77 protein-coding genes and 10 pseudogenes are annotated in these 102,031 nt (G+C 57.9%); 47 read left to right on the top strand and 40 right to left on the bottom strand.

Annotation, left to right across the window (positions count from 1 at the left end):
- From MEB48_RS22100 to MEB48_RS22075, 6 genes are all read left to right on the top strand, one after another.
- A partial coding sequence (locus tag MEB48_RS22100) for a gp53-like domain-containing protein (RefSeq protein ID WP_237886016.1) occupies window positions 1-199 on the top strand: 199 nt, incomplete at its 5' end.
- Between the two features lie 2 nt (window positions 200-201).
- Complete coding sequence (locus tag MEB48_RS22095; protein WP_237886015.1) at window positions 202-405, top strand: hypothetical protein; 204 nt, start codon at window positions 202-204, stop codon at window positions 403-405.
- 60 nt (window positions 406-465) lie between these two features.
- Window positions 466-2,010: a sialate O-acetylesterase gene (locus tag MEB48_RS22090; protein WP_237886014.1), complete on the top strand. Its 1,545-nt coding sequence runs from the start codon at window positions 466-468 to the stop codon at window positions 2,008-2,010.
- 1 nt (window position 2,011) lies between these two features.
- The gene (locus MEB48_RS22085) at window positions 2,012-2,668 is read left to right on the top strand and encodes a hypothetical protein (RefSeq protein ID WP_237886013.1); all 657 of its coding nucleotides are present in this window, start codon (window positions 2,012-2,014) and stop codon (window positions 2,666-2,668) included.
- Window positions 2,669-2,729: 61 nt separating this feature from the next.
- Window positions 2,730-3,155, top strand: coding sequence for a cell wall hydrolase (locus MEB48_RS22080; RefSeq protein WP_237886012.1), 426 nt, complete (start codon window positions 2,730-2,732; stop codon window positions 3,153-3,155).
- An 86-nt stretch (window positions 3,156-3,241) separates the two neighbouring features.
- Window positions 3,242-3,436 (top strand): DUF7940 domain-containing protein, encoded by a 195-nt coding sequence (locus tag MEB48_RS22075; protein WP_237886011.1) that lies wholly within the window; start codon window positions 3,242-3,244, stop codon window positions 3,434-3,436.
- Window positions 3,437-3,734: 298 nt separating this feature from the next.
- Here the strand turns inward: MEB48_RS22075 and MEB48_RS22070 are convergent, their stop codons facing one another.
- Window positions 3,735-5,669, bottom strand: coding sequence for a tetratricopeptide repeat protein (locus MEB48_RS22070; protein ID WP_237886010.1), 1,935 nt, complete (start codon window positions 5,667-5,669; stop codon window positions 3,735-3,737).
- A 137-nt stretch (window positions 5,670-5,806) separates the two neighbouring features.
- Window positions 5,807-6,835, bottom strand: coding sequence for a DUF2806 domain-containing protein (locus tag MEB48_RS22065; protein WP_237886009.1), 1,029 nt, complete (start codon window positions 6,833-6,835; stop codon window positions 5,807-5,809).
- Window positions 6,836-6,985: 150 nt separating this feature from the next.
- Here MEB48_RS22065 and MEB48_RS22060 point away from each other — a divergent pair.
- Window positions 6,986-7,174, top strand: a pseudogene (locus tag MEB48_RS22060) (lysis protein); the annotation flags it as partial.
- 15 nt (window positions 7,175-7,189) lie between these two features.
- Here MEB48_RS22060 and MEB48_RS22055 read toward each other — a convergent pair.
- The 3 genes and pseudogenes from MEB48_RS22055 to MEB48_RS22045 all read right to left on the bottom strand — a co-directional run.
- The gene (locus MEB48_RS22055) at window positions 7,190-7,882 is read right to left on the bottom strand and encodes a DUF4145 domain-containing protein (protein ID WP_237886008.1); all 693 of its coding nucleotides are present in this window, start codon (window positions 7,880-7,882) and stop codon (window positions 7,190-7,192) included.
- A gap of 113 nt (window positions 7,883-7,995) precedes the next feature.
- Complete coding sequence (locus MEB48_RS22050) at window positions 7,996-8,223, bottom strand: hypothetical protein (protein ID WP_237886007.1); 228 nt, start codon at window positions 8,221-8,223, stop codon at window positions 7,996-7,998.
- Between the two features lie 434 nt (window positions 8,224-8,657).
- Window positions 8,658-8,894, bottom strand: a pseudogene (locus MEB48_RS22045) (hypothetical protein); the annotation flags it as partial.
- A 422-nt stretch (window positions 8,895-9,316) separates the two neighbouring features.
- On the opposite strand from MEB48_RS22045, the gene MEB48_RS22040 reads away from it, so the two are divergent.
- Window positions 9,317-9,610 carry an excalibur calcium-binding domain-containing protein gene (locus tag MEB48_RS22040; RefSeq protein WP_237886019.1) on the top strand — a complete coding sequence of 98 codons (294 nt, stop codon included), beginning with the start codon at window positions 9,317-9,319 and terminating at the stop codon, window positions 9,608-9,610.
- Between the two features lie 348 nt (window positions 9,611-9,958).
- Here MEB48_RS22040 and MEB48_RS22035 read toward each other — a convergent pair whose 3' ends face one another.
- Entirely contained in the window at window positions 9,959-10,162 is a 204-nt protein-coding gene (locus MEB48_RS22035; protein ID WP_237886006.1) for a hypothetical protein, read from the bottom strand.
- Window positions 10,163-10,515: 353 nt separating this feature from the next.
- On the opposite strand from MEB48_RS22035, the gene lpxO reads away from it, so the two are divergent.
- Window positions 10,516-11,415, top strand: a complete 900-nt coding sequence (gene lpxO, locus MEB48_RS22030; RefSeq protein ID WP_237886005.1) for a lipid A hydroxylase LpxO — start codon at window positions 10,516-10,518, stop codon at window positions 11,413-11,415.
- A 146-nt stretch (window positions 11,416-11,561) separates the two neighbouring features.
- Here lpxO and ku read toward each other — a convergent pair whose 3' ends face one another.
- Window positions 11,562-12,422 carry a non-homologous end joining protein Ku gene (gene ku / locus MEB48_RS22025; protein ID WP_237886004.1) on the bottom strand — a complete coding sequence of 287 codons (861 nt, stop codon included), beginning with the start codon at window positions 12,420-12,422 and terminating at the stop codon, window positions 11,562-11,564.
- Window positions 12,423-12,626: 204 nt separating this feature from the next.
- Between ku and MEB48_RS22020 the strand changes: the two genes are divergently transcribed.
- Together MEB48_RS22020 and MEB48_RS22015 are read left to right on the top strand one after the other, a co-directional pair.
- Window positions 12,627-12,986, top strand: a complete 360-nt coding sequence (locus tag MEB48_RS22020) for a hypothetical protein (RefSeq protein WP_237886003.1) — start codon at window positions 12,627-12,629, stop codon at window positions 12,984-12,986.
- A gap of 51 nt (window positions 12,987-13,037) precedes the next feature.
- Complete coding sequence (locus MEB48_RS22015) at window positions 13,038-14,189, top strand: PQQ-dependent sugar dehydrogenase (RefSeq protein ID WP_237886002.1); 1,152 nt, start codon at window positions 13,038-13,040, stop codon at window positions 14,187-14,189.
- Between the two features lie 146 nt (window positions 14,190-14,335).
- Here MEB48_RS22015 and MEB48_RS22010 read toward each other — a convergent pair whose 3' ends face one another.
- The gene (locus MEB48_RS22010; RefSeq protein ID WP_237886001.1) at window positions 14,336-14,671 is read right to left on the bottom strand and encodes a DUF2834 domain-containing protein; all 336 of its coding nucleotides are present in this window, start codon (window positions 14,669-14,671) and stop codon (window positions 14,336-14,338) included.
- 247 nt (window positions 14,672-14,918) lie between these two features.
- Between MEB48_RS22010 and ilvA the strand changes: the two genes are divergently transcribed.
- Complete coding sequence (gene ilvA, locus MEB48_RS22005) at window positions 14,919-15,932, top strand: threonine ammonia-lyase, biosynthetic (protein ID WP_237886000.1); 1,014 nt, start codon at window positions 14,919-14,921, stop codon at window positions 15,930-15,932.
- A gap of 12 nt (window positions 15,933-15,944) precedes the next feature.
- Here ilvA and eco read toward each other — a convergent pair whose 3' ends face one another.
- On the bottom strand, window positions 15,945-16,427 hold the full coding sequence (gene eco, locus MEB48_RS22000) for a serine protease inhibitor ecotin (protein WP_237885999.1): 483 nt from the start codon (window positions 16,425-16,427) through the stop codon (window positions 15,945-15,947).
- A 391-nt stretch (window positions 16,428-16,818) separates the two neighbouring features.
- Between eco and MEB48_RS21995 the strand changes: the two genes are divergently transcribed.
- Window positions 16,819-17,088 (top strand): DUF1652 domain-containing protein, encoded by a 270-nt coding sequence (locus tag MEB48_RS21995; protein ID WP_237885998.1) that lies wholly within the window; start codon window positions 16,819-16,821, stop codon window positions 17,086-17,088.
- Here MEB48_RS21995 and MEB48_RS21990 read toward each other — a convergent pair.
- From MEB48_RS21990 to MEB48_RS21950, 9 genes and pseudogenes are all read right to left on the bottom strand, one after another.
- Window positions 17,085-17,483 carry a hypothetical protein gene (locus MEB48_RS21990; protein WP_237885997.1) on the bottom strand — a complete coding sequence of 133 codons (399 nt, stop codon included), beginning with the start codon at window positions 17,481-17,483 and terminating at the stop codon, window positions 17,085-17,087. The two genes, MEB48_RS21995 and MEB48_RS21990, sit on opposite strands and share 4 nt — an antisense overlap.
- 90 nt (window positions 17,484-17,573) lie before the next feature.
- A complete protein-coding gene (locus MEB48_RS21985; RefSeq protein WP_237885996.1) occupies window positions 17,574-17,843 on the bottom strand; it encodes a DUF2790 domain-containing protein in 270 nt (89 codons plus the stop codon).
- A gap of 392 nt (window positions 17,844-18,235) precedes the next feature.
- Window positions 18,236-18,743: pseudogene (locus tag MEB48_RS21980) on the bottom strand (PfkB family carbohydrate kinase).
- A gap of 14 nt (window positions 18,744-18,757) precedes the next feature.
- Window positions 18,758-20,254: a xylulokinase gene (xylB, locus tag MEB48_RS21975; protein WP_237885995.1), complete on the bottom strand. Its 1,497-nt coding sequence runs from the start codon at window positions 20,252-20,254 to the stop codon at window positions 18,758-18,760.
- A gap of 126 nt (window positions 20,255-20,380) precedes the next feature.
- A pseudogene (locus MEB48_RS21970) lies at window positions 20,381-21,458 on the bottom strand (mannitol dehydrogenase family protein); the annotation flags it as partial.
- A gap of 297 nt (window positions 21,459-21,755) precedes the next feature.
- Window positions 21,756-22,660, bottom strand: a pseudogene (locus MEB48_RS21965) (AraC family transcriptional regulator).
- A gap of 84 nt (window positions 22,661-22,744) precedes the next feature.
- Window positions 22,745-23,617: a phospholipase gene (locus MEB48_RS21960; RefSeq protein WP_237885994.1), complete on the bottom strand. Its 873-nt coding sequence runs from the start codon at window positions 23,615-23,617 to the stop codon at window positions 22,745-22,747.
- Window positions 23,618-23,806: 189 nt separating this feature from the next.
- On the bottom strand, window positions 23,807-25,105 hold the full coding sequence (locus MEB48_RS21955; RefSeq protein WP_237885993.1) for a glycosyltransferase: 1,299 nt from the start codon (window positions 25,103-25,105) through the stop codon (window positions 23,807-23,809).
- Between the two features lie 56 nt (window positions 25,106-25,161).
- Window positions 25,162-25,524, bottom strand: coding sequence for a response regulator (locus MEB48_RS21950; RefSeq protein WP_237885992.1), 363 nt, complete (start codon window positions 25,522-25,524; stop codon window positions 25,162-25,164).
- 292 nt (window positions 25,525-25,816) lie between these two features.
- Here MEB48_RS21950 and MEB48_RS21945 point away from each other — a divergent pair.
- Both MEB48_RS21945 and MEB48_RS21940 read left to right on the top strand, forming a co-directional pair.
- A pseudogene (locus tag MEB48_RS21945) lies at window positions 25,817-26,131 on the top strand (sensor histidine kinase); the annotation flags it as partial.
- 44 nt (window positions 26,132-26,175) lie between these two features.
- Complete coding sequence (locus tag MEB48_RS21940; RefSeq protein ID WP_007905602.1) at window positions 26,176-26,553, top strand: response regulator; 378 nt, start codon at window positions 26,176-26,178, stop codon at window positions 26,551-26,553.
- Between the two features lie 31 nt (window positions 26,554-26,584).
- Here MEB48_RS21940 and MEB48_RS21935 read toward each other — a convergent pair whose 3' ends face one another.
- Window positions 26,585-27,640, bottom strand: a complete 1,056-nt coding sequence (locus MEB48_RS21935; RefSeq protein WP_237885991.1) for a tetratricopeptide repeat protein — start codon at window positions 27,638-27,640, stop codon at window positions 26,585-26,587.
- A 195-nt stretch (window positions 27,641-27,835) separates the two neighbouring features.
- On the opposite strand from MEB48_RS21935, the gene MEB48_RS21930 reads away from it, so the two are divergent.
- Window positions 27,836-32,128: a hypothetical protein gene (locus MEB48_RS21930; RefSeq protein WP_237885990.1), complete on the top strand. Its 4,293-nt coding sequence runs from the start codon at window positions 27,836-27,838 to the stop codon at window positions 32,126-32,128.
- A 91-nt stretch (window positions 32,129-32,219) separates the two neighbouring features.
- A pseudogene (locus tag MEB48_RS21925) lies at window positions 32,220-32,466 on the top strand (HlyD family efflux transporter periplasmic adaptor subunit); the annotation flags it as partial.
- Window positions 32,467-32,679: 213 nt separating this feature from the next.
- Here the strand turns inward: MEB48_RS21925 and MEB48_RS21920 are convergent.
- From MEB48_RS21920 to MEB48_RS21865, 12 genes and pseudogenes are all read right to left on the bottom strand, one after another.
- Entirely contained in the window at window positions 32,680-34,101 is a 1,422-nt protein-coding gene (locus tag MEB48_RS21920) for an efflux transporter outer membrane subunit (RefSeq protein WP_237885989.1), read from the bottom strand.
- Entirely contained in the window at window positions 34,098-37,277 is a 3,180-nt protein-coding gene (locus MEB48_RS21915) for an efflux RND transporter permease subunit (protein ID WP_237885988.1), read from the bottom strand. Before MEB48_RS21915 ends, MEB48_RS21920 begins: the two co-directional genes overlap by 4 nt.
- 15 nt (window positions 37,278-37,292) lie before the next feature.
- Window positions 37,293-38,546 carry a multidrug efflux RND transporter periplasmic adaptor subunit MexE gene (mexE, locus tag MEB48_RS21910; RefSeq protein ID WP_237885987.1) on the bottom strand — a complete coding sequence of 418 codons (1,254 nt, stop codon included), beginning with the start codon at window positions 38,544-38,546 and terminating at the stop codon, window positions 37,293-37,295.
- Window positions 38,547-39,076: 530 nt separating this feature from the next.
- Window positions 39,077-40,107, bottom strand: a pseudogene (gene antC, locus MEB48_RS21905) (anthranilate 1,2-dioxygenase electron transfer component AntC).
- A gap of 8 nt (window positions 40,108-40,115) precedes the next feature.
- A pseudogene (locus MEB48_RS21900) lies at window positions 40,116-40,409 on the bottom strand (Rieske 2Fe-2S domain-containing protein); the annotation flags it as partial.
- A 161-nt stretch (window positions 40,410-40,570) separates the two neighbouring features.
- Window positions 40,571-42,136: a BCCT family transporter gene (locus MEB48_RS21895; protein ID WP_237885986.1), complete on the bottom strand. Its 1,566-nt coding sequence runs from the start codon at window positions 42,134-42,136 to the stop codon at window positions 40,571-40,573.
- Between the two features lie 272 nt (window positions 42,137-42,408).
- Window positions 42,409-43,845, bottom strand: a complete 1,437-nt coding sequence (locus MEB48_RS21890; protein WP_237885985.1) for an NAD(P)(+) transhydrogenase (Re/Si-specific) subunit beta — start codon at window positions 43,843-43,845, stop codon at window positions 42,409-42,411.
- Complete coding sequence (locus tag MEB48_RS21885; protein ID WP_237885984.1) at window positions 43,842-44,192, bottom strand: NAD(P) transhydrogenase subunit alpha; 351 nt, start codon at window positions 44,190-44,192, stop codon at window positions 43,842-43,844. The genes MEB48_RS21890 and MEB48_RS21885 overlap by 4 nt, the downstream gene beginning before the upstream one ends.
- 15 nt (window positions 44,193-44,207) lie before the next feature.
- Window positions 44,208-45,329, bottom strand: a complete 1,122-nt coding sequence (locus tag MEB48_RS21880) for a Re/Si-specific NAD(P)(+) transhydrogenase subunit alpha (protein WP_237885983.1) — start codon at window positions 45,327-45,329, stop codon at window positions 44,208-44,210.
- 69 nt (window positions 45,330-45,398) lie between these two features.
- The gene (locus MEB48_RS21875) at window positions 45,399-46,511 is read right to left on the bottom strand and encodes a GlxA family transcriptional regulator (protein ID WP_442969116.1); all 1,113 of its coding nucleotides are present in this window, start codon (window positions 46,509-46,511) and stop codon (window positions 45,399-45,401) included.
- Between the two features lie 108 nt (window positions 46,512-46,619).
- Window positions 46,620-48,020, bottom strand: coding sequence for a GABA permease (gene gabP, locus MEB48_RS21870; protein ID WP_095053893.1), 1,401 nt, complete (start codon window positions 48,018-48,020; stop codon window positions 46,620-46,622).
- A 912-nt stretch (window positions 48,021-48,932) separates the two neighbouring features.
- Window positions 48,933-49,460, bottom strand: coding sequence for a helix-turn-helix domain-containing protein (locus tag MEB48_RS21865; protein WP_269137579.1), 528 nt, complete (start codon window positions 49,458-49,460; stop codon window positions 48,933-48,935).
- Between the two features lie 59 nt (window positions 49,461-49,519).
- On the opposite strand from MEB48_RS21865, the gene MEB48_RS21860 reads away from it, so the two are divergent.
- The 3 genes and pseudogenes from MEB48_RS21860 to MEB48_RS21850 all read left to right on the top strand — a co-directional run bounded on the left by MEB48_RS21860 (window position 49,520) and on the right by MEB48_RS21850 (window position 52,119).
- Window positions 49,520-50,413 (top strand): DMT family transporter, encoded by an 894-nt coding sequence (locus MEB48_RS21860; protein ID WP_237886018.1) that lies wholly within the window; start codon window positions 49,520-49,522, stop codon window positions 50,411-50,413.
- Window positions 50,414-50,435: 22 nt separating this feature from the next.
- Window positions 50,436-51,950: pseudogene (locus tag MEB48_RS21855) on the top strand (transketolase-like TK C-terminal-containing protein); the annotation flags it as partial.
- A gap of 31 nt (window positions 51,951-51,981) precedes the next feature.
- Window positions 51,982-52,119: a hypothetical protein gene (locus tag MEB48_RS21850; protein WP_176466912.1), complete on the top strand. Its 138-nt coding sequence runs from the start codon at window positions 51,982-51,984 to the stop codon at window positions 52,117-52,119.
- A gap of 40 nt (window positions 52,120-52,159) precedes the next feature.
- Here MEB48_RS21850 and MEB48_RS21845 read toward each other — a convergent pair whose 3' ends face one another.
- Window positions 52,160-53,074 (bottom strand): LysR family transcriptional regulator, encoded by a 915-nt coding sequence (locus MEB48_RS21845; RefSeq protein ID WP_007896187.1) that lies wholly within the window; start codon window positions 53,072-53,074, stop codon window positions 52,160-52,162.
- A gap of 268 nt (window positions 53,075-53,342) precedes the next feature.
- Here MEB48_RS21845 and MEB48_RS21840 point away from each other — a divergent pair, with 268 nt between their 5' ends.
- From MEB48_RS21840 to pgm, 4 genes are all read left to right on the top strand, one after another.
- Window positions 53,343-54,365: a zinc-dependent alcohol dehydrogenase family protein gene (locus tag MEB48_RS21840; protein ID WP_237885980.1), complete on the top strand. Its 1,023-nt coding sequence runs from the start codon at window positions 53,343-53,345 to the stop codon at window positions 54,363-54,365.
- A gap of 561 nt (window positions 54,366-54,926) precedes the next feature.
- Complete coding sequence (locus MEB48_RS21835; RefSeq protein ID WP_237885979.1) at window positions 54,927-56,417, top strand: hypothetical protein; 1,491 nt, start codon at window positions 54,927-54,929, stop codon at window positions 56,415-56,417.
- A 67-nt stretch (window positions 56,418-56,484) separates the two neighbouring features.
- Window positions 56,485-57,885 carry an aminotransferase-like domain-containing protein gene (locus tag MEB48_RS21830; RefSeq protein ID WP_237885978.1) on the top strand — a complete coding sequence of 467 codons (1,401 nt, stop codon included), beginning with the start codon at window positions 56,485-56,487 and terminating at the stop codon, window positions 57,883-57,885.
- Window positions 57,886-57,996: 111 nt separating this feature from the next.
- Window positions 57,997-59,643 (top strand): phosphoglucomutase (alpha-D-glucose-1,6-bisphosphate-dependent), encoded by a 1,647-nt coding sequence (gene pgm, locus MEB48_RS21825; protein WP_237885977.1) that lies wholly within the window; start codon window positions 57,997-57,999, stop codon window positions 59,641-59,643.
- 276 nt (window positions 59,644-59,919) lie between these two features.
- On the opposite strand, the gene MEB48_RS21820 is transcribed toward pgm, so the two are convergent.
- On the bottom strand, window positions 59,920-60,615 hold the full coding sequence (locus tag MEB48_RS21820) for a pirin family protein (protein WP_237885976.1): 696 nt from the start codon (window positions 60,613-60,615) through the stop codon (window positions 59,920-59,922).
- A gap of 279 nt (window positions 60,616-60,894) precedes the next feature.
- On the opposite strand from MEB48_RS21820, the gene MEB48_RS21815 reads away from it, so the two are divergent.
- The 3 genes from MEB48_RS21815 to MEB48_RS21805 all read left to right on the top strand — a co-directional run bounded on the left by MEB48_RS21815 (window position 60,895) and on the right by MEB48_RS21805 (window position 66,206).
- On the top strand, window positions 60,895-63,369 hold the full coding sequence (locus tag MEB48_RS21815; RefSeq protein ID WP_237885975.1) for a UvrD-helicase domain-containing protein: 2,475 nt from the start codon (window positions 60,895-60,897) through the stop codon (window positions 63,367-63,369).
- 282 nt (window positions 63,370-63,651) lie between these two features.
- The gene (locus tag MEB48_RS21810) at window positions 63,652-65,028 is read left to right on the top strand and encodes a pyridoxal-phosphate dependent enzyme (RefSeq protein ID WP_237885974.1); all 1,377 of its coding nucleotides are present in this window, start codon (window positions 63,652-63,654) and stop codon (window positions 65,026-65,028) included.
- Window positions 65,025-66,206 carry a cystathionine gamma-synthase gene (locus tag MEB48_RS21805; RefSeq protein ID WP_237885973.1) on the top strand — a complete coding sequence of 394 codons (1,182 nt, stop codon included), beginning with the start codon at window positions 65,025-65,027 and terminating at the stop codon, window positions 66,204-66,206. Before MEB48_RS21810 ends, MEB48_RS21805 begins: the two co-directional genes overlap by 4 nt.
- 121 nt (window positions 66,207-66,327) lie before the next feature.
- On the opposite strand, the gene MEB48_RS21800 is transcribed toward MEB48_RS21805, so the two are convergent.
- The gene (locus tag MEB48_RS21800) at window positions 66,328-66,603 is read right to left on the bottom strand and encodes a DUF1652 domain-containing protein (protein ID WP_008006046.1); all 276 of its coding nucleotides are present in this window, start codon (window positions 66,601-66,603) and stop codon (window positions 66,328-66,330) included.
- Window positions 66,604-67,241: 638 nt separating this feature from the next.
- Here MEB48_RS21800 and MEB48_RS21795 point away from each other — a divergent pair.
- The 10 genes from MEB48_RS21795 (at window position 67,242) to MEB48_RS21755 (ending at window position 82,465) form a co-directional block, all read left to right on the top strand.
- Window positions 67,242-68,699, top strand: a complete 1,458-nt coding sequence (locus MEB48_RS21795; RefSeq protein ID WP_237885972.1) for a serralysin family metalloprotease — start codon at window positions 67,242-67,244, stop codon at window positions 68,697-68,699.
- Between the two features lie 76 nt (window positions 68,700-68,775).
- Entirely contained in the window at window positions 68,776-69,198 is a 423-nt protein-coding gene (locus tag MEB48_RS21790) for an AprI/Inh family metalloprotease inhibitor (RefSeq protein WP_237885971.1), read from the top strand.
- Between the two features lie 193 nt (window positions 69,199-69,391).
- Window positions 69,392-71,179, top strand: coding sequence for a type I secretion system permease/ATPase (locus MEB48_RS21785; RefSeq protein WP_237885970.1), 1,788 nt, complete (start codon window positions 69,392-69,394; stop codon window positions 71,177-71,179).
- Complete coding sequence (locus MEB48_RS21780) at window positions 71,176-72,525, top strand: HlyD family type I secretion periplasmic adaptor subunit (RefSeq protein ID WP_237885969.1); 1,350 nt, start codon at window positions 71,176-71,178, stop codon at window positions 72,523-72,525. Before MEB48_RS21785 ends, MEB48_RS21780 begins: the two co-directional genes overlap by 4 nt.
- Before the next feature lie 2 nt (window positions 72,526-72,527).
- Window positions 72,528-73,886 (top strand): TolC family outer membrane protein, encoded by a 1,359-nt coding sequence (locus tag MEB48_RS21775; protein WP_237885968.1) that lies wholly within the window; start codon window positions 72,528-72,530, stop codon window positions 73,884-73,886.
- A gap of 7 nt (window positions 73,887-73,893) precedes the next feature.
- On the top strand, window positions 73,894-74,019 hold the full coding sequence (locus tag MEB48_RS29155) for a hypothetical protein (RefSeq protein WP_269137576.1): 126 nt from the start codon (window positions 73,894-73,896) through the stop codon (window positions 74,017-74,019).
- Between the two features lie 239 nt (window positions 74,020-74,258).
- Window positions 74,259-77,303, top strand: coding sequence for an autotransporter serine protease (locus MEB48_RS21770; protein WP_237885967.1), 3,045 nt, complete (start codon window positions 74,259-74,261; stop codon window positions 77,301-77,303).
- A 23-nt stretch (window positions 77,304-77,326) separates the two neighbouring features.
- A complete protein-coding gene (locus MEB48_RS21765) occupies window positions 77,327-79,027 on the top strand; it encodes a polyurethane esterase (protein WP_237885966.1) in 1,701 nt (566 codons plus the stop codon).
- Between the two features lie 99 nt (window positions 79,028-79,126).
- Window positions 79,127-80,980: a polyurethane esterase gene (locus MEB48_RS21760; RefSeq protein WP_237885965.1), complete on the top strand. Its 1,854-nt coding sequence runs from the start codon at window positions 79,127-79,129 to the stop codon at window positions 80,978-80,980.
- A 315-nt stretch (window positions 80,981-81,295) separates the two neighbouring features.
- On the top strand, window positions 81,296-82,465 hold the full coding sequence (locus MEB48_RS21755) for a DUF1624 domain-containing protein (protein WP_237886017.1): 1,170 nt from the start codon (window positions 81,296-81,298) through the stop codon (window positions 82,463-82,465).
- 168 nt (window positions 82,466-82,633) lie between these two features.
- On the opposite strand, the gene MEB48_RS21750 is transcribed toward MEB48_RS21755, so the two are convergent.
- Entirely contained in the window at window positions 82,634-82,858 is a 225-nt protein-coding gene (locus tag MEB48_RS21750) for a YgdI/YgdR family lipoprotein (RefSeq protein ID WP_237885964.1), read from the bottom strand.
- A gap of 209 nt (window positions 82,859-83,067) precedes the next feature.
- Here MEB48_RS21750 and MEB48_RS21745 point away from each other — a divergent pair, with 209 nt between their 5' ends.
- From MEB48_RS21745 to MEB48_RS21735, 3 genes are all read left to right on the top strand, one after another.
- A complete protein-coding gene (locus MEB48_RS21745; protein ID WP_237885963.1) occupies window positions 83,068-84,735 on the top strand; it encodes a VRR-NUC domain-containing protein in 1,668 nt (555 codons plus the stop codon).
- Window positions 84,732-87,011, top strand: coding sequence for an ATP-dependent DNA helicase (locus tag MEB48_RS21740; protein WP_237885962.1), 2,280 nt, complete (start codon window positions 84,732-84,734; stop codon window positions 87,009-87,011). Before MEB48_RS21745 ends, MEB48_RS21740 begins: the two co-directional genes overlap by 4 nt.
- 86 nt (window positions 87,012-87,097) lie before the next feature.
- Complete coding sequence (locus MEB48_RS21735; protein ID WP_237885961.1) at window positions 87,098-89,020, top strand: hybrid sensor histidine kinase/response regulator; 1,923 nt, start codon at window positions 87,098-87,100, stop codon at window positions 89,018-89,020.
- Window positions 89,021-89,150: 130 nt separating this feature from the next.
- On the opposite strand, the gene MEB48_RS21730 is transcribed toward MEB48_RS21735, so the two are convergent.
- The 3 genes from MEB48_RS21730 to MEB48_RS21720 all read right to left on the bottom strand — a co-directional run bounded on the left by MEB48_RS21730 (window position 89,151) and on the right by MEB48_RS21720 (window position 91,842).
- Window positions 89,151-89,627, bottom strand: a complete 477-nt coding sequence (locus MEB48_RS21730) for a hemerythrin domain-containing protein (RefSeq protein ID WP_237885960.1) — start codon at window positions 89,625-89,627, stop codon at window positions 89,151-89,153.
- A gap of 222 nt (window positions 89,628-89,849) precedes the next feature.
- The gene (locus MEB48_RS21725) at window positions 89,850-91,196 is read right to left on the bottom strand and encodes a cation:proton antiporter (protein WP_237885959.1); all 1,347 of its coding nucleotides are present in this window, start codon (window positions 91,194-91,196) and stop codon (window positions 89,850-89,852) included.
- Between the two features lie 34 nt (window positions 91,197-91,230).
- Window positions 91,231-91,842, bottom strand: coding sequence for a Yip1 family protein (locus MEB48_RS21720; RefSeq protein WP_237885958.1), 612 nt, complete (start codon window positions 91,840-91,842; stop codon window positions 91,231-91,233).
- Window positions 91,843-92,010: 168 nt separating this feature from the next.
- Between MEB48_RS21720 and MEB48_RS21715 the strand changes: the two genes are divergently transcribed.
- Genes MEB48_RS21715 through MEB48_RS21705 form a run of 3 tightly spaced genes read left to right on the top strand, consistent with a single transcriptional unit; the run spans window position 92,011 to window position 93,480 of the window.
- Complete coding sequence (locus MEB48_RS21715) at window positions 92,011-92,511, top strand: CinA family protein (protein WP_237885957.1); 501 nt, start codon at window positions 92,011-92,013, stop codon at window positions 92,509-92,511.
- Window positions 92,508-93,026 (top strand): hypothetical protein, encoded by a 519-nt coding sequence (locus MEB48_RS21710; RefSeq protein ID WP_237885956.1) that lies wholly within the window; start codon window positions 92,508-92,510, stop codon window positions 93,024-93,026. Before MEB48_RS21715 ends, MEB48_RS21710 begins: the two co-directional genes overlap by 4 nt.
- A gap of 7 nt (window positions 93,027-93,033) precedes the next feature.
- Window positions 93,034-93,480, top strand: a complete 447-nt coding sequence (locus tag MEB48_RS21705; protein ID WP_237885955.1) for a DUF421 domain-containing protein — start codon at window positions 93,034-93,036, stop codon at window positions 93,478-93,480.
- A gap of 147 nt (window positions 93,481-93,627) precedes the next feature.
- Here the strand turns inward: MEB48_RS21705 and MEB48_RS21700 are convergent, their stop codons facing one another.
- Both MEB48_RS21700 and MEB48_RS21695 read right to left on the bottom strand, forming a co-directional pair.
- Complete coding sequence (locus MEB48_RS21700; protein WP_237885954.1) at window positions 93,628-94,485, bottom strand: SDR family oxidoreductase; 858 nt, start codon at window positions 94,483-94,485, stop codon at window positions 93,628-93,630.
- A gap of 317 nt (window positions 94,486-94,802) precedes the next feature.
- Window positions 94,803-95,951, bottom strand: a complete 1,149-nt coding sequence (locus MEB48_RS21695; RefSeq protein WP_237885953.1) for a MalY/PatB family protein — start codon at window positions 95,949-95,951, stop codon at window positions 94,803-94,805.
- A gap of 287 nt (window positions 95,952-96,238) precedes the next feature.
- Between MEB48_RS21695 and fdnG the strand changes: the two genes are divergently transcribed.
- From fdnG to fdhE, 4 genes are read left to right on the top strand one after another with little or no spacing between them, the layout of a single operon-like run.
- Window positions 96,239-99,304, top strand: coding sequence for a formate dehydrogenase-N subunit alpha (fdnG, locus tag MEB48_RS21690; protein ID WP_237885952.1), 3,066 nt, complete (start codon window positions 96,239-96,241; stop codon window positions 99,302-99,304).
- Entirely contained in the window at window positions 99,305-100,249 is a 945-nt protein-coding gene (fdxH, locus tag MEB48_RS21685) for a formate dehydrogenase subunit beta (RefSeq protein WP_237885951.1), read from the top strand.
- On the top strand, window positions 100,246-100,899 hold the full coding sequence (locus MEB48_RS21680; RefSeq protein ID WP_237885950.1) for a formate dehydrogenase subunit gamma: 654 nt from the start codon (window positions 100,246-100,248) through the stop codon (window positions 100,897-100,899). Before fdxH ends, MEB48_RS21680 begins: the two co-directional genes overlap by 4 nt.
- 4 nt (window positions 100,900-100,903) lie before the next feature.
- Complete coding sequence (fdhE, locus tag MEB48_RS21675) at window positions 100,904-101,827, top strand: formate dehydrogenase accessory protein FdhE (protein WP_237885949.1); 924 nt, start codon at window positions 100,904-100,906, stop codon at window positions 101,825-101,827.
- Window positions 101,828-102,031 lie beyond the last annotated feature (204 nt).

The raw sequence follows: 102,031 nt of genomic DNA, 5'->3' as shown, positions 1-102,031 counted from the left end.
GGGGGCGGGTGAGCAAATCATTTGGTTCCCGGTCGCGTTCCCGTCGGCTTGCCGGATGGTGCAGCTGACAAACCACGAAGACCAGCCTAACGAAGGTAACGAGGTCCGAATTCTGCGCTCTGACCGCTTCTCGGTAACTATCGCGAACTCTGGAGGTAATACCTTCACTCAATACGACTGGCTTGCGAAGGGGAATTGATCATGGGCTATTCGTACAGCGCATCACTGAATACATTTTTTCACACGTCTGTACCTGACGGGAATGTTCCTAGCGATGCTGTGGGCATTACTGATGAGAGGCATGAAGAGTTGATGGTGCTCATCATGAAACAGAGAAAGAAGCTAGCCGCAGGCGAAAACGGCCTGCCGACGACGGTCGAGTATGAGTTGCCAGGCATTTCATAAGTAACTGTTGAAACCCGCGTACCCGCCTCGGCGGGTTTTTTATTGCCTGGAGAAAACTGAATGACCGATATAGCAGCGCTGGAGAGCTACGCGGGGGAGTTGTCGGAAGCGGCACAGCGCTCGCAGGCGGCTTCGGTAAAACAGCATCAATATATTCATAACGATGCAATGACCGATGTGGTGACTGAAGCGGGGTTTGTGCCTTCGCTGGCCAAGCAAGCACGGTTGCATGCCGAGGCGATTCCCAACGCCGTTGCTGAACTGAGTGGGCAGATGGCGGATGGTCGGGTTCATGACTCTGAGGCGGCGGGTCGTGCCCTGATGGCCAATGGGCAACAATTCTATGCCCGTAGCAGTGATCCTAAAATTAGTCGAACGCTGTGGCAGCGGATTGATGCCACCGTCTCAACGCATATTTTGGATGAGGCGAGCCCGGCCTTTGTGCAGGGCATCGTGCCATCGCTCGGCCTTACGCCTTTAGAGGTATATGACTGGATCGATACCGTTGTCGATGTCATGGTCGATGCAGACGGCAACGTGAGGGTGCTGAGTTCGCAAGATCCCGGGCAAGATCCGGTGTCTTATGCGGCAACCGCAAACGTGGCTTCTTCCGCCTATCCGCCGATCAAGTCCGCCGCACTATTGGATGCCGGCATCCTGGCAGTCTCTGAGTTCACGTCGAGCCTCTATCCCGACTACATCGAAGTAATGACCGATGAAGACGGGAATTTGCGCGTGCTGCAGGTGGTGGGTGCCGGCAAGGACATGACCAATTACGCCTTGTCGGCTTTCCCGCCGGCTGAGTTTGTCGTGCCGACCGGCTATTACGTGTGGCTGATCCCCAATCAGAGCAACGAGGACGGGCGTGGCAACAATGCCGAGTCGCCGGCCCTCCCTGTGGGGATGGGGTATATGTGGAAAGATGGGGCCTTACTGCCGCTGGCCGACCCGGTTAACACCACGACCAACACCGGCTCAGCTTGGCCAGCCTTCGCCCAGCGGTTTTATGAGCTGACCGGCTTCGGCAGTGTCTTCGTGCCCGCCGCAGTGGGAGGCACGCCGCAAACCGCCGGGGCGGCGCTCACCAGTTTCGGTGCGACCAATCACTGGGACGTTGGCGGCACGCTGCGAGTGACCGCGCTGAGCCGCGTGCAGGCGACCTTCGCCGCCCTGGATGGCGCCGGCATCATGTGGCAGATGGGCGGATTGCTCGGCGGCGGCGGCGAGCGTGACGCGCAAAACATCGACAACCCGGCGGGCTCTACCGGCAGCATCACGGCGGCGGATTACAAGACGGCCGTCCAGGGCATGCTGGCTTATTTCCAGAGTGGCCTACAGCGCACCAAGCTGCCTTTCATCATGCGGCGCCTGGCCATGGATGGCACCGGCGACACGACCGGATTCCAGCAAATCCGCGCGGCGCAGATGGACCTCTGTGCCAACGTGCCGAACATCTACATGGGCTGGACCGGTGGCCTGGCGGCGGTCAAGGCCGGCCGGGTTAAAGCGGACACCTACGACCTTCACTTTCTTCAACAAGACCTTAACGACATGGGCCGCTGCATGGCCTCGGTCGCTGCCTACGTATGCCTCGGGAGAGCCTGAAATGAAACAAATCCTACGTGCCGGCATTGTCCCGGCAAACTCCAATCTCCCGCGATGGGAAGAGGTCTACCCGAACCTGATCCGGCCTGACCTGGTGAAAATCACGGACACGTTTACCGACCATAGCGGCGTGCTCTCCGGGCGCGCGGTAGAAAATAATCTGATCGTGCCAGGCGGCACCTGGAGCGCGGCGGCGGCGGTCGCTGTCGCGGATGGCTGCGCAAAGATGACGGCCGTGACCGGCCCGCTGGGGGCTGTGGGCATCACCAGCATGGGGACCGGGGTTAAAGGTCAAATCATGGTCCGTGTGAAGTGGGGCGAAACGGGCGGATACGTTGGGATGGTGTTCCGCATGACGTCCAGCAATGGCGCCCACTGGCGGGCTCTGCTGGGGAATACCGGGATTCAGCTTCAGGAACGTGATGCAGTAGGGGGTGGGATTCGGTCAAGGACCGCGCCGTTTACCCCGGTTATCGGCCAATTCTATGACCTGAAAGTGACCTTCGATGAAGGGCTTATTGTGCTGACGTGCAATGGCCTATCGGTCGAGTACACCGACGGTGTCTCGAATCAGGAAAAGGTTTCAGCGGGGCTGTTTTTCTACAACACCGCCAATGCTGCGCTGCATGAGGTGCATGACATTTACATCGGGCTCTAGCCCTTAACCCATAACTGCCACGCCCGCCCAGCCGCGGGCTTTTTTTGTCTGGAGATAAGTAATGACTGATACAGAAAAGGACCGCGACATCCTCGCGCGCACTCTGTGGGGTGAGGGTCGCGGTGAAAGCCTGGCCGGCCAGATCGCCGTAGCTTGGGCTATCCGTAACCGTGTGAACGATGGCAAGGCCAAGTCCTGGTGGGGCGAGGGCTATGCCGGTGTGTGCCAGAAGCCCTACCAGTTCAGTTGCTGGAACAAGAACGACCCGAACTTCGCCTGCCTGAGTGGCGTGAAACAGATTCCCTTCCGCGAGTTCGCGCAGGCGCGCATTGCCGCTGACCAGGTAATTGATGGAAAGGTGCCGGATCCCACCGGCGGTGCCACTCATTACTACGCAACCACCATGCCCAAGCCACCGGTCTGGGTGAGAGGCGCCAAACAGACGCTGGCACTCGGGCGCCACGTGTTCTTCAAGGATGTGCCGTGAGCCCCGCGGTACTGAAGTTTGTGTTTTATCAGGTCGCGCAGAAGGCGCTGGCCTGAACCTTTCTCAACCAACCGAGGCAACAAAATATGCAACTGATTAGTAATTGGAAAGACGCGTTGAAAATGTCCAGCGTTCAGGCTGGCGGTGCGATTGCAGCGCTGGGTATTGCTGAGCAGATGCTGCCTCAGTTGCAGGCGGTACTGCCACCTGCAGCCTACGGTGTCCTGGGCATCCTGGTGATACTGGCTCGGGTGGTCCTGCAACCCAAGCTGAGCAATTAGGGAAGGCTTGGTGTGTGCGGCGGAGCAAGGTGAGCTTCAAGTCAAGGCAGTTGCCCGGGGCGGGTTGTCCGTAAAGTTGGAAACGGAGACCTAAACAGACACCTAAGATTGTTGCGGTAGGCTGGAGGCCTTGAAAATATTGGGGCGGATGAAGGGAATCGAACCCTTGTTATCAGCTTTGAAAACTGATAACAAGGATGCTTAAGGGGAATAAAATTTGTGTTGGACTCGCTGTTATCTGATCTAGAATTGGCCAATTGTGTCTGTTTTTCAATCAGATGCATTGTTTAAATGCTGACTATATCTTCATAGGTATCTTTCTATGAGTCTCTAAAAAACTGGAATAGTTGCCTCTAACATCTGCGTCGTCAGGGTCAAGTTCGAACGCTTTCTTGTACATTTCTTCAGCCGCGTCGTATTTTTCGCGCTGATGCTCCAAGAATTTTGCGTAATTACCTATATTGTTTGCGTTCTTGGGGTCTAGCTCGAGCGCTTTTTTATACAGTTCTTCGGCTGCGTCGTGATTTTTGTGTTGGTCGGCCAGAAACTTCGCATATTGAGCAGTATAGTCTGCATGTGATGGGGCGAGTTCAATTGCCTTCTTGTACATTACTTCAGCTGCATCGTGGTCACCGCATTGTCTCGATAGGAAGTTAGCATAGCTGTAGGTGAAGGCTGCGTTGGTCGGGTCGAGCTGCAGCGCCCTTTTGTACATTGCCCCGGCTGCTTCGTATTCTTGGGTATGACGTTCCAAAAACATCGCATAGTTGCCGGTGTTAGTCGCGTCGTTTTCGTTGAGCTCCATAGCCTTGTTGTACGTCACAAACGCCGTGTTCAAGTCTTTTTGTATATTGAACAGAAAGGTTGCGTAGTTACCTAAGTTGGTTGTGTTGTCAGGGTCTAATTCGATTGACTTTTTATAGTGGCTCTCGGCTGCATCGTAATTATTACGCTGATGTTCCAAAAAAGACGCGTAGTTTCCATTATAAGTTGGGTCGGACGGCTCAAGCTCGATGGCCTTTAGGAACATCGCCTCAGCGGCATCGTAGTCATTAGTATAATTTTTCAAAAATAGTGCGTAGTTCTCGGCGAGTTCTGCGCTGGTAGGAAAACGCTTAGTGCCTTCCAAGTAAATACGGCCGCGCTCTCCGATATCCTGTTCGGCCTTGGCTCTAAGGTCCCATGCCCACCAACTCCGGCTAAGGCGCACAGATTTGGTCAATACCTCGCCAGCCCGTTGTTCAGCTGGTGATCCGTGCACAGAGTCCTCGGTAAGTTTGTTTGCTTGGTCACGGTAGCGGTCTGCCCTTTCTTGGCCTAATTGTGCTGTCCGTACCGCGATCTCCGCCACGTCGAAGTTAGTCACTAGCTTGGCAGCTAGTTGAAGCATGAATTGATCAAAGCCAGGAATTTTAACAAGAATCCCTCGATGTTTATTCAATACACTCATTGCCTTTTCGGGCGGCGGGGAACCTTCGCGGAAGCACCAGATCATACGGCCGGCAATGTCTCCTGCCTCTAACCCCATTAGCATGTCCATTAGGCTTCCATCATTGCCACCGTATCCCACAACTACAGGCGTGAAATACTGAAATAGTTTTTTCAACGCTATTTTCCATCCTTGTTCCATCGTTGCAACCCCGACCGGATCATTGATGGGATGCAAGTACAGGTCACGATGTATCTTAGCAACAAGTGGACGTCGCATTTGGGGGCGCACAAATCCAGCTAGAGATTCGTGGGCAACTACCAACGGAGACTGATGGGCATGCATTGCGAGTGCGTCAGCTACCAAGTTGTCAAAGTTAGTCGTAACTACTACTTTATGGCGGGTGTGTTGGATGATCTCGGCAAGCAGCGAATAGCCTAGGCTAGGCGATTTTCCTTCCATCGCGGCCTCTAACTCGGCATATCCCGCTTCACGATCTCCTTCAAATCTTCGTTCGAAAATTTGCGGATAGTGTTGCGCCGCCGTATGCCAACTCAGCTCGCCATCACCGATGCCGCAATCAGCAATCCACTGATGCAAAGAAATGGCATCCGCACATTCGCGCAGATGCAGGTCCGCCAGCCATTTCCGGGCTAGATCCTGACCTGTAGGGATACCTGAGGTGAACGAGGCACCGGCACCGAGAATGAACGCAAATTGTCGATCTTTCATTGTACCGTGAATGTGCTTCATCTCCTCTAGCACACCCTCCAGCGTCCATTCCGCCACTGCCGATTCAGCCATATTCCTATATCTCCTTAACAGCCTTCTGGTGGCGCGTTGAATACTAGCCCAAGCATAGCAGCGACAAGGTCCGAAATTGGCGCTGTAGGGCTTTTTTTATTAGTGCTCCAACACAATTGGCGTGGAATACCTACAAGCTAGTAGCGGAGGGGGCTCATATTCATGAGCTCAATACCGTTAGGGCGAGCTATACAATCACCCATTTCAACGTCGTATCCCATTTCACTAATATTTCTGCCAAAGGCATTAAAATAGCTCATATTGCAGGGGTGGCTTGCAAGTCTGATTACTTGTTGGCCGATAGCTGTAAGCTTGATCATCTCAATTTCAATGTTGCAAAATACTTCTGGGTGCGTGGCTACTACTACTTTCCCGTGGGATACAAAAGAATGAAAATATTCGTTGGGTTTAAGGCTGGTGAACCGTAGGTTCGGATAGGCGCTATCAGCTCCAGCTAGTAATCCGATCTCTTGTAGTTGAAGTAATTGTTGGTAAGAGATGCCTTCCTGCGCTAGAGTTTCAAACTTCCTCCAAACGTATGAAGAATTAATGACGAAGGGGACGATACCTTCGATCAGTTCGGCTTCCTGCTTCGATAGGCCTTTCAAGAATTCAAGAGTTCTGAGCGAGTACGATCCTGGAGATTTCACCTCTCCAGCAAGAACACTACCCCATAGCTTCTGAATATCTTCATTTGAAGTTTTCCCTGCATGATCACGCCAAGAGTGGAGCCAGTCTTCATCAATTTTTTCTGCGGGTGGATCTTGAGTGTCGTTAGCAAGCTGCTCTTCTGCAAAAATTATTGCTTTGGTTTGGTTTATTTCTTGGCGAATCGCTTCGGCTTGTATTCGAGAGGCAGATAATTCAGGGAGTAGGGTAATAGTAGGTTCGACGCGTCCATCCTCTAGCTGGACATAATTGCCATGTTCAGCGTTTTCGAACTCTGTATTAATCAAGAGTCCATCCGGGCGATATAGCTTGCGCCCTGCCAGAACTTCCTCAGCGTCAACTTTAGCTTGCGCAAGCATCAAGATCTCGTGGCGCCGCCCTGCATTACTGGCGCGATTTTCCCGAAGATCTTGCCAAGGTTTGAGCAGCTTGCCCATTCCCTTCTCGGCGAGCGTAATCCACATCTGTCCTAAGAGCGTTTCACCTGGTACGGGCATTCTGTTCTCCATCCCTGTCATAAAGAAGCGAGGGTCTTAGATTACCTGAGGCAAGGATATATGGAATAGGTTGCAGTGTGCAGAGCGCAAAATAGACCCTTCGGTGTCTGTGGGTCGTGCCTGGATTGGAGCGACAGTCACTGGCGATTCGATTCAGCCGGTGGCTGTTCAGTGCCAGCCAATACCGGCGCCGGCGGCGTGGTTCATGGAGGAGCGCGTGCCCGAATTGACCCAGCGCATGCTCAACGGATTGTCGGAATCATCGATACCGGCGACCAGGGATTGATAGCGTTGGCGGCGTGCCAGGCCTATGTGAAAAATGTAAACGCAAACAGGTAGGCAGATTATTGATCACTATTGATGGCGCTCCTGCCTCCTCAGTTTTGCAATTTCGATACGCTTGGGTTCCGTATATATTCGTTCAAGCATAATGAATGCGAACTCAGAGAGATCTTGTGCATCCGCCTCGCTTAGTGTGCCCTCATGTGCGCCATCATTTCCATCGTCTTTTACGCATGAAGACAAGTCTCGCAGTGCCTCTGGTAAGCGACCGTTATCAAATAGCCATGGCAATCGGAAACCTAAATTACGGCGGATTTTATTATTTAATCCAGCCTCGTCTGTTTCGGGAAGCATTGCGCGTGTTGAGAGATCTAAACATAGCCGGAACATTGTAGCTCCGGCGTTGTAGCATCCTATTGCCATGCAGGAGGAGCCTTCAATGAACGCGGCCTCTACGTTGTCAGGTAGATATTCTGGTGGGGCCTTTGATGCAGCGTCTTTTGAGGAGACAAAGCCCTTTACTAGGAAAATTCTATTAAGTACTTCGGGGCTTTGGAAGGGTGTATTATTTTGTAATATATGAGTAGACTCTATATTTTTTTGCAATGCCATGAATGTCGTGGATTTTTTGCAGGCTCGGCAAATGCAGAACAATTCAAAATACTTTTGCCAGTTATGATGTATGCTGATTAAGTTGTCCGACTTTACATCAAAGGTTATAGACTTTGAGTGGCATCTTGGACAGTCTTCAACTAGTTCGCTCATTATTCGTCCTTTGAAAGTTTTACTACGACCTTGGCCAAGGCGGGTTGATTGTTTTTGGCCGCTCTGTGCTGCAAAAGGTGGGATGGTAGTCCTTTCAGGCCACGGGTGTCATTTCACATCCTGTCACGGAAAGGTGCCAATTTCTTCAATCGAGCCAGGCCTTGTTTGATATGGCCGGTATTTTCACCCATGGTCCATAGTGCTCCACGGACATTTCCGCCCACTTCCTGCGCCCCTTGCTCCTCAACCAGCAGGGTCAACTCCATAATGGCCGCCTCCAGAGCCAATTGGTTTTCGTAGATCCTTTCCAGCACGTCCGGCAGCGAATAATCACCAAGCATGGCGTCGACTCCTTTCAAGAAAAAACACAAGCATAGTACCGGCAGTGCCCCTGTCAGGCAGTAATTGCAGCGCTTACTTAGAAATTGCTGCAAAGCGAAGAAGTCGCAGCGGATTAGCCAGTCTGGCCGGGGCGTGGAGGACTGCTAGACCCAATCCAACACAGGACATATCGACCAGGTGAATCCACTGCCGAAAGCGGTCTTCCGAGATATTTCATTTCGGCAATCGTTAGGGGCGCCTAAGGCGTTACGGGATGCAGGAAAATTGTCATATGGAACGAGAGAGTGGATACCAATTTTGATACCACTCAATGCTTTGTCTGGTGTTTTGATGCGACCCTATGCGATTCAAAAGCCCGGTTTTGCTGCGCTTAGAACTACCTCACGACGTCGTTAAGATCGCATCGTGATGTTAGCTGTGGAGATCAATTACTTTACCTATCAATGGGTTGCGAGCTGCGCATTGGGCGCTTGGGCCATTCCTGGGACATTCTGGAGTTTCTCTCCATCTCTCCCCAGTCACCGCTAGTGTTCAACCAGCGCGCATAAGTCGAGTGCAGCATCTGGACGCTGTGTCCAAGCTGTTGGGCAATAAAGGCGGGATTCATGCCAGACATTGCGCATATTGTCGCATAAGTGTGACGGCAGTTGTACGGTGGGCGATAACGTGTCGCCCCCTTCTTCAAGGTCCGGCCCCCGGTTTGCGTAAAACCGTGGCTGGCTGATGGCCAGGATCCTGGAGAGCGTGGGAACGCACCTCAATGTTATTTTTGTTCGGCGTTGTGTTCGGGACACTCGGCGTGGCTCTGGGTAAAGTCGGCAACGCTTGCCCGGCCAGGTGTGTCTCAGATGGATTGCTGAATGGCCAGCATTTGGTCAGGGTGGGCACCTATTCAGATTCCTCTCTCCGTGTCGCGCGTGGCGGCAAAAAATGGAGGAGGGGACTATTCTTCTTCGTCAGGGCCTGGGTATTCCGAGTGCGTTGGCGGTTCGCAGATGCGCTCCCTGGTTCTCGCCCAAGACGCGCTCCTCGCCCGCCATTCCCTCGGCAACATGAGAACGCAAACGGTCTCTCATCATGGATGGGATCAAAATGAAGCTGATTTTGGTGACGCTTGTTGTTGGTCTGTTGGCGTGGAAGCTTTCCCCTGAACTAAAGTCCTGGGCTGCAGCTCAACTATCGAATCCCAAAGAAGTCTCTAAAGAAGTCTCTGTAGTCGTGACTGCACCGAAGCCTGTTTCAGCCTCATTCAAGTGTGATGGGCGCAAATATTGTTCGCAGATGACCTCGTGCGCAGAGGCTAAAAACTTTCTGCAAAATTGCCCGGGAATGAAAATGGACGGCGACAACGACGCAATCCCCTGTGAGTCACAGTGGTGCCGATGATTCTTTGCCGTTCAGCGACAGGCTTAATGGTTTTTTGGAAGAAACTTTAAAGGAGAGAGTGCTATGGATAAGGCGTTTCGAAATCCGATTTTTCTGACTGGGCTGCCAATGGCTATCTGCGGTCTCGCTATCACTGCGCCTGGTCTATGGATTCCCGGCCTGGGTTTAATGGTGGTCGGCTGGGCAAAGGGGAATAAACGCGCTTGAAGGTATCAGTACCTGCCGGCGTTGTTGAAATGGAAAGAAGGTTGCCGTCAAAAGTTGCCGTGATCTGCCCACTGTAAGAAAGTCTGGCGTTGCCGCACGCTGAACGGCGTGCGACAAGCTGGCGACTGATCAGGTCGAGACTCAGAGCAAGTAACCAGCGGCTTGTCCGAGGTGGTTGTCCTGCCCTCCGGTGATAAGGTGCAGTGGAATGTGTTGTTCATCAATTGATGGGATTTCGATACTTCCCACTATTTGAAGGTGTCGCTCATTCAGTCCGGTCGACTCTTCTTCTTTTGCCTTAGCCATTCTCGCGTGGTTCGCTGCGATTTCATTGAGAGTTGACACGTTACATCTCCGGTGACTGACCAAGCGTATCGCTGGAGTCCTTAATGTTAATTTAATTGCCGTCACGTCAGAATTACGTCGTTCTGGGACGGCTACGTCCGGCTTCTGCAAGGCCCAAGCCACGTATTGCTCACCAGATTTCATATGCGACGAATGGTGACAGGGGAGGTCGGTTTGCGCACGTTGGATGATCCTTCCTGCTTGTAGCGTGGAGGCATTTTCACAGTTGAAGATTAACCATTAGTTACAAGTATGGCTAAAATGCCATCTTTCAACCGACGCCGGCCGTCGGTATGGCTCAAGGACGGCCATCGGGACACCGTTTTGTTCACTTCTGACGTGTGACGATTTTCGTGAAACTTATCATTGCTGCTATCTATGTCATCTCCGTCGCGTATGTTCACTTGCGCGGAAAAGTGCGCCACAAATTAGGCCGTCAATTAAGCGACCACTCGACGTTTCTGGCGCCGATCAATTGCTTCCTTTATCTGTTCTCGAAAACGCCTAATAAGCCTTACCTCAATCCGGCGGAATTTCCCGACCTGAGCCCTCTGCAAGCTCATTGGGAAGAGATTCGCGCCGAAGGCCAGAATCTGCTCAAGGCCGGGGAGATCAAACGTTCGAATCAATATGATGACGTTGGTTTCAACTCGTTTTTCAAAAGTGGCTGGAAGCGTTTTTATCTCAAGTGGTACGGCGACAGTCACCCGTCGGCCGCAAAGCTTTGTCCGCGCACGACTGAACTGGTGCAAAGCATCGGCTCGATCAAGGCCGCGATGTTCGCCGAACTGCCGCCGGGTTCGAAGCTGGTCCGTCACCGCGATCCGTATGCCGGTTCGTACCGTTATCACTTGGGACTGGAAACGCCGAACGAGGCCGGTTGCTACATCAACGTCGACGGTGAGAACTACCATTGGCGCGATGGCGAGGCGGTGATGTTCGATGAGACCTTCATTCATTACGCCGAAAACACTACTGCGCAGAACCGTATCATCCTGTTCTGTGACATTGAGCGGCCGATGAAGTATCGCTGGGCGACCGCGTTCAATCGCTGGTTCAGCCGCACGGTGATGGCGGCGGCGGGCGCGCCGAACGATGCCGGCGACAAGGTCGGTGGTATCAACCGCTTGTTCGCCAGGATCTACACGATTCGCCTGCGCGGCAAAGCGCTCAAGAAACGGAATCGCACCCTCTATTACCTGCAGAAATGGGCGATTTTTGCCGGGTTGCTGGCGATTTTTGTTTTGATCTGAATTAGGTAGTGAGGCGTATGACGCCTTCGCGAGCAAGCCCGCTCCCACATTGGTCCTGCGAACGACACAGATCCAATGTGGGAGCGGGCTTGCTCGCGAAGAGGCCGGTATTTCCACCGCATAACTTATGGATGTCCAGCAGTCGGTCAGCCGCTCGACCGTTTCGTGGTTTTTTTCTCCGAAGCAGTTTTGGCTTTACTGGCCGCTTTACCGCCGCCCCTGCCTCCAAGACTGCGTTTAAGCAGTTCGGTCAGATCGATAACATCCGCTGTCTTGCGCTCCTCTTCACCGGTAACGGTTTCGACGGTTTCGATCTTGCCTTCATGAGCCTTCGTCTCAACCAGCGCCATGATCTTGTCTTCGAAGCTGTCGCGGTATTCCTCGGGCGTCCAGTCGGCGCTCATGTCCTCCACCAGCCGTTTGGCCATATCCAGCTCACCTTTGGCCAGATCCGGCTTGGTCACTTCACTGCCCAGTTCCAGTTGAGCAAGACTGCGCACTTCGGCGGGCCAACGCAGCTTCACCAGCACAATGGCGGATTCCAGCGGCATAAGGGCCGCCAAATACTGACGAGTGTGTAAAACGACGCGGGCCAGGGCGACCTTGTTGGTTTGGCTGAGCGTTTCGCGTAACAGCGCATAGACCTTTCCACCGCGTTTATCCGGGGCCAGGTAGTAGGGCGTGTCGATGTTTTGCAGGGGAATCTGCTCGCTGTCGACAAAGGCAAAAATGTCGATGGTCTGGGTCGACACTGGGTGGGCCGAGCGAATCTCCTCTTCGCTAAGTACCACGTAACGTCCCTTTTCGTATTGGACCCCTTTGACAATGTGCTCCTTGGTGATTTCCTTTCCAGTGACTTTGTTGACGCGCTTGTAGCCGACCGGGTCCATGCTGCGGCTATCGAGCCAGTCGAAATCCACCCCGTGGGAAGACGTCGCCGAGACCAGCGCCACGGGGATGTGCACCAGACCGAAACTGATTGCGCCTTTCCAGATTGCCCGTGCCATCGTCGTGCTCTCGTCAGTCGATTGATGTTCAGGTGACCTGTGGCCAAGGGCAAAAGTTTCAGTCGGCGGCGGCCCGGTCCTGCGGGCGGATCGGTGGCAGAGTCAACTCGTGTTACATCTTCTGAAAGAGGTTTTAGTTAACAAAACCGAAGTCCGGGCGTAGCGTGGCGCTATCCACGTTGCACGCTCATTTGGAGAGATCCCATGAACCGATGTGTGCTCGGCATCATCGTGCTGGCATTGAATGGTGTGCTGAGCCCTTTGACTCTGGCAGACGCCGCCTCGCCGTCCTCGCCCTGGCTGCTGGCACAGAACCTGCCGGGCAGCACCCATAACAATCCCTATAACAGCCCGATTCGCCGGGCCAATCCCAACAGCATGCAAGGCACCCAGCCCAACATCCCGGTAATCCGCGGGCCAAACACGGTGCCTGTGCCACGAACGCCAACGCTCGATAACGGCGGTATTGGCAATCGCTATCCGCAAGATCGACCGGCTCCCACCAGCCAACCGAAATTCATTCCCAATCCACCGCCCCGGGACTCGGACCGCAACTACCGTTGAACGGCAGGACAGAGGTCTTGCCAGCCATTTTGACGACAAAAGGAAGCGTGCATGCTGCGTAAAACCCTCCTGGCCACTTTCTATGCCAGCGCGTTATTTACCGTCACGGCGCCCGTTTTCGCGGCACCGACACAGGATTTGAAAAGCGAGCAGGGCACCCTTGAGCTCACGCCAATCGTTAAAGGCCTGGAACACCCTTGGGCGCTGGCGTTTCTGCCCGATCGCCGAGGGATGCTGGTGACCGAGCGGCCCGGCAATCTACGGGTGATCAGCGCCGACGGTAAACTCTCGGGCCCGCTCAGTGGCGTGCCTCAGGTCTGGGCCAAGGGCCAGGGCGGGTTGCTTGATGTGGTGTTGTCGCCCGACTTCAAGCAAGACCGCATGGTTTATTTGTCTTACGCCGAAGGGGGCGGTGAGGGTGGTAAGGCCGGCACTGCAGTCGGTCGCGGACGATTGTCCGAAGACCTGAAGGGCATCAAGGATTTCAGGGTAATCTTCCGTCAGGAGCCCAAGCTCTCGGTGGGTCAGCACTTCGGCTCGCGATTGGTGTTCGACCGCGACGGTTATCTGTTCATCACTTTGGGCGAGAATAACGACCGGCCCACGGCGCAGGACCTCGACAAACTGCAAGGCAAGATCGTGCGGCTCCATCCGGACGGCAAAGTGCCAAAGGACAACCCCTTTATCGGGCAAAAAGGCGTTCGCCCGGAAATCTGGTCCTACGGCCATCGCAACCCGCAAGGCGCGGCGCTCAACCCCTGGAGCGGCACACTCTGGGAAAACGAGCACGGCCCCCGGGGTGGCGACGAGATCAATATCATCGAACGCGGCAAAAATTACGGCTGGCCGCTGGCAACTCACGGCATCAACTACTCCGGTTTGCGAGTCCCGGAAGCCAAGGGCGAAACCGCCGAAGGCACCGTGGGCCCGCACCATGTCTGGGAAAAATCCCCGGGCCTCAGCGGTATGACCTTCTATGACGGCGATCGCTTCAAGGCCTGGCAGCACAACGTATTTATCGGCGCTCTGGTGAGTCAGGAACTGATCCGTCTGCAATTCGAAGGCGATAAAGTCGTTCACGAAGAGCGATTGCTGGGTGAACTCAACAAACGGATTCGCGATGTGCGCCAGGGGCCGGATGGCTATTTGTATGTACTGACCGATGAAGACGAGGGTGTGTTGTACAAGATCGGGTTGAAGTAATTAAGAAATTTGAGCGACGAAGATCCTGTGGGAGCGTGGCTTGCCCGCGAAGAGAATGCACCGCGGTTCTTCAGGTACTACGCGTCATCGTTTTTCGCGGGCAAGCCACGCTCCTACAGGTTCTGCGTCTTCTCACAATTCCCTGATCAGACCTCTTGAGCTGAGCTAACGGAATTTCTCCGCTCCTGAAGCCCCCGCACCACCAGATACAACAACGGCCCGACAGACACAAAAATCGCCGTCACCAACAGATAAGGAATTACCGACCATCCCGACTGCCCACGCTTGCGCGCATCCTGGTACATCCAGATACCGGCAAGCGTCGCCAACAGGTACAAATCGATCACCACCTGTGCGGTATCGGGCCGCGACATCAGGCTGATGCCGAAATCGAGCAACGACTGCTCGGCCTGCAGCATCACCGAAACGGTATAGCCGGCGAAGGCGATCAGGGCAGTGAGGGGCAGGGCGACAAACTTCATGGTTTCCTTCCTTGGGACAATGAGTGAATCGCCAGCCTACAGCGGTCGTTGAAAATTGGCCATTGACTTGCCATCAGTGTCCGGCTAATTTCCAGCCATGACTTCCACCGTATTGCGCTGCCAGCCAAGCATTATTACCGCCATTCCTTATCTGGCGGGCTAGCTCACAACTGCAGCACCCAACCCGCCCTAGAGGCGGGTTTTTACTTTCTGTCTCTGGGGCTCCGATCAACGTCAGGAGACGACCATGAGCAGCACCCTTACCCAGCAGAGCTTGCTTGAGCACTACGTGAAAAAGATCCTCGCCGCGCCGGTTTACGAACTCGCCGTGCGTACGCCGTTGCAAGCGGCACCGGCCTTGTCCGAAGCATTGGGCAATCAGATCCTGCTCAAGCGCGAGGACTTGCAACCGACCTTTTCCTTCAAGATCCGCGGCGCCTATAACAAGCTGGTACACCTGAGTGATGAACAGAAGGCCCATGGCGTGATCACCGCCTCGGCGGGCAATCATGCCCAAGGCGTAGCGTTGGCGGCCCGCGAGTTGGGGATTGCCGCAACCATTGTCATGCCTTGCACGACACCGGAATTGAAGGTGCTGGGTGTCCGCAGCCGGGGAGCCGACGCGGTGCTGCACGGCGAGAGTTTTCCGTTTGCCCTGGAGTACGCACTGAGCCTGGCACGGCAAACCGGTCGCACCTTTGTCTCGCCCTTCGACGACCCGGACGTGATCGCGGGGCAGGGCACCGTCGGCATGGAAATCCTTCGTCAGCACCAAGGGCCGCTGGACGCGATCTTTGTTCCGGTAGGCGGCGGTGGCTTGATCGCCGGTATTGCCGCGTACGTCAAATACCTGCGCCCTGAAGTCCGCATCATCGGCGTCGAATCGGAACATTCCGCTTGTTTACAGGCTGCATTACAGGCCGGGGAACGGGTTGTGCTGCCAGCTGTCGGCACGTTCGCCGATGGCGTGGCCGTCGCCCAGATCGGTGCCCATGGTTTCGAGGTCTGTCGGTTTTGCGTGGATGAGGTAATGACCGTCAGCAACGACGAACTCTGCGCCGCGATCAAGAACATCTACGACGATACCCGCTCGATCACCGAACCTTCCGGCGCACTGGCCGTGGCCGGGATCAAGCAGTATGTGGCACGAACCGGCGCCCGGGGTCAGACCCTGGTGGCCATTGATTCCGGCGCTAATATCAATTTCGACAGTTTGCGGCATGTGGCCGAACGCGCCGCGTTGAGCGGCGTGTCGGCGTGAGGGCAGGTGCGGTTATTCCTGAACGGCTTTCTCGACTTGGCTCGACGCCGACCAGATCCGGTAGCGCACTTCGACGTCCTTGGGCACGTAGAGCACGATCGGCAGCTTACTGTTGTAGCGCAGCCTGAAACCGTCACCGACCACCGGCACGAAGTCCTTTTTGCGCTTGCCATCCGGGCAGGCCATCCGCGTACTCATCGGGCCGATGACGTTTTCCAGCCGGTAATACGGGTAACCCCACCCTTCAAGGTTCTTTTCCTCAAGCATGCCGCCCAGGCGCTGACGGTTGCAGTCGACGGTCAGGGTCTTGCCGGCCAGAATCTCGATTTCATAACCCTCTTCCTGTTGTTGCGGGGTGAGATGAATGACCTGGCGGGTAAAGCCGCTATCAGGCTTGGGATATGGCGCGACGTCTTCGAGGGTTGCGGCGTGGGCGACCGACGACAAAACGGCAATTATCAGCCCGACGGTCCTGTTAAGCGGCAAAGCACCCATGATGCCTCCTTGCGTGTGTGTGGGGTCAGCGGATACTGAATGGATGGGCCGTATTCTCACTGCCGTCCTCACCCAATGCAAACCCGCCATCGGGGTGTTTGCAAAATGCAGGCCTTGAAACAGACCTTTCTTGCATTTTGCATGACGCGATGTGTTGCCATTCACCCTAAATCCCTGATTTGCCGACGAGACGCAGAGCGGAATTCCGGGCATGTTTTATGCTGTAGCTGTCTTGAGCTGGCCACGATTCCTACTGAGTCAGCGCTGAAACAGAAAAGCGGTTGGACGTTGGAACAATCAGGACCCCCCACGGAAGAGAAGCAAACGGGCAATTTGAGCTCCAACCGACATTGATTTTTGATTGGCAATCTCACAAACCGAGAGGGTGGCCATGTTTCTTTCTGCTTTGGAACTACGCAATATCATTGAGAGCAGTTTTCTCCCGAAACGCTGTCAATGCACGCTGTCGCCGAACCTGTCGATGACGGTCAAGGTGTATTCGGATCGCAAAACGGATCATCTCGATTTGTTTGTCACCGGCATAGACGCCCAGCGCCTCAATGGATGTAGGGAGATAAAAGAACTGCTCGTCGAATTGCGTTCGGACCTTGAACATCACGTTATCGAGCATCCATACAGCCCAAGGTCAAAGGCCCATTAACCGGCCGTTTCACCCAGTTCGACCGACACGCGCCGGGTCTGGATAAACCCCAGACCCAGTGCCAATTCCACCAGGATCGCCAGCAAAATACCCGGCCCGGCATGGCCGTTGAGCCATTCGCCGAAGCCCAGTGCTGCCAACCCGAAACACCCCACCATAAAACCGCTGCACATCGCGTTTCGCGCCACCGAGGGCGGTGCCTGCCGCACGAGATAAAACATCACCCCCAACGCGCCGAACAGCACCGCACTGCGCCTGGCGACAAAACCGGCCGCGGACGAATACTCGATGCTCCAGATCGCCAGTAACGATTGCGGCATCAAACCCCAGACCAGCGCCAGCAAAAAACAAAGAGCGGCGGTGAACGTCGACAGCGTGCGAAACGAGAACTGCATGGCGAATCCTTTCGGCAGTGAGGGAGACGCCAGAGCATAGCGTCAGAATCCTCACAGGCCTACCGCCAAGTGCCGAATCAAAACTCTCTGTCAGTTCTGATAACTGCAAGCGTCAGAAAATTTCAGGTAGGTGATTTCCGCAAGCTTGCCCGAGAGGCTATCGACGTATTTCATATTGGCCGTGACTACTTGGCAATCCAGCGTCGACGGTTCGGTCATGGAAATGACCTTGCCCACATGCAGCGGCATGCCGTAGTGATAGGGCACGGCCTGGGAGGACGACGTCTCGTTGGCCTGAGCGAAACCTGCGAACGCGGTGCAGGCGAGGGCGGTGGTGATCAGCAATGTTCGCATGTTCATGGTGGGTCTCCAGTGCAGAGGGGAAATCAGTTCGACCGAAGAGCGTCGAACCTGCCGCACTGGGCGTCAGACGGGGCTGAGGGCGTGCGGTCCAGTAAAGTTTTGGACCGTGGCGTTAAGCGATGGTTAACCGGATTGGAGTGCCGCTTGTCGTGAGGGTGTGGATGAGCCCCGGTTGATAGTGAGTTACAACTTTTCGGTGTTGTATCCATTAGATCGCTTTCGCGGGCAAGCCTCAATGCCAGTCAGTTAAGCGAAACTCCTGTAGGAGCGAGCTTGCTCGCGAAAGCGGTAGGTCAGGCGACATCAATGTTGACTGTCCTGCCGTCTTCGCGAGCAAGCTCGCTCCTACAGGTTCGCGGCTTAACTGACAGGCATTGGGGCCATTAAATTCAGCGCAACTCTAGCTGGTGCCGGTAAGGCAATTCCGGCCCGGTCTTGCTGCAGGTCATTGCCGCAGCGCTCACGGCAAACTTGAGCATCGCGTCAATGTGCTCGCGACTCAGTTGCTGCAAACCTTCAACCGAATCCAGCTGCTGCTCGGTCAACCAGGTAATCAACGCCGCCTGAAACGTATCACCAGCCCCCACGGTGTCGGCAATTTTCACCGAGCAGGCCGGCACCGACCGCGACCATCGACAACGTGGTCGGTGCGGCAAAGTCCACGAGGTAGTCCTGGCGCACACCTTCGTCCTGCAGCACGTGCTGCAAACGTCGGCCGAGGTAATCGGTCGACAGCCCGCCGAACAGCGCGGCGTCCACGCCCAAACGGCGCAAACCTACGGCCACGTTGAACGGCGAGCCACCGGCAATTGCCTTGAAATTCACTTTGGACGCCAGACCGCTGGCATCGTCTTCGCTGAAGAAATCGAACAGCGCTTCGCCACACACCAGATACATAGTCATTCGCTCTCTTAAAGGGTTGCGACATGCTGTTGATAGCGTTCGTAGGCCTGCTGACAGGCCGCCACGTTTTCTGCAATCGGTAAGGTTTCACTGGCCAGATCGAGCTTTACGCAGCGCTCGCACAAGTCCGCCAGGCTGTTTTCGTGACCGTTTGCCCAAGACTTGCACCACGCGGCCTGAATCGCTGCGCCGAGGGCCGCGGCCTCGCTGTGTTCGGTGCAAATCACTGGCGTATTCATGATGTCGGCAACGATCTGCCGCCATACCGGGCTCTTCGAGCCGCCGCCGATCAGGCAGATGCTGCGGCTTTGTAAACCATTCTGGCGCAGCAGGTCCAGCCCATAACGCAAACCGAAGGTGGTGCCTTCCACCACGGCGCGGCACAGATTGGCACGGGTCAGGTTGGTGATGGTCAGCCCCAGCAGGCTGCCGCTGGCATGAGGCAGGGCGGGCACGCGTTCGCCATTGAGGAACGGCAGCATGCACACGCCTTCGGCACCAATCGGCGCTTGCGCGACCAAGGCGTTGAACGCCTCGATATCCAATTCGAATAAATCACGAATCGTGCCGGTCGCGTTGGTCAGGTTCATCGTGCAGATCAATGGCAGCCAGCCGCCGCTGGAGGAGCAGAACGTCGCGACCGAGGCATCCGGGCTGACGTTCGCTTGTTCGGCATGGGCGTAGACCGTCCCCGAGGAACCGAGGCTCATGGTGATCGCACCGGGCTTTATATTGCCGGTGCCGATGGCGCCCATCATGTTGTCGCCGCCGCCGCTGGAGACCAGCGCCTTGGGGTTGATGCCCAAAAGTTCGGCGATGCTCGGCAAGATTGTCCCGACCGGCTGGTGGGCGTCGATCAGCTCCGGGAGCGCGGCTTGCAGGCGTCCGGTGGGATCGATGTCGCGCAGCAGTTGCAAGTCCCACTGGCGGGTGCGCACATTGAAATACCCGGTGCCCGAGGCATCGCCGTACTCGCTGCAACTACGGCCGGTGAGCCAGTAGTTGAGGTAGTCATGGGGCAGCAAAATGCGCGCGATTCGGGCGAACACTTGCGGGTGCTGCTCTTTGGTCCAGAGCAGTTTGGACACGGTGTAACCCGGCGCGATGACTACGCCGAGGCGTTCCAGGGAGCCTTTTTCGCCGCCCAGATGGGTGAGCAAGCGGTCGTTCTCCGGCGTGGATTCGGTGTCGCACCAGAGCTTGGCCGGGCGCAGGACCTGGCCGCGATCGTCGAGCAGCACCAGTCCATGCTGCTGGCCGGAAACACCGATGCCGAGGATGGCCTGACCGTCTACCTCCGCTGCGAGCAGCGCGCGGTGGGTGGCCAGGGTAAAGGCTTTCAGCCATTGGGCAGTGTCTTGCTCGCGCCGACCATTGGCGCCGCTGATGAGGCTGTGGGTAGCGGCGCCCTGACCGAGGACCTGGCCGCTGTGCGCGTCGAGGACAACGGCTTTGGTGCCTTGGGTGCCGCAGTCGATGCCGAGGAATAGTTGTTGGTTTGCCATGGAAACACCCTACCGTAGATCGTTCCCACGCTCTGCGTGGGAATGCCTCAATGGACGCTCTGCGTCCGCTTCTGGATGGGACGCGGAGCGTCCCGGGCTGCATTCCCACGCAGAGCGTGGGAACGATCAGGTGGCGAGCACTCTTTCGAGGGTCCGCGTCACCCCAACCTCCCGCAAGCTGTTACAGCACCACTCGAACGCCGCCACAAACTCTGGAGAGCGCGGAATCGCCATCCCGAAAATCTCCTCAACCTCCAGCAGCCGCTGAGTGATCAACACATCATCCGCCACCAGCGCCTGACAGAACGCCGCCCGCGGATCGGGAATCGAGTAGGTCTCGCCATGCTCATCCACACCTTTGAGGTACAGCGCCCACGCCGCCACCACCAGCGCCGCTCGCTTGGTCTCCTGACCGTCGGCAATCAAGCGGTTGATGGTCGGTACGGTGAATTTCGGAAACTTCGACGAGCCATCCGAACACACCCGCTCCAACTGATCGGCAATTGCCTGGTTGGAGAAGCGCGCCACCAGGGTGTTTTTGTACTCGGTCAGGTCGATCCCTGGCACCGGCGCCAGTTGCGGCGTCACGTCCAGGTCCATGTAGGCACGCATGTAGCCGCACGAACAGCGGGTCGTTCATGGTTTCGTGAACGAAGCGATAACCCTTCAAAAAGCCCAGATAGGTCAAGGCCAGATGGCTGCCGTTGAGCAGTTTGATCTTCATCTCTTCATAAGGCGTGACGTCGTCGGTGAACTGCACGCCGACCTTTTCCCAGGCTGGGCGACCGTTGACGAATTTGTCTTCCAGTACCCACTGCACAAAGGGTTCGCAGACCACTGGCCAGGCGTCATCAACCGCATGTTTGTCGGCCAGTTGCAGACGATGCTCGGTGCTGGTCATCGGCGTGATGCGGTCGACCATGGCGTTGGGGAAGCTGACATGGCGCTCGATCCAGTCGCGCAGATCAGCATCGCGCAGGGCGGCGAATGCCAGCAAGGCTTTACGGGTCACGGCACCGTTGTGCGGCAGGTTATCGCAGGACATCAGCGTGAACGCTGGTGTACCGGCTGCGCGCCGTTTGGCCAGCGCCGCACAAAGGAACCCGAACACGGTTTTCGGTGCGTTCGGGTGAGCCAGATCGTGCTGGATTTGCGGCAGGTGCGCCATGAACTCGCCGTTGCTGTCGTCGATGCAATAGCCGCCTCTGCAGCCGGCGGGTTACAGAAGGACAGTTATTGTTTTTGTGTCTTCCTGCGGAGGAAGAATGTGCGCTGATTACAGCGTTCAATTGATGGGCTGACAAATCATCCATCGCACTGTGACCGATACTTTTTTGCACTGGGCTTTGGGGCGGGAGATGCGACAACAGGCGTCGCAGAGGCGAGCAGCCAACGAATTTGTATAGGTTGCACCGGCCCCTTCGCGGGCAAGCCTTGTTCTTGTAGGAGCGAGGCTTGCCCGCGAAGGCGATCTGAAAATCACCACACATGACCAAGGGTTTCAGCCCAGATTTTGCTCAGTCAAACGCTGCACCGCCAACCGCCGGTAGTGCGACGGCGTCATGCCTTTGAGCTGTTGAAAACGCCGGTTGAAGTTGGAAATATTATTGAAGCCCGACTCGAAACACACATCGGTCACCGTTTTGTCGCCATCGGCCAGCAGCTCGCAGGATTTGCTGATGCGCAGGCGATTGACGAATTCGATAAAACAGCCCCGGTGGCCTGTTTGAACACGCGACTGAAGTAGGTCGGCGTCAGCCCCAGGTGCTCGGCGACTTCTTCCAGCGGCAGTTCCCGGGCGTAATGGGCAAAGATGTAGTCCACTGCCCGGTTGGTGCGGTCGATATTGTGTTCATCGGCCAATTGCGGTGTTGTGGCACCGGACAGCAACTGATAGTCATCGGACGCCGCCAGCAACTCCAGCAGAATGAAAAAGTGCCCGAGCCGGGTCATGCCCTGGGTGTCGGCGATGCGCTGCATCAAGCTCATGACCTGGCGGATCGTACGTTTGCAACGAAACTCGATGCCGTACTGCGCGCGCTCCAGCAAGGGTGCAAGCGTCTTGAGTTCGGCGAACACCTGATGGCCGCTTTCAAATAGTTCATCAGTGAAGTTGACCAGCATGTCACGCTTGGGCACCACTTCGTCTTCGGCGACCTGGCTGATCCAGTTGTGGGGCAGGTTGGGGCCGGTGAGGAACAGGCTTTCGGGGTAGAAGTTGCCGATGTAGTCGCCGATAAACACCTTGCCAGAGCTGGCGACGATCAGGTGCAGTTCGTACTCCTTGTGGAAATGCCAGCGCACCAGAGGGCAGGGGAAGCCGTGCTGACGATAAATGATGGACAATCCATTGCGGTCGTCCATCAATTCGTAGGAAGGATCGGTAACTCTGGCTGTTCGGCTCATGTCAGGACACTTTTATTATTATCGCGTTCTAATCATGCCTCTGCGTGGTAGGTAACGCCAGTTTCACCGATGCAAAGTCTGGCGCTATACAGTGCGTCGCTGCGCCTTGATTATGTTAGCGGTACGGCAGTTGTGCACGAGGCGTGACTCTTCGAAGAAGTCCGCATTGATAATGCTGCAGTCGAGCAGCCATTTGCCGGATTCGGGATCGAACCATCGGTCCAGATGCTCCTTGATGTCCACAGGCCCCAAGGCGAGGTGGTAACTGGTAGCGGAGAGCGACCACGGCATATGACCGGAGGGAGGCGCCTGCATCGTTCGGGTGATGTGGTTCTCCAGTTCACTGACGCTGGTGTCCGCAATTCCGCTCCAGCGATGCTCGATTTCCGGGAGAAACCAGGTGCGGTCCAGATCCGGGTGGCGCTCTGCGGTCAACCACACCCGCCGGACACCGCTTGCCTGTTTCAATTGACCCACACTCAGATGCCAGTTGCTGGAAGGAATGATTCTTGACCCAAGATGCGTCAATAGAAAACGGTTGAACTCTCGATAGTCGAAGACGACGTTGCCGGCCTTCAATTGATGGAAATCCAGCAGTACAAACTCGTCGGGGCTTTCCTCGAGAAAACGAATCACCTGCATGATCAGGTTTTCCAGTGAGCGGGATGACCGTACTCCCTGATGCTGGAACCAGAACGTGCCGACCCCTCTGGAATCCCGGTGATACTCGACCCTGGCATCAATGGCGCGCGCGCCATTGCGTAGCTGATCGTAAAAAGAATTGTTCTGACACGCCGCCCAGTGCGCAATGCCGGGTCCTGCGTACGCGGCTTTTTTGTCGACACCACTATTATGGGCTCCCGGCATAATCAATTCGCCAAGTGTTAAAGTATCGATACTTGAAGTGGAGGCCATCCACTGGCTAAGTTCAAGATTTTCTAATGCGACATTCGTCATCTAATGCATCCTTGCATGTATGAGTGGTACCCACTTTGGTGGGTGCGAAATTAAGTTGAAAGTGCCAGGCATTTATAATGATTGAGGGCTGAAGTGACAAGCGCCGACTTGATACGGGAGGTATCTTGCCAGCGTCTTTTCAGGTTAATTTAGATGAGGGATTAGTTGAGCGCTGAATGCGCTCTTTGTTTATGTTGTTTGAGTGCGGTTTTTTGCTTCAATCCATTGTGCCATGTATTGGGTGCTTTTATGTTGGTGGTGGCGCAACATGCTGCCGGTAAAGTTATCTCTTCTAAGTCGCGTCAAGTGTTGTTGGCAATACAGCAACTTCTCGATCAGCGCCGGGCCGTGTATCGATGGCCGATAGCGGGCGGCCAACAGCGCCTGCCCATGGGATTGGGCATTCATCCAGAGGTCTTTGTCTTTATAAAGTCGAACCGCGCAATCGGCGAACTCACGCGCAGTTCGGGTCACCGCCCCCGGCCACGGCTGTTCACGATGCATCGCTTCTGCGCCAATCGGTGTGGTGACATTCGGCGTACCGCAGAGCATAGCGTCGACAATCTTGCCTTTGATACCGGCACCAAAGCGCAGGGGCGCCAGACAAATCCGCGCAGCAGACATAACGGCTAATGCGTCTTCTGCCCAGTTCATCACATGAAAACCCTGGGCTGCATTGTGCAGGGCCGTGGCTTTAGGTGGCGTGTAGGCGCCGTAGAGGTGCAACTGCGCGTCGGGAAGCTGTTGGCGGATCAGCGGCCAGATTGTGGTTTTCATCCAGAGCACGGCATCCCAGTTCGGCGCGTGACGGAAGTTACCGATACTGAGGAAATGCGCACGGTCTTCAAAGGCTGGCGGCGGTGCACTCGGCGGATCGACCATCAGCGGACACCAGTGCAGCAAGTTGCGTGGCAGGTGGAATTGTTCGACCAGCAGCTCGATTTCCACTTCGGAAATCATCAGGTTCAGATCACAGCGATACAGTGCTGCGATCTCCCGTTTGGCCAGATCGGTATCAGCCATCAGCTCGAACTCTTCGCGCAATGCAGGGGCGAATAACTCACTGAAATCGTCGGCGTCGTCACTGGCCTTCAAGCGATCTTTGAGCCGCTGATGCCGGGCATGCCGCAGGCTTTGCAGGTCGGACGTTTCAAGAACGCGCAACGCATCAGGGCAGTGTTTTTCGACCCGCCAGCCGAACTGCTCCTCCATCATGAATTGATCGAACAGTACGATATCCGGTGACAGTTCACTGACAAAGGTGTCGAAACTGCTGTTATTCAACTCGATTGGTACTTCGCGAATGCCCAGTGCGGTCAGGTCCGCACGGTGCTCACCGGTGCCGGCCGGGCTGCTGAAGGTAATCTCCCAGCCTTGCTGCAAGAACGTTTCGAGGATTTGCATGACATGCCCGCTCGCCGCGGAAGAGCGGGGCTCGGGCCAGACGTAACCAATGACCAGGACTTTGGTTGCGCGGGGCTGACTCATTGACGGGTATTCCTTGATGCGGGTAGAGAGTGGAGAGAATCGGGGCGCGAGAAAAATCAGGTCTTAAGTATGCCCTTGACCTTGTCCCGCAACTGATCGATAGAGAATGGCTTGCCAATCAGATGCATGCCGTCCGGCACCTCGATGCTTTCGGCATAGCCGCTGGCGAACAGAATCGGCAACTCGGGACGCAGCATGCGCGCCTGCTTCGCCAGTTCCCGACCATCCATGACCGGCAACCCTACATCCGTCATCAGCAAATCGATGTCTTGCTCTTCATCGTTGAGGAACTCCAGCGCCATTTCACAGCCATCCGCCGCAAGCACCCGGAATTCCAGTTCCTCCAGCACATCGATGGTCAGCGTGCGCACGATGGCATCGTCTTCGACGACTAGAATGGTGGAGGCGTTGGTGGGCATAGTGGGCTCTCAAGGTTTGGTTTGTGGTGACGTCGATCGAAATCGCCGGGCCCTTGGCTGAGTCAGTGACGGATCACGACACGTTTGCGGCGCGCTATAAAAAACAATAGCCGCTCAGGAGCCGCACAGGATAACCGCTCCTTTGCGCCAGAGCAGTCAAATGCAGGGTTTTGCTGAAAAACATGTCGGAGAATTGGATCCGCTCGGCAGTTATGGAGCAAATCCGGTTACTTTCAACAGTTCGACAAGGCCTCCCCATGACCTCTGTGCCCGACCGCGTGTACCGGCTCCCAATGCGCTACGTTATGGCGTCAAGAGCCCGATCGACGTACGCGTGTACAATCAGGACGGGCAGGCGCTGGTTGAGGTTCAGGATCGCGGTATCGGGATCAGTGAAGAGAATCAGCAGCGCATTTTTCAGCAGTTCGAAAGGGTTGGCGCCACGGCCGTTGTCGCGGGGCTGGGTCTGGGATTGTTTATTTCGGAGCAGATTGTCGCCGCCCATGGTGGCTCCATCACCGTCGAGAGCCGGATTGGCGAAGGCGCCTTGTTTCGCGTTTGTCTGCCGCTGCAGGAAAACAGCCCGATAAACGCAACCTCTGATTGACCACACGGTCGTATCAGCAGCTATTGACTGAACAAAGGCTTTCCATGAGTGAAGATGCGCAAGATGTGGTACTGATCGTCGAGGATGACCCTTCGATCCTGATGGTACTGTCCGCTTATTTGTCGGGCGAGGGTTACCGGGTGCTGCAAGCCGAAAACGGCGAACAGGCCTTTGAAATTCTGGCGAGCAAACCGCATCTGGACATGATGATCACCGACTTCCGCCTGCCGGGGGGGATTTCTGGCGTGCAGATCGCCGAACCCGCCGTGAAGCTGCGACCGGAACTCAAGGTCATCTTCATCAGCGGCTATCCGCAGGAAATTCGCGAGACCGACAGCCCGATCACCCGCAAAGCGCCGATCCTGGGCAAGCCGTTCGATCTGGATGTGTTGCAACAGATCATGCAGGACATGTTGTCCTGACCGCACCGGCCCTCGCAGGCGCTTTTCAAGATTAAAGCCCTTGTTGCAACGCCGGGTCATCCGGGTTGAGCTGCTCCAGCTGTGCCAACAGGATCTGCACGTTCTGCAACTGTCCGCTTTCTTTCCAGTAGTTGATCAGCAGCACGCGCGCCTTGCGATCGGCCGGGTGGCGCTGGACGATTTCCTGTAGCTGGTTCTGCGCCGCTTCCAACTCTTGTTCGCCATGCAGCGTGGTGGCCAGGTCGTAGCGGTAATCCTTGTTGTTCGGCTCAAGCTCCACGGCTTTGGACAGACCGAGCAAAGCGAATTCGCTTTGACCGTGATGCAACAGCCACAATCCCAGGGCATGTTGCAAATAGGCCGAATCGGGTTGAGCCTTGAGTTGTTTGGCCAACAATTGTCGGGCAGCGTCGTTCTGCCCCAGTTTATCCAGCACCTCAATCTGCATTACCAGCGCCGGCAGGTTGTCCGGCGCCAGGCGCAACGTGTTTTCAAGCGCCTGCTGCGCCTCCTTGAATTCAGCATTGTGCAGATGCAAACGAGCCAGTTGATACTGGTTTTCAGCGCGTTGCGGCGCGCTTTTGAGTGCTTGCTGCCAGGCATCGATGGCCTGTTCCAGCGGTCCGAAATACAAGCCAAGGTCATCCGGCGAAAGCCCCAGCAAGGCATTGACTGCGGCAAACCGTACGTTCTGGTCACTGTCATCGAGCAAAGGCCCCAGCAACAGACTGCGCTGGCCACTGGGTACCAATCCGCTGATGCTTTTGATCGCCGCAATGCGCACTTCGGGTGATTCATGCTGCAAATCCGCATCGGCCAGTTTCAGGGCGACGGAGCTGGGGTAGTTGGGCAATTCTGCATGCAGCCAGATGCGCCGCTTGGGCGAAATATCCGGGCGCCCCAGTTGCTGATACAGCACCCGCGCGGCGCCCGGTTGACCGTTTCGGGCCGCCGCCAGCGCTTCGCTGTAACCGCGCTTGATCGCCTCTGGCACTACAGGAGTGGTGCTGCGCAGGAACGCCCACGAAAGGCCGATGGCCAACAGGATAGAGAGACTGATGATCAGGTAACGGCGAGACTTGGGCATGCAAAATCCGAGAGTGGCAACATTTGGCAAAGCTATCAGCTTCGGTCAGGCAGGGCTGTGAGTCAAACCTTGAGTCAGTGCAATGCGCATTTGACCGGTTTACAGGCACAACAACGCCATAAGCGGTTTTTAAAAGATCTATTCGAGGCCATTACTTAAGCTGGATGAAATGATTCTGGCCGAACGGAAAACTCAATGCCGCGCCCTTGTAATGCAACCTCTGCCGCGGGTTCTCCGACGGCACAGGTCTTGATTAACGATAATCGGCCACAGTCACGACTTTGCGATGCGTTATCCGGAGCCAGATCTAGCCCTGAAATCCTGCACATCGACTTTGGAACATTACCAAATGCCTCGAGATTGAATGCCGACTTGCCACCGCCAGTGCTGGCATGCCCAGCATTTATTGAATCTTATGGGGATTTTGTTAATCAAGCAGCCCTTGAGCGAGAGTGGTCAACACTTAAAGAGCACCTAAGAACTACTACGCTTTCGGAACAGGAAGTACTCGAAGTGTTGAGCAGCGGCATATTGCAAACGGAGACTGGCAAAGCCATTGCAGGATTGTTTGTTGACGCGATGTTGCGCTCGATACGACCGGTTGGGGAGCTGACTACCAGTCGACTGCGAGAAATCGCAGACGTGATTTGTCATTTGCCACCCGGCCAGTGGCAAGCGGCACTAGGGGAAAACACAAGATTTTTAAGCGGACAAAGCACAGAAGGCGTTACCGGGTATATCCAGTCACACTTGAATCGTTCACAAGCGCAACGGGATGAACGGATTGCCAACGATGAGTTAGTGCCGGATGCGCAATGGGAGGCAATCAAGCAGATAGCCAAACAAGCTCGATCCTATATTCGCCCAAGTGACAGCAAGCTCGACGGCAAACTGTTGATGCTCGAAGACATGCGTGACGTGCGCCCCATACCTCACGATGCGCACAAGGCACTGAGCGAATTCATTCGTGAGCTCAAGAGTCCGACAGATGAAATGCGCAAGCGTTGGCACCCTCGGTTTCCGGAGGCCGTCGAGGCTGTCCTCGCACAGATCAAGCCCATTGAGGCTACCCAGCAGACTTGGCTGGAATGGGTTGTCGGTCCCAGTTGGCTGGAAAGCTTTCCTGAGGGCCTGGGGACTTTTTTGGCGATGATGAATTCCTCAAAAGTGCAGGACGCGCGCCCATCGGCTGAGCGTGGCCCGACATTGCTGTCACATTTACAGACCATCGAGCGCAACGCCGATTTTTTCTCAAGTATCACCACGACCGGTCCGCGAATGCCCAAAGGATTCGTCGGTAAACTCTTATACGTGTGCAACGTGTTGGATACCTGTGGCAGCCTGAAACTGGACAATCGCCATATTTCAACATCGCGTCCCAATTCAGGGCCGAGCAATCAGGCCTGGAAAAATGGCGCGAACGAGCTTCCCGCCCGGCCGCTCGTTCCAGTGCCCGAGCAGCCGCAAGTAGCTACCCAACGAGTCATGACTCAAGCTTCGCTGGCGCAGTTCGCTGCACAAATCGACAGATTGATCGCAGGCAACATGATGCCTTGGGGCTCTGCTTATGCAGATGATTTAGACGAAGTCAGGCGCTGTCTGACTGAAGGAAACCATCTATCGAACATGGAGGTCATCAAAGAGCAGTTGCAAAGTTGGCTTGATCGAATGAGCGGTACTTTGATCGGTACCGGAGTCGCAGTCATGAGCCATACGGGTGATTTGATTGAGCGTAATCCGGGTAAAGCTCTTGGTGTGTTCGCTGCCTACGTGGCGATCAGTAATTTCTATGCCAACTGGTTCCTGCCTGAATCCGAAACCATGACAGACCCTTTGGCGGGGCAGGCACCCGATGCCGTCGATATGTCTGATGAAGATTTGCTGATTCTCGAAAATACACTCGACGGCGTGACTGATTTATTTGACGACATGCCTGATTTTGCAGAGATGGTGAAGCAACGTATCGATCAGAGCGACTACTTTGATCCTTTGGATGATCCACAGCTGAACGACGACCTGGAAGCGCTATTACAGCAGCCAGTACCCGGTGATCAAAATGTGGTTTATCAGGATTACCTGGATGAAATCATCCAGTTGGCAGAAGTGGACACCCTTGACGAGTTGGAAGATGACGGGGTAGCCGATTCAACGGCTCGCGGCACGACCCTGCCGGATACTTCACTCGCGACCAATTCCCCCGTAGGTGCTCGTCGCAAACGCGGTCTTGAAAGCGGTCCCAGTGCGTTCAGCCAAACGCTCGGGGGCAGCAGCTCTGTGCATTCGCTGATTGGGGCCACACTCCGTGCAGCGGAAGCTGAAATTGTCGTGCAACCTGGGAAACTAGTGGCTCCGGGGGTTACGGTTGAGCAGGCCGCCGAGATGGTTGAAACAGCCTTTATGGATTTACAAACGATTAGCGATCCATCGTTTTTTATGCGGTCGATCATTGAAAACGCAATTGATAACTCGCAATTACCTAAAGAAATAAAATCCACGCTGGACTGCAATACTATATTTAAGGTTAGCTACAAGTCGCTTGGCACACCTTGGGACGAACCCGGATACCCGGATGTCACGTACAGGGATAAATTGTTTAACTTGATTCAACTATTCTCCGGGCAGCATAAAAAGGCGAGAAAGTTGCGCGAAGAAATGTCAATACACTGGCCTGACGGCTATACACAGGATTTTAAGGCGACAGTAGAAGGGAATGATTTTGAAAAACTGTATGGCGCCAAAGTAAAAAGCGTGCTCTCTCAGCCAGCAGCTAAGAAGCTTTGGATGCTAGACAAAAAATCAGAACTTCATCGTTTGGTCGCGGCGTATGAAAAAAATGAAAATACGTCGAGTTTAAACAGAAAGGCTGCCAGGGAATTCTTGAGCGGCAATTTGAAGGCTTCTGTCGTCCGGATTAGAAATGGCGCTATGAGCGATTTCCAAGAATGCAGCAATGTCATTCATTTGGCTAGTCGAGGCTCTGCCGGGTTTTTTGTTTTTTTTGGTGGGAGCGGAACTGTTATTGAATATCCGGAAGATCTATTTAATCGAACAAAATCTATTGAGGAGTTTCCGGGTCTAAGAACTAAACTGTCCGATCGGATTTCCATTTTTGAGCGTGGTTCGCGGGGTGATTCCGATTTCAAATACAGCAACGGTCGTTTCAAGGTAGAGTTTTTTTCCTTTACGGTGCTCCACCCTGAGATAAAGGTAAGATTTCCCTATCCGAAAAAGGTACAGGGAAGTGCTCCTTATGCGCCCATTATGTTCGTTGCGGAATCCTGGACCGGTCAGGACGTCTATGAAACGCTTTTTGAAACGCTGCTTAAACAAGCGCAAGCCGATATAGACACATTGACTTCTACAAGCGACGAGCGCCTTTGGGATCTTTTACTGGAATTTGCGAGCAATACATTGGCCGCCATTTCACTCCTGATTGCACCACTTCCCGGCCCGAGTGCCGTAGTCAAAGGCTTGTCCATGTTGTTTGGCTTAGCCTCTTCGGGAACAGATTGGGCGCGCGGGGAGTTGGAAGACGATCCTGACATTGCGTATCAACACCAAGCCAACGCGCTGCGGGGCGCTCTTTTTGAGTTTGCCGGGCCTGTTATCGGAAAAGCTTTAGGTATTGATATTCCCAAGAGGGTCGGTAACCAGATCGCTGCGGCGACGGTGCAACGTTTCAAATCATCGAAATTTCTGGCCCATCAGTTACGAGAGCATTTACCGGGCTTTAAAGGGCCTTCGTCTCAACTTCTACGTACCGTTCAGAAGGTTAAGAAATGGATCCCGCCCATAGTTCGCGATCTCGCGATTATCGAGCAAAAATTTGAAAAGAAGTTTAAAAGCCACACTGTTATCAAAAAACTGAACCAATTAGGCAAAGGGCCACAGAAGGCGCAAAAGCTAATGGATCGAACAGGAGTGTCCTATTTTGCCAGTGCTGAAAAGGGCTACGTGTATCGAGGCTTCGTCATGCGTGGCGATATGCGTCCACCTCAAGACGTGTTTAAGAGTGGCTTTCAGTTGCGTACACCTATTACGGATATCAAGCAAGTGAATGGTTTTAATGGGGGGTTTGGAGGTGGGAAGAATGCCCTCGATCCCGATGGCATGGGCATATCGACTTCCCCCTTCTACAAGGATGGTGGCGCGGGTGCCTACCAGTACGGTGGAGGACGAGGAGGTTACACCTATGTCGTTGATGGAAGAGGTATCGATGGCTTTGACCTTTATAAAAATAGCAATTGGAAAAGCAATCCGAAATCAAAGCTGAACTCAAAGCCTTATGAGATCAACTATGGGGAAAGTATCCCGCCCTCCAAGATATTGGGGGCTTACGATCCTAAAGGTGTTTTCATCCCGAACCCCGATGCTGTTCAACGCAGCATCGCGTCGAGTATTCCTGCCGGGGGAAAAGACGTTCCAGTTCCCGGAAAGTTACTTTTTAATATCAAAATCGGCAACGGCGTGACCGAGTCACCCGCCTGATACGCATTCTCCCCGTCACCAAAGATGTGGCTACGCTTGCAAAAGAAGACGCCAAGAACATTCCCATGCAAGCGTTGCAGCAGTACTTCAAGGCGATCTTACCAACCTGCTGACGCGTCAGGGTTATTACGCCACTGCCGAAGGAGCGTTATTGGCGCTGGTGGACAGCGACTCGTTTTATATCAGCGGCTACTTTGATGAAACCAAGCTGCCGCGAATCGGGGAGGGCGACCGGGTCAGGGTCGAGTTGATGAGCGGCGAGACCTTCGGCGGCACCGTGCAAAAGCATCGCTTTTGCTATTGCCGACCGCGAAAACTCCCCCGGCAGTCGCCTGCTGAGACTCCGAGGCAACCTGTAGGAGCGAGCTTGCTCGCGAAAGCGGTAGGTCAGGCGACATCAATGTTGGCTGTACTGCCGTCTTCGCGAGCAAGCTCGCTCCTACAGGGATATGTGTTGAATTAAAGACCGACAAAAAAAAGCCCCGCGACCGAATGAGGCGCGGGGCAAAAGAATTGGTTGATTGCGGCCAACCAAAGGAGCTCTTTAAACGTTACTTGCTGGCGACCGTCTCTGGTTGCCAGCCGCCGCCAAGGGCTTTGTAGATGGCGACGATGCCCCGATACAAATCAACTTCGGCCTGGGCCTGGGTGTCTTCGGCTGCCAGGCGCTCACGCTGAGCATCGAGCAACACGAGGAAGTCCTCGGTGCCTTCGCGGTAGCGAATCTCGGCGAGATCGGCAGCGGCGCGGCTTGATTCGCTTTGACGAATCAGTGAGATCAGGCGCTGCTGACGTTTGCCGTAATCGCTGAAGGCGTTTTCCGACTCTTCCAGCGCCAACAGTACTTGCTGCTCGTAGGTCGCCAGGGCGCCTTCGGCTTCAGCATTGGCACCGCGCAAACGGGCGCGCACGCTGCCCAGGTCGAACGCCGCCCAGGTAATGCTTGGGCCCAGTGCCCAGGCGTTGGCCGCCGAAGAACCGATCTGCGATCCGCGTCCGGCAGTGAAGCCGAGGAAGCCGCTGAGGCTGACCCGTGGGAACAAGTCAGCCTTGGCCACGCCGATACGGGCGGTGGCGGCCGCCAGTTGGCGTTCGGCGCTGCGGATGTCCGGACGCCGTTGCAGCAGTTCGCCCGGATCACCGATCGGCAGGGCCTTGGCGATGGCCGGCAAGTCTTTTGGACTCAAATCGACGCTCAGTTTGTCCGGACGCTCACCCAGCAGGGTGGCGATGCGGTTGCGCTGACGCACCTGTTCGGCCTGCAGCTGCGGCACGCTGGCTTCGACAGACGCCAGGCGCGCATCGGCGCGAACCACGTCCAGCTGATCGCCGACACCGGCATCACGCAGGCTTTCGGTGATCTTGCGCGACTCCTGCTGGTTGTTCAGGTTCGCCAGAGCGATCTTTTCCCGTAGCTGTGCGCCACGCAGTTGGCCATAGGCGTCCACCAGTTCGGCAATCATGGTGACTTGCAGTTGGTAAAGATCGGCTTCGGCGGCCTGCTGTTCGGCGTCGCTGGATTCCAGGTTGCGCTGGATGCGACCGAACAAGTCCAGTTCCCAGGCCATGTCCAGGCCCAGGTCATAGCGTTCGCTGCTGACACGGTCGGTGGTCTGGCCGGGAATCTGTCCTTTGGCCAGATCACTGCTGGCGCGGCTGGTGATGGTCGGCATGGCGTCATTGCTGACGTCATCGCGAATCGCCCGGGCTGCTTTCCAGCGAGCGAAGGCCACGCGCAAATCGCGGTTGCCTTGCAAGGATTGCGTCACCAACTGGTTGAGGGTCGGATCGTCGAACTGCTGCCACCAGATGCCTTCGAAACGGGCGCGGTCGAAGTTCTTCTGACCGGCGCTGCCATCGGTGGCGGCCGTGATGTTGGCCGCCTCCGTCGCTGGGGTTTTGTAATCCGGGCCAACGGCGCAGGCACTCAGGGCCAGTACCAGAAGGCTCGGCAGGAAGGCTTTCAGGCTCATTGTTGCGCCTCCAGTTTCAGGGCTTTGGCCGCTTTACGCGCTTCACCGCGCTCCACAAAGTTGCGAATCAGTACGTAGAACACCGGCGTCAGCAACAGACCGAAGAAGGTCACCCCGAGCATCCCGGAGAACACTGCCACACCCATGGCATGACGCATTTCGGCACCGGCACCGCTGGAGAAGACCAGAGGCACAACACCCATGATGAACGCGAAGGAGGTCATCAGGATCGGCCGCAGACGCAGACGGCAAGCTTCCAGCACCGCGGCCAGCGGGCCGAGGCCTTCTTCCTGTTTATCCTTGGCAAACTCGACGATCAGAATCGCATTCTTACAGGCAAGTCCCACCAGTACGATCAAGCCGATCTGGGTGAAGATGTTGTTGTCGCCGCCCGAGGCAATCACACCGGTAATGGCCGACAGCAGGGTCATCGGTACGATCAGGATCACCGCCAGTGGCAGGCTCCAGCTTTCGTATTGCGCCGCGAGCACCAGGAACGCCAGCAGTACGCAGAGCGGGAACACGAACAGCGCGGTGTTGCCGGACAGAATCTGCTGGTAGGTCAGGTCGGTCCACTCGTAGGTCATGCCGTTGGGCAATTCGTCCTTGAGCAGTTTCTCGATGGCTTTCTCGGCCTGGCCAGAGCTGTAGCCGGGGGCTGCCGCACCGTTGATTTCAGCGGTGATGAAGCCGTTGTAGTGCATCACGCGGTCCGGGCCCGAGGTGTCGCTGACCTTGATGAAGGTCGCCAGCGGAATCATCTCGCCCCGGTTGTTACGCACTTTCAGCTGACCGATCTGGTCCGATTCGAGACGGAACTGCTGCTCAGCCTGAACGTTGACCTGATAGGTGCGACCGAAGCGGTTGAAGTCGTTGGCATACAGCGAACCCAGATAGATCTGCAGGGTGTCGAAGATGTCGCTGACGGCTACGCCGTGGGTCTTGGCTTTTTCCCGGTCGATGGCGGCATCGACCTGCGGCACGTTCACGGTGTAGCTGGTGAACAGGCCCGCCAGTTCCGGCACGCTGTGGCTTTTGGTGATGATGTTCATGGTTTCTTTGTACAGCTCGTCATAGCCCAGGTTGCCCCGGTCCTCGATCTGCAGGCGGAAACCGCCAATAGTCCCCAGGCCTTGTACCGGCGGTGGCGGGAAGATCGCCATGTAGGCTTCCTGAATCCCCGCATATTGGCCGTTCAATGCACCGGCAATCGCACCGGCGGACATGCTCGGATCCTTGCGCTCGTCGAACGGTTTCAGGGTGACGAACACGATGCCGGCGTTCGGGCTGTTGGTGAAGCCGTTGATCGACAGACCCGGGAAGGCCACCGCGCTTTCCACGCCAGGCTGTTTCAGGGCCAGGTCGGACATGCGCTTGATCACATCTTCGGTACGGTCCAGGCTCGCGGCGTCCGGCAGTTGCGCGAAGGCCACCAGGTATTGCTTGTCCTGGCCGGGTACGAAACCGGTCGGGGTATTGGAGAACCCGAAGAAGGTCAACACCATCAGGCCGGCGTACACCAGCAGGGCGATACCGCTGCTGCGGATAACCCGGCCCACGGTGCCGACATAACCATGGCTGGCCTTGTCAAAGAAGCGGTTGAACGGACGGAATAACCAGCCACCAAAGATCTTGTCCAGAACCTTGGAGAAACGGTCTTTCGGCGCGTCATGGCTCTTGAGCAACACGGCGGCCAGCGCTGGCGACAAGGTCAGCGAGTTGAAGGCCGAGATCACGGTCGAAATGGCAATCGTCAGGGCAAACTGTTTATAGAACTGCCCGGTCAAGCCAGAGATGAACGCAGCCGGGATAAACACCGCACACAGTACCAGCGCCGTCGCAATGATCGGGCCGGTCACTTCGCGCATCGCACGCTTGGTGGCTTCTACCGGGGTTAATCCGAGCCCGATGTTTCGCTCGACGTTCTCCACCACCACAATCGCATCGTCGACCACAATACCGATGGCCAGTACCAGCCCGAACAGCGACAGGGCATTCAATGAGAAGCCGAACAGGTGCATCACGGCAAACGTACCGATCAGCGAAACCGGCACCGCCACCAACGGGATGATCGAGGCGCGCCAGGTCTGCAGGAACAGGATCACCACGAGCACAACGAGGATCAGCGCTTCGAAGAGGGTGTGAACCACCGCCTCGATGGAGCCGCGCACGAAGATCGTCGGGTCGTAGACGATGCTGAAGTCCATGCCTTGCGGGAAGTTCTTCTTCAGCTCGGCCATTTTCTCCCGAACGTCGTTGGAGATCTGGATCGCGTTGGAGCCAGGGCGCTGGAAGATTGGGATCGCCACCGCCGGCTGGTTGTTCAGCAAGGAACGCAGGGCATATTGGCTGGAGCCGAGTTCGACGCGAGCAATGTCTTTCAGGCGAGTGATTTCACCATTTTCGCCGGAGCGGATAATGATGTTCTCGAACTCTTCCTCGGAAACCAGACGGCCTTGGGTGTTGACCGACAGCTGGAACGCGGTGGCATTCGGCGCAGGCGGAGCGCCCAGGGCACCGGCCGCCACTTGACGGTTTTGTTCACGAATCGCGGTGACCACATCGGTCGCGGTCAGGTTGCGCGAAGCAGTCTTGTTCGGATCGAGCCACACCCGTAGCGAGTAGTCGCCCATGCCGAACAGCTGCACATCACCGACACCGCCCAGACGCGCCAGCTCATCCTTGATGTTGAGCAAGGCGTAGTTGGACAGGTAGAGCATGTCGTAGCGTTTGTCCGGCGAGGTCAAGTGCACAACCATGGTCAGGTCGGGCGACGCCTTGTCCACGGTGATACCGATGCGCGTCACCTCCTCGGGAAGTTTGGGCTCGGTCCGGGTTACGCGGTTCTGAACCTGTACCTGCGCGTTGTCCAGGTCAGTGCCCAGGGCGAAGGTGATGGTCAGGGTGATTTTGCCGTCAGCGGTGGATTGCGAGGACATGTACAGCATGTTCTCGACGCCGGTGATGGCTTGCTCCAACGGAGCGGCCACGGTTTCACCGATGACTTTAGGGTTGGCGCCCGGGAAGTTGGCACGCACCACCACGGTCGGTGGCACGACTTCCGGGTATTCGCTGATCGGTAACTGGAACAGCGAGATGGCACCGGCGATCAGGATCAGCAGCGACAGTACCGCTGCGAAGATCGGCCGTGAAATGAAGAATTGGGAAAAATTCATCGGAGTTATCGCCCCTTAACCGCGTGGAGTCGCAGCAGCCACTTTCACAACCGTGCCCGGCGCGACCTTGGCAGGTGCGACTTGGGGCAGGTTGCTGGCTTCCAGCGCTTGTCGTTGTTGAGCCAGAGCAGCGAGGGTTTGTTCGCTGGCCATCGGGATCACTTCAGGGGTGACCGGTGAGCCAGGGCGAACCCGTTGCAAGCCCTTGACGATGATGGTGTCGTCCTTGTTCAGGCCGCTGCGCACGATGCGCAGCCCTTCGATCTTCGGACCCAGCTCGACAGGGCGGTAAGCCGTTTTGTTGTCGGCATCCATCACCAGCACGAACTTTTTACCCAGGTCGGTACCGACCGCTTCGTCGTTGATCAACACCGCGGAGTAAGTGCCGCTGCCCACCAGTTTCAGGCGTGCGTAAAGACCCGGGGTGTAGGTGCCGTCGCTATTGTCGAACACCGCACGACCGCGGATGGTGCCGGTCTTCGGGTTGACCTGGTTGTCGACGAAGTTCATCTGGCCCTGGTGCGGGTTGCCATCTTCATTGGACAGGCCCAGGTAAACCGGCGTGGTTGCGCCGCGTTGGCCCTGGCGGGCGAGCTGGGTGTATTTGAGGAAGACTCGCTCGTCGGCGTCGAAGTAGGCGTAGACCTTGTCGGTGGATACTACGCTGGTCAGCGCGGTGGTATCGGCGGTCACCAGGTTGCCGGCGGTGATTTCCGCGCGACTGACACGGCCACTGATAGGCGCCGTGACGCGGGTGAAGCTCAGGTTCAGTTTGGCCAGATCCAGTTGAGCCTGGAGGGCGCCGACAGCAGCGCGGGCTTCTTGAGCCGCGCTGGTGCGCGAGTCGGCGAGTTCGGCGGAAATCGCATTGCTGGTGCGCAGACGTTCGCCGCGTTGGGCTTCATTTTCGCTGCGGGTGGCGGTGGCGCGAGCTTGGGCAACCAGGGCTTCGAGGCGGCGGACCTCAGACTGGAAGGGGCGAGGGTCGATCTGGAACAACAGATCGCCTTTCTTGACCAGCGCGCCTTCGGTGAAGGCCACGTCATCGATCTGCCCGGAGACCCGTGGACGAATCTCTACCGTTTCCGGCGCTTCAAGGCGCCCGGTGAATTCGTCCCACTCGTTGACCGGTTGTTCCAGCACCTTGGCCACACTGACTTTGGCCGCGGGCATCGTGGCGGCAGCGTCCGGAGTCTTGCCGCAAGCGCTCATCACCAGCACGGCCAACAGGGCCAAGGGGAAGCGCAAATGTTTGAGTGACTGTTCCATGGATGCATCCGCCAATGTATTGAGATGGACGGATGATGCTTGGCGGGGGTGTATGGCACGAATCGAATGGGGCGAAGGTAACTATCATCCGGAATGATATAAGCCCAAAGGGAGCCCTCTAGCATGCACCTTCCATGAGTGGGCTATCAAATGAAATGATGACAATTGTGTGTTACTGGGAGTGCAAGGGATTGGCTTGAAACCGTGTCGCGGCTTTCGCGGGCAAGCCTCAATGCCAGTCAGTTAAGCCGCGAAACCCTGTAGGAGCGAGCTTGCTCGCGAAGACGGCGGCACAGCAAACATTGATGTTGCCTGACCCACCGCTTTCGCGAGCAAGCTCGCTCCTACAGGAATTTCGCTTAACTGACTGGCATTGGGGCAAGCCTCGCTCCTACGGTTGATCGCGTTCTTCTGTAGGAGCGAGGCTTGCCCGCGAAGAGGCCATCAGCGCAGTACAAAAATAAAACCCGCCTCGCAGGTTCGGTCAACTGTGCCTGTGCGCTCTGAGTTCCAGACACTCCCCTCGGTTCTTAATGTTTTGAATTGCTCTGGATGAACTTCTCGTAAAACATCTGGAATCTTTCTATTTGCTGCTCGTTGAACCAGGTCTTGACCGCTTCGACCATGGGAGGAGGGCCGCACAAATAAATGTCGAATGGATCAGCCTCTAACGCATTCCGATCAAAGTGATCAGGAATCCATCCGGTTTTTCCTGTCCACTGCCCTGATGGCTTCGACACGATAAGGTGGTAGTCGAAATCAGCGATGCGTTCGCGATAGCCCGCCAAACGTTGGGTTTCGCAGAGGTCATTGTCCTGTGTGACACCATAGAACAGCTGGATCGGGTGCCCACAGCCACCTTTTTCCGCAATGTTATCCAGCATCCCAAGGAAAGCCGACAGGCCGGTTCCTCCTGCCACCAGTACCAGAGGCTTGGTCACTTGGCGTAGATAAAAACTACCCAGAGGGGCCTCGAACTCGATGATTTGACCGGGTTGGCAATGTTCACGGATGAAGTTGCTCATCACTCCATCAGGCAGGAGTCGGATGAGAAATTGAAGCTGGTTAGTGGGATTGGGCCGGTTCGCGAAAGAGTAGGAGCGCCACTCACTGGTTCCAGGTACATGCAATCGTGCGTATTGCCCTGGAAGAAAATCCAGCTGCTGCGGGCTGGAGCCAGCGTCGATATGAAGTATCGCGGTAGTGGCTGAAACCTGCTCCACACGGTAATCACCGCTTGCAATAATTGGGTTGCCCCAGCGTTGCACAAGCTCGAATCGAAGTCGAAATAGAACGAGGCATCCGATTGCACTCGGGTCTGGCAAGAGAGCATTTTGCGCTGTGCCAGATCGTGTTCGGACAAAGCCTCGTCATCGACATAATCTTGAGTGAATTGACCTGATTCGCAGCGGCCCTGGCAGGTGCCACAGACGCCTTCGCGACAGTCCAGCGGAATGTTCACGCCATTGCGCAGCGCGGCGTCGAGCAGCAGTTCGTTGGGTTTGACCTCGAAGAACGAGGTCTTGCCGTCGGCGAAGCTGAAAGCGACTTTATGGTTCATGACAAGGTGCCCCGATGCTGACAAGCGTTGATCAGCGCGTGAAGCTGATGGTTGCCATCGCGGGTGATGATCATTGGCTGACGACCTGCACGCATCGTCAGGAAATCATTGGGGTTGGCGATTTCACTTTCGTGGCAGGCGTAGATCCAGTTCTTCTCGAAGATCAATTCCATCTCCAGATCGAACAGTTCCGGCTCTGTAAACATGTCACGGGCGGTACGATAGATGCCTTCAGCCGGCCGGAAATCCAGACAGCCCTGAATGTAGTCTTGCCACTGTGCAATGCTTCTAGTGCTGTTCATCAGGTACACCCTTTTTGTAGTTTTAGGCACAACCCGATTGAAAGCCTTTCTGTGCAGTGCAGCTATCCGGATTCGAGGCGATATCTGTCCGTTTCTTGGGGGTGGGATCGATTTGGATGAGCGCTGCGCAGGCAAGCTTCTGCTCGCGCGACATGGAAGCTTCAATCCGAAGCGACACGCTCTGGATCGCTGGCGACGTCATCCTGCTCACGCGCCTCGCTAAACTGCAGGTCATCCAGCAGAGCCTTCCACAGCGACACGCACATCCCGATCATCACCAGCAGGAACGGCGCGGCGACGATGATGGCCGCGGTCTGCAGCCCACCCAGTCCGCCCATTACCAGCAGCACCGAGGCCGCCGCTCCGGCCAACGTGCCCCATAGCACCACCAGCCAGCGCGGCGGCTCCAGATTGCCGCGGGCGCACAGCATGCCCATGACGATGGAGCCCGCGTCGGCCCCCGAGATGAAGAACACGCCGACCAGCACCATGGCCGCAAACGAGGTCAGCATCGCGGCGGGATACTGAGCCAGCAGCGCGAAGAGCGCCACTGCCGGCCCCTGGTCATTCACTACGGCGGCGATGCCACCGGCGCCTGCCAACTCCGAGTGCAGGGCCGCGCCCCCCATGATTGAGAACCACACCATCGTCACCCCACTGGGAATGAAAATGACGCAGACGACGAATTCGCGAATGGTGCGCCCGCGAGAGATTCGCGCGATGAAGGTGCCCACGAACGGCGCCCAGGAGATCCACCAGGCCCAGTAGAAGATGGTCCAACCGGCGAGCCACTTACCGTCACTGAAGGCCGCGGTGCGAAATGACATCGGCACCAACTCACGGATGTATTCGCCCAGCGACGCGACCAGCATATTCACGATGAACACGCTGGGGCCCACTGCCGCCAGGAACAGCAATAGCAGCGCTGCAATCACCATGTTGACATTGCTCAGGAACTGCACCCCCTTGCCCACGCCGGATATCGCGGAGAGGATGAAGAGCACCGTCATCGCCGCGATGATCGTCAATGCAATGCCATTCGATTCGCCGGTGTGCCATAGATAGTTCAGGCCGCTGTTGATTTGCTGCGCGCCCAGGCCGAGCGAGGTGGCGGTGCCGAAAAGAGTGGCCAGAACCGCCAGCACATCGATCGATTTGCCCAATGGCCCGCGCACGCCGGCCTCGCCGATCAGCGGCGTAAAGGCGCTGGATATCAGGTTCGGCAGCCCCTTGCGGAATGAGAAATAGGCAATAACCAGACCGACGATGGCGTAGATCGCCCAAGGGTGGAACGCCCAGTGGAAATAGGCGTACTGCATGGCCAGCTTGGCGGCTTCCCTGGAGTGCGGCTGCGCCAGTCCGTGCGGTGGCGTCGCAAAGTGCGTAATCGGCTCGGCCACACCCCAGAACATCAGCCCGATGCCCATGCCGACGCTGAACATCATCGCGATCCACGATGAAGTGCTGAATTCGGGTTGCTCCCCGTCCTTGCCCAGCGTGATTCGGCCGAAACGGCCGAAGGCCAGGAACAGCGCGAAGCCCAGGAAAAACACGGTGGAGATGACAAAACTCCAACCGAACTCGTCGATGATGGTGTCCAACAGCGTCTGCAACGTCGTCGCCATGGCCTTGGGCAAGAGCGCCCCCCAGGCGACGAACGAGGCTGAAATCACGGCGGCCACCCAGAAAACGACTTTGTCGATGGGTGACCCAGGTGTTTTTTGCATACTCCCTCCTCCAGTAAGGTGTGGAGCCCGCTGCGACGGGCGATAGCTATTGCCCCTTATGGTCGCTCGCCAAGTGAACCGCGGCTTACGCGTAGACGATTTCCACTGGTCCGATCACGACAGCTGTGTCAGCAGAACAAATGTGGGCTGAAGAAAACTCAGGCCGTGGCTCAGTGCGACGCTGGCCACGGGATCCCCTCCCAGGATGTGGGCGAATCTCATTCATCCCAGCCTATTGAAGGCCCAAGTTTTGGAGCGCGCTGGAGAAGGCTTTAGTCGACCGCTTTGACCATGTCTTCGATGACTTTCTTGGCGTCGCCGAACACCATCATGGTCTTGTCCAGGTAGAACAGTTCGTTGTCCAGACCGGCATAGCCGCTGGCCATCGAGCGCTTGTTGACGATGATGGTCTTGGCCTTGAACGCTTCGAGAATCGGCATGCCGGCTATCGGCGATTTCGGATCGTTTTTGGCCGCCGGGTTGACCACGTCGTTGGCGCCAAGCACCAGTACCACGTCGGTCTGGCCGAATTCTGAGTTGATGTCGTCCATCTCGAACACTTGTTCGTAAGGCACTTCGGCCTCGGCCAGCAACACGTTCATGTGCCCCGGCATGCGCCCGGCAACCGGGTGAATGGCGAACTTCACGGTGACGCCAAGGTGAGTCAGTTTCTCCGCTAACTCCATCAGTGAGTGTTGGGCGCGCGCTACTGCCAGGCCATAGCCGGGCACGATGATCACGCTATCGGCGTTGGTCAGCAAAAACGCAGCATCGTCGGACGAGCCGGACTTCACCGGGCGCGCTTCCTTGGAGCCGGCAGGACCCGCCACATCGGCTGCGCCGCCGAAACCGCCGAGGATCACGTTGAAGAACGAACGGTTCATCGCCTTGCACATGATGTACGAGAGGATCGCACCGGACGAACCGACCAGCGAGCCGGCAATGATCAGCATCGAGTTGTTCAGCGAGAAGCCGATACCCGCTGCCGCCCAGCCGGAGTAGCTGTTGAGCATCGACACCACGACGGGCATGTCGGCGCCGCCGATCGGGATGATGATCAGCACGCCCATCACGAAGGCCAGGGCCAGCATCAGGGCGAAGGCGCTCAAGTTACCGGTCAGTGTGAAGGTCAGGCCCAGGCCCAGCGTCGCCAGACCCAGCAGCAGGTTCAGCTTGTGCTGACCCGTGAACTGGACCGGCGCCCCCTGGAACAGACGGAACTTGTACTTGCCCGACAGCTTGCCGAAGGCGATCACCGAACCGGAGAAGGTGATGGCACCGATGGCCGCGCCGAGGAACAGCTCCAGACGGTTACCCGCCGGAATCGGATCACCCAGCAGTTTAACGATGCCCAGAGACTGCGGCTCGACCACCGCCGCAATGGCGATGAACACGGCGGCCATACCGATCATGCTGTGCATGAAGGCGACCAGTTCTGGCATCTTGGTCATCTCGACGCGCTTGGCCATGATCGAGCCGGCGGTGCCGCCGACCAGCAGGCCGACAATGACGTAACCGATGCCGGCAGTAGTCAGCTCAGCGCCCAGCTTATAGATGAGGCCCACGGTAGTAAGGATCGCCAGCGCCATACCGAGCATGCCGTAGACATTGCCGCGCCGCGACGTGGTGGGGTGCGACAGGCCTTTGAGGGCCTGGATGAAGCAGATCGATGCGATCAAATACAGGGAGGTAACCAGGTTCATGCTCATGCTTTTTGCACCTCGACAGGCACTGCTGCCTTGGTCGTTGGAGTTTTCGCAGGTGCCGTTTTTTTCTTGAACATCTCAAGCATTCTGCGAGTCACGAGGAAACCACCAAACACGTTCACGGCCGCCAGCGCCACCGCCAGGGTGCCCATGGTCTTGCCCAATGGGGTCACGGTCAGCGCCGCCGCCAGCATGGCGCCGACGATCACAATCGCCGAAATGGCGTTGGTCACCGCCATCAGCGGCGTGTGCAGGGCAGGGGTCACGTTCCACACCACGTGGTAACCGACATAGATCGCCAGCACGAAGATGATCAGGTTGTAGATACCGGGGGAGATAAGCTCTTCCATCGTCTGAATCCTTGCTTAGGCGTTTTGGCGGATGACTTGGCCGTCGCGGCACATCAGGCACGCGGCGACGATGTCGTCTTCGAGGTTGATCTCAAACTGGCCTTCTTTGGTGAACACCAGTTTCAGGAAGTCCAGCAGGTTGCGCGCGTACAGCGCCGAAGCATCGGCCACGACCGCGCCGGCCAGATTGGTCGGGCCGCAAATGGTCACGCCATTCTCGACGACCACCTGATCGGCCACTGTCAGCGGGCAGTTGCCGCCCTGGGCGGCCGCGAGGTCGATGACCACCGAGCCGGGTTTCATCTGCGCCACGGTTTCTGCGCTCAACAGCGTCGGCGCCTTGCGGCCCGGGATCAGCGCGGTGGTGATGACGATGTCAGCCTGCTTGGCGCGTTCATGCACAGCCAAGGCCTGACGCTGCATCCAGCTGGCCGGCATGGGGCGGGCATAACCGCCGGCACCGACGGCGCATTCGCGCTCTTCATCGGTTTCGTACGGCACATCGACAAATTTCGCACCCAGGGATTCGATCTGTTCCTTCACCGCAGGACGCACGTCGGACGCTTCGATGACTGCGCCCAGACGTTTCGCCGTGGCAATCGCCTGCAAACCGGCTACGCCAGCGCCGAGAATCAGCACACGCGCCGCTTTCACGGTGCCCGCCGCCGTCATCAGCATCGGCATGAAGCGTGGATAGTGGTGAGCGGCCAGCAACACGGCTTTATAGCCGGCGATGTTCGCCTGGGAGGACAGCACATCCAGGCTCTGGGCACGGGAGGTGCGCGGCGCGGCCTCCAGTGCAAACGCGGTAATGCCGCACTCGGCCAGTTTGGCGATGGTTTCATTACTGAACGGATTGAGCATGCCCACCACAACGGTGCCGCGCTTGATCAGTGTCAGCTCGCTGTCGCTGGGAGCGACCACCTTGAGAATCAGCTCGGCGCCAAACGCATCGTTGGCGCTGCCAATGGTTGCGCCTGCCGCTGCATAAGCACTGTCGACAACGCTGGCATTGATGCCGGCGCCGCTTTGCACAGTGACTTTATGACCCTGGCCGATCAGCTTTTTGATGGTTTCCGGGGTTGCAGCAACCCGTGTTTCACCCGTCTGGGTTTCGAGAGGAACACCAATGTGCACGTCAAATCTCCTGTGTGATCTTTAATGAGTAAACCCAGGCACTTCGGAAGGTGCGGCTGGGGTGGCCGATCAGCAAGATTCCGCCAAATCGGAACGATCAATCATCCGGACACTGGCAAAAGTCGATTCGTTTCGTGCTTGATCGAACGACGTCAGCGGTTTAGTCGATGACATCTGCGTAATCGCAAGCGTTGCGGGTTTGCGACTCATTTCAGAGCTGGAACGCTCGTCGCTCGGTGGAACACCAAAGTACTCGCGATAACATTTGGAAAAGTGTGGTGTGGACACGAAACCGCATACATACGCCAACTCTATGATCGGCAATGACGTCTGCTTAAGCAGTTGTCGCGCTCGAATAAGGCGCAATCTCAGGTAGTAGCGTGACGGTGTACAGTGGAGGTATTTTTGAAATAGCCGCTCCAGCTGTCGACGTGACAGATCAACGTATTCTGCAAGGTTATCCAGATCGATCGGTTCCTCGAGATTGGCTTCCATCAACGCGACAATCTCCTGCAGCTTTGGCTGATGAGTTCCCAACACATGCTTGAGCGGAACGCGCTGATGGTCCTGTTCATTGCGTATGCGCTCGTAAACAAACATCTCAGAGATGGCTGCGGACAGTTCGCGACCATGATCGCGACCAATCAGGTGCAACATCATGTCCATCGGTGCCGTTCCCCCGGAGCTTGTGAATCGGTTTCGGTCGAGGGTGAAGAGACTTGCGCTGATGCTGACTCGCGGGAAAGCTTCCTGCATGGCGGCCAGAAATTCCCAATGCACGCTGCACTCGTAGCCGTCGAGCAGCCCGGCTTTGGCAAGCGCCCAACTACCGGTGCACACACCTCCCAATCGTCTGGATTGACGCGCCAAGGCTTGCAGCCAACTAATGTGCTCGCGAGTAATTGCGTTCTGGATTCCAATACCACCGCACACGATTACAGTGTCCGCCACTAATGGGTTGTTCCATGAAGCATCGGGGGTGATCGGCACGCCGTCACTGGCCAAGACAGGCTCTCCACCGAGGCTGAACGTATGCCAGCGATATAGCTCTCGCCCCGACAGCTGATTGGCCATGCGCAGTGGCTCTATTGCGGACGCCAGGGAAATAAGTGTGAATTTATCCAACAGCAGAAAACCGACGGATTGAGTCGTACCGTCGGACACGGTGGAGTTCGATGACATCGTGGTCATGTCCTCACAAAGAGCTATTACGGCCTGAGACACAGGTGCTTGTAATACCCCCCAGCCTTGGCGTGGGGAGTATCAGGTTCGGCGCAATATCTCCTTGGTTTATCCCACTGACGTCACCCTCGCAGCCTGCGCAGGGTGACGCGATGTCACAAGGCCAATAAAGGAAATCGCCAGCGCCAGTCCAATGGTTGTGCTCACTTCGGTACGGTGCTCCGGGGTGATCATCATGACCGCCAGCGCTGCGCAAATGAACACGATCACCAGCCACGTCAGCCATGGAAACAGCCACATGCGAAAGGTCAGCTCGACGTTTTGCCGACGCAACATTCGGCGCATCCGCAGCTGCGACACTGCAATGGCCAGGTACACCAGCAAGGCAATCGCGCCGGAGCTGGCCAGCAGGAACTCAAACAGACCGGCGGGCATGAAGTAGCTCCATACGGTGATCGCCGCGCCCAGCACGGTGCTGGCGATGACGGCTGCCCGCGGCACGCCTTCGGAGGAGGTCGCCTTCAGCGTCTTCGGCGCATCGCCACGACGGCCCAGCGAGTACAGCATGCGCGAGGCAATGTAGATCGAGGAGTTCATGCAACTGGCCACGGCGATCAGCACCACCACGTCCACCATGAACTTGGCGTGGGGAATGTTCATGATTTCCAGTGCCCGCTGGTAAGAGCCTACCTGGGCCAGCAGCGGATCGTTCCAGGGCACCACGGAGATGACCACAAAAATCGACAACAGGTAGAACACGCCGATGCGCCAAATCACCGAACGCGTGGCCTTGGCAATGTTCTGCGACGGATTATTGGATTCAGCGGCGGCGATGGTCACTGCCTCGGTCCCGATGAAACTGAACATGATGGTGATGAAGGCGCCCACCACCGCCGACAGGCCGTTGGGGGCGAACCCGCCATGTTCGGCCATCAGACCGCTCAAGCCGCTGACCTCCCGTTCGGGCACCCAGCCCATCAACACGGCAAAACCCACCCCGATGAAACCGATGATCGCCACCACCTTGGCCATGGCAAACCAGAATTCGAATTCGCCGTACTTGGAGACGCTGAACAGATTGGTGATCACCAAGGCAATGATCGACCCCAGGGCGAACAGCCAGGCATCGATCTGGGGAAACCACTGGTTCAACACATGACCGGCGGCAAGCGCCTCGATAGGAATCACCAGCACCCAGAACCACCAATAGAGCCAACCGATGGTGAAGCCTGCCCAACGGCCTATTGCCTGGTCGGCATAGGTGGAGAACGAACCAGTGTCCGGATTGGCTACCGCCATTTCACCGAGCATGCGCATGACCAGAACGACGAGCAGGCCCGAGAATAGATAGGCCAGAAGGACGGCTGGGCCAGCAGCTGCAATGGCATGTCCTGAGCCAACGAATAAACCGGCGCCGATAATACCGGCGATGGATAGCATTGTTACGTGACGAGGCTTGAAGCCCTGCGCCAATTGGCCACTCGAATCCTTGGAGCTCGGGCTAATCATTGTTTTTTTTCTCTGCTGATCGATATTTAAGCGGATTGACAGGGGCAACAGATCATCATTGTTGCCTGCAGGGCTTCCTGAAAGAGGGACTCTTCAAACGCTGCAGTTCCTATCAAACCCATCATCGCGATGTGGCTATTTCGATGAAAAGGAGCGCCACCTTACCCGGCTTGCCCGACAATTCAGTTATCTGATCACGCCACCTCGATGTCTGATATCGACATATGGAAACATTGTGGTCACGGTGGAAACCATCTAGTCACCAAGTGGCCAAAGGCAATTATCTCGGTTCGTTGAGAGTTTCTTTTGATTCGGCAGCGAATGGGAATAGCTTAAGGATTTTAAGCATACGAGAGCCCTGGGGAGGCCCCCGCCACGTGACTATGGGAGGTGAAATTGGATATTGATCAGCGAGACGAGAAATTCGAAATGCTCCGCTCGATTAACGTCTGAGGGACACCCTTACTGGACGCAACGCGTGCGTCCGTCTACTAATGTCATCGTCCATTGTGTCGCTCGAAAACCGACCTGTGCGTGTCGGTGACAAACAAGTTGTCGGTTCCTGCCGAACCTGGCCATCCCAGCCTTTCTCCTTCCTGATCAGCAGCACCTACCGAGAGTCGCAGGAGCCCAGAGTTTGACGCTCGCGTTCAGGGTACACCTGAGATCGAAAACATTTGGACAGGACTCTAGGAAAGTGGTTTGCGCGATAAAAAACTGAAGATACCCCCCACTTTTACCCCCAAGTCGCTCGTGATACACGAGCGAACGAAAATGGCGAGTGCTGGCAGAATTCCATTAGGGTTCTAATGTTTACTGTTAACTCCTGGAGTCAGGGGCATCGTGAGTCGCTGTCAGGGCGTCCAGAAAATTCAGGGCGATTCAACATTTGGCGTGTCCATGGCACCTACCTCAGGAATGCTCTATCACCATCACCGCCGTAGTGTCCGCCTCGAGTGCTTCGAACACGTGAGGCACATTCGCCAGGTAGCTGATGTAGTCGCCAGCGTTCAGCAACACAGGTCCGCTCGCCGGGCCAATATGGGCGCTGCCGCTGCACAACACCACGTGCTCTACGGTTCCCGGTGGGTGAGGCTGAGACAGCCGAACTTCGCCGGGCTGCACCTTAAGCCGGTAGATGTCGCGCTGTACTCCCGCCTGGCAATCGGCAAGCAGTGTCGCTGCGTAATTGGCAGTCTCGGCATAGGTGGTCATGCCCTCGTTGGCGCGAATCACCCGCAACGGCTGTTGGGGTTGCTCGAAGAACCGGGTGACTTGCAAACCCATTGCCATCGCCAGCGACCATAAGGTTTCGATGCTGGGGTTACCGATTCCCGACTCTAATTGAGACAAGGTCGACTTCGCCACCCCGGCGCGCTTCGCCAACTCGGTCAAGGAAAGCCCAGCGGCCAAGCGTTCGCGTTTGATTGAAAGCGCCAGCCCCCCCGCGAACGGCGGCTTAGGTTACGGCAATGTCGACGGCAAGGAAGCAGTGAGTGATGAAGTCGCAAACCCGTGGGACGCTCGAAATGATTTCGGCCATGGTCATCTCCGGCACGGTGGGCTGGTTCGTCATCATGTCGGGGCAGAGCCCGGAGGCCGTGGTGTTCTGGCGTTGCTTGTTCGGCGCCATGGCGATGCTGGTCACATGCCTGGTGCTTGGGGTGCTGCGCCGCTCCCTGATCACCGCCCGGCAGTTCATGCTGGTGTGCCTGGGCGGGGTGGCGCTGATCCTCAACTGGGTGCTGCTGTTCAGTGCCTACAAACATTCCTCTATCGCCATTGCCACGGTGGTCTACCACGTTCAGCCGTTCATGCTGGTCGGTCTGGGTGTGCTGTTTTTCGCTGAACGCCTCAGCGCCGCCAAGGTTGGCTGGCTGCTGTTGGCCTTCGCCGGGCTGATGCTGATCGTGTCCGCCAAGGGCGGTGGGCAGGCCACCGGCGCCGACTACTTGCTCGGCGTCTGCCTGGCCCTGGCTTCGGCCTTTTTCTACGCCGTGGCGGCGGCGATCACCAAGCGCCTCAAGGACCTGCCCGCGCACCTGATCGTGCTGATCCAGATGGTGGTAGGCGTGCTGGTCCTGGCCCCGTTCGTGGATTTCAGCAGGGTCGATATGGTCGAGGGCGCCTGGACATACCTGATCATTATCGGCGTGGTCCATACCGGGCTCATGTCGACCCTGCTGTACAGCGCCATCCAGAAAATCCCCACGGTGCTGGTCGGCGCACTGTCGTTCATCTATCCGATCGTCGCCATCCTGGTCGACTGGGTTGCCTTCGCCCATCCGCTCAGCGCCCTGCAAGTGCTTGGCGCGAGCGCGATCCTGCTGGCGGCGGCGGGCATGAATTTTGGTTGGTCGCTGGGCCGTGCCCCGCGTCAGGAAGTGACCTAGGGCCGGGCGCGACACCACACTGGCCTGCAAGGGGCGCCCGACGGTGATCCTGGCCAAGACCGAAAAGGGCCATGGCATGGGACGCTGGGGGCAAGGCAAGATGATCGCGCACCAGCAGAAACAGCTCGACGCTGAGGCACTGTTGGCGTTCCGCGACCGCTTCGCGCTGCCCCTGAGCGACGAGGATGTTCATGCTGCTCGGTTGTTCAAGCCTGAAGCCGACAGCCCTGTGATGCGCTACCTGCACAGCCGTCGTCAGGCCCTCCACGGTTATCTGCCGAGCCGCAGCAGCGTTGCGGTGCCTTTGGAAACGCCGGCGGCCAGTGCATTCGCAGGCTTTGCGTCGGCGGGGGAAAGCAAACCGATGTCCACCACCCTGGCGTTCGTGCGCATGTTGGGCACATTGCTCAAGACCCCGGTGTTAGGCGAGCGCATCGTACCGATTGTGGCCGACGAGGCGCGCACGTTCGGCATGGCCAATCTCTTCCACAAGTACGGTATCTATTCGCCCCAGGGCCAACTTTATACACCCGAGGATAAGGATTCTATCGTGTCGTACCGCGAGGCTCGCGATGGTCAGATCCTTGAGGAAGGCATCACCGAGGCTGGGGCGATGTCTTCATGGATCGCAGCAGGTACCGCCTACAGCACCCACGGCATGGCGATGCTGCCGGTGTACATTTTCAATTCTATGTTCGGCTTCCAGCGTGTTGCCGATTTGATCTGGGCCGCGGCTGACCAGCGCACCCGCGGCTTTCTGATCGGGGCGACGTCAGGGCGCACGACCCTGGCCGGGGAGGGGCTGCAGCATCAAGACGGTTCAAGCCATGTTGTCGCGGCGACCGTGCCCAACTGCCGAGCCTACGACCCGGCGTTTGCCGGTGAATTGGCAGTGATTGTGGACCATGGGCTCAAGTGCATGCTGACCGCCCAGGAGGACGTCTTTTACTACCTCACCGTGACCAATGAAAATTACCTGCAACGGTCGCTGCCGGACGGTGCCGAGGCGGATGTGATCAAGGGCATGTACCTGCTCGACACACTAGACGCCGGGTCGGACGCGCCGTTGGTGCGCCTGATTGGAAGCGGCGCGATCCTCAATGAAGTGCTGGCGGCGGCGAACCGGCTACGCGAGCAATGGGGCGTGACGGTGCAGGTCTGGAGTGTCACCAGTTTCAGCGAGCTTGAACGCGATGCCAGGTCTGCCCGACACGCGCGTCTGGCGGGTGCGCAGACGACACTGGGACATGTCGAGCAATGCCTGGGCGGGTCCGCGCCGGTCGTGGCGGCGACGGACTATGTCAGGGCCTATGCGCAACTCATCGCTCCCTATGTCAGTGCGCCGTTCAAGGTGCTGGGCACGGATGGCTTCGGCTGTTCAGACACCCGGCGCGCCCTGCGGCGTTACTTCGAGGTGGACAGCCAGGCGATCTGCCTGACGGCTCTGCAGGCACTGGTGGAGCAAGGACGCCTGGCCGCAAACACGGTCGCCGAAGCCCGTCGTGTCATGGACGGTACGGATAATCGCCATGCTTGACCGCCGTGGATAGCCAGGATTGACCTGGGTGGTGTTCCAACTCAGCTACCTGTGGCTGTGGCTGGTGTGGCAGGTGCTGTCATATGACTTTGAGGGTTGGCGTACCTTGCTGGTCGCCACCCATCTGGCTCAGCAGCAGTGCCTGCAGCTCTTTTGCGGGCCGTTGTGAGTGCCCGGTCATCCAGCGTTTAAGTGTGCGACGGCTTGAATCAAAGACTCTCAGGGTCGCCAAAAAACATCTGAATCCGCGACCTTAACCACCGCTCACCCGGATCATTATCCTGCGACCCACGCCAGGCCATGTGCAATTCAAAACTGCGCACCGGCAACGGCGGATCTTCAGCGCGCACACCACCCGCCGCGGTCAATGCTTCAGCTGTGTAATCAGGCACGGTCGCGACAATATCGGTGCCACTGATCAGCGTGCTGAGCCCATTGAACTGTGGCACCGCCAGCACCACATGCCGTTTGCGCCCGAGTTTCTCCAGTTCTTCATCTATAAAGCCGCTCAGGTCGCCCGCGAATGAAACCAGCGCGTGGGGGCGGGCGCAGAAATCATCCAGGCTCAATGGCCCCGGCACCGTGTCGGCTCGCAACAGTTTCGGCATGCTGCGGCGCAGCACTTTGCGCTTGGCGTTGGCCGGCAGGTCGGCTGTGTAGCTGACGCCGATGGAAATTTCGCCCGACGCCAGCAGGCTCGGCATCAGGATGTAGTTGGCTCGACGCACCACCAGCACGATCCCCGGCGACTCCGCGCGCAGACGCTTGAGCAGCATTGGCAGCAACGCGAACTCGACATCGTCCGACAGGCCGATACGGAACACCGCGGTGCTGGTCGCCGGATCAAATTCCGCCGCGCGACTGACCGCCGTGGAAATCGAATCCAGGGCTGGCGAAAGCAGGGCGAAGATTTCCACCGCCCGGGCGGAAGGCTCCATGCTGCGGCCGGTGCGTACGAACAGCGGGTCATCGAACAGCCCGCGCAGGCGTGAGAGCGCCGCACTGATGGCCGGCTGGCCGAGGAACAATTTTTCCGCAGCACGGGTCACGCTGCGCTCGTGCATCAGTGTTTCGAAAACGATCAACAGGTTCAGGTCGACACGACGCAGGTCATTACGATTCATCTGGAGTCCTGGCAGATTCAGCAAACTTGACGTGAGCGGTCATATGAGAACAATGGCCGGCATGAATCTTACGGGCAAAGGCTGGTACTCTGCACAGGGTAATTCAGATTTTTCTGAAAGGCTGCTTCGGTTTTTACGGCATTGGATGATGTCGCCGTCGCTGCGGAATCAATGACAGGCATGTCGACTATTAATAGCCACTGATGGTCTTGGGTAGAAAGCCCAGATAGAGTTCAGGGCATTAGAGGTTACTTTGACGAGGTTTGCGATGTCCCGCACGATCCGTTTTCACAAGTTTGGTCCAGCCGAGGTGCTCAAATGCGAAGAGCATGCGGCTGCTCTGCCTGCGCCGGGCGAAGTGCAGATACGCGTCGAAGCGATAGGCATCAGCTGGTACGACATTCTCTGGCGCCAGAACCTGGCCTCGTCCCATGCTCGCCTGCCTTCAGGCCTGGGTCATGAAATGGCCGGCGTGGTCACGATGGTCGGCGAGGGCGTCGATGACCTGGCCGTCGGTGACAAGGTCGCCAGCTTTCCGGCCGAGAGTCCCAACGACTACCCTGTTTATGGCGAACAGATCGTTCTGCCACGCTCGGCGCTGACCCGCTACCCGGACGTGCTCAGCCCGATCGAAGCCAGCGTGCATTACACGCCGCTGTTGATCGCCTATTTTGCCTACGCCGATCTGGCGCGAGTCAAACCCGGGCAATTTGCGCTGGTGACCGATGCCAGTCACTGTGCCGGACCGTCGTTCGTGCAACTGGGTAAAGCCCTCGGTGTGCGAGTGATCGCTGCGACCAAAACCGCGGATGAGCGTGAGTACCTGCTGTCCCTCGGCGCCGAGAAGGTCATCGTTACCGAGGAAGAGGATCTGCTCATGCGGATCAACAAAATTACCAACAATCGCGGTGTGGATGTGGTATTCGATGGCCTTGGCGGGCCGCAGATGTCGCTGCTCGGCGATGTTCTGGCGCCTCGTGGCAGCCTGGTGCTCTATGGCCTGCAAGGGGGTAACCAGACGCCATTCCCCGCCTGTGCGGCGTTCCAGAAGAACATTCAGTTCTTCGTGCACTGCATCGGCAACTTCACCGGCAAGCCGGAGTTGGGCATCATCCAGGATCAGGCTGCACTGCAACGTGCCCTGCGCGACATCAACCAGTTGACCGCGGACCGTGTGTTGCTGCCGCTCAAGACCCGGGTGTTCCCGTTTTCCGAATTTGTCGAAGCCCACCGCTATATGGACGAATGCCCATGTCGCGAGCGGGTTGCCCTACAGGTCGAACCTGCCTGAGCCTTCCTCTGCAAGAGTCCGTGTGAGCACGGGCTCTTCTGCTGGCAGTCACTCCTATGAGACGTTCCATCGATCAGTCGGTGGGCCGGTTCAGCAACTGAACTGGTTTTTGCTCTCAATCTGTATCTTCTAATCATTATTTAAGCCCTGATAATTGAATGATTAATTTCATCTCAAGGAAAGAGCCATGGCCGAGTATCAGGCTGGAACTCCTCAATGCGTGCCGGCAATATATGCTCAACAAATAATGCGGCGACGCTCAGTTGTCATGCCTTTATTGGCAACTTCTTTCTTTATTTCTTGTATTAAGTGTCTGTGGGACGCTGTCGGAAATTTCCTAGGACGGCGCGCAGAAACGCAAGGCGCCCACTCTGCCTGGCGTTTCGGCGATCTTGACCTTCTTGGGTACTCGTGGCATTCAATCATTTCAAATAATTACACACTTCTTAAGTGCTAGCATTTGAATAACAACTCGGCACTCCATTGATGACAAGCAACCTGTCGCGCAATACATCTGATTGTTGGCGTGGCATTGAACTTATGAGTCACAGGTAAATAACGATGACCGCTACCCATGATCAGGCAATGAACTATGTTTATCAGCAAATGCTGCAGCGTTTGCTGGGTTTTTTCTCTCGCGCCGAGCGCACGGCATTGCAACTGCTGATTCAACGGTTGGTGATGTCCGCCGGGGGCATGGAGCGTATTGGCGATTACAAGGTGCTGGCGATCCAGTCCGGGTCCCGCGACAGCTGCTACACGCTGGCGCTGCTGCGCGCCGCGCAACTGAGTATCGCCAGCCGGGCACCCGCGACGTTTCAGCTGCGAGTGGCGACCTTGCGCTTGAACGGTACGGCTTCGACGGTCCTGGAAAACATCCATCGCAGCTGCAGTGCATTGTTTCTCTACGACGATCCCCGGGTCGAAGTGTTGATGGTCGACAATCGTGAAGTCCTGCCGTTCAACCATCTGGCATCGATCTCCGAAGCCGGTCGCGAGTCGAACCGGCTCAACTTGCTGATGGTCGGACACCGCCGCGCCTGGGATGGGCCGCTTGATCTGTGGGACGACGGGTATCTGGCGACCGGCGAGTTTTACGGACAAATCGCCCGCTGGGACAAGGGGGTCGATGCGTTGATCAGTAGCGATACGCCCCGTCGGCAGAAGCAGTTTATCGAGGGTTTGAACCGTGCAGCGGCCAAGGCCGGGCTCAAGGCACCGGACCGTCATGAAACGGGCTACGAGGGCCTGTTCGCGCGGCTCGATGAATTGGGCAGCGATTGCTACCGCGAGTTTTATCCTGAGTCTGCCCAGGCGGCGTGGCGTCCCGCCGATCGTTTTGAAGCGTGTCGCCGCACGACCTTTATCGATATTCACGACATGCTGGTCAGCAATCTGGAAGAGCGCTGGCCGCTGCTCACCGATTTCCTCGGGTTTCAACCTGACGAGTTGTCGGCTCAGCTCAGTGATAACGACTACGTCAGCCTGACGATATCCGCGCACATTCGTGGCTTGCAAGCGTGCTTTATAGACGGTCGTACCTACGAGACAGGCATCAGCGAGTACTTGCAGCGGGCGCTGGTGATGATGCGTCGCAAACAGCTTCCAGAACGCTTTTGCGAACGGGCAATGGAGACCTTCGGCAACCCGATGACAAGGGTCGACCAGCGCGCATTGGTGGCGGTCGAAACACAACAGAACCTCGGTTTGAGCGAGGCTCAACTGGTGTGTCTACTGTTTGCCCCTTTTGTCGATAACGGCGCGGCACTCGAGCTTTTTCTTCGTCAGTGCCATCCCGGCATGCTCGTGGCGTTGCCGGACTTGCACCGGGCGATGCAGGGCGGCCCTGCACCCGAGCAGGTTTTGCAGTGGATGGTCGACGTCAGCGGGTTGTCCGTGAGTCTGATCGGTACGCTTTACCGCATGGCCCCGGTGGTTCGGGATGAGGGCAGGGCGGGCGGCACGGGAAGCGGCGAGATGGATGTGCAAGCAGAAGTCGTGGAGCCAGACAATGAAACGTCCGTGGCTGGCGAATGGTCGACAGGGCGGTGAAAGTGCCAGGTTTGACGGATTCAGCGAGGAGGCGCCACGACGTTCGTAGCCTGTTCGGCCATTCCCCATGAAAGGACCACGAGATACCGATTTTGCGTACCAGGCGGTGTACCGTTACCTGACTAACCTGATCAATGAGCCGGGCAGTGACGCGCAAGTGCGCCTGCCTTCATTGCGACAGTTGGCGCACCGCCTGAATGTGTCGATCTCGACCATTCAGTACGCCTATTCGCTATTGGAGAAGGAGGGGCGCGTCTATTCGGTGGCCAAATCCGGCTACTACGCGCTACCCGTGTCCTCAATCGGCATACCCGGCAGCGGCAAGGATCTGCTCGAAACGGTTTATGTCAACGCCAGACGTCCCGGCATGCTGGTGCTGAGTGCCGATGAGCCGGCGTTATTACAACCTCTGGATAGCCCGTTGCTGTTGCTGGAGAGAGAACTGCTGCGCCAATATCCGCGTCAGCCACAGCCTTCTTCACAACCCTGCGGCGAGCTGGAGCTGCGCACCGCCCTGGCGGCGCGCTATACCACTTCGCCGACACGTTGCTGGCATGCCGATGATGTCTATATTGGCGCCGACTTGCGTGGCGTACTGGAAATATTGATTGCGGTCCTTGGCCTCAAAGACGCTGTGGTGGTGGTCGAATCGCCATGCGACTGGGTGATTCTGCGCCTGCTCCAGGACGCTGACGTGCAGGTGGTCGAGCTGCCGTTACAAGCCAATGGCGGTCTGGATCTTGAGCGGTTGACGGAATTGCTCGAGACCGGGCAAGTGCGCCTGGTGGTGCTTTCATCGGGGTTGAACATGCCTCGGGGCAGTGTGGCGCCTGACAGCAACAGGCAATCCACCGCACAGCTGCTGGCACGACATGGCAGTTGGGTACTGGAAAACGATTGTTACGGCGAACTGGAATTCGAGCCGAATGGCCTGCGGTTTCGCGATCTGCTGGACCCGGATCGGCTGATCGTGTTTTCCACATTCGAGAAAATCATCGGATCGGAGGCGCCCTTCGGCTATCTGCTGTCGCGACAACTGCGTGCCGAACTGCAACGGCACTTTCTGCTACGCGCTTTCCGTTTGTCGCTGATTCGTCAGAAAGCCATTGCACGGCTGTACAGCAATGGACGCATCGATCAACACCTGCTGGTGTTGCGTCGACTGCTCAAGGAACGCATGGTGCAGATGACTCAATTGCTTGAAGAGCGCCTGCCCGATGCACTGCACTTCGTTGAGCCTCAGGGGGGAGCGACGATCTGGATCCGCTCATTGCGCCAGGTCGATGTGCATCGAGTGTTCGAGCGTTTACTCAAGCAGCATGTGGTGATCGCGCCGGGGGAGCTGTTCAGTCTGCGGGGCTTGCACGAGCAGCATTTGCGCCTGAGTCACACCTTCGGTGGTCATCACGACCTCGCCGAGGCACTGGGATTGTTGGGGGATGCCTTGCGCCTGGAATCGATCGACTGATCCGACGCGCCAAACACCCTCGATACCTGACAATTGATAACGTCGCGCGATGGTCCAACTGTCAGTAAACTGCGTCCTATTTCCCGAACCACTCTATCCCAGAGGTTTTGCATGACACTCAGTCCTTTTGCGGGCAAACCGGCACCGGCAGAACTGTTGGTCGACATCCCGCGACTGGTAACGGCCTATTACACCGGCCAGCCCGATGCAGCCATTTCTACCCAGCGCGTCGCCTTCGGCACGTCCGGACACCGAGGTAGCTCGTTCGACCTGAGTTTCAACGAATGGCACGTTTTGGCCATCAGCCAGGCGATCTGCCTGTACCGCGAAGCCCAGGGCATCGACGGTCCGTTGTTCGTCGGGATCGACACCCATGCGCTGTCCACGCCGGCCAGTGCCAGCGCCCTGGAAGTCCTGGCGGCGAACGGTGTGACGGTGATGATTGCCGAAGGCGACGAGTACACGCCGACGCCGGCCATTTCCCATGCGATTCTCTGCTACAACCGTGGGCGCACCTCGGGTCTGGCGGACGGCATCGTCATCACGCCGTCCCATAACCCGCCACAAAGCGGTGGCTACAAATACAACCCTACCAATGGTGGTCCGGCCGATACCCACATCACCAAGTGGATCGAAGCCAAGGCCAACGAATTGCTGGCGGCCAAACTCGCCGGCGTCAAACGCATCAGCTACGAGCAGGCGCTGAAGGCCAGCACCACCCATCGTCACGATTACCTCAACACCTATGTCGCCGACCTGATCAACGTGATCGACTTCGACGCCATCCGCGATGCGAAGCTGCGTCTGGGTGTCGATCCGCTGGGCGGAGCAGGGGTGCGCTACTGGTCGGCAATTGCCGAGCACTACCGCCTGGACCTGGAGGTGGTGAATAAAGAAGTGGATGCGACGTTCCGTTTCATGACCGTCGACTGGGACGGGCAGATCCGCATGGACCCATCGTCCAGCCACGCCATGCAAGGCCTGATCGGTCTGAAAGAGCGTTTCGACGTGGCCTTTGCCTGTGACCCGGATCACGACCGCCATGGCATCGTGACCCCGTCCGGTGGTTTGCTGGCACCCAACAACTACCTCGCGGTGTCGATCGATTACCTGTTCCAGAACCGTCCGCAGTGGCGCGCCGATGCGGCCGTGGGCAAAACCGTGGTCAGCAGTGGCTTGATCGATCGTGTTGCCAAGCGTCTGGGCCGTCGTTTGTATGAAGTGCCGGTTGGCTTCAAATGGTTTGCCGATGGTCTGTTCGACGGATCCCTCGGTTTTGGCGGCGAAGAAAGTGCTGGCGCGTCGTTCCTGCGCAAGGATGGCAGTGTCTGGTGCACCGACAAGGACGGCTTGATCCCGGCATTGCTGGCCGCCGAAATGACCGCTCGCACGGGCCGTGATCCAAGCCAGGCCTACCGCGCATTGACCGATGAGCTGGGCGAACCGTTCTCGGTACGGGTCGATGCCAAGGCGAACCCTGAGCAGAAAGCGCTGCTGAGTAAATTGTCACCGGACCAGGTCACCTCGACTCAACTGGCGGGCGAAGCAATCCAGAGCATCCTCAGCCACGCACCGGGTAACGACCAGGCCATCGGCGGTCTGAAAGTCATGACCGAAAACGGTTGGTTCGCGGCGCGTCCGTCGGGCACTGAAGATATCTACAAGATCTATGCGGAAAGCTTTGTCAGCGACGATCACCTTAAGCAGCTAGTGGCGGAAGCTCAGACCTTGGTGGATGGCGCGATTTCTGCGAAGTGATTGAGGGCCCCTTCGCGGGCAAGCCTTAATGCCAGTCAGTTAAGCGCCCCCCCTGTAGGAGCGAGCTTGCTCGCGAAAGCGGTATATCAGGCGACATCAATGTTGACTGTACTGCCGTCTTCGCGAGCAAGCTCGCTCCTACAGGGTTCCGTGGCTTAACTGACTGGCATAAGGCTTTGCCCGCGAAGGCGGCAGCACGAACGCAGAAGCTCTCGAATCAAACAAAAAAGGGCGACCATTAACGGTCGCCCCTTTTTTTATCCTGCATTCACCGCATCAAGCCACATCCACCAACACAATCTCACTGTCCTCGATCGCGGTCACATGCAACACCTGCTCATCGGCAATCGCAACACCGTCTCGAGCTTGTGCACGCAAGCCATTGACTTCAATGACACCAGTGGCGGGAACCAGATAAGCACGACGGCCGCTGTCCAGGTGATACTCCGCGGACTCACCGGCCTTCAGATTCGCCGCCACCAGACGCGCATCGGCGCGAATGTGCAGGCTTTGATCATCGCCGGCCTTGCCGCTAGCCAAGGTCACGAAGCCTTCACGCTGGCCTTTGGGGAACGGTTTGGCGCCCCACGACGGTGCCGAACCGGATTCGTTGGGAATGATCCAGATCTGAAAGATCCGGGTTTCGGTCGCTTCCAGGTTGTACTCGCTGTGGGCAATCCCGGTACCGGCGCTCATGACCTGAACGTCGCCCGCTTCGGTGCGGCCTTTGTTACCGAGGTTGTCCTGGTGGGTAATCGCGCCTTCACGAACGTAGGTGATGATCTCCATGTCGCGGTGGGGGTGTTGCGGGAAGCCGGTACCGGCGGCAATCACATCATCGTTCCACACACGCAGGTTGCCCCAGTTCATGCGTTTGGGGTCGTAGTACTCGGCGAACGAAAAGTGGTGATGGGCATCCAGCCAGCCATGGTCCGCGCCGCCCAGCGAGTTGAAAGGTCTGAGTTCAAGCATGATCGTCTCCTGAAAAGGTTCGTCATGGGGCAGAACGCCTGAGCCACAAACGAGAACCCGTGGTTGATGGCGAGCATCATCTATCAGGAACTAATCGATAAAAAGCGTAAAAAATGCCTAAATATAATCGAATTAGTCGATATAAAATCACTTCCAAACATTCTCATCCAGCCTTCACTTCATCGCATAAGCCAATGACCTGTAAGCATTTCACTAGAACTCAACGACAAATGCAGACACCATAGCCCTCAACAGCCTCACACCCTGGAGTCCGTCCGCGTGCCGCAACACACCCCCGATCTTCCTCCCGAACTTCGTCCGTTGGCTGAAATGCCTTTGCTCAAACGTCTGGCCGCCCGGTTTTTTGGCCACGGCCTTACCCGCCTGCGCGCGCAACACCGTGCGTCCTGGTTGCACGGGCAAGCCGACGGTTTTCGCAGCGGCCACAGCGCGGGTGTGGACTATGGCTATAAAGAAGGCAGGCTCGAGGGACTGGAGGAAGGTCGGCAGGTTCTGTTGATTCGCGACTCGCGTTCAACCGAGCATCGATCGCCCAACGTCGATGACAATCTGTTCGACGATTGGCGCCTGCCGTTGAGTGCTGAGCTGAAGAAGCGCATGAAGGCCGACGTGGCGCGACTTCTGCCCGCGCATGCCCAACCGAGCACTGCCCAATGGAAGATGATTTTCAGTGACACACCGTCGACCTCAGTGATCGCCGGGGCGGGCGCGGGCAAGTCGACCACGCTGGTGCTGCGAATCCTCTTGCTCAGCCATTACCTGGGGTTTGAGTTGAGCTCGATGACCGTGGTGACCTTCACCCGCGAATCGCGCAAGGATTTCATCAACAAGCTGATCGAGTTGTTTGCAGTCTGGGGCCGGGGAATCAGTCTTAAAGAAGCGCGCGATCTGGTACGCACTTTCCATTCACGCATCCTGCCGATGGTTCGCAGCCTGCCGGGTTTCGAACGGCTGCAAGCCTTCGAAAACCTCAGTCACCGCGTGCAAGGCGGCGATGAGGAGGTTGACAGCAACCCTTTCGACCTGCGCATCAACGACGCTCAGCGTCAGCAACTCAATGCCTGTTATCACAGCCTGCACACCCGCGATGAGCGCTTTCGCGAGTTGATCAAACCTTTGTCTCGTCATGCCTTGCAGCTCAAGGAACTGGAACGTGATCACCCGGACGTGCAAAAACGCATGGCGGTGACCGAATTGGCCGCCAAGCGCGATGAAGAACTGTGCGACACCCTCGAAGACTTGTGGTTTCGCGCCGGCGCCTGGCCGATCAAGGGCATCGAACCGAATCGTCAGACCTTCGACATCAACGGCTCGACCTTTCATTGCCATGGCTACATTCCGACGCTGGACGCCTGGGTGGTGCTGGGTTTCGATCCCCGGGAAAATCCTCAGGTCAGCCGTCCGAATGCCAAGCTTTCAGTGCGCGCAGAATGGGCTGTAAAGCGCACCCTGTTTCAAGCTTTCTGTCGTAAACCTTTGATATGGCTAGACAGTTATGAGTCTTCAAGGCGTGTTTTGGCATCGCTTGCCGGGGACGCCAGCGCCGGGCCGGGCTTTGATTACAAGGTCAAGGGCGAGCTCGGCTCCGCGCCGTTGCTGGACTGTTTTGTCGCGGCGGCCGGATTTATCGAAAACCTCGGCCTGGATGTGCCGAATGCCGTGGGCCAGATGAGTTTCGCCAAGGATGACCCGGACCGGTTCTTCTTCGAGGCCTTGAGCCTGTTCTGGCGAGCGCTGGAAGATCATCTGCTGGATCAATCGCCACCGGTGATGACCTACAACCGGATGTTCGCCTTGTTCAGCGAACATTCGCCGGAGAATCTCAAGCTGCTGAGCGATGAGCTGCTCAGGCCGATGTCGCACTTGATGATTGACGAGTTTCAGGACGTGTCGCCGCAGATCGTTTCGTGGATTCGCGCCAGCCTGGCGGAGATCCGCAGTCGCGGACCGGCCATGCATGTGGGGCGCGGCGCGCAACGTTCGTCATTGCTTTGTGTCGGCGATGACTGGCAGTCCATCTATGGCTGGCGCGGCAGTTCGCCGACTTACTTCATGGAATTCAACAAGGAGTTCCCGTCGCCGAGCACGACCAAAGTGATGCTCAGCGACAATTACCGCAGCCATCAGCACATCATCGACGCGGCGGAGCATATCGTCCGCGCGGCACCGGCGATTGCCGGCAAGAAGGCCAGGGCCAGTGGTGAACCCAAGGCGTTGCTGCCGGTGAATGTGCTCGACCGGGATGATCAGAGCATGGCCAAGCGTCTGATCGAGCACTACAGGAAAGGCGATTCAATCTTGATGCTTTATCGAAAAAGCAGCGATAAATCATTGATAGAAGAGCATATTCAGTCTGTAGTTAATGTGGATTCGAGCTTGCCGTACGAGGCTCGACGGCTCAAACAACTGACCTATCACAGCGCCAAAGGCCTTCAGGCTGATGCAGTATTTCTGCTGGGCGATTGCCAGCATCTGACCAGTTCACCCTACAAGAACCAGGTCTATCGCATGGCCGGACTCGGCAAGGCTGGCGACAGCGAAGCTTACGACAGCGCACAGAAAGACGAGATCCTGCGACTGGCCTACGTGGGCATCACTCGGGCGGTGAGTCATTGCTACTGGTATGTCGATGGCCAGGATACCTCGGCTGCGAATATGCCCAAGGCCTCCGACCGGATCGGCAAGGGCAAGGCGTTCTTCGCTGATCATCGTCAGGGAAAAGTTCCGGCTTGATTTAAGAGAGTCTCAGAGAAACCTGTGGCGAGGGAGCTTGCTCCCGCTTGAGTGCGCAGCACTCACAAAAATCGGCAATGGTTGTCAGATTTTTGGGGCCGCTACGCGACCCAGCGCGAGCAAGCTCGCTCGCCACAGGACATTACCGACTGGCTGCGAAAAGTTGCGGGGGGCGCAATCCCGGCCTATGGTCCAAGGCGAGGCTTTGCATGCGACTGGCGCGCATTGATTCGCCGCAGGTCGCTGTCCATCCAGTGTGGATACCTGCAGCGAGGTGACGACATGCCAAACGACTCCCGTCCCGCCGTGCTCGAACTAATCGGCAATACGCCACTGGTGCGTGTCAGCCGCTTCGATACCGGCCCGTGTACGCTGTTTCTCAAACTCGAATCGCAGAACCCCGGTGGCTCGATCAAGGACCGTATCGGTCTGGCAATGATCGACGCCGCCGAGCGCGATGGCCGCCTGCGCCCAGGCGGCACCATCGTCGAGGCTACTGCCGGCAACACCGGTCTGGGCCTGGCCCTGGTCGGCCGGGCCAAGGGTTACCGGGTGGTGTTAGTGGTGCCGGACAAGATGTCCACCGAGAAGGTCCTGCACCTCAAGGCGATGGGCGCCGAAGTGCACATCACCCGTTCCGACGTCGGCAAGGGTCATCCCGATTATTACCAGGACGTCGCTGCGCGGTTGGCGCAGGAGATTCCCGACGCCTTCTTCGCTGATCAATTCAACAACCCGGCCAACCCGCTGGCCCACGAGTGCAGTACCGCTCCGGAGATCTGGGCGCAGACGCAGCATGATGTGGATGCCATCGTTGTCGGCGTCGGTTCGGCCGGCACGCTGACCGGGCTGACCCGTTTCTTTCAGCGCGTACAACCGAATCTGGAAATGGTGTTGGCCGACCCGGTCGGCTCGGTGATGGCCGAATACAGCCGTAGCGGCACCTTGGGTACGCCCGGTTCCTGGGCGGTGGAGGGCATTGGCGAAGACTTCATTCCGTCGATTGCCGACCTGTCCAGCGTGCGTAAGGCTTATTCGATCAGTGACGAGGAAAGCTTCGATCATGCCCGCCAACTGCTGCGCGCCGAAGGCATTCTCGGTGGCTCTTCGACCGGCACATTGCTCGCTGCGGCCCTGCGTTACTGCCGCGAACAAATCGAGCCGAAGCGAGTGGTCAGTTTCGTCTGCGACACCGGCACCCGCTACCTGTCGAAGGTCTACAACGACCAGTGGATGAACGATCAGGGGCTGCTTGCGCGCAAGCGCTACGATGATTTACGTGACCTGATCGCGCGACGCTTCGAGGATGGCCGGGTGGTCAGCGTGGGTCCGGATGACACGCTGCTCACCGCCTTCCAGCGCATGCGCCTGGCGGATGTGTCGCAATTGCCGGTGCTGGTGGACGGACAACGGCTGGTCGGGGTGATTGACGAGTCCGATATCCTGCTTGGCGTGCACGAAGACGCTTCACACTTCCGTATGCCGGTGACCAGCGCGATGACCGACAAGCTGGAAACCCTGCCTCCCGGTGCCAGTCTGGCGGAGCTGGAGGCGAAGCTCGACCGTGGATTGGTGGCGATCATCGCCGACGCCGCGGGCTTCCATGGGCTGATTACCCGCGTCGACATGCTCAATTACCTGCGGAGGTCCCTCACATGAGTCAGCACGATGAAACCGCCAAACCACGTGCCTTCGCCACCCGGGTGATCCATGCCGGACAGACGCCGGACCCCTCCACCGGCGCGCTGATGCCGCCGATTTACGCCAACTCCACCTATCTGCAACAGAGCCCGGGTGTGCATAAGGGCTTCGATTACGGGCGTTCGCACAACCCGACGCGCTTTGCGCTGGAGCGTTGCGTGGCGGACCTGGAGGGCGGCACCCGGGCTTTCGCCTTCGCTTCCGGGCTGGCGGCGATCGCCAATGTGCTCGAACTGCTCGATGCTGGCGCCCACATCGTCTCCGGCAATGACCTGTACGGCGGTACTTTCCGGCTGTTCGACAAGGTGCGTCAGCGCAGCGCCGGGCATCGCTTCAGCTTCGTCGATCTGACAGACCTGGCGGCCTTCGAAGCGGCGCTGCAGGATGACACGCGGATGGTCTGGGTCGAGACGCCGAGCAATCCTTTGCTGAGCCTGACTGACCTCGCCGCCATCGCGCGCACCTGTCGCGAGCGAGGCATCATTTGTGTGGCTGACAATACGTTTGCCAGCCCGTGGATTCAGCGACCGCTGGAGTTGGGTTTCGATATCGTGCTGCACTCGACGACCAAGTACCTGAACGGTCACTCTGATGTAATTGGCGGCATCGCGGTGGTCGGGCAGAACACTGAACTGGCAGAGCATCTGGGTTTCCTGCAGAACGCGGTGGGGGCTATCGCCGGGCCGTTCGACGCTTTTCTCACATTGCGCGGCGTGAAGACCCTGGCACTGCGCATGGAACGCCACTGCAGCAACGCGCTGGAGCTGGCGCAATGGCTGGAGCGTCAGCCGCAGGTGGCGCGCGTTTACTATCCAGGCCTGCCATCGCACCCGCAGCATGAACTGGCGCGGCGGCAAATGCGTGGATTCGGCGGGATGATTTCCCTCGACCTGAACGGCGACCTGGCTGGCGCCAAGCGTTTCCTTGAGAGTGTGCGGATCTTCGCCCTGGCCGAGAGCCTGGGCGGGGTGGAAAGCCTGATCGAGCACCCGGCGATCATGACCCATGCCAGCATCCCCGTCGAAACCCGGGCACAACTTGGCATCGGCGATGCGCTGGTGCGTTTGTCAGTGGGAGTCGAGGATGTCGAAGACCTGCGCGCCGATCTGGCGCAGGCCCTGATGCAGATTAGTTAAACGCAATCAATGTGGGAGCGGGCTTGCTCGCGAAGAGGGAGTGTCAGTAAACATTAATGTTGCATGACACACCGCATTCGCGAGCAAGCCCGCTCCCACAGGTTTTGTGAAACGCCGACCATCAGGCATAACTCTTGAGAGCCTCCGGCGGAATGAACGCCTCCAGCTCATCTTCCACCGCTTCAATGATCCGTTCTACATCCGCCGCATTCATGACCGTTGCGCAAGGAATGCCGGCGATGGCGATCATGGTCTCGCCACTGGCGCGGTCGAACAGCCGGGCAACCATACTGCCCGGTGCATCCATGGTCGCTTCGAAACCCATGGGATGAAAATGCCAGCGCATCAGCTGGCAGGCATTGGGAAAAGTGACTTTGCTGAAAGACCCTTTATTCATGTGTTGCCCACCTTCATCATCGAGCGCTTCCTTTAGCTCATGTTAGGAGGGAAGAACCTTCATTGGCTCAACCGGTGACTGTCTTTAAAAGTAGCATTCAGATGTGAAAGTCATGTGGATTTTTTCAGTCCGTTTGGCGATTGGTTCAATTTTTTTTGATGCAGGTCACGAGATGCAGGCTTTTCGGCCAAAGGCCAGCATTGGCCGGGGTATTCCATGCCGGTCATCTGTAGGAGCGAGCTTGCTCGCGAAGACGGCGATACAGTCAACATGGATGTCGCCTGAGATACCGCTTTCGCGAGCAAGCTCGCTCCTACAGGTTTAATCCTGGTATACCAGGCACTCTTGAGCGTGGGGCGTTATCAACAAAAAACAACTTACCTCTATTTAATATTTAAATAGAAGATTGTCTGACAATCAGCCTGAAGTCCCCAACTACAAACAATATTTCGACAGCATGCGCACTGTTTTCGGGAGTTAGCCGGAGTAACTCAATTTGACGTCAAAAAAAATGTAGACGTTTGATTTCAAATTGTGTCAGTTTTTATACGCCTTCATTGGGCGAGTGATAGGACGATCTCGCCAGAGATTGTCGTATCGGACAAAACTGTTCCATTGCTAAACAAGGAAGTGTGTTTATGTCGAAAGTAAAAGACAACGCTATTGATCTTGCCGAACAGGGTTTTGCGCCATTGCAAACATTGGCAGCACCCAGTTCCGCCTACAACCAGATCGATAGTTTCAGCCATCAGTATGATCGGGGCGGCAATCTCACGGTCAATGGCAAACCCTCCTTCTCCGTCGACGAGGCGGCTACGCAGCTGCTGCGCGACGGCGCTGCCTACCAGGACAAGGACGGCAGCGGCAAAATCGAACTCACCTACACGTTCCTGACGTCGGCTTCGTCGAGCACCATGAACAAGCACGGCATCAGCGGGTTCAGTCAATTCAGCGCGCAACAGAAAGGCCAGGCCGTGCTCGCCATGCAATCCTGGGCCGATGTGGCCAATGTCACCTTCACCGAGAAGTCTTTCGGCGGCGATGGTCATATGACCTTTGGTAACTACAGCAGTGGTCAGGATGGCGCGGCGGCTTTCGCCTACTTGCCAGGCACGGGTCCAGGTTATGACGGTACGTCGTGGTATCTGACGGGCAGTGGCTATAACGTCAACAAGACACCAGACCTGAACAACTACGGTCGCCAGACCTTGACCCATGAAATCGGTCATTCCTTGGGCCTGGCTCACCCTGGCGATTACAACGCCGGTGAAGGCGCGCCGAGCTACAACGACGCGACCTACGGCGAAGACACCCGCGGTTACAGCCTCATGAGCTACTGGAGTGAAAGCAATACCGACCAGAACTTCAGCAAGGGCGGTGTGGAAGCCTACGCGTCCGGCCCGCTGATGGACGATATCGCCGCCATCCAGAAACTCTACGGTGCGAACACCACCACCCGTACCGGTGATACCACCTACGGCTTCAACTCCAACGCCGGTCGCGACTTTCTGAACGCGTCTTCGTCGTCGGACAAGGTCGTGTTCTCGGTCTGGGATGCGGGCGGCAAGGATACCCTGGACTTCTCCGGTTTTACCCAAAACCAGAAGATCAACCTCAATGAAGCCTCGTTCTCCGATGTTGGCGGCATGGTGGGCAACGTGTCCATCGCCAAGGGCGTCACTGTCGAAAACGCGATTGGCGGTTTCGGTAGCGACCTGCTGATAGGTAACAGCGTGGCCAACGAGCTGAAGGGCGGTGCCGGCAACGACATCCTCTTCGGCGCAGGCGGTGCGGACAAACTGTGGGGCGGTTCAGGTTCGGACACCTTCGTGTTCGCGGCCAGCAGCGACTCCAAGCCAGGTGCAGTCGAACAGATCTTCGATTTCATCAGTGGCCTGGACAAGATCGACCTGACCGGCATCACCAACGGCGCGGGCCTGCACTTCGTGAACTCGTTCACTGGTGCGGCAGGCGATGCGGTGTTGACCACTTCGGGCGGCAACAGCCTGTTGTCGGTGGACTTCTCCGGGCACGGCGTGGCTGACTTCCTGGTCAGCACCGTTGGCCAGGCAGCGTTCTCGGACATCGTGGCCTGATTCAAGGCAAAAAGGAGGGCGGCGTTTGACGCGCCGCTCTCTGTCCCTTGAACGACGATCCAGAGTAAACCGCCCTATGATCCAGAACGCTTTTACCTACAAAGCAACCGCGTGGCTGTTGGCGACGCTGATGATGTTTCTTGGAGAGGTAGCCATGGCACGCAGTCTGAAATTGGCCGATCCGTCGGAACTGGCCGGGAAATGGCAGGCCACCCTGAACACCGCGCAAGACTCGCCCGAGTCCCAGGCGCTGCAGGACAAGCCGTCGAATGTCTGCTCGATCGAGCTCAAGTTGAACCAGACCCTGGGTGAGGGGGCTGACTGTCTCGGCGCCTGGCTGAGCGAGTCGGTGATGGGCTGGTTCCCGGAACCGGACGGCATTGCCGTAACCGGTAAAGAAGGCTCAAGAATTGTGTTTTTCAGTCGACAGCAAGAAGGGTTTTATAAAAGCACCTTGAAGTCAGGTCTGATCATTACGCTAGAGCGCGCAGCAGATTAAGTGGAATGCTGAATAATAAAATTCGTTATGCCGTTATAAGCAGCCAGTCAATAACCGGAACTCTTTAAGGAGGACAAAGGGCTGTTATTAATGGATAAGCGATAACCGGCAAAAGAATGTCTCGACTCGTGTGCGGACAGTTAATTAAAAACCTCGCCAAGTAGAGCGAGGCTTAACACCTCAGGAAAAACCAATGAAGATGGCGAAGAGCCCGGTCACCGCACCGTTATTCAAGGCGCTGGGCGACTATAAAAGCATCCTGATCAGCGTCGGGTGTTTTACCGCATTGATTAATGTGCTGATGTTGGTCCCGTCGATTTATATGCTTCAGGTCTATGACCGGGTACTGTCTTCGCAGAATGAAACCACCCTGGCGATGTTGTCGTTGATGGTGGTTGGGTTCTTCGCTTTTATCGGTCTGCTGGAGATCGTGCGCAGTTTCATCGTCATCCGCATCGGCAGCCAACTGGAGCGCCGTTTCAACCTGCGGGTATATCAAGCCGCTTTCGAGCGCAACCTGTTCAAAGGCGAGGGCAACGCCGGGCAATCCCTGGGCGACCTGACCCATATTCGCCAATTCGTCACCGGCCCGGCGCTGTTTGCCTTCTTCGATGCACCGTGGTTTCCGGTCTATTTATTTGTGATCTTTCTGTTCAACGTCTGGCTCGGGGTTTTGGCCACTGCGGGCGCGGTACTGCTGATCGGGCTGGCCTGTCTCAACGAGGCGATGACCAAAAAGCCCTTGGGCGAAGCCGCTGGGTTTTCCCAGAAATCCAGCCAACTGGCCACCAGTCACCTGCATAACGCCGAAACCATTCAGGCCATGGGCATGCTCGGTGTCTTGCGCAAGCGCTGGTTTCAGGTGCACTCGCGTTTTCTGGGCCTGCAGAATCAGGCCAGCGACACCGGCGCGGTCATCAGCTCCCTGAGCAAAACCCTGCGCCTGTGCCTGCAATCCCTGGTGCTGGGACTGGGCGCCTTGTTGGTGATCCAGGGTGACATGACCGCCGGGATGATGATCGCCGGTTCGATCCTGATGGGCCGCGTGCTGAGCCCCATCGATCAATTGATCGCTGTGTGGAAGCAGTGGAGCGGCGCCAAACTCGCTTACCGCCGTCTCGACGCCTTGCTGCAAGCCTATCCACCGACTGACGAGGCGATGGCGCTGCCGGCGCCGAAAGGTCAGATCACCTTCGAGCAAGTCAGCGCCGGCCCGCCAGGGCAACGAGCAGCGACTTTGCATAGGGTCAATTTCAACCTGGGCGCCGGGGAAGTGCTGGGCGTGCTCGGGGCTTCCGGCTCCGGTAAATCGACCCTGGCCCGGGTGCTGGTCGGCGTCTGGCCGACGTTGGGCGGCACGGTGCGCCTCGACGGCGCGGACATTCATCGCTGGAACCGCGACGACCTCGGCCCTTACATCGGTTATCTGCCCCAGGACATCGAGCTGTTCAGTGGCAGCATCGCTGAAAACATCGCCCGATTCCGTAAGGCGGATCCGCAAAAAGTCGTCGAAGCCGCGCAACAGGCCGGCGTTCACGAACTGATCCTGCGCATGCCGCAGGGCTACGACACGGTGCTTGGCGAGGACGGCAGCGGTTTGTCCGGTGGCCAGAAGCAGCGTGTGGCCTTGGCTCGCGCGCTGTATGGCAACCCGAGTCTGGTGGTGCTGGATGAACCGAACTCCAACCTCGACACCGTCGGCGAAGCGGCACTGGCCGGCGCCATCGCGCACATGAAGGCCCGGGGCACCAGCGTGATTCTGGTTACCCATCGCTCTTCGGCCCTGGCCCAGGCCGACAAATTACTGGTGCTCAACGAAGGTCGCTTGCAGGCCTTTGGCCCAAGTCAGGAGGTACTGAAGGCGCTTGCCGGTAACCCATCAGGCGCCCAGGAACAACAACGTGAAAAACCTGCGCAAGCACCGGGCGGGCTCAGCATGAGCCGGCAGTATCAGCCCACGACAAGGAATTCGGGTGTATGAGCAGCGCACGCATGAACGACGACAATGAAGCGACGATGGAACATGACTACATCGCCGAACGTCCTGAGCGCGACGCGCGATTCTTCGCCCGCATGGGCTGGATTCTGGCGATTGTCGGTGCCGGCAGTTTCTTCACGTGGGCGAGCCTCGCGCCGCTTGATCAAGGCATTCCCGTGCAAGGCACCGTGGTGGTCTCGGGCAAGCGCAAAGCCGTGCAATCGATGAGCAGCGGCGTGGTCAGCCAGATTCTGGTGCGTGAAGGGCAAGTGGTGAAACAGGGCCAGCCGCTGTTTCGCCTCGACCAGACCCAGGTCGCGGCCGACGTGCAATCGCTGCAAGCGCAATACCGCATGGCGTGGGCCAGCCTGGCGCGCTGGCAGAGCGAGCGGGACAACCTCAAACAGGTGAGTTTCCCGATCGAACTGAGCAACGATCCAGACCCGCGCCTGGCCTTGGTCCTCGAAGGCCAACGGCAATTATTCAGCAGCCGTCGCGAAGCGTTTTCTCGTGAGCAAGCCGCCCTGCGCGCGAACATCGAAGGCGCCAGCGCGCAACTGGCCGGCATGCGCCGCGCGCGCACCGACCTGACGGCCCAGGCCAGTTCCCTGCAACAACAGTTGAGCAATCTTCAGCCTTTGGCGGACAACGGCTACATCCCGCGCAACCGCTTGATGGATTACCAGCGTCAGCTGTCGCAAGTGCAGCAACAATTGGCAGAAAACACCGGCGAAAGCGGGCGTGTGGAGCAGGGCATCCTTGAATCCCGCTTGAAACTGCAACAGCACAGCGAGGAATACCAAAAAGAAGTCCGCAGCCAACTGGCCGACGCGCAGCTCAAAAGCGTGACCCTGGAAGAACAACTGACTTCCGCTGGCTTCGACCTGCAACACAGCGAAATCATCGCCACCGCCGACGGCATTGCGGTCAATCTTGGGGTTCATACCGAAGGCGCGGTGGTGCGTCAGGGCGACACGTTGCTGGAAATCGTCCCGCAAGGCACCCGCCTGGAAGTGGAAGGGCACCTGCCGATCAACCTGATCGACAAAGTCGGCACGCAGTTGCCGGTGGACATTCTGTTCACTGCGTTCAACCAGAGCAGCACCCCGCGAGTGCCGGGAGAAGTCAGCCTGATCTCCGCCGACCAGATGATCGATGAAAAAACCGGTGTGCCGTACTACGTGCTGCGCAGCAGCGTCAGCGATCAGGCCATGGAAAAACTCAACGGTCTGGTGATCAAGCCCGGCATGCCAGCAGAAATGTTCGTGCGCACCGGTGAACGTTCACTCCTCAACTATTTGTTCAAACCGCTGCTCGACCGGGCAGGCTCCGCGTTGACCGAGGAATAAGGATGTTCGGCTGTATGAATAAGCTTTCCCTGCTCGCGGCGACCCTGGCGTTGCTCACGTGCAACAGCGCGATGGCCATGGGGCCGTTCGACGTCTATGAGCAAGCCTTGCGCAATGATCCGGTGTTCCTCGGCGCCATCAAGGAGCGCGATGCAGGCCTGGAAAATCGTGCCATCGGCCGCGCCGGGCTGTTGCCGAGGCTGGGTTACAACTACAACAAGGGGCGCAATTCCTCCAAGGTCACTTACCTCAACGATCGTGGTAACAGACAGAGTGATGATCGCAACTACAGCAGTTACGGCTCGACCTTGACCCTGCAACAGCCGCTGATCGATTACGAGGCCTACGCGGCGTATCGCAAAGGTGTGGCGCAATCGCTGTTTGCCGATGAAAACTTTCGCGGCAAGAGCCAGGAGTTGCTGGTTCGCGTGCTGGAGAATTACACCAAGGCGCTGTTCGCTCAGGATCAGATCGACATCGCGCGGGCCAAGAAAAAAGCCTTCGAGCAGCAGTTTCAGCAGAACGAGCAGATGTTCCGCCAAGGGGAGGGCACGCGCACCGACATCCTCGAAGCCGAGTCACGTTACGAGCTGGCAACCGCCGAGGAAATCGAGGCACGGGACGAACAGGATGCGTCCTTGCGCGAGCTGGGCGCACTGATTGGCGTGCCGGCCATCGACATTGGCGACCTGGCGCCACTGGATCAGAACTTCCAGACCTTCACCCTGCAACCGGCCAATTACGACACCTGGCACGAGATGGCGGTGACCAACAACCCGAACCTCGCCTCCCAGCGTCAGGCGGTGGAGGTGGCGCGCTATGAGGTCGAACGCAACCGCGCCGGCCACCTGCCAAAAGTCAGTGCCTATGCCTCGGTGCGCCAGAACGAATCGGAAAGCGGCAACACCTACAACCAGCGCTATGACACCAACACCATCGGCATCGAAGTCAACGTTCCGCTGTATGCCGGCGGCGGGGTCTCGGCCTCGACCCGTCAGGCCAGCCGCACCATGGAACAGGCCGAGTACGACCTGGACGGCAAGACCCGGGAAACCTTGATCCAGTTGCGCCGACAGTTCAGCGCCTGCCTGTCGGGGGTCAATAAATTGCGGGCTTATCAGAAAGCATTGGTGTCGGCGGAAGCGCTGGTGGTTTCGACCAGGCAAAGCATTTTGGGCGGCGAACGGGTCAACCTCGATGCGCTGAACGCCGAACAACAACTGTTTACCACCCGCCGGGATCTGGCCCAGGCGCGTTATGACTATTTGATGGCCTGGACCAAATTGCACTACTACGCCGGCACCTTGAACGAACAGGATTTGGCCAAGGTGGATGAGGCCTTCGGCCAGGGCTCCCCGTAGAGCTGCCATGAACGACGCCGACCCCGTAGGAGCCGGCTTGCCGGCGAAGGCATTTTCATGGGCGCTGCATGACGTGAGGCCGTTTTCGCTGGCAAGCCAGCGCCTACAAAAACAAGAAAAGCGAGAGTCATGAACAGGGACGTACAGGCGTCGGGCTGAGCCTCAATTGGCAGTTTTAACGCGGTAAAGGGCTGGAACACCGCAACCCCCGTAGGAGCGAGCGGGCGGCGATCCGACTTGCCCGCGAAAGGGCCGTGACATTCAGCATTGACGTTGACTGACACACCGCCTTCGCGGGCAAGCCTCGCTCCTACAAGTTGCGCGCCTCCGGGCCACCAGGATTTTGGCAACACAACTAAGGACGGTAGTTCGATGAATAACAAGTACAACAACCTTGCCTTGCTCTGCGCACTGGCCACCCTGGGCACCGCACACGCGGACCCTTACGTGGAAAACGGCAGGACAGGCGACGCCGATAGTTGGCGCAGCACAGAGTTCAACGCCGACTGGGGCCTGGGGGCGATCAATGCTCAGGAGGCCTACGCCGCCGGCTATACGGGCAAAGGGGTGAAACTGGGGATTTTCGACCAACCGGTTTACGCCTTGCACCCGGAGTTTTCCGGGGCCAATAAGGTGATCACGCTGGTCACCAGCGGCATCCGCGAATACACCGACCCGTACATTCCGGTCAAAGCCGGGGATGCCTTTCTCTATGACGGTTCGCCCTCGGTGGGCTCCAACGGCAAACTCGGTGCCCACGGCACTCACGTTGGCGGGATCGCCGCGGGCAGTCGCGATGGCGGGCCGATGCACGGTGTCGCTTTTGGCGCGCAGATCATCAGCGCCGACAACGGCGACCCGGGCCCGGAAGACGGCATCATTCGCGGTAACGACGGCGCGGTGTACAAGGCCGGTTGGGACGCCCTGATCGCCAGCGGTGCGCGGATCATCAACAACAGTTGGGGCATCGGCATCACCGACCGCTTCGATTTGGGTGGTCGGGACCCGGCGTATCCGCATTTCACCGTGCAGGACGCACAACTGCAATTCAACGAGATCCAGACCTTGCTGGGGACCAAGCCCGGCGGTGCCTACGACGGCGCCATCGCAGCGGCCCGCAGCGGCATCGTGACGATCTTCGCCGCCGGCAACGACTACAACCTCAACAACCCGGACGCCATCGCCGGCCTCGGTTACTTCGTCCCGGAGATCGCACCGAACTGGATGACCGTCGCCGCGTTGCAGAGGAATCCGGACACCAGCAGCCCCGACCCTTACAACATCAGCACCTTCTCGTCGCGCTGCGGCTATACCGCGAGCTTCTGCGTGTCGGCGCCGGGCAGCCGGATCTACAGTTCGATCATCAGCGGCACCAATGCCGATGACCTGACCACCGGCTACGCCAATTACAACGGCACTTCCATGGCAGCGCCGCACGTTGCAGGCTCGGTGGCGGTATTGATGGAACGCTTCCCGTACATGACCGGCGCACAAGTCGCCAGTGTACTGCGCACCACCGCCACCGACCTCGGTGCACCCGGCGTCGACTCGCTGTACGGCTGGGGCATGATCAACCTGCGCAAAGGCATCGATGGCCCGGCGATGTTCGTGACCGAGCAGGACATTCCCGAGGAATTCCGCATCGAAGGCGCCTACGGCTCCAGCCAGTTTGTCGCTGACTTGCCGGGTATCGGCGCGATCATCGATGCCGGCAAACCCACCGAGCTGTGCAATGACGTGCACTGCGGGCTCGACGTCTGGCGCAACGACATTTCCGGCCATGGCGGCCTGACCAAGCAGGGCATCGGCACGCTGGTGCTGACCGGCGCCAATACCTACGCCGGCCCGACCCTGGTCAATCAGGGCCGATTGGCGATCAATGGTTCGCTGCTGTCGGCCGTCACCGTCAATGACAGCGGGATCCTCGGCGGTAACGGCAGCATCGCGGCGCTGACCGCGAAAAGCGGCGGTACCGTGGCGCCGGGCAATTCCATCGGCACCCTGCAGGTGGCGGGCGACGTGACCTTCGAGCCTGGTTCGACCTACGCCGTAGAACTGTCTCCCACCAGCAGCGACCAGATCATTGCCAGCGGCAAGGCGATCATCGAAGGCGCAACCATCAGTCTGTCTCTGGAAAACAGCCCGACATTGCTGACCACCAGCGAAGCGAAAACCCTGCTCGGCAATCAGTACAACATTCTGCAAGCGGCCGGCGGAATCGAAGGGCGCTTCGGTGCGGTGCTGCCGGACTACCTGTTTATCGGTGGCAGCCTCGACTACTCGGCTAGCGGCATTCAACTCGCCGTCGAGCGCAACGCGACGTCCTTCACCAGCGTTGGCCAAACCCCGAACCAACGCGCTGTGGCCGCTGCCGCCGAGCAACTGGGCGCAGGCAATCCGCTCTACGAAACCCTGCTGCTGTCGCCGACCGCCGCTGTTGCGCAACAAGCGTTCCAGCAACTCTCCGGCGAGATTCATCCGGCAATCGGCACGCTGCTGATCAACGACAGCCGTTACCTGCGCGATGCAGTCGGCGAGCGTCTGCGTGAGCACGATCTGTTCGACGCCGGGGCACCGACCGATGACCGCAGTAACGCCTGGCTCAAAGTGCTCGGCGCCTGGGGCAAGAGCGATGGTGGGCATGACAACGCCAGTTCCAACAGTTCCATCGGCGGGCTGCTGGCCGGTGTCGACGGCTTGATCACTGAAGATACGCGACTGGGGTTCGTCACCGGTTATAGCGACAGTTCGTTGAGCATGGGCGATGGCACACATTCGTCGGCCTCGGTCGACAGCTACCACTTGGGTGCCTACCTGGGCCATGAAATCGACGCGCTGCGCCTGAGTGTCGGCGGCGCTTACAGCTGGCATCGGATTGACGTCAAACGTGACCTGCAATTTGGCGACGTCAGCGGCCAGCAGAAATCCAAACGCGATGCGACCTCCGCGCAACTGTTCACCGAAGCGGCGTATCGCCTGGACCTGCAACCGATCGCTCTGGAGCCGTTCGTCAATCTGGCTTACGTGCACCTGAACACTGAAAGCTTCAGCGAAAAAGGTGATGCCGCCGCGCTCAAGGGCGGTGAAAACAACCGCGACGTGGTGCTTTCGACCCTTGGCTTGCGGGCGAGCAAAGCCATTGCGTTGTCCGACCAGCAACAGCTGGAACTGTCCGGCACGCTCGGCTGGCAGCACAACCTGAGCAACACCCGTTCCGAAGACCACTTGGCCTTCGTCAACGGCAACACTGCATTCAGTGTGCAAAGCGTGTCCATGGACCGCGATGCCGCGGTGGTCGGTGCCCGTGCCGGATTGGCGCTGGGCCGCGATACCCGTTTGAACCTGGATTACAACGGGCTGCTCGGCTCCCGGGAAAAAGACCACGGGGTGGGCCTGACCCTGGACTGGCAGTTCTGATTTGACGCTAAGGAAGCAAGAACATGGGACTGTTTGATTACAAAAGTGCCGGCAGTGAGGCCGGCAAGGCGTTGTACTCCGACGCGATCGCGCTGACGCTCTACGCGTACACGCCCACCGGCCAGCCACTGCCGGCGACCGCTTGGGCGCCGATTGGCGCGGCAGCGTTGGGCTATCAGGGCAACGTCGGCGCTCAAGGTACCTTCTATGGCGAGAAGGACGGCTTCACCAGCGCCGAAGCCGAAATCCTCGGTAAATACGACGGGGCAGGGAAGTTGATCGGCATTGGTATCGCCTTCCGTGGCACCGGTGGCCTGGGATATAGCGATACCTTCGGCGACATGAAAAACAACCTGCTGGCCGCGGTCGGCCCGGTGGATTACGCGACGAACTATGCGAAAAATGCCTTCGACACGCTGCTCAAAAGCGTCGCCGCGTTTGCCATCGCCCACGGCCTGAGTGCCAAGGACGTATTGGTCAGCGGGCACAGCCTTGGCGGGTTGGGGGTCAACAGCCTGGCGGAGTTGAGCGGCAATAACTGGGGCGGTTTTTTCAAGGACGCCAACTACATTGCCTTCGCCTCGCCGACTCAAAGCGCCACCGGCAACAACGTGTTGAACATCGGCTATGAGAATGACCCGGTGTTTCGCGTGCTCGACGGCACCACCTTCAGCAGTGGCTCGCTGGGTAAGCACGACGGTCATCAGGAGTCGGCGACCAACAACATCGTCAACTTCAATGACCAATACGCATCCACCGCGCAGAACCTGGTGCCGTTCAGCATTCTCAATCCGCTGAACTGGTCGGCCCACGGTTCGTTGGGTTATGCCGACGGCTTGAACCGGGTGATCGACTCGCGCTTCTACGACCTCACCGACAAGGACTCGACGCTGATCGTGTCCAACCTGTCGGAATCGTCCCGAGGCACCACCTGGGTCGAAGACCTGGGGCGCAGCGGCGAGCCCCACATCGGCACCACCTTTATCATCGGCACCGACAGCAATGACTGGCTCAAGGGCGGCGCGGGCAATGACTTCATCGAAGGCCGTGACGGTAACGACCGCTTCCGCGATGACGGCGGCTACAACCTGCTGCTGGGCGGCAAGGGCAGCAACACCTTCGAGCTGCAGAAGCCGTTGCAGAACTTCAGTTTTGCCAATGACGGCGACGGCACGTTGTATGTGCGTGACGCCTACGGCGGCATCAGCATGACCCGCGACATCGGCGCGCTGGTGAGCAAGGAATCGGGTTCGTGGTGGGGCAGCAAGGAAGTGACCTACAACGTCACCGACAATGGCTTGCTCAATGGCACGGAACTGACCCACTACAACCTCTCGCTCAATGGCGATGCCTATGGCAACACGCTGGTGGCCAGCGTCGACGGTGACTGGCTGTTCGGCAATGCCGGCGACGATCTGCTGCGCAGCGACAAAAGCCACGTGACCTTCGTCGGTGGCACGGGCAATGACGTGATGCAGGCCTCGGGAGGCGGCAACAACACTTTCCTGTTCAGCGGCGCCTTCGGTTTCGATGCGATCAATGGCTACCAGGGCAGCGACAAACTAGTGTTCATGGGCGTCCAGGGCGCGGGGCAGGGTTATGACTTCACTCAGCACGCATCACAGGCCGGCAACGACACTGTGCTCAAGATTGGCGATTACGCCGTAACGCTGGTGGGCGTAGGTCTGGATAATCTTTCGGCTTCGGGAATTACGTTTGCGTAAAAGCTGCATGCACTGAATGCTCCGGGGCGCCTCGTCAGTGAGGCGTCCTGGCTGTGAGCTATCTCTAACAATTCCAACAAAGAGAGAGAGGCAATACCAATGGGTGTGTATGACTACAAAAACTTCGATACAGCAGACTCCAAAGCGTTGTTCAGCGACGCCATGGCAATCACGCTGTATTCCTATCACAACCTCGACAACGGTTTCGCCACCGGTTACCAGCAAAACGGCTTCGGCCTGGGCTTGCCCGCAACCCTGGTCACTGCGCTGATCGGCGGCACCGATTCCCAAGGCGTCATTCCTGGCATTCCCTGGAACCCCGATTCGGAAAAAGCCGCACTTGAAGCCGTGCAACAAGCCGGCTGGACGCCGATCACCGCCACGCAACTGGGCTATGACGGCAAGACCGACGCTCGCGGAACGTTCTTCGGCGAGAAGGACGGTTACACCAGCGCTCAAGTCGAGATCCTCGGCAAGTACGACGCCCAGGGTCATCTCACCGAAATCGGCATCGCTTTTCGCGGCACCAGCGGCCCGCGAGAAATCCAGATCGGCGACTCTATCGGTGATGTGATCAACGATCTGCTGGCGGCATTGGGGCCCAAGGATTACGCAAAAAACTACGCGGGCGAAGCCTTCGGCAATTTGCTCGGTGACGTTGCAGCATTTGCCCAGGCCAATGGGCTGTCAGGCAGAGACGTGCTGGTCAGCGGCCACAGCCTTGGTGGATTGGCGGTCAATAGCCTGGCGGACTTGAGCAGCGAGAAATGGTCCGGGTTCTATCAGGATTCCAACTACATCGCCTACGCCTCGCCGACCCAAAGCAGCAGCGACAAAGTGCTGAACATCGGCTATGAAAACGACCCGGTGTTCCGCGCCCTCGATGGCTCGTCGTTCAACTTGTCCTCGGTGGGCGTGCACGATGCCGCCAAGGATTCGACGACCGATAACATCGTCAGCTTCAACGACAACTACGCGTCGACGGCGTGGAATGTGCTGCCGTATTCCATCCTCAACATTCCCACCTGGATCTCGCACTTGCCCACCGGTTACGGCGACGGCATGACCCGGGTGCTGGAGTCGCAGTTCTACGACCTGACCAGCAAAGACTCGACCATTATCATCGCCAACCTCTCGGACCCGGCACGCAGCAATACTTGGGTCGAGGATTTGAACCGCAACGCCGAAACCCACAAAGGCAGTACTTTTATCATCGGCAGCGACGGCAATGACCTGATCCAGGGCGGCAAGGGCAGCGACTACCTGGAAGGTCGCGATGGGAACGATACCTTCCGCGATGGTGGGGGCTACAACATCCTGTCGGGCGGCGAGGGCAGCAACGTGCTGGATTTGCAGCAATCGGTGAAGAACTTCGTTTTTGCCAATGACGGTGCCGGCAATCTTTATATCCGCGACGCCAATGGCGGCATCAGCATCACTCGCGACATCGGCAGTATCGTGACCAAGGAGCCGGGATTTCTCTGGGGGGTGTTCAAGGATGACGTGACCCACAGCGTTACCGCCAATGGCCTTGCGGACGGCGGCAACCTCACCCAATACGCCTCAAGCGTGAAGGGTACGGCCGGCGCCGACACCCTCAACGCGCACGCAACGGGCGATTGGATGTTTGGCCTCGACGGAAACGATCATTTGCTCGGCAGCACCGGCAGTGACGTGTTTGTCGGCGGGGCGGGTAATGACCTGATGGAGTCGGGGGGCGGAGTCGATACGTTCCTGTTCAGCGGCGCGTTTGGCCAGGATCGGGTGATGGGTTATCAAGCCAACGACAAACTGGTGTTCCTCGGGGTTCAGGGCGTTGCGCCGAACGACGATTACCGGGCTCATGCCACGGCGGTGGGGCAGGATACGCTGCTGACATTCGGCAGTGATTCGGTGACCCTGGTGGGTATCGGGCTGGACAGCTTGTCCGGTAGCGGGATTGTGATCGCCTGAGGGTGATGCGGCGCCGGTAAGGGCCTCTTCGCGAGCAAGCCCGCTCCCACATTCGATCTTCAGTAAACACCAAATATGGGTACGGCTGCGATCAAAATGTGGGAGCGGGCTTGCTCGCGAAGAACGATAACGCAATAAACCTGCCTGTCTACGTGACCCACCTGTCACTCTCGAGTTCCACCAAAAGGAATCTGGCACTAAAGCATTCGCGCATTATCACGTTATACTATAACGTCATTGCGACAGGCCGCCATTGAGTACAGGAGATTTGGCAACGTGAGTAACAGCAACAGTTCCACCTTCGATTTGCCAGCAATGGCTTCTCCTGCGCTTGCCGCCAGCGCGGTAAAAACCACCACGCGAATGCTGGCCATTGATGCCCTGCGCGGTTTCGTCATGCTTTGCATGCTCATCGACCACGTGCGGGAAACCTTTCTGCTGCATCGTCAGGTGACCGATCCGATCGACGCCTTGAGCGTTACCCCCGACCTGTTCTTCACCCGACTGCTGAGCACAATCTGCGCCCCGGTGTTCATCTTCCTCACCGGTTTGTCGGCCTGGCTCTATAGCCAGAAACACACGGCCAACGAGACGTCGGTGTTCCTGCTAAAGCGCGGGCTGTTCCTGGTGTTTCTGGAGCTCACCTTTGTGTGCTTTGCCTGGAATGCCGAGTTCCCGCCCAAGACCTTGTGGCTGCAAGTGATCTGGTGCATCGGCATCTGCATGATCGTGCTCGCCGGGTTGCTGCACTTCAAGCGCAGTTGGCTGATCGTGCTCGGAGTAGCGATTGTCGCCGGGCACAACCTGCTCGACGGCGTGACCGTGGGGCCGGAGTCGCCGTTCTTCGTGCCGTGGTCGATCCTGCATCAGCGGGTGTTCATCGACATCACCGAGTTCACTCGGGCTCGCACCACCTATCCGGTGTTGCCGTGGATCGGGGTGATTTTGCTGGGCTGGGCCATCGGGCCCTGGTTCGGCAAGGACATGGACTCGGCGGAGCGAATTGCGCGGTTGCTGAAAGTCGGCTGTGGCCTGCTGGTGGCCTTCGTATTCATTCGTTACCTGAACGTTTACGGCGAGAAGCCTTGGGTGCAGACAGGTGATTCCCTGCGCACGTTCATGAGTTTCCTGAGCGCGAAGAAGTACCCGCCATCGCTGATGTTCCTGATGCCGACACTGGGTCTGGGGTTGATTCTTTTGGCGTTGTTCGAGAAAGCTCAGGATCGCTGGTCCACCGCGACCTTGGCGATCTACGGCGGTGCGCCGATGTTTTTCTATTTGCTGCACTTGTACGTGCTCAAGGCGATGTACTTGGTGGCCGTCGCGATTTGGGGCACCAATCAGGGCACGTATTATGGCTTCGACAACCTGCCCATGGTCTGGCTATGGAGCCTGATCCTCGGGGTGTTGCTGTTCTTCCCGACGCGCTGGTTCGCCAACCTCAAACAGCGCCGTCGCGACATCGCGATTCTCAAATATCTCTGATTCCTATTTGCTGTTCGAACGCCACAGATCCAATGTGGGAGCGGGCTTGCTCGCGAAAGCGGTGTGTCAGGCAACATCAATATTGACTGTGCCGCCGTCTTCGCGAGCAAGCCCGCTCCACAGGTTCTGCGTTTTAACTTACCGGCTTGCGGGCAACCCATTCAGGGATCAGTCTTCCTTGCGAACCGTGGCCACGTCATCGGCCCGGACTTTCACCTTGGCCCCGGAAATATCTTCAAACTCGTAGAAACCATCCTTGGTCTTGGTGTTCGGCATGTCCTTGGTCAAATACTGGGTGCCGTTCTGCAGGGTCACGACCGTTGGCGTCGAGCAGCCGGCCAGGATCAAAAAGGCCGCTACTGCCAAGGGCAAACCCAGAGTCTTGATATTCATACACACCTCCCATCACTCAATAAAAACAGCGCGAACGCCCCGCTTGAGGTCAATCGTCGCTGTGCCTCTAACGCGGTTGGTGCGATGCAATGGCAGAAAGTTCGATGGTCACCCGAAAATTTGCCGAATAGCGTCGCCACTGATCCTTTTCCGTTTGCACCGGGTGGGGCATAGCTGGTATCTGTACGCATAACCAGTACTCGCTTGCCATGGCCCTTTTACCCGTGATTGTAAATCCTCTCGATGACCCGTTCTATTACTTGAACAACTTCATGCAAGTGCTTGATTGGCTTGAACATCGCTATGCCGATGTATTGAGCGTCGAGGAACAGGATGTCATCCGCGACTTCAACCGACTGCCCCGCGAGTCCCAGGCGCTGTTAGTCAGACTGGTGATGCGCAAGGGGGTGCATTTCAGGGCTGGCAAACTGAGTTACGCCGAGATCGGCGACATCGACAGCGCTGCGACACCGTTGCTGGCATCGGGCTGGATCGCCCAGCAGTCGCCATTGCCTATCGAGGAATTGTTCGAGGTGTTGCTCAAGGCCGAGATTCTCCAGTGCTTTGGCAGCGCCATCGATCAGCCGAAAGGCAAAAAGAACGATTGGCTGTCGGCCCTGAGCGAGCAGTTTCCCGAAGCGCAAAGTTTTGCCCAATGGTGTCCGGCACTGAATGACCGGTTGTTCAGCCTGACCGTCATGGGCCTGTGCGACCGGCTGCGGCTGATGTTCTTTGGCAATCTTTATCAGGACTGGTCGGAGTTCGTGCTGGCCGACCTGGGCATCTTTACCTACGAGAAAGTCGAGTTCTGCGCCGAGTCCCGAGGGTTGCGCAGTCGCGAGGACGTCGATGCCTGCCTGTTTCTGCACAGCTGTCAGCAGCATTTCGAAGCCGGTGAAGAGGTGGCGGCGATTGTCGAGCAGATCAACGGGCTGGAACTCGACAATCCCTGGCTGCAAAGACGTCGGGGCAAACTGCTGTTCCAGATCGCTCAGCATTGCGAGCGTATCGCGGATTTTTCCACCGCCCTGAGTCTCTATCGCGAATGCGCCTACCCCGGGGCGCGCCTGCGGCTGATTCGCGTGTTGGAGCGCAGTGCTGAATATCAGTTGGCCTTGGACCTGGCCGCCCACGCCGAGCAAGCCCCTGAAAGCGCCGCCGAACATCAGCATTTATTGCGTGTGCTGCCCAGACTGCGGCGCAAGCTGGGCGGGCCGCCAATCAAGCGAGCAGCCCCTCGCGCCATGCAGCGCCTGGATCTGCAACTGCCCAGACACGATCCGGCGTTGTCGGTGGAGTCTTGTGTTCAGGCGCACCTGGCGGACGAGTCGGCGCCGGTGCATTACGTCGAGAACAGCCTGATCAACTCACTGTTCGGGCTGCTGTGCTGGCCGGCGATTTTCGCGCCATTGCCGGGGGCGTTTTTTCACCCGTTCCAGCGCGGGCCGGCGGACCTGCTCAACGAAGACTTTCATGCGCGGCGCGCGGATTTGTTCCAGGACTGCCTCGCCCAACTCGATGACGGGCGTTATGTGCACACTGTCCGCGAGCGTTACAGCACCAAGTGGGGTGTGCAGTCACCGTTCGTATTTTGGGGCGCATTGAGCGAGGAACTGCTGGAGCAGGCGCTCGACTGTTTGCCCGCCGAACACCTCAAACACTGGTTCAATCGACTGCTGCTCGACATCAAGGCCAACCGCGCCGGCATGCCGGACCTGATTCAGTTCTGGCCGCAACACAAAACCTACCGGATGATCGAAGTCAAAGGCCCCGGCGATCGGTTGCAAGACAATCAATTGCGCTGGCTGGAATTCTGTCACGAGCACCAGATGCCGATCGCCGTGTGCTACGTGCAATGGGCGGAGCAGGGCGCGTGAGCTACAGCATTGCGGTGCGGGCGCTGTGTGAATTCACCGCCAAGGTCGGCGACCTCGACCTGCGCTTCACCCCGTCACCGACCGCGCTGGAAGGCATCGTCGGGCATCGCACCGTGGCGTCACGGCGCAGCGAGGGTTACCAGAGCGAGGTCGAGCTTGAGGGCCAGTATCGAACCTTGACCGTGAAAGGCCGGGCGGATGGCTACGATCCGGCGCAAAACTGCCTCGAAGAAGTCAAAACCTACCGTGGCGACCTGAGCAAGCAACCGGCCAATCACCGGCAGCTGCACTGGGCGCAGGCGAAGATCTACGGTGGGTTGATGTGCCAGAAACTGCAGCTAGAGCAGATTAATCTGGCGCTGGTGTATTTCGACATCGTCAGCGAAAAGGAAACCTGTCTGGTCGAGGTCTTCAGCGCCGCCGAATTGCAGCTGTTCTTCGAACACCATTGTGGGTTGTTCCTGCAGTGGGCCGAGCAGGAAATGGCCCATCGCGAAGGGCGTAATCTGGCGGCGCAACAGCTGGCATTTCCCCATGCCGATTTTCGTCCCGGACAACGGCATTTGGCCGAATCGGTGTTCAAGGCTGTCAGCACCGGTCGCTGCCTGATGGCCCAGGCACCGACGGGTATCGGCAAGACCGTTGGCACACTGTTTCCGATGCTCAAGGCCCTGGGGCCACAGCAACTGGACAAGGTGTTTTTCCTCACGGCGAAAACTCCGGGGCGCAAATTGGCGCTGGACGCCGCTCAGGTCATCCTCGACAGCGCCGATGCGCCACCCTTGCGAGTTCTCGAGATGATCGCTCGGGACAAGGCTTGCGAGCATCCGGATAAAGCCTGCCATGGCGAGTCCTGCCCGTTGGCCCAGGGTTTTTATGATCGTCTGCCGGCCGCGCGTCAGGCCGCCAGCCAGTTGAGCCTGCTGAGCCAGAGTGCCTTGCGCGAGGTTGCCCTGCAGCATGACGTTTGCCCTTACTACCTGAGCCAGGAAATGGCCCGCTGGGCGGACGTGGTGGTGGCCGACTACAACTACTATTTCGACTTCAGCGCGTTGCTGTTCGGGCTGGCCCAGGCCAATAACTGGACAGTCGCGGTACTGGTCGACGAAGCCCACAATCTGGTGGAGCGTGGCCGGCAGATGTACAGCGCCAGCCTCGACCAGGCGACGTTGAACAGCGTGCGAAAAAACGCGCCTGAGCCGCTAAAGAGATCCTTGCAGCGGGTCAACCGCGAATGGAATGCCCTGCATGATCAGCAACTCAGCCCCTATCAGGCCTACGACAAAACGCCGGAAAAGCTGCTTCAGGCGCTGTCCTTGTGCTGCGCGAGCATCGGCGACTACCTGAACGATTACCCTCAGGGCCTGGACAGCGGGTTGCAGAACTTTTACTTCGACATGCTGCAATTCGGCCGCGTGGCTGAACTGTTCGATGAGCATTTCCTGTTCGACATCAGCAAACGCGATCTCGAGCGCAAGCGCAACCTGTCGCAACTGTGCCTGCGCAACGTGGTGCCCGCCGCTTTCATTCGCCCACGCCTGACCGCTGCGCGTAGCACTGTGCTGTTTTCCGCCACCTTGAGCCCTCGGCATTACTACGCCGATTTGCTGGGAACACCGGCGAGTACCGTCTGGATCGATGTGGAATCGCCGTTCAGCGCCGAACAGCTGCAAGTACACATCGTCAGCCAGATTTCGACCCGCTATGTTCACCGCCGGGCGTCCCTTGAACCCATCGTCGAGCTGATTGCCAAACAGTTCACCCAGCGCCCCGGTAACTACCTGGCGTTCTTCAGCAGCTTCGACTATTTGCAGCAAGTGGCCCAGTTGCTGGCCGAACGGCATCCGCACATCACGCTGTGGTCGCAGTCCCGGGGAATGGGGGAAGGGCCGCGTCAGGCGTTTCTCGATCAATTCACCGTCCATAGTCAGGGCGTAGGGTTTGCGGTGCTGGGTGGCGCGTTTGGCGAAGGCATCGATTTACCCGGCGCGCGGTTGATTGGTGCATTCATCGCCACCCTGGGGCTGGCGCAACTCAACCCGGTCAATGAACAGTTGAAACAGCGCATGGCGGCGATTTTCGGGGCCGGTTATGACTACACCTACCTGTTTCCCGGTGTGCAGAAAGTGGTGCAAGCAGCGGGGCGGGTGATCCGCACTCAGCAGGATCAAGGGGTGGTGATGCTGATCGATGACCGGTTTGGCGAGAGCAAGGTCAAGCAATTGTTGCCGCGCTGGTGGTCGATGAAATCAGCGCTTTTTCAACCTGTTGAGTAGGTCCCAAAAGATCACGTTTTTTTTTGAATTTCCAAACCTGCTGTTTGTCGCATACTCCAGAAGAACAATCATCAGGACAGGGATCCATGAGCGATGACCGGACCAGGATCAATGCCATTGAGGAGATGCGATTTCGTCTGCTGATCGATGCTGTGATCGACTACGCGATCTACATGATTGACCCCGATGGCATCATCACTAGTTGGAACGCTGGCGCCAAGCGTTTCAAAGGGTATGAGGAAACGGAAATTCTCGGCCAGCATTTCTCGCGTTTTTATACCGAAGAGGACCGCAAGGCGGATTTGCCTCAGCGCTCCCTTGATACCGCCATTCACGAAGGGCGTTTCGAGGGCGAAGGCTGGCGGGTTCGCAAGGACGGCACGCATTTCTGGTCCCACATCATCATCGACCCCATTCTCGACCCGTCGGGCAAATTACTGGGTTTTGCAAAGATCACCCGGGATTTGACCGACCGCAAAATGGCCGAAGAAACCCTCAAGCAAAGTGAGCAGCAGTTTCGGCTGCTGGTGCAAAGCGTTACCGACTACGCCATCTATATGCTTGCCCCGGATGGACGCCTGACCAACTGGAATCCGGGGGCTCAGCGAATCAAGGGCTACCGGCCCGAAGAAGTTATCGGCCAGCATTTCTCGATGTTTTACACCTCTGAAGACCGCGACGCTGGTGAACCGCAACGGGCGCTGGAGATTGCCACGCGCGAGGGCCGATTCGAAAACAAGGCCTGGCGCGTGCGCAAGGACGGTACGCGTTTTTTTGCGCATGTCGTGATCGACCCGATTTGGGGCGACACCGGTACATTGCTCGGATTTGCCAAGATCACTCAGGACATCACCGAGGTCACACAAGCTCAGCAAGCGCTTGAGCAGACCCGCGAAGCGTTGTTTCAGGCGCAGAAAATGCAGGCTATCGGCCAGCTCAGCGGGGGCATTGCCCATGACTTCAATAATCTGCTGACGGTTATCCTTGGCAATCTGGAAGTGGTTCGCAAACGTGCGGCGGACGATCCGAGAATTACCCGCTTGCTCGACAATGCCACTCAAGGCGCTTTGCGCGGCGTTTCCTTGACTCAGCGCATGTTGGCATTTGCCAGGCGCCAGGAGCTGAAGACCGAATCGGTTGATATACCAACATTGGTGCAGGGAATTACCGGGCTGCTGCGCAGCTCTCTGGGGCCGGCGGTCACCATAGAAACCTGCTTTGCGCCCGAACTCGAACCGGTCATGGCCGACGTCAATCAGCTCGAACTGGCGGTGCTGAACCTGGCGACCAACGCCCGCGATGCCATGCCCGACGGTGGGAAACTTGTCATCGGTGCCCAGATAGAAGAGATCTGCGATCAGGCGAGGTTATCCCTGGCGCCAGGCCGCTATGTCTGCCTGAGTGTCACGGATAAGGGGGAGGGCATGGATGACGCTACCCTGGCATCGGCAATGGACCCTTTCTTCACCACAAAAGGCGTCGGCAAAGGCACTGGCCTGGGATTGTCGATGGTTCATGGGTTTACAGAGCAACTGGGTGGGCGCTTCATTCTGAAAAGCCAGAAGGATGTCGGCACGACTGCCGAACTCTGGTTACCTGTTGCGCTAGCCAGCTCGACCACCGAACCCGTTATTGAGGAGCCCGCCATGTCGCGGGTGCCTCGTCTGTGTGTGTTGGTCGTGGACGACGACAGCCTGGTGTTGACCAGTACCAGCCTGTTGCTTGAGGACCTGGGTCATCGGGTGATCAGTGCAGCGTCCGGTGCACAGGCGCTGGAACTGTTCGACAGCGAGCACGACTTTGACCTGGTCATTACGGACATGGCCATGCCCAAGATGAGTGGCGCGCAATTGGCGCAGGCTATTCGGGTCATAAGGCCACACCTGCCGATCGTCCTCGCCACCGGTTACGCCGAGCGCCTGGAAGGCTTCGCGTCCAGACTTCCGCGCCTGTCCAAGCCCTTTACCCAGCTTCATCTGGTGGAAGTCATTGCCTTGGCGATGAAGTGAATCAGTTAATGCCTGTCAGTTAAGCGAAATTTCTGTAGGAGCGGGCTTGCCCGCGAAGAATGCACCGCGTTTTTTCAGGTATTACGCGTCATCGTTCTTCGCGGGCAAGCCTCGCTCCTACAGGAGGCTATCAAGCCGCGAGAATGGGCGCGCCCAGCTCTTTTTTGTATCGGGCTTTCAGGCTTTCCATCTCTGCACCCAGTTCATCGAGTGTCGTTTTACCCAGCAGTTTTTTTGCCTGAGGAAACATTTCCTTTTCCTCTTCTTCAATGTGATGTTCCAACAGCTCCTTGACCACTTTCACTCGACCGGCAAATTCGACGGTGGAGGGATCCGTGGTTTTGAGGTCGGGGAGTACCAGCGTATCGACCGTGCGATGCTCCTCCTTGGCTTCGTAATACATGATGTCCTGCTCCTTGCCCCCGGCTTTTTTATACGCCGGGTACAACACTTCCTCTTCCAGACGGGTATGGATCGCGATTTCCATTTCCAGTTTGGCCAGCAACTCGGTGCGCTTTTTAACCCCACGCTCGGTGGACTCGCTCAACTGGGCCAGGATGCCTTTTACGCGTTCATGGTCGGTTTTCAACAGGTCAATGGCGTTCATGGTCAAACCTCTTGTTTAGTCACGGGTCAAGGGCAAAGGACTTTCTGCCGTTGTCGCTCACACTGGCGGAGCATTTCTCGTGCCTGTTTAAATTTTTACGATAAAACTTTTAAAAACAGTGGGTTGCAAACGACTTCAAACGACGTTTGTCGTGCAACCTGCATGAATGTCCCTTGCTGATCAGTGCAGGTTGACCGAAGAAATGAGCGCGCAGGGAAGCCGTCAAACTTCTTGCTGATTGCGTCGCTCATAACGACTAAGCATCGGTTGGGTACTGATGCCATGCGCCAGAATGCTGAGCGCCACCACCGACAACGTCAGGTCGGTGCACAGCGTTGCTGTCGCCGGACCGAGGTCATGGTTCAAGGCGTAGAACAGGTAATAAAAGCTCCCGATGCCGCGAATCCCGAACCAGCCGATCAACAATCGCTGGCGGCCATCCAGCAAGCGGCCCCAGGGTATGAGCCCTACGCACAAGGGGCGAATGGCACAGAACAACACCAGTGCAACCACCAATGCTCGCCAATCCCAGTGGCCCACCAGCACCACGCCCAGCAGGGTCACCAGAAATACTTCCATGGCGCGTTCCACCAGACTGCCGAATGCCAGCATGTCGCCCATCATGATGCCGGCCGCCACCTGGCTTTCCTGCAGATTCTCCACGTCACCATGCACGGCAGCTTCGGGTTCGACATTCTGGTGACCGACTACCGGTTGCACCAGATGCTCGGCGGGCATCAAAGGAGCACCGGTGGATTTGACTTCCGCCTGACGCAATCCGAGGCCAGCGGCGAATACCGACAGAAAGCCGTAGGCATGGAGTTCCTCGGCCGCGACATAAGCCAGTGCGATCAGCGCCAGGGTCAGGTAATCATTGGGGGAGAAGGTGCTGTCGGCATTCCTGATACGCATCGACAAGGTCAAGCGCCCGATGCCATGTCCCATCCAGTAGCCGATGAGCAAACCGGCAGGTACGGCCCATAGCAGGCTCTTCAATGCCCACTCACCCAACCAGGCGTCGCTATCGCCACCCTGTTGCACAAACAACAAGCCCAGGATCACGAAGGGGAATGCGATGCCATCGTTAAGGCCCGCCTCACCGGAGAGTCCGAAACGCACCGGGTCGTAGTCCTTGGCATCATTGACCTGCACCAGCGAGGCCAAAACCGGATCGGTGGGCGCCAGAATCGCCCCGATCAGCAGCGACGGCTCCCAGGCCAGGCCAAAACCATAATGGAGCAGCAGGCAGACGCCAATGATGGTCAACACCATCACCGGCCCCGCCAGCCCGAATGCTACCCACCATTGGCGATTCCTGAACGGCAGGCGCAATTTGAGTCCGCAGACAAACAACGAAAAGAGCACCGCGACTTCCGTCAGATGCTCCATCCAGAGCGCCGCGTCCTTGATGTCCAGCTTGAGCAAGCCCAGGCCCGCCGGACCGATCGCCAGGCCCAGCACCAGGCATACCGCTGATGTGGTCACCGGCATCCAGCGCAAATAGGACGAGGTCAATGCCAGGGTCAGCAGCACCGCCCCCAACACCGCCATCCACACGATGAAATTCATGCCCTGTGCTCGAAGGATGGCGGACTCAGGGCAGTCAAACGCCGGTCACGCGCAAGTACTCAGGTCTCAAATAGTTGGACCAGAGCAGAATCATTTCCACCAGAATCGTCACCAGCACCAACAGCCCGACGCCCCATAAGCTCGCCGCATTCAGCAGGCCTTGCTCCTTGCGCTCGTGCATGAAAATCGGCAAACCGACGAACAGCAGAAACGTCGAATAGAGGGAGGCGGCCCCCAGCACCGTGATCGCCAGCCAGCGGCTGGGGTAGAGCCCGGCGATACCTGCGAGAAAGAACGGAGTCACGGTATAGGCGGCAAAACCGATGCATTGATTGATGGTGGGGCGTGAGTCGAAGGTGCGCGACATCCAGCGAATGAACAGCCCCATCAGCACCACGCCGACAATGATGGTCAGGTACAGCAACCCGCAGAGTTGCAGAGCGCTGGTGGTACTGAGCTTGACCGTTTCGTTCTCCACCAGGCTCCAGCCGACATAGGTGGTCCCGATAAACAGGCATACGGCTGGAATCAAGGCGAGCAGCAGCAAATGAGCGAGGTAATGGCGCGGATGCGCTTCCTCTTCCTTACGAATATCTGTCCAGACGAAATTGGGCTGAGTGAACAGCCTGACGAAAGGTGCGGACATGTCGACCTCCAGATAGCGAGCGGCCCGGCATAGGGGCCCCTAAAAGTATTGAGGTGCGGCCATCGCCAGGGGTTCATTTTTTTTCGGATGGCCAAGGGCGGTCTGCCGGAGGGAATGTTTACCAGTGCTGAAGGTCAACCGAGCAGTTCCTCTGCTGGAGGCCTTGCCATGAACGTAAGCCAGACTGTCGTCGACTATTTGCGTCAGCACGACTTGCGCCTGACGACTGCCGAATCCTGCACCGCCGGAAAAATCGTGACCTTGCTGGCTGAAGTGCCAGACAGCGGGGATCTGATCGAAAGCGGTTACGTGGTCTATTCTTGCGAAGCGAAGCAACGGCTGCTCAACGTGAGCCCCCATACCATCAAGACCTACAATCTGACCAGTTGTGAAGTCGCTCGCGAAATGGCCTTGGGGGCATTGCTCGACAGCACCGCCAATGTCGCTGTGGCCACCACCGGTATCCTGGGGCCGGAGGATGTCGATGGGATTCCGGCCGGTACCGTCTGCTTCGCCTGGGCATACCAGACTGAGCGGGGCAAGCACGTGTTCACTCACCAGCACCGGTTTTTCGGATCCCGCAGCCGGGTCCAGTTACTGGCCGCAGAACATGCCTTGAAGCGGATCTCGTTTTTTCATAAACGTGCGCTAGCCCAGGTAAATCAATGAAAGACGAATCCACCCGCACCGAATACCACAGCCGCGATTTTCCGGTGCGCGAAGACATGGCGTATCAGGTCAAGCTCTGGCGATTCGAGCGCTGGGGCTGGTGCGTGCTGGTGCTGTTGGTAGTGTTGGCGTTGCTCGGCTTGTTTTCGCATGGTCCGCTCAGTTCCCAAGACGTTCATGGCAGCGATGGCAAGGTACGGGTGGAATACGAGAGGTTCCACCGTCATGGCTCGACCAACCCGATGAAGATCAGTGTGCTCGGCCGGCCGGATGCCACGGTTGAGCTGGAACTGACTGGAAAACTGCTGGAAGGCTTCGAAGTCGAAACCCTGCAACCGGAACCTGTGCGTGCACTCAGTGGCGAACAGGGCATGAAACTGTGGGTACAAACGGATGCGCAAGGGCAGGCCAGCCTTTACCTGACCCTGCGTGGCGAGGGGCTGGGCCTGTTTCGCAGCCGTATCGCCTCGCCCGGTGCAGCCCCCGTCAAGGTAGATCAATTCATTTTCCCTTAGGTGACTTATGGATTCGGTATTGCGCGCGGCCGTGATGTATCTGGCGTTGATGGTGCTGTTCAAGATCGCCGGTCGGCGCTCGCTGGCCGAACTGACGACGTTTGATTTCGTGCTGTTGATGATCATTGGCGAGGCGACCCAACAAGCGCTGCTGGGCAATGATTTTTCCCTGACCAATTCGTTGCTGGTGATCGTGACGCTGATTGCCATCGATGTCGGGCTTTCATTGCTCAAACAGCGTTCGCAATGGGTGCAGCGGCTGATCGATGGTGGGGCGACGATTATCGTCGAGGACGGCAAAATCCTGCACAAACGCCTGCGCCATGCACGCTTGGTCGAAGCGGACATCATGGAAGCCGCGCGCTCAAGCCAGGGTATTGAAACCCTCGATCAGATCAAATTCGCCATCATCGAGCGCAATGGCAAGATTTCGGTGATTGCTCAAAAGCCCTGATTTCTTGGGCTTGCCCCAATGCCAGTCAGTTAAGCGAATGAACCGCTTTTCGTAGGAGCCAGGCTTGCCGGCGAAGGCGCTCTTAAGGACGCCTTCGCCGGCAAGCCTGGCTCCTACAGGGGCCGAATGCAGGCCATGCCAGTTGCGTCAGAGCATCGGCTTGCCGCCCGTGACGCCATACCGTTGCCCGGTGATGTAACTGGCTTCATCCGAGGCCAGCAGCACATAGATCGGCGCGACTTCCACCGGTTGACCGGGACGACCAAGCGGGGTTTGCTCACCGAACTTTTGCACGTCTTCCTCGGGTATGGTCGAAACGATCAGCGGCGTCCAGATCGGTCCCGGTGCCACGCTGTTCACCCGAATGTTCTTTGGACCCAGCAGCTGCGCCAGGCCGGCGGTAAAGTTGGCAATCGCGCCCTTGGTGGTCGCGTAGGCCAGCAATGTCGGCTTGGGCATGTCGGAGTTGATCGAGCTGGTGTTGATGATCGAACTGCCGGGCTTCATGTGCTTCAGCGCGGCCTGACAGAGCCTGAACATGGCCGTGATGTTCACATCGAAAGTCATCACCCATTCTTCGTCCGGGATGTCCTCGATGTTTTCGTGGGTCATCTGGAACGCGGCATTGTTCACCAGAATGTCGATCCGGCCAAAGCGCTCGACGGTTTTGTCCACCAACGCCTGGCAGTGCGCTTTTTGCGCCACATCGCCGGGCAGCAGCAGGCATTGACGACCGGCCTGTTCGACCCAGCGTGCGGTTTCCTGCGCATCTTCCTGTTCATTCAGATAGGCAACCACCACATCCGCGCCTTCCCGGGCGAACGCAATCGCCACCGCACGGCCGATGCCGCTGTCGGCACCGGTGATCAGGGCAATCTTGCCCTCCAGCCGACCCGAACCTTTGTAGCTCTGCTCGCCACAATCCGGGTAAGGGTCCATTTTCGCTTGAACCCCGGGGACTGGCTGGCTTTGTTTAGGGAAGGGTGGTTTTGGATAGTCAGTCATCGGGAAATCTCCTCTGATCAAGGCAAAAGACTCAAGCACCATGTAGAAGCCAGGCTTGCCGGCGAAGGCGCTTTTAAGGACGCCTTCGCCGGCAAGTCGCCTGGCTCCTACATGACTGGCATTGGGGTTGACCCCGGTCTTTTGCCTTGAGTTCGGTTGGATTTCCGCTATCCGCAAAAGCACACAAATCCCTTGTGGGAGCGGGCTTGCTCGCGAAGACTGCCTTACAGTCAAGAGGGATGTCGCCTGACACTCCGCCTTCGCGAGCAAGCCCGCTCCCACATTTGATCCTTGTTGTTCTTGAGTTCGCGGAAGAGTCAGCGGTTACGCAAACTACGCTCCATCCGTGCAATCCCTTCTTCCAGCAGCGCCCGCGGGCAGCCGAAGTTCAAGCGCACGAACTGCTGGGCGTTATCGCCGAAATCCAGGCCGGCGCTCAGCCCGACCTTGGCTTGTTCGAGGAAGAAGTGCTGCGGGTCATCCAGCCCCAGTGCCGTGCAGTCGAGCCACGCCAGGTAAGTGCCCTGAGGGATGTTCATGGTCACGCCCGGCAACCGTGTGCGAACCGCCTCCACCAGATAATCCCGATTGCTTTGCAGGTAGGCCATGAGCTCGGTCAGCCAGGGACGACCTTCGCTGTAGGCGACGCGGGTGGCTTCCAGGCCAAGCGGGTTGACGCTGTCGACCATGCCACAGCGGGCGTTGTTGACCCGATGGCGCAGTGCCGCGTCCTGAATGATCATGAACGCCGTCTTCAAACCGGCGATGTTGTAGGCCTTGCTCGCCGACATCAGGGTGATGGTGCGCTGGGCGATCTGCGGGCTGAGCGAGGCGGTCGGAATGTGCACACGCCCATCGAAGCACAACTCGGAGTGGATCTCGTCGGAGATGATCCAGGCGTCCTGTTCCAGACAAATGTCGGCGACTGCTTGCAGTTCCTCGCGCGGGAAGACCTTGCCCAGCGGGTTATGCGGGTTGCTCAGCAGCAGGGCGCCGCCCCCTTGCAGCGCCTCGCGCAAAGCATCGAGTGGCGTGGCATAGGTACCATCGGCCAACGCGTCGAAGTCCAGTTCGACTTTGTTCAGTTGCCAGTGGCCCGGTGCATGGCGCAGCGGCGGGTAGTTTGGCGTTTGCACGACCACGTTCTGCTGCGGCTGAACCAGCGCATGCAGGGCCATGTTGAACCCCGACTCGATACCCGGCAGGAAGACCAGCTCCTGGGGTTGCACGCGCCAGGCGTACTTGTTCCACAGGTCGGCGACGATGGCGTCACGCAAGTCATCCTGCGCCACGCTGTAACCGAGCATCGGGTGTTCCAGGCGTGTTTGCAGCGCCTGAATGATCGCTGGCGGAGCGGCGAAGTCCATGTCGGCGACCCACATCGGCAACACATCGGCCGGGTAACGGCTCCATTTGGTACTGCCAGTGCCATGGCGGTCGAACACCTGATCAAAATCGAAAGTCATGCTCAGTCTCATAAAAGGCAGGGGGTTAATCCGGTGGCCATGATAAGCGCCAACCTTGATCGCTGGCGAATTGCGCAACAGAGCATGACCGGCAAGCCGCCGACGGTCGGTTTTCAGACCGCGCACGGCAACATTGTCTAAAGTTCTAAGTGGCGGTAGATAGGTTACCGTCCCTGTGGGAGCGGGCTTGCTCGCGAAGACGGCGGCACAGTCAACATTGCTATCGCCTGACACACCGCTTTCGCGAGCAAGCCCGCTCCCACATTCCACCTGATCAGGAGTGCACGATGGACCTCAACCGTCGTCAGTTCTTCAAGGTCGCTGGTCTCGGCCTTGCGGGCTCAAGCCTCGGCGCGCTGGGCATGGCCCCGACGCCCGCTTTCGCCGAACAAGTGCGTCATTTCAAGCTCGCCCATACCCATGAAACCCGCAACACCTGCCCGTACTGCTCGGTCGGTTGCGGCTTGATCATGTACAGCCAGGGTGACAACGCGAAGAATGTCGCCCAGAGCATCATCCACATCGAAGGCGATGCCGACCACCCGGTCAATCGCGGCACCCTCTGCCCCAAAGGCGCAGGCCTGCTCGATTTCATTCACAGCCCCAGTCGTCTCCAGTACCCGCAGGTGCGCAAGCCCGGCACCACGGAGTGGGCGCGAATCTCCTGGGATGAAGCGCTGGATCGCATCGCCGACCTGATGAAGGCCGACCGCGACGCCAACTTCATCGAGAAGAACGCCCAGGGGCAAACGGTGAACCGCTGGCTGACCACCGGTTTCCTCGCGGCGTCGGCATCGTCCAACGAAGCGGGGTACATCACCCACAAGGTGATTCGCAGTCTCGGCATGCTGGGGTTCGATAACCAGGCACGTGTCTGACATGGCCCGACGGTGGCAAGTCTTGCCCCGACGTATGGCCGTGGTGCCATGACCAACCACTGGACCGATATCGCCAACGCGAATCTGGTTCTGGTGATGGGTGGCAATGCCGCCGAAGCGCACCCTTGTGGGTTCAAATGGGTGACCGAAGCCAAAGCCCACAACAAGGCGCGTCTTATTGTGGTCGACCCGCGTTTTACCCGGACCGCCTCGGTGGCCGACTATTACGCGCCAATCCGCACCGGCACCGACATTGCCTTCATGGGCGGGCTGATCAATTACCTGCTGACCGAAGACAAGATCCAGCACGAATACGTGCGGGCCTATACCGACGTGTCGTTCATCGTCAAAGCCAACTACGGTTTCGAGGACGGGTTGTTCAGCGGTTACGACGCGAGCAAGCGCACCTACACCGATAAGTCCGGCTGGGGCTACGAAATTGGCGAGGACGGTTTCGCCAAAGTCGACCCGACTTTGCAGGACCCACGCTGCGTCTACCAATTAATGAAGCAGCATTACAGCCGCTACACCCTGGAGCTGGCCAGTCAGGTCTGCGGCATGCCCGTGGACGCGATGCAAAAAATCTGGGAAGAGATCGCCACCTGCTCGCAACCGGGCAAAACCATGACGATTCTCTACGCGCTGGGCTGGACCCAGCATTCGACCGGCTCGCAGATGATCCGCAGCGCGGCCATGGTGCAACTGCTGCTGGGCAACGTCGGCATGCCGGGCGGGGGCGTCAATGCCCTGCGCGGGCACTCCAATATCCAGGGCCTGACCGACCTGGGCTTGCTGTCCAACCTGCTGCCCGGTTACCTGACCCTGCCGGCCGAAGCCGAACAGGATTACAACGCCTACATCGCCAAGCGCGCCCTCAAGCCGCTGCGTCCCGGGCAGATGTCCTACTGGCAGAACTACGGCAAGTTTCATGTCAGCCTGATGAAAGCCTGGTACGGCGCCAATGCCACCGCCGAGAACAACTGGGGCTACGATTGGCTGCCCAAACTGGACATTCCCGGCTACGACATCCTGAAAATGTTCGACATGATGGGCAAGGGCCAGGTCAATGGCTACATGTGCCAGGGCTTCAACCCGATCGCCGCTTTGCCGGACAAGAACCGTGTAATGAAGGCGTTGGCCAAACTCAAATGGCTGGTGGTGATGGACCCCTTGGCCACCGAAACCTCGGAGTTCTGGCGCAACGCCGGGCCTTACAACGATGTGGAAACGGCCAGCATTCAGACCGAAGTCATCCGCCTGCCCACCACCTGTTTCGCCGAAGAAAACGGTTCACTGGTCAACAGCGGCCGCTGGCTGCAATGGCACTGGAAGGGTGCCGATGGCCCAGGGCAAGCGCACACGGACGTGAAGATCATGGCCGAACTGTTCTTGCGCCTGCGCCAGCGTTACCAGGCCAATGGCGGTGCCTGGGCCGAGCCGATCCTCAAGCTCGACTGGCCCTACAAGATTCCCGATGACCCGACACCGGAAGAGCTGGCCCGGGAATTCAACGGCTACGCGGTTGCCGATGTCACCGATGCCGCGGGCGCGGTGGTCAAGGCTGGTCAGCAGCTGTCCGGTTTCGGCCAGCTCAAGGACGATGGCAGCACGGCGTCCGGTTGCTGGATTTTCTGCGGCAGCTGGACCGAACAGGGCAACCTGATGGCCCGGCGTGACAACAGCGATCCTTTCGGGATGAAGCAGAACCTGGGCTGGGCCTGGGCCTGGCCGATGAACCGACGGATCCTCTACAACCGCGCCTCTTGCGACCCGCAAGGCAAACCGTGGGACGCGAACAAGCGGCTGGTGTGGTGGAACGGCAAAGTCTGGACCGGCACCGACGTGCCCGACTACAAGGCTGATGCACCGCCGGAAGCCGGAATGAACCCGTTCATCATGAACCCCGAAGGCGTGGCGCGTTTCTTCGCCCTCGACAAGATGAACGAAGGGCCGTTCCCGGAACACTACGAACCGTTCGAAACGCCCATCGGCATCAACCCGATGCACCCGAACAACAAGCAGGCGACCAGCAACCCGGCCGGGCGGATCTTCGATTCAGTCTGGGACACCCTCGGGCAGGCCAAGGACTTCCCTTATGCGGCGACCAGTTACCGGCTGACCGAGCACTTCCACTTCTGGACCAAACATTGCCCGATCAACGCCGTGACCCAGCCCGAGCAGTTCGTCGAGATCGGCGAGGTGTTGGCCAAGGAGAAGGGCATTGCCGCTGGCGACCGGGTCCGGGTCAGCTCCAAGCGCGGGCATATCGAAGCGGTGGCGGTGGTGACCAAGCGGATTCGTCCGCTGCAGGTCAACAATCAGGTGGTGCACCAGATCGGTATCCCGTTGCACTGGGGCTTCACCGGCGCCACCCGTCACGGTTACCTGACCAACACCCTGGTGCCGTTCCTCGGCGATGGCAACACACAGACCCCGGAATCCAAGTCATTCCTGGTCAACGTGGAGAAAGTCTAAATGGCCAGCCAAGACATCATCGCCCGTTCGGCCACCACCACCCTGCCGCCCTCGGTGCGCACGCAAGAGGAAGTGGCCAAGCTGATCGACACCACCAAGTGCATTGGCTGCAAGGCCTGCCAGGTCGCCTGCTCGGAATGGAACGAGCTGCGCGACGATGTCGGTCACAACCTCGGCACCTACGACAACCCTCAGGACCTCAGCGCAGACACCTGGACCTTGATGCGCTTCACCGAGCATGAAACCGACGCCGGCAACCTCGAATGGCTGATTCGCAAGGACGGCTGCATGCACTGCGCCGAGCCCGGCTGCCTGGCGGCGTGCCCGAGTCCCGGCGCTATCATCAAGCACGCCAACGGCATCGTCGATTTCGATCAAGACCATTGCATCGGCTGCGGGTATTGCATCACCGGCTGCCCGTTCAACATTCCGCGCATCTCGCAAAAGGATCACAAAGCCTATAAATGCACGCTGTGTTCGGACCGGGTGGCGGTGGGGCTGGAGCCGGCCTGCGTGAAAACCTGCCCGACCGGCGCCATCGTTTTCGGCAGCAAGGAAGACATGAAAGAACACGCTGCCGAACGAATCGTCGACCTCAAAAGTCGCGGTTTCGACAACGCCGGTTTGTATGACCCCGCAGGCGTCGGCGGTACCCACGTCATGTATGTGCTGCACCATGCCGATACGCCCAGGTTGTATGCCGGCTTGCCGGATCACCCCGCGATCAGTCCGCTGGTGGACTTGTGGAAAGGCCTGAGCAAACCCCTGGCACTGCTGGCCATGGGCGCGGCGGTGCTGGCCGGGTTCTTTCACTACGTGCGCGTCGGGCCGCAATTGGTCGAGGAGGACGAACACCCAGTCACCATCGACCCGGCGGTGCATGAATTCGATCCATCGGTGCACACCTTCGACCCGACGAAACCCGGCGGGGAGGACAGGCCATGAACGACAAACCGATCCTGCGCTACACCGCCAACCAGCGCACCAATCACTGGCTGGTGGCGATGCTGTTTCTGATGGCCGCGTTGTCGGGGCTGGCCTTGTTCCATCCGGGATTGTTTTGGCTCAGTAACCTGTTTGGCGGCGGTTCATGGACGCGCATTCTGCATCCGTACCTGGGCGTGGCGATGTTTGTGTTGTTCCTCGGCCTGGTGTTCAGTTTCTGGCGAGCGAATTACTTCAGCGCCAATGACCGTTTGTGGCTCAGGCGTGTCAGGACTGTGATGCGCAACGAAGAGGGGGGCGTGCCGCCGATCGGCAAGTACAACCCGGCGCAGAAGCTGCTGTTCTGGGTGTTGCTGATTTGCATGCTGGTGCTGTTGTTCAGCGGACTCGTGATCTGGCGTGCCTGGTTCAGCGCATATTTCGGCATCACCGGCATTCGTTGGGCGATGCTGCTGCATGCGCTGGCAGGTTTCATCCTGGTGCTGAGCATCATCGTCCACGTCTATGCCGGTATCTGGATTCGCGGCTCGGTCCACGCCATGGTGCGTGGTCGGGTCAGCCGCGCCTGGGCGAGAAAACACCATGAACTCTGGTATCAGGAAGTGACCCGAGACGAGACGCCTGAGCGACCGATCAGTAAAAAAGGATGACCCCTTGGCCACGATCCTCGAGCCTGGGCAGATAGAAGCGGCGGCGAGTTCACCGCCGTTTCTGTACCTGCCACCGAACAACCTGTTCACCTTGCGCGCGCTGCGTCTGGAGCGCCTGGCGGACGGGCATCCCATGGCGGATTATCTGCGTTTGATCGCGGGGCTGTGCCACGCTCAACAGACATTGATGGACGATCCGCCCGTGGCCGCCATGCCCGATCCCGAACGTCTTCGGGTGTGCGTAGAACATGGTTTGCCACCGTTCGCCGCCGACAGTCTGGTGCGCGAAAACGTCTGGCTGCCGTATCTCGAAGCCTTGTTGCAACGCTATCAGCCACCGTCACACGCTGCGGTAGAAAACGCCGTGGCGACTTTGCGCAGTGCCAACCCGGGGCTGCTCAAAGCCTGGGCGATTGCCTTGGTCAGCGGACAGTATTCAATGCTGCCGGCAGAACTGGTGCCGTTCCTCGGTGCAGCGCTGCAAGCGGCCTGGAGCCATTGGTTGTTGAGCATGCCCAACCTTGAACTCAAGCGCGGCGACAGCCTGAGCCAATGCCCGGCCTGCGGTTCGCCGGCGATGGCCGGGGTAATTCGTCATCGCGGCAAATACAACGGGTTGCGTTATCTGGTGTGCTCGTTGTGTGCCTGTGAATGGCATGCGGTGCGGGTCAAGTGCGTGTATTGCGAACAGAGCAAGGGGCTGCAATACGTCAGCTTCGAGGATGACCGTCACGCTGCCAATCAGGCACCGTTGCGGGCGGAAGTCTGCCCCGGCTGCAACAGCTACCTGAAACTGATCTACCTGGAAAACGATGCTGAAGCCGAAGCGCTCACGGCGGACCTGTCCAGCCTGATGCTGGATATGCGCCTGGAGGAGGAGGGTTACGAGCGGCCATCGCCTAATCTGATGCTGGCACCTGGGGCATAGGTAGCGAGATTCACTGCCGGGTGTTGGGAGTGCATATCCATTTCTGCGGTCACGGCCGCTTAGGGTTCCGCCCTTACGGCCAGCCCTTTCAAGGTGTTTTCCCTTTATGGGCCTTAAGCACCCGGTCGGTCGACACATGAGCATTGGCAGCCTTTCCCTCCAGCCATTCCTTGGGCTTGGCGATTTTGGGGCCGCGGATGCTTT

It is taken from the genome of Pseudomonas sp. PGPR40 (assembly GCF_022014505.1).
In the GTDB taxonomy this organism is placed as follows: domain Bacteria; phylum Pseudomonadota; class Gammaproteobacteria; order Pseudomonadales; family Pseudomonadaceae; genus Aquipseudomonas.
The sequence above is the reverse complement of the archived record's forward strand: the minus strand, read 5'-3'. Positions and strand labels throughout refer to the sequence as shown.

Bases quoted from the DNA above. Each gene is read 5' to 3' on its own strand.
- MEB48_RS22095 (WP_237886015.1), top strand. From the start codon at position 202: ATGGGCTATTCGTACAGCGCATCACTGAATACATTTTTTCACACGTCT.
- MEB48_RS22090 (WP_237886014.1), top strand. From the start codon at position 466: ATGACCGATATAGCAGCGCTGGAGAGCTACGCGGGGGAGTTGTCGGAA.
- MEB48_RS22085 (WP_237886013.1), top strand. From the start codon at position 2,012: ATGAAACAAATCCTACGTGCCGGCATTGTCCCGGCAAACTCCAATCTC.
- MEB48_RS22080 (WP_237886012.1), top strand. From the start codon at position 2,730: ATGACTGATACAGAAAAGGACCGCGACATCCTCGCGCGCACTCTGTGG.
- MEB48_RS22075 (WP_237886011.1), top strand. From the start codon at position 3,242: ATGCAACTGATTAGTAATTGGAAAGACGCGTTGAAAATGTCCAGCGTT.
- MEB48_RS22070 (WP_237886010.1), bottom strand. From the start codon at position 5,669: ATGGCTGAATCGGCAGTGGCGGAATGGACGCTGGAGGGTGTGCTAGAG.
- MEB48_RS22065 (WP_237886009.1), bottom strand. From the start codon at position 6,835: ATGCCCGTACCAGGTGAAACGCTCTTAGGACAGATGTGGATTACGCTC.
- MEB48_RS22055 (WP_237886008.1), bottom strand. From the start codon at position 7,882: ATGAGCGAACTAGTTGAAGACTGTCCAAGATGCCACTCAAAGTCTATA.
- MEB48_RS22050 (WP_237886007.1), bottom strand. From the start codon at position 8,223: ATGCTTGGTGATTATTCGCTGCCGGACGTGCTGGAAAGGATCTACGAA.
- MEB48_RS22040 (WP_237886019.1), top strand. From the start codon at position 9,317: ATGAAGCTGATTTTGGTGACGCTTGTTGTTGGTCTGTTGGCGTGGAAG.
- ku (WP_237886004.1), bottom strand. From the start codon at position 12,422: ATGGCACGGGCAATCTGGAAAGGCGCAATCAGTTTCGGTCTGGTGCAC.
- MEB48_RS22020 (WP_237886003.1), top strand. From the start codon at position 12,627: ATGAACCGATGTGTGCTCGGCATCATCGTGCTGGCATTGAATGGTGTG.
- MEB48_RS22015 (WP_237886002.1), top strand. From the start codon at position 13,038: ATGCTGCGTAAAACCCTCCTGGCCACTTTCTATGCCAGCGCGTTATTT.
- MEB48_RS22010 (WP_237886001.1), bottom strand. From the start codon at position 14,671: ATGAAGTTTGTCGCCCTGCCCCTCACTGCCCTGATCGCCTTCGCCGGC.
- ilvA (WP_237886000.1), top strand. From the start codon at position 14,919: ATGAGCAGCACCCTTACCCAGCAGAGCTTGCTTGAGCACTACGTGAAA.
- eco (WP_237885999.1), bottom strand. From the start codon at position 16,427: ATGGGTGCTTTGCCGCTTAACAGGACCGTCGGGCTGATAATTGCCGTT.
- MEB48_RS21995 (WP_237885998.1), top strand. From the start codon at position 16,819: ATGTTTCTTTCTGCTTTGGAACTACGCAATATCATTGAGAGCAGTTTT.
- MEB48_RS21990 (WP_237885997.1), bottom strand. From the start codon at position 17,483: ATGCAGTTCTCGTTTCGCACGCTGTCGACGTTCACCGCCGCTCTTTGT.
- MEB48_RS21985 (WP_237885996.1), bottom strand. From the start codon at position 17,843: ATGAACATGCGAACATTGCTGATCACCACCGCCCTCGCCTGCACCGCG.
- xylB (WP_237885995.1), bottom strand. From the start codon at position 20,254: ATGGCAAACCAACAACTATTCCTCGGCATCGACTGCGGCACCCAAGGC.
- MEB48_RS21960 (WP_237885994.1), bottom strand. From the start codon at position 23,617: ATGACGAATGTCGCATTAGAAAATCTTGAACTTAGCCAGTGGATGGCC.
- MEB48_RS21955 (WP_237885993.1), bottom strand. From the start codon at position 25,105: ATGAGTCAGCCCCGCGCAACCAAAGTCCTGGTCATTGGTTACGTCTGG.
- MEB48_RS21950 (WP_237885992.1), bottom strand. From the start codon at position 25,524: ATGCCCACCAACGCCTCCACCATTCTAGTCGTCGAAGACGATGCCATC.
- MEB48_RS21940 (WP_007905602.1), top strand. From the start codon at position 26,176: ATGAGTGAAGATGCGCAAGATGTGGTACTGATCGTCGAGGATGACCCT.
- MEB48_RS21935 (WP_237885991.1), bottom strand. From the start codon at position 27,640: ATGCCCAAGTCTCGCCGTTACCTGATCATCAGTCTCTCTATCCTGTTG.
- MEB48_RS21930 (WP_237885990.1), top strand. From the start codon at position 27,836: ATGCCGCGCCCTTGTAATGCAACCTCTGCCGCGGGTTCTCCGACGGCA.
- MEB48_RS21920 (WP_237885989.1), bottom strand. From the start codon at position 34,101: ATGAGCCTGAAAGCCTTCCTGCCGAGCCTTCTGGTACTGGCCCTGAGT.
- MEB48_RS21915 (WP_237885988.1), bottom strand. From the start codon at position 37,277: ATGAATTTTTCCCAATTCTTCATTTCACGGCCGATCTTCGCAGCGGTA.
- mexE (WP_237885987.1), bottom strand. From the start codon at position 38,546: ATGGAACAGTCACTCAAACATTTGCGCTTCCCCTTGGCCCTGTTGGCC.
- MEB48_RS21895 (WP_237885986.1), bottom strand. From the start codon at position 42,136: ATGCAAAAAACACCTGGGTCACCCATCGACAAAGTCGTTTTCTGGGTG.
- MEB48_RS21890 (WP_237885985.1), bottom strand. From the start codon at position 43,845: ATGAGCATGAACCTGGTTACCTCCCTGTATTTGATCGCATCGATCTGC.
- MEB48_RS21885 (WP_237885984.1), bottom strand. From the start codon at position 44,192: ATGGAAGAGCTTATCTCCCCCGGTATCTACAACCTGATCATCTTCGTG.
- MEB48_RS21875 (WP_442969116.1), bottom strand. From the start codon at position 46,511: ATGTCATCGAACTCCACCGTGTCCGACGGTACGACTCAATCCGTCGGT.
- gabP (WP_095053893.1), bottom strand. From the start codon at position 48,020: ATGATTAGCCCGAGCTCCAAGGATTCGAGTGGCCAATTGGCGCAGGGC.
- MEB48_RS21860 (WP_237886018.1), top strand. From the start codon at position 49,520: ATGAAGTCGCAAACCCGTGGGACGCTCGAAATGATTTCGGCCATGGTC.
- MEB48_RS21845 (WP_007896187.1), bottom strand. From the start codon at position 53,074: ATGAATCGTAATGACCTGCGTCGTGTCGACCTGAACCTGTTGATCGTT.
- MEB48_RS21840 (WP_237885980.1), top strand. From the start codon at position 53,343: ATGTCCCGCACGATCCGTTTTCACAAGTTTGGTCCAGCCGAGGTGCTC.
- MEB48_RS21835 (WP_237885979.1), top strand. From the start codon at position 54,927: ATGACCGCTACCCATGATCAGGCAATGAACTATGTTTATCAGCAAATG.
- MEB48_RS21830 (WP_237885978.1), top strand. From the start codon at position 56,485: ATGAAAGGACCACGAGATACCGATTTTGCGTACCAGGCGGTGTACCGT.
- pgm (WP_237885977.1), top strand. From the start codon at position 57,997: ATGACACTCAGTCCTTTTGCGGGCAAACCGGCACCGGCAGAACTGTTG.
- MEB48_RS21820 (WP_237885976.1), bottom strand. From the start codon at position 60,615: ATGCTTGAACTCAGACCTTTCAACTCGCTGGGCGGCGCGGACCATGGC.
- MEB48_RS21810 (WP_237885974.1), top strand. From the start codon at position 63,652: ATGCCAAACGACTCCCGTCCCGCCGTGCTCGAACTAATCGGCAATACG.
- MEB48_RS21805 (WP_237885973.1), top strand. From the start codon at position 65,025: ATGAGTCAGCACGATGAAACCGCCAAACCACGTGCCTTCGCCACCCGG.
- MEB48_RS21800 (WP_008006046.1), bottom strand. From the start codon at position 66,603: ATGAATAAAGGGTCTTTCAGCAAAGTCACTTTTCCCAATGCCTGCCAG.
- MEB48_RS21795 (WP_237885972.1), top strand. From the start codon at position 67,242: ATGTCGAAAGTAAAAGACAACGCTATTGATCTTGCCGAACAGGGTTTT.
- MEB48_RS21790 (WP_237885971.1), top strand. From the start codon at position 68,776: ATGATCCAGAACGCTTTTACCTACAAAGCAACCGCGTGGCTGTTGGCG.
- MEB48_RS21785 (WP_237885970.1), top strand. From the start codon at position 69,392: ATGAAGATGGCGAAGAGCCCGGTCACCGCACCGTTATTCAAGGCGCTG.
- MEB48_RS21780 (WP_237885969.1), top strand. From the start codon at position 71,176: ATGAGCAGCGCACGCATGAACGACGACAATGAAGCGACGATGGAACAT.
- MEB48_RS21775 (WP_237885968.1), top strand. From the start codon at position 72,528: ATGTTCGGCTGTATGAATAAGCTTTCCCTGCTCGCGGCGACCCTGGCG.
- MEB48_RS29155 (WP_269137576.1), top strand. From the start codon at position 73,894: ATGAACGACGCCGACCCCGTAGGAGCCGGCTTGCCGGCGAAGGCATTT.
- MEB48_RS21770 (WP_237885967.1), top strand. From the start codon at position 74,259: ATGAATAACAAGTACAACAACCTTGCCTTGCTCTGCGCACTGGCCACC.
- MEB48_RS21765 (WP_237885966.1), top strand. From the start codon at position 77,327: ATGGGACTGTTTGATTACAAAAGTGCCGGCAGTGAGGCCGGCAAGGCG.
- MEB48_RS21760 (WP_237885965.1), top strand. From the start codon at position 79,127: ATGGGTGTGTATGACTACAAAAACTTCGATACAGCAGACTCCAAAGCG.
- MEB48_RS21755 (WP_237886017.1), top strand. From the start codon at position 81,296: ATGGCTTCTCCTGCGCTTGCCGCCAGCGCGGTAAAAACCACCACGCGA.
- MEB48_RS21750 (WP_237885964.1), bottom strand. From the start codon at position 82,858: ATGAATATCAAGACTCTGGGTTTGCCCTTGGCAGTAGCGGCCTTTTTG.
- MEB48_RS21745 (WP_237885963.1), top strand. From the start codon at position 83,068: ATGGCCCTTTTACCCGTGATTGTAAATCCTCTCGATGACCCGTTCTAT.
- MEB48_RS21735 (WP_237885961.1), top strand. From the start codon at position 87,098: ATGAGCGATGACCGGACCAGGATCAATGCCATTGAGGAGATGCGATTT.
- MEB48_RS21730 (WP_237885960.1), bottom strand. From the start codon at position 89,627: ATGAACGCCATTGACCTGTTGAAAACCGACCATGAACGCGTAAAAGGC.
- MEB48_RS21725 (WP_237885959.1), bottom strand. From the start codon at position 91,196: ATGAATTTCATCGTGTGGATGGCGGTGTTGGGGGCGGTGCTGCTGACC.
- MEB48_RS21720 (WP_237885958.1), bottom strand. From the start codon at position 91,842: ATGTCCGCACCTTTCGTCAGGCTGTTCACTCAGCCCAATTTCGTCTGG.
- MEB48_RS21715 (WP_237885957.1), top strand. From the start codon at position 92,011: ATGAACGTAAGCCAGACTGTCGTCGACTATTTGCGTCAGCACGACTTG.
- MEB48_RS21710 (WP_237885956.1), top strand. From the start codon at position 92,508: ATGAAAGACGAATCCACCCGCACCGAATACCACAGCCGCGATTTTCCG.
- MEB48_RS21705 (WP_237885955.1), top strand. From the start codon at position 93,034: ATGGATTCGGTATTGCGCGCGGCCGTGATGTATCTGGCGTTGATGGTG.
- MEB48_RS21700 (WP_237885954.1), bottom strand. From the start codon at position 94,485: ATGACTGACTATCCAAAACCACCCTTCCCTAAACAAAGCCAGCCAGTC.
- MEB48_RS21695 (WP_237885953.1), bottom strand. From the start codon at position 95,951: ATGACTTTCGATTTTGATCAGGTGTTCGACCGCCATGGCACTGGCAGT.
- fdxH (WP_237885951.1), top strand. From the start codon at position 99,305: ATGGCCAGCCAAGACATCATCGCCCGTTCGGCCACCACCACCCTGCCG.
- MEB48_RS21680 (WP_237885950.1), top strand. From the start codon at position 100,246: ATGAACGACAAACCGATCCTGCGCTACACCGCCAACCAGCGCACCAAT.